This window comes from SAR86 cluster bacterium (assembly GCA_023703675.1).
Taxonomy (GTDB): domain Bacteria; phylum Pseudomonadota; class Gammaproteobacteria; order Magnimaribacterales; family AG-339-G14; genus AG-339-G14.
Window position 1 is genome coordinate 1,092,178 of sequence record CP097974.1, and the last position, 101,869, is coordinate 1,194,046.

The window sequence follows — 101,869 nt, forward strand, 5'->3', positions numbered from 1 at the left end:
TATCCTGCCTCCTTAAAATACTGAGGCATAATCTTCAAATCTGATGGCATTCCAGTTTGTTCTGCAGCTGGATTCATGAAAGGCCTCACAACACCGTGATTGAATATATGTAAACCTGTCAACATAGAAGCTCTCGTTGGACTGCATACAGGGTTAGAATAAAACCTATTCATTTCCATCCCTTTTTCAACTAGTTGGTCAATATTTGGGGTTGGTATAAAGCCTCCATGATAAGAAACATCACCCCATCCTAGATCATCCGTTAAGATTATTAAAACGTTTGGATTATCGGAGGCTTTTGTAAGAAATGAACTAAATATAGCTAAAAAAATAACGCAAGACTTAATCCACTTCATGACTTTTTTAATTTTTAGAATTTTTCCCCTTTGAAATGCTATTCTATCAAATAAGTTAAATGGATTTACTTTTATGAGCAATAAATTGAAAGACCTATCAAAACTAAAATCATTATCAGAAGCTATGCTTCATTTCGAACTATCAAAATACGAAGTGTTTTCTAAATTTGCTGAAACTTCAGATTGGAATCAGGTTTATGTGAATGATAGTAGGTATGAGCTCATCAGATTAATTATGATTTCTAATTTTGTATCAAAGGGCTATTTCACGATGAGTGATTTGGTTGGTGTAACTAATTTAAATACAAGAAGTATTGAAAGATTAATTAGCAGATCGACTAAAGCTAACTATTTTGTAAAAAAACCTAGTAAGGACAAAAGAGTGATTGAGTATCACCCAACTGAAGAGACTTTTTCTATGATAGCGATGCATCTTTCCTTAATGGAGGTGCTTATGAATTCATTAGGGGAGGGAGTAAAAGAGGTTTACGAAAAGAATCTTAATATTTCCGCAGAAGAATTAAGAAAGATAATTGAAGAATTGGAAAGTAGAAATTAAAAAAGGCGTCTAATTCCTTAGACGCCTTTTTGATGAATAAACTTAAAAGTTACTTGTTACTTCAATACCGTATCTTCTTCCATCGGCCATAGCATAACGCTGGCCTCCACCACCACTTCTTCCAAGTTCAAGCGCTACTCGCTTGTACTCAAAATCACTACAGTTAGTGCAGAAAAAGCCAATGTCAAAGTTGCCTGCTCTTTCAAGAGTTATATTTAAATTGACCATTGTAAAGTCTTGAACATCATTAACATTTGTCCAAGGATCTAGTCCTAAAACGTAATCGTCTTTATAAGCTGCCGCAAGACTGTAAACAATATCGCCTGCTGCAACTGGTTGCACGTGTTCGACACTAACGTTTAAGTTGTTTTCAGCACTTTGAGGCATTTGTTTCCCAGCAAGGTTTACTGCTGCAGAAGGATCTCTATCATCTAAGAATCTATCCCAACTGGCATCAATGTAAGAATAAGCAACGGAAAATCTAGTTTGCGGAGTTAAAGCCGTTCTGTAGGCTAAATCAAGACCATTGATAGTTGCGTCTCCAGTCTTTACACAACCTGCAGGACCAGCCGCCGTAGTGCAAACTAACAATTGTTGATGATCAGTATAATCGTAAGTGTAAGCAATGGCTTCTAATTGACTTTTACCCTCTTGAAGAGTTGCTTTGTAACCCAATTCAATCATTTCAAGTTCTTCCATGGCAGCAGGAGTATCTGCCGCTGATGCGCTGAAGTTAGCAAATCCTACGCTTCCTGCTTTGAATCCAGCAGCAAAAGTTAACCAAGCCAAACTGTCATCACCGACATATTCAAGAGTTGCTTTGGGGTTAAATTCTTCATGAAAGGAACCATTGTTTACTACAAATGGAGCGGTTACGAAAGGTACTCTAAGAGCATTTGTTGAACCAGTGTAAGTATAAGGCTTGTCATGATCAGTATATCTTCCTGCTAGTAATAAATTAAGTTGCTCTGTTAGAGGAAATTTAACATTGGCAAAAATTGCATTTGATTCGGTGTCCAAATCTACGTTTACTGAACTTGTCCACTCTCCGGTTAAAGCTTGGTTTAAATTTGCAACATCAATAGCATCAACAAACTCACCAAATGGAACAGGTCTTTGAGTAGTTGGATTCATGAAAGCTCTACAGTTTCCTGCAGTGGCACAAGCTTGATATGCCGCAATAATATTTGGCACAGCTGCTGGATTTACACCAATTGTGTAATCTCCTGCAGCAGCTTCGGTAGTGTTAGCTGCAGAGACTGCAGCTGCAGCTGCTCCTAATCCAAAGGCGGCAGCAAAACTACTTTGATTTCCAGAGGCAAAGGTATCTAATCTTGAACCCTCGTCTCTCATTGCATAAACACCTACTGACCATTCGATTTCATCAGAAGGATCTGAATCAAGTCTGAGCTCAAGTGAAGTAGTTTCGGTATCCGCAGCGTGTTCTTGAAATATTGCATTAAGATCTAATTGGTCAAAATCTCTGTCTTCAAAAGAATTAACCTTTTGGTATCCAAGGACTGAAGTCAATGACATTCCACCAAGATCAGTTGTTGAAGAAAAAGAGACATCCGTTGTTTCAACTACATTAAAACCCGAAATAGTCATCGCTTGGCTGTACTGATCCGAAAGTGCAGCTACTACTAAAGGGTTTGACATATTTGCTGTTCCTAAAGTCTGATAGGAAGACGGAGCTGCATTAGCTGAACAAACATCTCCATTGGTGTTATTTGCAGGTAACCCAGCAACTCCGAAATATTCAGCTGCTTGGCCAGGTGCTTTTGAATTACAAAGAAAAGCTACTTCAGAGATAGTAGCGTCTTGCTCAAGCAAAGTATTAGCCATTTTCAAATTCCATTCCGTGGCTCCAGCTTCTCCATAAAAAGAAAGCCTATAACCAGACAAATGGACTCCATCGTCTTGGCCAGAATTAGGGTCAAATGAAACTCCCTCATCGACTTCTTTAATTAGATTAAATCTAGCAGATACGGCATCGGTAATTCCACCTTGCAAACTTAAATTTAAATCTTGTCTACCATTGTTTCCACCTTTGATTTTTATTCGAGCGGATTGTTCTTGGGTTGGTTTTTTTGTAACAATGTTTACGATTCCACCTAAAGCATTAGTTCCATAAATTGCCCCTTGAGGTCCTTTTAAAATTTCTAATCTTTCAATGTCATCGAATCCGTTCATAAAAGTAGAAACTCTTGGCTGAGTTACTCCATCTACAACCATGGCAACAGATGGGTCAACAGCAATATCAAAACCATAGGTTCCTACACCTCTTATTCTTACTCCCATTCTGGCTTTTCCCTCTCCAGAGACTTGAACGTCAGGAGTTAAAAGAGCAATGTCGTCAATTGCGTTTACTCCGGCCTGATCAAGATCTTCTCCTGAAACAGCAACCAAAGCAGCTGACGTATCCATTAAAGTTGATTCTCTTTTTTGAGCGGTAACTACCAACTCTTCTAAGACTGCATCTTGCGAAAATGCATATAAAGACGTGATTAACGGCGCTGCCATTAAACATAGCTTAAAAATTTTCATTTATTTTCCCCCATATGTGTAAATTGCTAAGCAATTCTGTTAAATATTACTGATTATTGTTTCTGAATTAAAGACAATTAAGCCGCCTTTGAGTCGGTAAATTAATATAAAGAAAAAATCTTGTTTTTTTTGTTAAGATATTTATTCGTCGAAAGTATGGGGTAAGACTATGTCAAGTAAAGTATACGTGATTGCAAATTTTGAAATTAAAGATACCGAGAATTTTCGTAACTATGAAAAAGGTTTTTTCGGGATTTTAAAAAAACATGGTGGTGAATTTATAACCTTTGATGATGCTCCAGAAAAAATTGAAGGCGAGGGTTTAAAAGGTCGAGTTGCAATGTGGACATTTAATTCAAAAGACGAGTTTGACAAGTGGTACAACGATGAGGAGTATCAAAACCTTTCGAAAGAACACAGACATCCAAATTCAATAATGCATAATTTATCTGTAATCAAAAGCTTGGGATAAAATGCAGCTAAATTTTTTTAATAAACCTCACTTCGAAAATGGATCTTTAAAGAAAATTTCAGAGGTTTTAAAAGCTCATGGAATAAAAAAACCTCTCATTTGCACAGATCCTGGACTTTCGTCTATTGGGATGACAGATAAAATTAGAAATCTTTTGTCTAACGAACTTTCTCCTACATTTTACGAAGAAACTCCAGCAAATCCTACAGAGAAGGCAGTTAATGAAGCTCTGGATGCTTACAAAACTAACGATTGTGATGGAGTAATCGGATTTGGTGGTGGATCCAGCATGGACCTAGGTAAAGCTGTTGCATTAATGGCCAATCATGAAGGAGATGTAGTGGACTATTCTCTGAATGAAGGAGGTTTTGGGAAAATAAACAAAACTGTTCCTATGATTGCTATTCCAACAACTTCTGGAACAGGAAGTGAAGTTTCAGTTGGTTCTGTAATAATTATGAATGATGGTAGGAAACTTATTTTAGCAAGTGAACATTTAAGACCAGCCGCTGCAATATGTGATCCAGAACTTACACTAGGCTTGCCGCCAATCTTGACAGCCGGGGCAGGAATGGATGCTTTAACTCATTGCATTGAAGCTATCATGTCACCAATTAACGATCCGCCAGCCGAAGCAGTTGGCTTGGATGGTATTGAAAAAATAATAAAGAAAGAAAGTCTTGTCAGAGCTTGTGAAGATGGTCAGGATAAGGATGCGAGATGGAATATGATGATGGCCTCTACTGAGGGAGCTATGGCATTTACAAAAGGACTGGGAGCAGTTCATTCCATGAGTCATGCCATTGGTGCTGATCAAGAACTAAGGTTGCACCACGGAACTCTAAATGGAGTTATATTACCTACTGTATTGAGATTTAATAAAGATCATGTGGGTGATAAGTATCCAAGAATTGCGCAAGCTATGGGGAAAAATGAATCGGCAGACCTTGCGACAGAAATTGAGAAATTAAATGAAAAGATTGGTTTGCCCGGAGGACTAAAAGAAATGGGAGTTACCGAAGATATGATTCCTGAACTTGTAAAACATTCGATAACTGATCCAAGTAACGTGACAACGCCAAGATTACCTAATCCTGAAGAATGGGAAAGATTATTTTTAGATGCAATGTGAGGAGTTTTAATTAAATTATGGAAAAAGTTTGTTTAGTGATTGGAGCTGGTGCTGGTATTGGGGGAACAGTGGCTAAAAAATTTGCCTCCGATGGATATCATGCATACCTCGCGAGGAGAACCGATGAAGAAGGTTTAAAGAGACTTATAAAAGAAATAGAAGATGCAGGCGGCAAGGCTTCAGGTTCGCTTTTGAACGTTATAGAAGAAAATTCTATCGAAGATTTAGTAAATAAAATTGAATCAGAAATTGGTCCTATTGATACGGTGATTTATAACATTGGCGCCCAAATTGGGGATCGAGCTTTAGCCGATACAAGTTATAAAGCTTTTGAAATGGGCTGGCGCATGGCAACTTTTGGTTTGTTCAGGCTCGCCCAAGTGCTCACTCCAAAGATGAAAGAAAGACAATCTGGCAATATTATTGTTACTTCAGCGACATCGGCAGTTCGTGGCAATGGCGGTCAACATTCTCATGCTGCCGCAATGGGCGGAAGACGAATGTTGTGTCAGTCTTTAAACGCGGAATTTTCTAAAGATGGAATTCATGTCGCACATGTAATTATTGACGGCGCTGTAGATGCTCCAGATACTTTAGGAAAAATGTTAGGCCCTGAATTATTTGAGCAGTTCAAAGAAAAGAAAGGTGAAAACGGTATGATAATTCCTGAGGAAGTAGCTGAAACTTACCTTTTTATTGCGAAACAAAAAAAATCAACTTGGACTCACGAAATTGACATCAGGGCTTTTTCAGATCAAGCTTGGTGGAATCATTAATGTTTGACTAATCCTAATTATGAAAATAATTTCAATTCTTTTATTACTAATCTCCCCCTCTTTACTTGCAATGCATCATGGAAAACTTGATGTAATAGTTTTTGCTATTGATTTAGAAATTAACCAAGGAAAGGAAGAAAGTGCGGTTAGTTTTGTTTCAAACATTACAGAAAACGTCAAAAATAATGAACCGCAAACTTTGGTTTACCAATATCACTTCTCTGATGAAGAAAACAAAGTCTTTTTGTTAGAAATATATCCAAATAATGAAGCAGCTTTATTCCATATGAAAAACTTTACTGGCAGTAAGTGGGAAGCAGGATTTGTTGAAAACTTTACTATTAAAAGTGCTTCAATCTTGGGAAATGCAAGTTCAAAGCTTAAAGCGGCCTTAGGTCCTTACACAGAAGATTTTCGAAGTAATCTTTATGGTTTCGACAGAGTTGCGGGTGAACTCGGTGAAGAAATCTCTAAAATTAAGTAAAATTTTAACTTATAAAGTCGTTCAACCTTTCATAAGCATTTATAAAATCTTCTTTAAACTCTTGGACTACGTCGCTAGCTGAGATACTTTGATTCATTAATCCAACGCCTTGGCCAACCCAATAAGTTGCTAGGTCTTTTGCACCATCGTGTCCTCCTGCTGCCAGTTTATTAACTTTTTGCAATGCTGGCTCAGCAACCATTGGTTGCAAAGGCATTGGTAGAGGTTCTGGAGCTGTCTCTGACTCCCATGCTTCCGTCCAAGGTGTTACTAATTGCCTAGAATGCTTACCAGTTCTACTTCTAGATCTTACCGTTTGACTTGAATTTGCAGCCACCATTTTCTCTTTTACAATTGGATCAACTTCTGACTCGATTGTGGTCAACCAAACCGACCCACACCAGGCCCCTGACGCTCCCATTGCCATAGCAGCAGCCATCTGTTTACCAGTCACAATTCCACCAGCAGCCAAAATAGGTACATCTCCGTATGGTTGAATAGCTTCATGCACTTCAGGTATCAAAACCATCGTGGAAACACTCCCACAGTGTCCTCCGGCTTCAGTTCCGGAAACGACAAGAATGTCAACTCCAGCTTTCACCTGATTGATAGCGTGTTTTGCTGTTCCCAATAAAGCTGCGACCTTGCAATTATTTTCTTTGCCCATCTCAATCATCCAATCTGGTGGAACTCCAAGAGCATTGGCAATAATTTTTATAGGGTGATTAAAGGCAACGTCTAGCAAAGCTTTAGCTCCATCGGATTGAGTATTTTCGGCAAATCCTGATCCTGCGGTATCTATTTCTCTTAATTCAGGAGAATCAATACCATGTTTTTCTAAAACATCGGCCCTAAAATCAGCATATTCTTGAGGTATCATTTTTGCCAATTTTTCAGGATCAAACTTTTCATCCTTGCCAACCATTTTGTTTGGAATGAGGACGTCAACTCCATAAGGCTTTCCATCAATGTGGTCATCGATCCATTTCAATTCTTTTTCTAGTTGTTCCGGCGACATTCCGACAGCTCCAAGAACACCGCAGCCTCCTGCTTTCGAAACAGCAACTACTACGTCTCGGCAATGCGAGAAAGCTACCAGAGGAAATTCAATTTCTAACATTTCACAAATTGGTGATTTCATCATATTTCTCCTTTCTTTTTTAATTTTCCTTTCAATCTATATTAAGTTTATACTGGCAAAATATGAAGCCTTTTTCTTCAATATTTTTTATGCTTCTTTCTATCTCAATTGGCTTTCTTTTCACTTTTGCTATTTCTGCAAACTCTGTTCTCTTCGCTGACATCCCAATAATGTATATCGTTACTCTGTATATATTTATCTTGCAGTGGATAATCTTTATTCCTTCTTATGTCTATCAAACCGAGCATTATTTCGATCTAACTGGCTCAATGACCTATATAACCGCTATTTTATTAGTTACCTTATTTTCCCAAGAGATAAATTTAAGAGACGTATTAATTTGTTCGCTTATTTTAATCTGGGCAAGTAGATTAGGTTTATTTCTTTCAAGAAGAGTAAAAAATGCTGGCGAAGACAAAAGGTTTAAACATATTAAGCCCAATTTCTATCAATTTTTGATGGCCTGGACTATTCAAGGGCTTTGGGTACTGATTACTGCTGGAATGGCCTTTGCTGCTTTAAGTTCTCAAAAAGAAATAGGTATCGACGCCTTTGCTGTCACTGGTGGAATAATTTGGTTATTAGGTTTTGTGATTGAAGTGTTATCAGATCAACAAAAAAGTAAATTTAAAAATAATCCTGAAAATGCAGATAAATTTATTCAAAGCGGTCTTTGGTCTTGGTCCAGACACCCTAATTATTTTGGAGAAATTGTTTTATGGATTGGAATTGCCATTATTGCCTTCCCAGTCATTGAGAGTTGGCAATATGTAGCTCTTATTTCTCCAATTTTTGTAATTTTTTTACTGACTATGGTTAGTGGTGTAAACCTTTTAGAAAAACAGGGAATGCAAAAGTGGGGTCATGAGGAAGATTATTTGAATTACTTAAAAAGAACAAGCTCTTTAATTCCTCTTCCTCCAAAGAGCTAAAACTTATTTTTTTATCGGTGAAAAGCTTATTATTAAATACTTTTAAGCCATTTCCCTAAAATTTTATTCAGTTCCTCAGGCTTTTCTTGAGCCATCCAATGACCGCAATCAATTCTCTCTTCTGTTAGATTTTTGCATAATTCTCTCATTGGCTGGGCAAATTTTGGAGAAGAGGTGGTATCACAAACATAATCGTACGTAGCATGGACAAATAACGAAGGCATGTTCAAAGAATGATCATCTTTTAATTCATTAAATTTTTGATTTTCATCTCCATTTACGTACCAAGAATTAGGGCCAAAAAATGAATTTTTTTGTAAATGGCTTGCAAATATTTTTGCTTCTTCCTCGGATATTACGTCTTCATCAATAGGAAAATCAGGGATTCCTCCTAATTCTGAAAACCAACCTTTGTTTTTTCTTGTTGATGAGGTTGCCGCAGGAAGTCCTTGACCCATAGGATCTCCTTTTCTAAATAAAATTTTTATTAATTTGAAAGGATCCTCGTCCATTTCTCTTTGAGCAGCGTCAAAATTTTCGTAATAATATAACTGATAATCCCACTGACCCACAGGGTATTCTTCTTCAGGATATATTTCTCTATTTACACTTTCTGCTAAATTGTCTGGATGACCGCCAAAACCATAAGGAACACATAAGCTGCATACAGCTTTGACTTTTTCAGGATGATGCAGCGCCATGTTCCATGCAACCGGAGAGCCCCAATCATGACCAATCCAAATTGCTTTTTCTCTACCTAACGAATCAAACAATTCCAGCATGTCTTTGTTTACAAGTTCTTGTGTATAAGCCGCATGATCTTTATAAATTGAAGAACGACCATAGCCTCTCATATCTGGAGCGATTGCAAAGTATCCTAGATTTCCCAAAAATTTCAATTGATGTCGCCAGCTTAAAGACAGTTCGGGCCAACCGTGAGTCATTATGATCAGCTCACCATCTTCAGGTCCACAAGATAAATAAAAGGATTTGTGTCTTTCACTTTCAAAAAAATTTTCTTTAATTTCCATAATTTAGTTACTCTTCGAATTTATAAGATTTAGATTTTTTAAATGCTTCTCTTTCAAAAAGGGAATCCGTCCATCGCTTTATATTTGGCTTAAAAGCTTGATGTATTCCTAGAGAATCTGCTAAAAGTATTGCGTAACTAACGCATATGTCTGCAATAGTAAATCTATCGGAGCATAAATATTCTTTACCCTCTAGAGAGGTTTCTAAAAGTTTCAATCTTGAAACAAACCATCTGCTGTAGCCATCAACTGCAGCATCTGCAACTCCAGGCTCTTGAAGTTTGTATCTCAAAACAACTGTTTGCGGGAAAGTTAACGTTGCATCTGCATGATAAAGCCAATTCAAATAAGTGGGATAATCCTTTTCATCTGGCATCACTCTTAAGTCAGAAGGACCATATTTTTCTACTAGATATTGAGACATTGCAACCGATTCTGTCATTTTCACATCTCCGTCAATCATGTAAGGAATTGTTCCGAGCATGTTTACCTCGAGATACTCCTTCATGAACACTCTTGGAGGAAAAGGCATCATAGTCAATTCATAATTTAAACCCATTTCTTCGGCTGTCCAGATTGGTCTCATGGCCCTTGAACTTTCTGTTGCCCAAATTTTTATCATAATTATTATCCCCAGATTTGTATCAAACTATTTAGAAAAGTAGAATAATTATAACTTAATGAGAGGAATATTATGATTGGAGCAATTGCAAAATTAAAAATAAAAGAAAACGAATTAGATAATTTCAAAGAGGTGATGAGAAAACTTGTACAAGCTGTTTCTGAAAATGAACCCGGTTGCGAATATTATCAAATGCATGAAACGTCTGATCCTCAGATCATTATGATGATAGAAATTTACAAAGACGAGGAAGCTCATGCCAATCATACTCAAACCGAGCATTTCAAAACTATTGCGATGGAGTTAGCGCCCTTTTTAGATGGTGCGCCTGAGATAACCACTCATAAGCTAATAAGCTGAGAAAGTATTACTTACAAGCCGTTGAGAACGGCCAAATAGAATTTGATGAAAACCAAATCAAATTAATTGAAAAGTTAGAACCTAAATTAGTTTATTCAGAAAGACATACCTTTCCATTAAGTATTTTTAAAAAATCTAGACTTCCTAGGAGTATTTATATCTATGGAGAAGTTGGAAGAGGTAAAACTTTTTTAATGGACTTATTTTTTAAGGAATTGAAGTCTAAAAAAAAAATAAGGTTACATTTCCACAGATTTATGAAGCTTCTTCATGAAGATTTAAATAAATTTAAAGGTCAGAAAGATCCTATCAACAAAATAGTTAAAAATTTAACCAAAAAATATTCCTTTTTTTGTTTTGATGAATTCTTTGTTGAAGACATTGGAGATGCCATGCTTTTGGGGAAATTTATGCAAGAATTTTTTAAATCTAAAGCTTGTTTTGTCACAACGTCTAATTTGAAGCCCTCTAGGCTTTATGAAGGCGGACTACAAAGAAAATTATTTCTTCCGGCAATTGAAGCAATTGAAGAAAATTGTGAAGTTTTTAACTTAAACTCAATAAACGATTATCGCCTTAGAACTTTAGAACAAAATGAATTGTTTTTTTTCCCAACCTCAAAAATAGTTAAAGAAAAGTTAGAAACCATATTCAACTCACTCAAAGGAATTAATGAGATTCAAATAAAACAAATTGAAATCCTTGGAAGGAAGATTGAAATAATAAAATCCTCTAAAGGTGTTATTTGGTTTGATTTCAGTAACATTTGTTCTGCTCCGAGAAGCTCAATGGATTACATAGAAATATCTAAAGAATTTCAAACTTTAATCATTTCTGATATGAAAAAGATTGAGTCAGATGATGTCGCCAGACGTTTTATTAGTCTTATCGACGAATGTTACGACAGAAGAGTCAAAATAATAATAAGTGCTGAAGAAGATTTCAGAGATATTTACAAAGGAACAAACCTTAGAGAAAAATTTAAAAGAACAATTAGCAGATTGATAGAAATGCAATCTAAAGATTACTTAAAAGAAGCTCATAAGGCTTGAATTAATTTAAGATGTCACTAGATATAATAGTGTAGAATAAATTAATTAAATGAAAGAAGTAGTCGAAACCAATTTTTCAATAGGACAAGTTGTTAAGCACAAATTTCTCGATTTTAGAGGAGTCATTTTCGATGTTGATCCTGAGTTCAACAACACAGAAGAATGGTACCAAAGCATCCCATCACAAATAAGGCCAAGTAAAGATCAACCTTTCTATCATGTCTTTGCCGAAAATGACGACGTTTTCTACACAGCGTATGTTTCTCAACAAAACTTATTAGTAGATGAGTCTAATGAGCCCGTAGCGCATCCTGATGTAAACGCTAATTTTGGTCCTTTTAACGGAAAAGTTTACGAAATCCTTCAAGGCGCAAGAAACTAACCTGCTAACATTACCGAAGTTATAAAAACTTCCATTGCTTTTTTTAACTCTAAATTGCTTATTTTCGTGGGAGAAATTCTCAAGTTTTGATTCTTGGGATCTTTTCCATAAGGGAATGTTGCGCCTACTGGAGTAAGTTTTAAACCAGCGTTTTCACATAGCTTGTAGATTTTTTTAGCTTTACCTGGTTTTGAATTAAAAGAAACAAAGTAACCGCCTGTTGGCTTTGTCCAGTCGGCCATATCGGATGGTAGTTTTGAGAGATAGTTTTCTACAATTTCAAATTTTTTTGACAACACCAAAGAGTGTTTATCCATATGTTTTTTTAAAGATTTTTTATCTTTCAAAAACTTTGAATGTTTGGCTTGATTTATTTTATCCGAGCCAACTCTTGTGTTTTGATAAAAGGATAAAAAATTAGATAAAGTTTTTTCCGAGGCAGCTAAGAAAGAAATCCCTGCGCCTGCGAAGGTAATTTTGCTTGTACTTGCAAACATAACAATATTATCTGAAGTATTTGATTTTTTACAAAAATTAAAAATATTTCCTAGTTTCTTTGATCTTTTAAAATCATGAACGCTATAGGCGTTGTCGTAAAAAATCATAAAATCTTTAGAGGCTTTTTTGGGAAGTTTTGCCAGCCGCTCCAAAACTTTAAGAGAGTAAGTTTCACCAGTAGGGTTAGAATGTTTTGGCACGCAAATTATTCCTTTTATCGATTTATCTTTTTTCACTAATTTTTCAGCATAATCCATATCCGGACCATCGCCCTTGAGAGGAACATTTATCATATTAATGCCCATCATTTCTAGGAGAGAAAAATGTCTATCATATCCAGGCACCGGACATAAAAAAGAAATTTTTTTATAATCTTTCCAAGCTGCGCCGTTGATGCCCTTAAAGAAAAGCGCTTGAATAACCATTGAAGTCAAATTAAGACTACTAGTTCCGTTTGCTATTACGTTCTTATAATTTATTCCTAGTAATATTGCGCCTAATTTTCTTGTTGAATCTAAGCCTTTTATTAAACCGTAATTCCTTAAATCCTCTCCATCAAAATTAAATTTATTTTTCAAAATTTGGTCCATGGGTTCGGAAAGCTTTAATTGTTCTTTGGATGGTTGGCCCCTTGTCAGGTCGAGGTTTAACTTCTGGTCCAATAATTTCTTATAATTTTTTTCTATTTCTTTTTTTGTCATAAGATTTTCATCTATTTAAAATTAGTAAATTTCTTTCCAAAGCATATTGTTCTAATTTTTTGTCTGGAGAAACTATGATACTACTTGGACAAGCTTTTATTAAAGGCAAATCATTTATCGAATCAGTATAAAAGACAGATTCTTTAAGGAGATAATTGTTATCTTTACACCACTCTTTAACTTTCTCTAATTTTCCAATTCCAAAAGCAGCTTTGTTTAACACTCCTGTAATTTTATCGTCTATGACTTCGTATGATGAACCGATAAATTCATTTATTCCAAAATAATTAGAAAATCCTTCAACAATAAAATCTAATGATCCAGATGCTATTATCCTAAAATCATTTTCATGTTTTTTGAGTAACTCAAACGTAAAAGAATCAATCAATTTTCCCTCATGGGACTCAATAAATTCTTTAACTAATTTGTTTAAGTCATTGACATTCATGTCAATCAACGGACTTAGAAGAAATGAACAATATTCATCAAAATTTAAATTGCCTGATCTATAGTCAATTTCGAAAGCCTTAATTTTTTTTAGATAAACCTCTTCTTCAATGTATCCTTTTTCAACAGTAAATTTAGCCCAATGGAACTCACTATCGCCGCAAAGTAATGTATCGTCCAAATCATAAATTGCTAATTTTTTCATAACAATTCTCTTAACTCCTTCAATGCCGATCGATAAGCTTCTTTTTTAAAATGTATTATTTTTGTCAAAGGAAACCAAAAAGAAACCCAATCAAATTTATCGAACTCTGGCGAGACGTCTTTGCTCAAGTCAATTGAGCAGTCTTCTCCTTTCAACTTTAGTAAAAACCAGGTTTGTAATTGGCCTTTGTATTTTCCACCTAGAACTCTTGATCTTATAGTAATAGGAATATCATATTTTATTTCCTCTTTTGTTTTACCCAAAATTTCTACCTCTGATGATTTGAGCCCTACTTCTTCATAAAGCTCTCTGTACATTGCATCTTCACAGAGTTCATTTTCATCTATTCCGCCCTGAGGAAATTGCCAATTTTCTGTTCCTTTTCTTCTGCAAAGAAGAACTTGGTTATTTTTATTCAATACAACCATTGCAACGTTTTTTCTATATCCTTGCATTTATTTAAGAGTTAACTTTAAATTCAAATGTATTTGAATCAGATAAATTACTTGAACTGTCATATATTACCTCTGTGACTTTGACTGTGTCTTTTCGATCAATTGTAATGACAGTTGTCGATCTAGTCCCATAAATGTCAGAAGTAATAAATCTTGAATCAAACTCGCTTCCATGGTTTTGGTTAATTTGTGCGAGGTTGAATTCATAATTTTTTTTTGGTTTTTGCATAAGTTCAATTAAATCTTGATGAGTAAAAGTTTGATTTAAGATACTTTTAAAATCCTCTTTTGCACTTTTCAATTTATTTGTTTCTGTATTCAAAGCTCGATTACCAATGACTACTAATTCTTGGCTGAAATTTTCGATTCCTTGACTGGAAATTATTGAAAAATATTTCAAATCAGAAACAATCAAGTTAAAGCCCATGTATTTATTTAATTCGACTTTTTGAACATATTCTTCGGGCGTCAAGGATGAATTTAAAAAATTTTTTACTAAGTCTCCTCGCGACAAAAAATTTTCTTTTGTATCTGTTTGGTAAAATTCTCTTACGTTAGTCACAGCCGCAAATCTGCCAGATTTTGTTATTCCAAGCCAAGTACCACCTTGTTCTAAATCTTGTCCAGCAAGTAATCCATCAACATCATTCCACCAAAACATATTTTTAGTTTTTCGTTCGTAAAATTCATCTCTATTCGAAGTAAGAACGAATTTATAATCGCCTAAACTTGGCATTGATAACAAAATTAAACACATGCTTGAGAAAACTTAAGTTTATCAGAGGTCTTAGATAAGCGATAATGCGATGAAATGATAGAAATCATTATCCCTTTAATCTTACTTGGAATTTTTGCAGGATTATTATCAGGTTTTTTTGGTATTGGAAGCGGGATCATTCTTGTTCCAGCTTATATTTTCCTCTTTAATTATTTAAATTTTCCTCCTGAATTCATTCCCTTGTTGGCGACCGGAACATCAATGGGAACTATGGCCATTACAATTCCAATGGCGGCATATACTCATTATCTAAACAAAAATATTAATTTAGAAATTGTGAAATACATGTTTTTAGCAGCAATTATTTCAACTATGTTTGGTAGGTATGTTGCTGTCTATATTTCAGGAAGTATTCTACAGATTATAATTGCGGTTTCACTTATCTTAGCTGCAATTCAACTTGCTTTTAATTTTTCTCCAAAAAATAAAATTCCATCTTTTAGCGGAATAGAGTTATTCGTGATCGGAGGTTTTATTGCACTTATTACCTCATTCGTTGGAATAGGTGGAGGAATTTTAATGGTTCCATATTTTCAATTCAGAGGTTTAAAAATTCATGAAGCTGTAGGAACTTCTTCAATCATGGGCTTCTTTTTTGCATTATCAGGATTAATTGGAGGACTTTTATTTGCGCCTATTGATTTAAACAAAATTGATTTTGTTTATGGCTCGGTATTTATACCTGCAATTTTAGTAGCCGGATTATCAAGTATTTATTTTGCAAAATATGGGGCTGAGATTTCTAATAAAATGAAAGGGGAATCTTTAAGAATAGCTTTTTCAATTTTAGTTATTTTGGTTGCCGTAAGAATTTTTTATATTACTTTCCTATGATCATTGATATAAATCCTGTTGCATTCTATTTACCTATTCCTTTTGTTGGTTGGTGGCCAGTCTACTGGTACGGGATTAGTTGGGTAATAGCAATCCTATCTATTCATTGGTTTGCCAAAAGAAATATTGCAACTACTGCAAATTTTACAAAAGAACATGTTGAAGACTTTTTGTTTTACGGCGTTTTAGGAGCGATCATAGGAGGAAGACTTGGTTACATGCTGTTTTATGGAATGGATCAAATATTATCTGATCCATTTTCCATTCTCAGGATTTGGGAAGGCGGTTTATCTTTTCATGGAGGATTATTAGGAGTAATTATCGCATTCTTGATCTTTAGTAAAAAAATAAATATTTCTTTTTTCGAATTTTCCGATCACATCGCTGTAAGCTTTCCTCTTGGTTTGGGAATTGTGAGAATTGGAAACTTCCTTGGAGGAGAGTTACTTGGAAGGCCGACTGACCTTCCATGGGGGATGACCTTTTGGAGCGATCCTCTTCAGTTATCTAGGCATCCTTCTCAGCTATATCAAGCCTTCTTAGAGGGGCCAGCATTATTTTTTATAATGTATTTTCTTTTTAAAAGAAAGATGCCTCGAATGGCATTGTCGGGTTATTTTCTTGTATTTTATGGTTTGTTTAGAATCATAACTGAACAATTTAGAACACCGGATTCTCATATTGGATTTGATTTATTTGATATGATAACTCGTGGTCAGATTCTTTCTTTGCCAATGGTTTTAGCGGGAATTACCTTATTAATATTTACCTTCAATAAAAATAGAAATGCAACAATATCTTGATTTAATGAAAAAAATACTCGACGAAGGAGTTGAAAAATCTGATAGAACTGGAACAGGAACAAAAAGCATCTTTGGTCATCAAATGAATTTCGATCTAAGTGAAGGCTTTCCCCTTGTAACCACTAAAAAAATACATTTGAAATCAATAATTCACGAACTCATATGGTTTCTCAAAGGTTCTACGAATATTAAATATTTAAAAGAAAATGGAGTATCAATATGGGATGAATGGGCAGACGAAAGTGGTGAGCTCGGTCCAGTTTACGGGGCTCAGTGGAGATCATGGCCTAATCCAGGAAAAGAACCAATTGACCAAATCACAAATCTAATTGATGGTTTAAAAAATAACCCAGATTCTAGAAGACATATTGTCAGTGGCTGGAATCCAACCTTAATCGATCAGATGGCTTTGCCGCCTTGTCATACGCTCTTTCAATTCTATGTTGCTGATGGAAATCTTTCTTGTCAACTTTATCAAAGAAGTGCAGATGTTTTTTTAGGAGTACCTTTCAACATAGCCTCATATGCCCTACTAACTCACATGGTTGCTCAAGTCTGTGAATTAAACCCACACAGGTTCGTGCATACTCTCGGAGATGCTCACTTGTATTTGAATCATTTAGACCAAGCAAATCTTCAGTTAACTAGAGACCCAAAAAATTTACCTCGTTTAAAATTAAATAAAGAAGTTAAGGAAATATTTGATTTTAAATATGAAGATATAGAAATTTTAGACTATGAATTCCATCCATTAATTTCGGCCCCAATAGCTGTTTAATGAAGCTTACAATCGTAGCAGCAATAGCAAAAAATAATGTTATTGGAAGAAATAATTCTTTGCCATGGCATATCCCAGAAGATCTGAAAAGATTTAAAGAACTTACCTCTGGAAGTCCCGTAGTCATGGGGAGAAAGACTTACGAATCTATTGGACGCCCTTTACCAAACAGATTAAATATAATTCTTACAAAAAAAGGATTCCAAGCTTTAGATGAAATAAAAGTTTTTAACCAGACAAACGAGTTGTTAAATTTCCTTAATGCTCTAGATCAAGAGATTTTTATTATCGGAGGCTCTGAAATTTATAACTTATTAGAGCCGTACTGTTCCAAGATGGTGCTTACACATGTAATGGAAGAATTTAAAGGAGATGCTTTTTTTTCAATTGATTTAAACAATTGGAGAGAAGTAAAAAGTGAAAGTTTTACCGATGAAAAAAGCAAAATTGAATGTGAAATTAAAACTTATATTAAAGATTAACTTTCTTCTAAATCCTTCCTTCGTTGCTCTAAAATTTTGACTCTCTTAGCTTCTTTTTCTGTATAAGATAGCCATGTAAGAGCTTGTGCTCTAAGCTTGTCTTGTTTCTCTTCTTTTAATTTTTTGTCCTTTATTTTTAAGTCAGTTAACCTATCAAGGGCTTTTCTAAAAAAAATTGTAGCATCATCGAAATTTTGTTTTTCATAAGAAACTTGACCTAAAAGAATATTCACTGTTACCGGATCTTTTAATTTTCCTTTCTCCAAACCTAACTTTAAAGAGTCCATTGCTAAATCATATCTATCCGTAGCTAAATAAAGTTGTCCCAAAAACACAAATAACTCGCCTTCTTCTGATTTCTCAGCTGCTTCCTTGTATAGAGGTTCAGCCTTTTTTAATTCTTGAGACATATGCCAACCTTGAGCCAACATCTTTATATTCTTTTCTTTTCTTTCTACAAACTCTTCATCGACACCATATTGAAGAGCTTTAGCGGCTTTATAAGGAGCGTCTGCTCGCATTAATAGCTGATACAAAGCTATATATTCCGATTCTTTGTCCAACAATCTTTGATCGTGAGCTGCTTCCAATGCTGAAAGCTGATTAGATTCTTGCTGCAAAGTTCCGTACAAAGATGAAAGTTGAACCCAATATCTTTTTTTAGGATAAAAATCTACTAACTCTTTATAAAGAGGCAACATTTCGTCAGTTTTTTGAGCTTCATTATATAAAGCCAATAAAAGATTGTAGGTAGATTCTCTCGGTTTAGAGTTATTTGCTTTAGCAACACACATGGCTGTGTCTGCATTTCTTAAAGCCATTTTCTTTTCATTCAGTTGCCAGTGAGAAGCAGCCATTATGTCAAATCCTGTTGAGCTGGGATTGGACTCAATGGAAAGCCACTCTTTCATAGTTTGTATAGATTTTCTGTATTCTTCTCTAGAGTAAGCTATTTGAGCTAAACTGAAAATTACGTTTGCTTTTAACCTAGGATCTGCTTCTTCAATTTTTAAAAAATTATAATAATCTTTCTCTGCCTCTTTTAATTTATCTTGACTGAAATGGACATAAGCATAGTAGTACCACATTTGAGCTTTATCTACATTAGTTAGATCTTCAGAAATTTTCATTTCATCTAATATTTCAAGAGCAAGTAACAAGTCATCTTCTTCTAAAGCAGGAAATAACCTTTTTAAAAATCTTTGTGCTTTCTGACTAGGCAATTTTGCAACACGTCTTTTAGGCTTTTTAGCGATTTCGTAATCTTTCAGACATTTTTCAATAGTGTATCCAGGAAAATTAAATTTTCTTTCTTCTTTTTCCTGAGCAATTAAAAACGAACTAAGAAAAAAACAGACAAAAAATATTGAATAAAAACTTAAAACTCGCATCAAATCATCTCCAAACAATTTTGTGGAACATAGCCCGGCCCTTTTCCTTCACCTTCCAAAATAAAAGTTATTCTTTGTCTCACTCCCTCTACAGCTACGGCAACACCGTCTCTAATAAGAGGTTTATATTTATATCTTAGCGCAGCTCTTGTTGCAGCTCTATCAAAAATTCCAGGGGGATTAGCTTGTATAACTACTGGCTCGGAAACAGCTCCTAAAGGAGTAACTGTATATTCAAGAAGCACACATCCCTCTATTCCTCTTTCTGCAGCTCTTCTAGGATATTGCGGCGGAACTTGGAATATCGGAACATAAGAGCCATCCGCAAATACTCCTTGTCTTTTGGCCTTAAAATTAAAATTCAAATTCATGGCGTCATCAAAGTCGTCAACTGTCTCGATATCAACGTCTGGAGGTAGTTGATCAGGCTCAGGTTCAGCCTCATCGGGTCTTTCAAAATTATCGATAAGTTCTAAATCTTTTGGAGGCATTACAACGTCTACAATTTTTCGAGTTTTTACATCATCTAATGAGACGTCTCCAGTTGCAATTAGAACTGCCATTAACATCAAGGAAGCGATTGATATCGTTGTACCAGCAGCGGCAGAAAGCCCATATTTCTGGTAAACGTTGTCTAAATCAGTATTTAAAAATTTTTCAATCATTTAAAAATTAGGTTCTGACGCAATCGAAATATCAACCACTCCAGCTTCTCTAACTTCATCCATAACCGCAACTATTTTTTCGGCTGTTGATTTTACATCTGCTTGAATGACTACCGATCCTTGAGGGTTTTCAGCAATCAATCTAATTACATTAGCTTTGACCTGCCTCACGTCAATTCTTCTCCCGTCCATGTAAATTTCACCTGCGGCTCCTATAGCAATTAAAATGGCTGCATTTTCAGTAATCTCTGATGTCTCTGAATCTGGACGATTTATTTCTAATCCCGGTTCTTTAATAAAATTAGCTGTAACAATAAAAAAGATTAATAAAATAAAAACCACATCAAGCATTGGCGTAATATTTGGCTCTTCTGTGTCTTCTACTGCTTGGTTAATAAGTGATCTTCTCATAATCTTTTCATTCGTATGTTAAACGTTCAGATAACAAATCTGTTTTTTTTCGAACGTTACTATCAAGCCATCTTGCTGCAATGCTTGCTGGAATAGCTGCCATTAAACCTGCCATCGCAGGAATTGTTGATCTTGCAACGCCGCCTGCCATCGCTTTAGCATCTCCGCCGCCAGTCACAGCTAAAATGTGAAAAACTTCGATCATGCCAATAATTGTACCAAGCAAACCAAATAAAGGCGCTAAGGCAACGCAAACTCTTATAAATTCAATATTAGTTTTAATTTGTTGTTCGGCCTTTGAAATAAGCATGACTCTTATCACATGGCCTTCCCAAGATTTATGAGTCTTTACCTCTGACCATTCTTGAATGGTGTCTCTTTCAACTGTGGGATGAATAAATTGAAAATACCAAATTCTCTCAAAAATAAAAAACCACATAACTAGTATTAGGAAAGCGATCAATAAGACTACTCCCCCTCCCTTCTCCAAGAATTCAAAAAGTATTGATTGAAGGTTATAAAACCAAGCCATAGCTTTAACTTGTTACTTGTTGAGTTTCTTCTGCTCGAGCTGCAACCATTCCTGTACTTTGCTCCTCAAGAACTGAAAGTATACCTTTGGAGTAATTACTTAAAGCTGCTGCCATAAATGTAGTTGGAATTGCACTCATAAGCCCTAACATAGTTGTAACTAAAGCTTCAGATATTCCTCCCGCCATAGTTTTTGGATCGCCTGTGCCAAACAAAGTTATAGCTTGGAAAGTATTAATCATTCCAATAATTGTTCCAAATAAACCTAGGAGAGGAGAAATAACAGAAATTAATCTCACAACCCAGATGTACTGATCAATGGACTGTCTTTCTACGAGAATTTGTTCTGCTAATTTTAATTCGAGAGTTTCTGTGTCAGTTTTGTTTTCATTTGCAACAGTAAAGATCCTTGAAAGTGGATTATCAGATGATTCTTCACCGCTAACTTCTTTTTTAATCGCATTGTTTATTGTGAACAAGGAATAAAATCTCCAAGCGAAAACTCCTGTAGCAAGTAAGAAAAGAAGAATTATAGTATAACCAGTGATTCTTCCGTATTGGATTTGTTCAAAAAAAGACGGTAATGATATTAAATTTACTAACAATGCTCCGCCTTGAGGACCAGTTGGATCCAATGCAAATTGGACAAATCCGGAATCTTCATCAAAGATATCGTAGGAACCATCTAAAAATCTACTTGGTTGTTTTGGTAAGGTTTCATATGCTCCTCTACCTTGAAGATAAGTAAGATACTCTCCCTCAGATACAACGTTAAAATTTCCAATTCGAACAACCTCCTCTATTGAAGCGTCACCATTATTATCAATTACTGTGGCAGAGAATTTTTCTACACTACCTGACGCAACAAGCTCTCTTGAAAGTTCGTACCAAAGCCTTTCCAATTCTTCTATAGTAGCAACGCTTACTCCTTCTCCCATCTTCTTAGCAAGGCCATCTAAGAATATTTCTCTATCTTGACCAAATTGGCCTGAGGTAAGAGAGGTTTCAAAAGTTGCTTGCGTATCAGACGCAACACCTTGAAGGTGACCAAAAGTCTCATAAAGCGAACCCAATCTTGTCTTTAATTGATCTTCTAACAAAACGAGCTTAGCGTCATTAGCTTCAAAGGTAGTTTCTAAACGAGACGCTTCTGCTTCTAGACGAGCTCTTTCAGCTTTAGCGTTTGCTAAAAGCGTTGCCTGTCTATTCTTTTCTTTAATAAATCTCTCTTCTCTCTCAGCCGCTTCCTCAGCCTCTGCGAATCTTCCTTGCTTAACTAATTCTAAAAGTTGATCTAGATCTAATGCTATGTTTTCAGGTTTATCTTCGTTTTCTTGAGAAGATATAAATCCCGAAAATAAAAGAGATAAAAATAAAAATAATTTAACTAATGTTTTCATTGAATTACCTCAGCTGCTGGTACTGGCAACTCAAGCATTCCAACTGTCTTAAGTTTCTTTGCCATAGAAATTCCATCTCTAACAGGTCTTTGATACCTTCCGGGTAGACTTTCCCAACTTTTGGTCTCCTTATTCCAAATTCCTGTCTCATCCAGATCAGTAGTTTGATAAGCCAACACCATTCTGCCAACTCTTAAAATGTTAACTTCTCTTTCTTGGTCATCAATAATAACCGTGTCTTTATAAGTGTCTATTTTTCGACCATACTCAGCTTCTACATTAAATCCTTCTAAAACTTGTCTGAGTTTTTCAGCAGGAGAAACCGTAGGATTATCTAAGGCATCTTGAATAAATTTTAGCCTTTCTGTCCTTTCTCCTGTTCTGAAAGGAAGATCTAGTTCAACAAATTTACTTAGCCCCTCGTGCATTCTTCTTGATAAAGGAGGAATTTGCCTTTGAAGGACAGCTGCATATTTCATTGTTTCTTCAATTTCTTCCATCCTAGCAATCTGTCTTTTAATTTGTTTTTTCTTTTGAGCGTTGTAAACCTTCAACCCCTCAATTTGCTTTGTAACGCCTTTATATTCTGAAGAGTCTTGGTCTATTTTGACTTGAGAGGAATCGATTTTTTCTTGGGAAATTGCAGCGTTGTCAGCTCTAACTTTATTTTCTTGCAAAACAGGATCTACTTGAGAGAGAAGATTAAAGGAAACTAGGAAAAGAATTGTGAGCAGAGATCTATTTATCTTTAAAAATAACATATTTGTCCTCATTTTTTTTACAAAAAAAAGGGGACCCAATAAAATAATTACTTAAATTACCCCCTTTAAAGTCTCACTTTAAGTAAAATAAAATTATCTTGCAACAATTAATATACTAAAAAAATGAGAGAATGGATTTTAACCCTTATCCATCCGAAAATCTAAAAAAATGACTATAGTCCAAACTAATGAATTCAGAATAGGCATGAAGATAATTATTGATAATAACCTATGCGAGATTATTGATCATCAATTCCATAAACCCGGCAAAGGACAGGCGGTAATGCGAGTAAAATATAAAAATCTCTCTACCTCTCAAGTATTGGATAAAACCTTTAAGACTGGAGAGACAGTTGAAAAAGCAGATATTGAAATTTCAAAAATGCAATTTCTGTATTCGCAAGAAGATCATCTGGTATTTATGAACTCTGAGACTTTTGAACAAACTAATGTAGAAAAAAACTTAATTGAAGAAAAAGTAAATTGGATGACCGAAGGCGAAGAATATGAAATATCAATATGGAATGAAAAAATAGTGAGCGTAGAAATTAAAAATTTTGTAGAGATTGAAATATCGGCTACTGAGCCTGGATTCAAAGGAGATACCTCTACAAATACTTTAAAAGACGCGGTTTTAATAAATGGAATAGAAATTAAAGTTCCTCTTTTTATTGAGCAAGGAGATATTGTCAAAGTGGATACCCGTAATTGCGAATATCAAAATAGAGTGAATAAATGAAGTCCGAAATAAAAAGTATTTTAGAAAGTACGACAAAGAAATTATTTTCTATAGAGATTGAAGCTTTTGAAGTCTCAAGAACTAAATTAAAAACACATGGAAATTGGAGCTCAAATATCGCTTTGGTGCTTGGTAAAGAATTAGAAGAACAACCTAGAGTGATAGCTGAAAAAATTATTAAAAAACTTCCCGGAAAGAAGTGGTTAAAAAGAGTAGAAGTTGCAGGCCCAGGCTTTATAAATTTTTTTTTAGCAGAAGAAGCTCAGGCTTCCATTCTTAATAATGCTTTGAATGAAAATTTTTTCTTTTATAAAACCGATTCGCCTAAAAAATATTTAATTGAATACGTATCTAGTAACCCAACCGGGCCTATACATGTTGGCCATGGTCGAGGTGCAGCTTTTGGTTCGGCCCTGGCAAACCTTTTAAGACACTCAGGAAATGAAGTTGAAGAAGAATATTACATTAACGATAGAGGGCTACAAACAGACATTTTAGCGCTTAGTGTATTTTTGCGTTATCAAGAACTTTTTGACCATCAAATAAAATTTCCAGAAGACTGCTACCGAGGCGAATACATAATTCATTCTGCGCGGTCGGTTAAACAAACCTTTGGCGACAAATATGTTGTTAAAGGAAATTCTTCAATATTAAGTTCTGACGTGATTCCAGAATTACTCAAGCAAATAAAAGAAGAATTTCCAGATTTCGATGAGCTAACTGTTTTTATTCTCTCTCTTCAAATAGACGACATTAAAAGAGTGCTTTCAAAATTTAGAGTGTTTCATAAGAATTGGATAAGTGAAAAAAAACTTTATGATAAATCAGAAGGAAAGAGTATGTTCGATGAGGTTATAAATACCTTAGAAAAGAACAATTCTACATATGTATCTGATGATGCTCTTTGGTTTAAATCAAAGGAAAGAGGAGACGAAAAAGATAGGGTTTTGATAAGAGATAACAATGATCCGACCTACTTTGCTTCTGATGTTGCTTATCACAAATTTAAATTTGATAGAAAATTTGATCACTTAGTAAATATTTGGGGTGCAGATCATCATGGTTATATCTCCAGAATTAAAGGAGCCTTAGATGCTTTGGGTTTAAAAGGAGATTTGCTTAAAACAATTATTATACAATTCGTTTCACTCAATCGATCTGGGAAAACTGTAAGCATGTCTACGAGAAAAGGTGATTTTGTGTCTCTTAATGAATTAATAGACGAGGTTGGAATAGACGCATCAAGGTTTTTCTTTTTAGCAAGAAAAAGTGATCAAGCTTTAGAATTTGATGTCGAATTAGCATTAAAGAAAGACAAGAACAATCCGGTTTATTACATACAGTACGCGCACGCTAGAATTTGCAGCCTTTTAAAAGAAGTTGAGAAAAGAGACTTTGTTATAGATTCCGAAAACGGTCTTAAAAACTTAAATTTGATAACTGGAGAACAAGAATTAAGTTTAATTAATGAAATAGAATTATTTCAGGACACTCTTGAGCAATGTCAAATTGATTTAGAAATTCATCCTCTGTGTTTCTATTTACGTGACTTAGCTTCTAAATTTCATTCTTATTACAATGCGAACAAGTTTATCGAAGAAGAAAAAAACTTAAGAGATGCAAAATTTGCAATTGTTTTATCAATCAAAAGAATAATTACTGAGGGCTTAAATATTCTTGCAATTAATGCCCCTGAGCAAATGTAATTTAAAATGAAAGAAAAAATTAAAAAAATTTTTAACTCAATAGATGAAATTTCAAAAGAAAATAAATCTCAGACAGTCCAAGTCATTGCTGTAAGTAAAAAAAAGTCTTGTTCTGAAATTATTAAGGCAAATAAATTGGGTATAGAAAATTTCGGTGAGAACTACCTGCAAGAATCTCTAGAAAAAATTGAGAATTTAAAAAATGAAAAAATAATTTGGCACTTCATAGGAAAAATCCAGTCAAATAAGTGTAAAGACATTGCAGAAAATTTTGCGTGGGTCCACACCCTAGATCGGTTAAAAATCGCAGTAAAGCTAAATAAACATGTTCCAGAAGGGAAAAAATTAAAAATTCTGATACAAGTAAATTTAGACAATGACCTAAATAAGGGTGGAATTAAAAAAGAAGAAGTAGTTTCTTTTAAACGAGAAGTTCAGAAACTAAGCAATCTTGATTTTAATGGGATAATGATTATGCCAAGTGTCAATGCAGATGATGATAAATTAAAATTAATTTATGAGGAAGCCTGGAAATTAGCCAGAGAAATTTGTGAACCAAATGAAAAAAAATGTGAATTATCTATGGGTATGACGCACGATTTTAAAATTGCTGTAGAGGCTGGTTCGTCAATGGTTAGAATTGGAACGGGTATTTTTGGTGAAAGAGAATAATAAAATTATAGGATTTATTGGGGCGGGGAACTTAGGTCGTCACACCATGCATGGTTTAAAGGATTCTTATAAAATTTATGCTTTTGACCCGATAGAAGCCAAAGAAGTGCTTAAATTGGGCGTCACTTATATCTCTTTAGATGAATTGTGTGAGATTTCAGATGTCATTTTCCTTACAATTAAGCCGAACAAAACAGAAGAAATTTTATCTAAAATTAAAAACTTAATCGGGACTAAATTGATCATTTCATTCATTGCTGGAATATCTCTAGAAAAACTAAGTTCTCAATTTGAGAGTTCAAAAAATATTATTAGAGCCATGCCCACACTAGGTGTAAGTAAAGGTATCAGTCCAATTGCAGTTTGTTCAAATTTTAAAATTGATAAAAATAATGAGGGTTTAAACATTCTTAGTAAATTAGGTAGATGCCTTGAAATTGAAGAATCAAAATTTGATGCATTCACTTCAATTTTTGGGGCTGGTCCAGCCTATATAAGTTACTTAGCAAACCTTCTTTCTGAAATAGCTAAATCTAATGGATTTGATAATCCTGAACCGTTGATAGGAGATCTTTTAGGAGGGACTTTTGAAATGCACAAATCAGATGAAAGTCCATCATTCAAGGATATTAAATCTATGGTTGCCTCAAAGGGAGGAGTAACTGAAGCTGCTTTAAATAAAATAGAATCATCTGGAATCGAAGATGTTTTAAAATTTGCAATTGAAGAAGCTATAAAAAAATCTAAAAAACTTGGAGAAAGCTAATGGATCCATTATTCGTTTCTTCAGTCATATCAAATTTATTATCAATTTTATTTTTAATTTATTTACTTTTTAGATTTTTCGAATTGAGTTTTTTAAACCCAATTGTGAAGTACTCGTTTTCAATTTTAGAGCCGATATCTAGACCATTGAGACTAATCCTACCAGTTATTTTTAATATAGATTTTTCCAGTCTTGTGTTATCTATTTTTTTTAAAGGTCTATCTTTTTATCTTTATGTCGAGAGTCAATCTTTAGGAACGGATTCGATTGAGTCAATAACTTGGGCTTGTCTTAGTGTTCTACTTACGATATCTCTAATACTAAGATATTCCTTGTTCATCTCTATAATAGGAAGCTGGGTGGCGCCAACTAGTAACAATGCCTTGTTATTTATATGTCATGGAATTACTCAACCTCTATTGAGACCATTTCAAAGATTAACAGCCTTCGGAGGAATTGATTTTTCTCCAATTATAGTCTTTTTCATTTTAATTCAAATTGACAGAATGATTCATAACTTAAGATTTTACCTTGAACTTCCTGGTTTATTTTAAAGATGGCAGGAAACTTAGGAATTATTGAACCAAGCTTCTTTGATTACAAAGAAGACTTTCATCTTGAATCAGGAAAGCTCTTGAAAGAGTTTAAGATAATTTATGAAACCTACGGATCATTAAATGAAAACAAATCTAATGCAATTCTTATCTGCCACGCTCTGAGTGGAAATCACCATGCCGCTGGATATTCGAAGGAGGATCAAGATAAAGCCGGTTGGTGGAATGAATTAATAGGTCCTGATAAGGCATTCGATACCAATAAGTATTTTGTTGTATCTCTCAATAACCTTGGTGGATGTCATGGCTCATCTGGACCTGGATTTATCAATCCAGAAACTGGAGAAACTTACGGAAAAGACTTTCCGTTGATAACTGTAAAAGACTGGGTTAAAAGTCAAAATTTACTCCGTGAATATCTCGGATTAGATTTTTGGCATGCTGTTGCCGGAGGAAGTTTAGGAGGAATGCAAGCTCTGCAATGGGCCATCGATTATGACGAATACATAAAGAAAAGTCTCGTAATAGCTGCTGCACCCAAATTAAGTGCTCAAAATATTGCTTTCAATGAAGTGGCGAGGCAAGCCATAGTCACAGACCCAAATTTTGACAAAGGTAACTTCCATCCGAGAAGAGGATTGGGACTAGCTAGAATGCTTGGTCATATAACTTATCTCTCAGAAGAAATGATGAAAGAAAAATTTGGAAGAGATTTAAAAAAGGAAAAGTATGAGTACGGGTTTGACGTAGAGTTTGAAGTTGAAAGCTATTTGAGATATCAAGCCGATGCATTTTCAGAGAAATTTAACGCGCATACCTATTTATTGATGACGAAAGCATTAGATTATTTTGATCCATCCAGAGATTATGAAAATGACTTAACTAAAACTTTAGAAAAAACAAATACAGATTTTTTAGTCTTATCATTTTCTTCTGATTGGAGATTTGCTCCTGAAAGATCAAAAGAAATTGTTAATGCACTAATTGCTTCAAAAAAGTCAGTTAGCTATGCAGAAATTAAAAGTTCTCAAGGGCATGACGGCTTTCTGTTTCCCGATGAAAGATATGTTAAAAGTATCCAAACTTTCCTTAAAAATGAATAGTATTTTAAATTCGTGGATTAAAAAAAATGCTGAAGTCTTGGATTTGGGCTGTGGTGATGGAACTCTATTGGCAGGTCTAAAAGAAACCCTAAACGTCTCTGGTTATGGAATAGATATCTCAGAAAAAAATATTGAGCTATCCTTAAGCAAAGGACTAAATGTCATTGAGCAAGACATTGATAAAGGCTTAAGTAATTTTGCAAATGGTTCTTTTGATGTTGTGATAATGAGCCAATCAATTCAAGCCTTAAAAAAACCTGAGAATGCATTAAAAGAAATTGTAAGAATTGGGAAAGAATGTGTTGTAAGTATTCCGAATTTTGCAAATTTACGTTGCAGAATGCAACTAGCCCTTACAGGTAAAATGCCAGTTTCTAGCGCCTTACCTCATGAATGGTATGCAACTCCCAATCTTCATCTTTGTTCATTGAAGGATTTTGAAAATCTTTGTCAAAAGTTAGACGTTGAAATTATTGAGAGAAAATTAACGAATAGTTTCGGGAAATCGACAATGTTAATGAATTTAGCCCCAAACTTATTTACCGAAGTTGCTTTGTATAAGTTGAAACAAAAAGTTTGAAAATAGTTTTAGCATCAAACAATCAAGGAAAAATTAGAGAGTTTAATTTTTTATTTAAGGAGACTAAATTTAAAATTATTCCTTTAAAGGAACTCTCAAAAATAGATATTCCGGAAACTGGAACAAGTTATGAAGAAAATGCGTTTTTAAAAGCTAAAAGAGCTAACGAAATCTCTGGACTTCCAGCTTTAGCAGACGATTCAGGATTGGAAGTAAAATTTTTAAAAAACGAGCCAGGAATATATTCAGCTCGTTATTCCGGTAAAAACGCAAGCGACGAAAGAAATAATAAAAAACTTTTAAAAAAAATGATCAACGCGACAAAAAGGGAGTCAAAATATATATCCGTTCTTTTCTTTTATGATCCAAAAAATGATATCGAACTTTATACCTACGGAGAATTAAATGGGACAATTGGTAAAAGTGAAATTGGAAATAAAGGGTTTGGTTACGATCCATTGTTCAAAATAAAAAATAGTAATCAAACGATGGCGCAAATCAGTTTTAAAGAAAGAATGGAATTAAGCCACAGATCGGTATCAGTAAAAAAAATGTTAAACGAACTCAATAAGCTTCAAAATAAATAATATTCCTTTTTTCTTCAATTGCCGTTTTTTCGTATTTTGTAAAAAGATCTGTTTTTTTGTTGATATGCTTTTTAGTGTTAGAAAAAATTTGATTTAGGTCATTTTCTATCTGTTGAGCATAGTCGTCCCAATCGGTTTTTATTTTTAAGACACTTTTGTCTTTTAATATCATCTTAAGAGAATCTAAAAAATTGTTAGACAAGAGTCTTCTTTTTTTATGTCTTCTTTTAGGCCAAGGGTCGGGGAAAAAAATTATTACCTCATCAAAAAATTTAATAGTAGTATTTTTTTCTAGGATCGCTTTTGCGTCTCCCTGAATTAAAAAAATATTTTCCAAATTATTTTTTTTTATTAGTTCTAATACTTTAGCGACACCAGCTTCGTAAACTTCTATGCCTACATAGAATGAATCTAAGTTGTTTAAAGCATTAGAAATAAGATTTTCTCCATCTCCAAAACCTATTTCTAAAATATTTTTTTTATAAAGCGAACGTTCATTGAAATTTTCAAAATTTTCTGACAAACAAAATTCTTTTGATGATGCTTGAGAAATTAGATTTTTTTTAGTTTTAGATAATCTTGTTCTTGGTCTAACAAAACTTCTTACACTATTTTTCAAGAATTTATTCTACCCTCAGTTGGAGAGCTTGGAGAACCTTTATCTATTTTAGGGATCCTTCCAGCAAGAAAGGCTTTCCTTCCTGAAATGGCAGCATCTTTCATGGCTTCAGCCATTAAAACAGGATTTTTTGCTCTTGCAATCGCAGTATTTAATAACACTCCATCACAACCAAGCTCCATCGCATGAGAAACCTCAGAAGCGGTACCAATTCCAGCGTCTACCAAGACTGGACAAGAAAGTTTTTGAACTATTTTTGAAATTGCATTTGGGTTGACTATACCTAAACCTGAGCCAATAGGGGCTGCTAAGGGCATAACCGCTACACATCCGAGATCTTCCAACTTCATGGCGTAGTCTAGATTATCAGTGCAATAAACCATTACCTCAAATCCATCTTTTACCAGTTCTTTAGCGGCTACTAACGTTTCATCCATTACTGGCAACAATGATTTAGGATCTGATAGAACTTCTAATTTAACTAAATTTGAATTTGACAAGATTTCTCTTCCTAGTTTGGCAACCCTGATAGCATCTTTTGCATTAAAACATCCAGCTGTGTTGGGAAGAATTGTAAATTTTTTTGGGGAAATGTAATTTAAGATGCAATCAGGTCTTTTTTTTGAATCTAATTCAATTCTTCTAACTGCGACCGTTACGATTTCAGCGCCAGAGGCTTTAATGGCTTCAACTGCAATTTCTTCATCTTTGTATTTTCCTGTGCCGACTAAAAGTCTTGACGAATAATCTTTTCCAGCAATTTTAAAAGATTGTTTAGACAACTACCCTCCCCCAATTGCTCTTACCAGTTCAACCTTGTCATTTTCATTGATGAGATGAGAATCCCACGAGCTTCTGAAGATTATTTCGTCATTGATTTCGACTGCCATAAATTTGCTTGAAAGATCTAAAACTTTAAATAACTCAGTTACAGAGACTTGCTTGTTTAATTTAAAAGATTCTCCATTCAAGACTATGCTTAATTCATTCATTCAAAATAAAATTTAGGAAATGTAACTTTTTACTTTTTCCATGGCAGCTTTTTCTATCTGCCTAATTCTTTCTGCACTGACTCCATACTTATCTGCCAATTCATGGAGTGTAAGTTTCTGATCTTGCAACCATCTATCAATAAGTATTTCTTTGCTTCTAGGGTCCAAAGCAGAAAGAGCCTTGTGAAGAAGTTCATGGCTGTATTCTTCAGAATTTTCTTTTTCAATGAGATCAGCAGGATCTTTAGTTTCATCAGCTAAGAAACCCGAAGGCGTAAAAGAAGCCTCATCGTCACTTGCTTCAGTAGGCGGATCAAAAGACATGTCTGAAGAAGACAACCTTGATTCCATTTCTTTGACAGATTTTTCATCCACCCCTAATTCATTTGATATCGTCTTAATCTCTTCATCGGTAAGCCAATTTAATTCTTTCTTTTGACTTCTTAAATTAAAAAATAACTTTCTTTGTGCTTTTGTTGTAGCGACTTTAACTATTTTCCAATTTTTAATGATGTATTCATGCATTTCTGATTTTATCCAATGCACAGCGAATGAAATCAATCTGACTCCAACTTCTGGATTGAATTTTCTGACAGCTTTCATTAATCCTACATTCCCCTCTTGGATAAGATCTGCTTGAGGAAGGCCGTACCCTGAATAACCTCTTGCAATATGAACAACAAATCTTAGATGTGCCATTACAAGCTGTCTCGCAGCTTCAAGATCATTCTTATAATAGAGATCTTCTGCAAGACGCTTTTCTTCTTCTGGAGTCAGAATCGCAATGTTTTGAACAGACGATAAATAAGCCTCCAGATTTTGGCCTGGGGTTGAAACGTCCATAGGTTGCAATTCTTTACCCATAATTTCGAATTTTATAGTAAAAATTAAATTATATACAAAGTCTTAAGTTGAAAAAAAAGGTACAAATTCAAAAAAACGACAGTTTTTTTATAATTTCTTCGTCTTTTTTAGACGAGACTGCAATAAATCCATTAATTTTTCTCGAAGGATCAAACTTATAAACACTATCTTCGGAATTTTTAAAAATTATTGAACCTTCCAAAGACTCAAGAATAGCTTGTCCTGCTGCCAAATCCCATTGATAAACTGGTCCAAACCTGGGGTAAATATTACTAATGCCGCTGCCTAAATCACAAAATTTCAGTGAACTTCCTTTTTTTTGAATATCAACTTTTTTAAACTCTTTTTTTAAGTTAATAAAAAATTTTTCCTCTTCTTTATCTGAATGACTAGCGCTGGTACTAACGATGCATTTTTCATCAATTGATTTAGGGTGTAAATTATAAGAAATATCTTCTCTAAATAACTTAGCGGAATTATGAACTGAGCCGATGATTATTTCCTCCTCACAAGGCTTTGCAATTGCACCAAAAATAGGTTTCTCTTCAAAAACTAAGGCAAGGTTAATCGAAAAGTTCTTAGACCCCTTTATGAATTCTTTAGTGCCGTCTAAAGGGTCAATCAGCCAGAAATATTTTTCATTAAAGTTATTAGGTTGAGATTCATTTTCCTCCGACAAAATTTTTATTCCAGGGGTTAGTTTTGATACTTTCGAAACAAGAAAATCATTTATTTTAAGGTCAGCTTCAGAAACAGGGGAAAAATCTTTTTTGTTTTGAACGTTAAGAGATTTTCTGTTTTCAAAGTATTTTTTAGCAATTGACGAAGCCTTTTTTAAAATTTTATATATGGGTTGTTCTAGCTTGGAGATTTCCATGTATTTAAATGCTAACTTTAAAAATAATCTAATTAATTTACAATTGTGTTTAAATTATAAGTGAACTATGGAAAACGAAAGAGAATTAGTTAAAAAAGCTGAAGAAATTTCTAAAGGTCTCAAAAGACTTAGTAAAAAAAGTAGAAAGGTTGTCCTTCCCTATCATAGTTCTTATGATTTAATAGATGAATTAGAAGACATAGCTGACAGCTTAGTTAACGATTTAAAGACGAAAGACTAGGAGAATTAAATGACTTACGAAAGTTTTGATTTCAAAAAAGAAAATGGAATTGGTCACCTAAAATTGAATAGGGGTGAAGAATTTAACAAGATGACTCTTAATTTTTGGTACGAGCTGCCAAGAGTTCTTGATGAAATTAGGAAAGATACATCCTTAAGAGTTTTAGTTCTTTCATCTACCGGAAAACATTTTTGTGCAGGTATGGATCTTGCCAATTTTGGAACACTCGGGACAGGAGAAGCAAAAAAAGATAACAGGCCAGACAAAGCAAGAATTGGTGAAGGTCTGTATAGAGTTGCCATGGAACTTCAAGAAAATTTAACAAAATTAGAGAAATTAAGAATTCCTGTTCTCTGCGGTATCCAAGGTGGCTGCATCGGAGGAGGGCTGGATATGGCAACTGCAGCAGATATAAGATTTGCAAGCAAAGATGCATTTTTCTGTATCCAAGAAGTAAATATTGGTATGGCTGCTGATATTGGTACTCTCCAGCGTTTGCCTAGAGTTGTTCCAGAAGGAAAAGTCAGAGAGCTGGCCTACACAGGAAGAAGAATGTATGCCGAAGAATCTTTAGAATGCGGTTTAGTTAACAAAGTATTCGAGACTCATGAATCCATGTTGGAAGGGATTCAGGAAATGGCAAATGAGATTGCTTCTAAAAGTCCTTTAGCAGTCTATGGAACCAAAGCTGTTTTAAACTTTTCACGTGATCATTCAATATCAGATGGCCTTGAATATAATGCTCTTTGGAGCGGAGCCATGCTTCCTCAAGAAGATATGGCTGAAGCCATGATGTCTAGGGCAGAGAAAAGAGAACCTGAGTTCGAAGATATTTTAGAGATTAAAGAATACGGAAAAAAATAAAAAATCCTAAGAAATTTAAAGCTTCCTCAAAAAAACTGGGGAATTGTCTTTAGAAAATTTAGAAGAGAACTTGTAACCTTCATAATCAAACTGTTTTATATCTACTGGATCTTTAATATTGTTGGTCATGATAAATCTAGTCATGAGTCCTCTTGCCTTTTTGGCATGAAAGCTGATGATTTTGTAGTCACCATTTTTAAAATCTTTAAAAACAGGAGAAATAATTTCAGCCTCAACATTATTAGGATCTAGTACAGAAAAGTATTCGTTTGAAGCTAAATTGATTAAAAAATTAGTTTTTTGAATCCTTAAATCTTTGTTAATGGCATTAGTCAAATATGGCTTCCAAAACTCATAAAGATTTGAAGAATCTCCAATCTTTAATTTAGTGCCCATTTCCAATCGATAAGGAGCTATCAAATCTAAAGGTTTTAAAAGTCCATAAAGACCAGACAAGATTCTTAGATATTTTTGAGAGTAATTAACAACATCCTCGTCCAAAGAAGAAATATCTAGGCCTTTATAAACATCTCCTTGAAAAGCAAAAACAGATTGTTTTGAATCAATTCCAGGAGCCGAATCTTGTTTCCAGGTTTGAAATCTTTCAAAATTTAAAAAACCTAAATTTTCACTAATTTTCATTAGTGATGAAAGCATCTCGGGGTCATAATTTCGCATTTCTTTGACTAGAGATTCTGTTTTATCTATGAATATAGGTTCAGAAAAACCAATAGATCCATTCAAAGGAGAATAATCTAAAGTCTTAGCTGGTGATATGACTACTAACATTTTTATATTAAGATTTTGATAATGATAAAAAATATTAACCAAATTTGCCAATCTATACTAATATTTTTTCCCTCTATTCTTGGCAAGGTAAGTACCTGGTTTATGGTTCTTATGATCTTTTTGACAGCTTACGTTGTTGTTTCTAGATATGTTTTTGGAATAGGAATATTGAGCCTGCAGGAGCTTATAATTTATTGCCACGGGATCACTTTCCTAGTTTGTTCTGCATATGCTTTAAAGAAAGATCAACATGTAAGGGTTGATATCTTTTATAGAAAATTTTCCAAAAGAAGAAAAAAAATTATTAATCTTTTTGGAAATATTTTTTTCTTACAGCCAATGTTGTGGGTCATTTTAATTTTATCAATCGATTACGTTTCATTTTCTTGGTTGATAAAAGAAACTTCTGCTGAACCTGGAGGTTTGCCATTTGTGTATCTTTATAAATCAATTATTCTAGTTTCTGCCGTTCTGCTAATTATGCAAAGTTTCGCAAACATTCTTTCTTACTTTAATGATGATTGAATTTCTCCCGCTGTTATTATTTTTTGTAATTTGTTTGACTCTTCTCTTAGGATTCCCAGTTGCCTTTACCTTGGGAGGTGTTTCCATCCTTTTCGCTTTCGTAGCAAGTATTTTTGGAGCCTTTGAAATAAACTTGCTTGAAACAATGCCAAATAGACTTTTTGGGATTATGACAAATGCAACGCTCGTTGCCGTGCCATTATTTGTATTTATGGGTGTTATTTTAGAAAAATCTAAAGTTGCTGAGCTGCTGTTAACTTCCATGTCTAACTTGTTTAGTAGATATAAAAGTGGTCTAGGAATTTCTATCTTATTTGTTGGGACTTTACTCGCTGCCAGTACAGGAATTGTTGGCGCAACAGTAATAGCTATGGGCTTAATATCTTTGCCCGCAATGTTAGCAAGGGGTTATTCTGAAAAAGTATCAACCGGCCTCATTGCTGCAACAGGAACCTTAGGGCAAATAATTCCTCCATCAATTGCATTGGTAATATTGGGAGACGTATTAGCCACTGCTTATCAACAATCTCAGTTAAAGATTGGTAACTACGTAGCTAAATCTCTTTCGGTTGGTGATTTATTTATGGCAGCTATAATACCTGGTTTAATTTTAGTATTTTTATACGGCCTCTATTTTGTTTTCTCTTTAAAAAAGGAAGTCTTAACTCTGGATGAAAATCAAAAACACGAAAACTTTTTTGAACTAATCTCAACACTAATCCCTCCTTTCTTTCTTATTTTTGCAGTTCTGGGATCAATTATTACAGGCATTGCTTCTCCCACAGAAGCTGCTGGCATAGGAGCTTTGGGAGCTATATTTATTGCTTTAATTCACAAAAGATTAAATTTTAAAATTTTAAAAGAATCTACTACCCAAAGTGCTTTTATATCTTCTATGGTTTTCTTAATTTTAATAGGAGCGTCAATTTTTTCTTTAGTTTTCAGGGGACTGGGAGGTGAAGAACTAATAACTGAAATCTTCAATTCCATTCCTGGCGGATTGTTTGGTTCAATGATTTTAGTAATGTTTTTAGTTTTTGTCTTAGGATTTATTTTAGACTTCATTGAGATTACCTTTATAGTCGTACCAATCGTTGGGCCGATCTTGATGGCTATGGGCGCTGATCCTCTTTGGTTAGGAGTAATGCTCGCAATAAATCTACAAACATCTTTTCTTACTCCTCCTTTTGGATTTGCTTTGTTTTATCTGAGAAGTGTAACTCCGGAAACCATTAAAACTGAGTCAATTTACAAAGGTGTCTTCCCTTTTATTATGATTCAAATTCTAGTTTTGTGTTTAGTGGCATATTTTCCTTTACTAGCTACATTACTACCAGAAATAATTTTTTAGTTCTAACGAAACAAAAGTTTTTTTGTTATATTTAAAAATTGCTATGAAAAAAATTTCTATTTTTTTAATTATCTTATTAGTTTCTTGCGCTGAAGATCTAAGCCAGAAAGCTAAAGAATATAGTCAAAATAAAATTATCATAGATTCACACATTGACACTCCCTTTCAGATTTGGCGTCAAAAAAATAATACCGGTGTAAGCGACGACATTACAAAAACAACTTCCTATCACTTTGATTATCCTAGAGCCATAAAGGGCGGTCTTAATCTTCCTTTTTTTGCAATTTATATTCCAGCAAGAACTGAACCAGAAGGGACCTCTTTCGAATTAGCTTTAGAATTAATAGAAATGATGAACAAAATTATTTCAGACAACTCGGATAAATTCACTTTTATAAGAGATCCGTCTGATATTAGTATTTTAGAGAAGAATAAAAATTTAGTAGGAATTGCTTATGGAATTGAAAATGGAGCTCCTATTGAAGGAAAGTTAGAGAACATAAAATATTTTGCTGATCTCGGAGTCAATTACATTACCTTGGCGCATTCTAAGAGCAACCACATATCCGATAGTTCATACGATGAGAATAAAAGATGGAAAGATGGCCTTAGTCCTTTTGGGTTTGAAGTTGTCAAAGAAATGAATAAACAAGGGGTAATGATAGATATATCTCACGTATCGGATGCCGCATTCATGAAGGTTTTAGAAATAAGCGAAACTCCAGTTATAGCGACACATAGTTCTTTAAGACACTTTACGCCTGGTTGGGAGAGAAATGTTTCAGACGAGATGCTAATTGCTTTAGCTAAAAACGATGGAGTACTGCAAATTTGTTTTGGTTCAGGTTTTGTAGCTGACACAAAGTCAAATCCTGACATGATAGTGACAGTAAAAAATGTAGTGGACAATATTGACCGTGTCAAAAACCTTGTTGGAATTGATCATGTTGGTTTAGGCTCTGATTTTGATGGTGAGGTTCCTCTGCCTGAAGATATAAATGATGTCTCTAAGTTTCCAAATCTTATCGAAGAGCTCCTTGTGAGAGGTTATTCAGAGAGTGAAATAGACCAAATTCTGAATGGAAATATTCTAAGAGTGTGGAAGGCTGTAAAAGAATTCTCAAAAAGCTGATTTCGAATGAAAAACGATTGGACCAAAATCAGATCTAAAGTAAAAAGTTTTATAGAAGAAGAAATCTATCCGGTTGAAGACAAATTAGCCAACCATTCAAAAGAATCTAAAAAAATATTAAAAAGCATCACACAAATGGCTAAGGATGAGAATATATGGGCCTTAGGTCATCCAAAAGACATAGGTGGTGGAGGCATGCCATTTATGGAATATGTCTACGTAAATGAAGTTATTGGAAGATCAACATATGCAAACGTTGGTCTTGGAACCGTATCTCTTCAAGATTCAATCATGTTAAGAGAATTTGCATCAGATAATTGGAGAGAGAAATACCTTGAACCATTAGTTAAAGGTGAAATATTTCCAAGTTTTGGAATGACAGAACCGGATGTTGCTAGTTCTGATCCTACACAACTCAAAACAACTGCTATATTGGAAAATGGAGTTTGGAGAATTAATGGTAGGAAATGGTTTACCACAGGTGCTTCTAGAGCAGCTTACACGACTGTTATGTGTAGAACCGAGTTGGATGCCCCAAGTCATGGAGCCTTCAGTATGATAATTGTTCCAACTGATAATCCTGGCTATAAAATCATAAGAGAGACTCCTGTTCTTGGAATAAACGGAGGTCACTATGAGGTTGAATATGACAACGTAGAAGTTCCAGAGGAAAATTTGCTAGGTCCTAGGGGACATGGATTTTTGATAGCTCAAAAAAGATTGGGTCCAGGAAGAATTTTTCATTGCATGAGGTGGCTAGGTCAAGCTCAAAGAGCATTTGATTTACTTTGTTCAAGAATGCATGAAAGAGAAACTTTCGGAACATCGTTAACTCAAAAACAACTTCTTCAGAAATTTGTTTTTGACAGTGCGTGTGAAATTCAATCATCTAGGCAACTTACTCTTGACGCTGCAAAAAGAATTGATCAAGGAGACGATGCAAGAATTGAAATTGGACTTATAAAAGTATTAGGAGCGCAGATGCTCCACAACGTAATTGACAGAGCAATTCAAGTTCATGGCGCCAAGGGATTAACAGATGACACACCACTTAGCTTAATGTACAGACATGCCAGAGAGGCTAGAATTTATGACGGGCCAGACGAAGTCCACATTCAGTCAGTTGCTAAAAGGATTCTCAAGAATTACGCAAATAATGGGTCTGGTTGGGATTTTGGAGAGAGAGATGCTTCACTTCAAAATCAGCAAAATGGATGAACTTAAAAACTTCTTAGAAGGCCTTCTTAATTCTGAATTTGAAGATTTCTATCCTCTTTCAGGAGGAGCATCAGCAGAAATTTATAATATCGTCTTAAAAAATGGGAAAAAGCTTGTTCTAAGAAGAACGCCTGAAAAGTCAGAGTCTCGGTTGGCTATTCCAAAAAAAATAGAAGCCAAAGTTCAAAAAATTGTTAAAAAGAATGAGATACCGGTCCCTGAAATTATTGAAGAATTTGATGAATCAAGCGGAGTTGGAAGTGGCTACATAATGGAGTTTGTTTTAGGAGAAACAATCCCAAGAAAAATTTTAAGAGACGAAAGGTTCGCCCAAATTAGACCAAACCTTGCATTAAGAATTGGGGAGGTTTTAGCAAAAATTCACCAGACAGATTTAAGTGAAATAAAAGAATTGGAAAAAATGACTTTTTATAATTCTCTTAACAAACTTTATGAAGTTTATTCTTCCTTCAACGAACCTCAGCCAGTTTTTGAATATGTTTTCAATTACTTAGCTAAAGTAAATATAAAGGAAAAAAATAACGTCTTAATTCATGGAGATTACAGATTGGGAAATTTCATAGTCTCAGAAAATTCTATTGAATCTATAATTGATTGGGAGCTTACACACATTGGCGATCCTTTAGAAGATTTGAGTTGGGTTTGCGTGAAATCCTGGCGATTTGGAAATAATTCTAAAAGGGTTGCTGGTTTAGGAGACTTAGAAGACTTGATAAAAGGCTATGAATCAATTTCTTCAGAAACAGTGGATCGCTTTGAATTAGATGTATGGCAAATATATGGATCTCTGAGATGGGGTGTAATATGTATGATTCAAACTTTTGCTCACCTAAATAGTAATTTAAATTCCATTGAAAAAGCTGCAATCGGAAGAAGAGTCTCTGAAACGGAATATGATTTAATGAATATGATTAAAAATAAAGAATTTTGAAAAATTTTTTTGATAGACCAACTAAGGCAGAACTGATTGATGCACTGCACTATTTTATTTTTGAAGAAATAGATTTCAAAAAACTTGAAAAATTAGACATTTTTAAAGTCAGAATTGCTTTAAATATTTTAAAAATTTTAAAAAGACAAATTAGTGATGAGAGCAAAATATCTGAAAAATTAAGAGCTCTTAGTAAAAACTTATTTGGTGAAGAAATTTCTTCAAAACAAAATCTAATAGAAAAAATTAAAAAAGAAGATTTTAATAAAGATTCTATAGAGGAGTTTTTATTCGAACTTTCTTGTGAAAAGTTATCTATAGATAATCCTTCCTATCTAAAAGATTAACTATCTAAGCTCATAAATGGCTTCTTCAGAAATTTTATGATAATTGGTGACTCCTTTTTTGAAATCAAGGATCGATCGATACACTTCTGAAGCAAAAACATCTTCTTTAACAAATTCCTCCAATACTTCTTTAGAGATTTTTTCCAATTCGTTAAGAACTTCAAGAGGAAACTTTTTTAAGATTACATTATGATCTTTGATCAGTGAAATCAAAGCTTGATTGTTTCTAGCCGTATACTCATCCAACATGTCTTGGTTCACAGCTCTAGCAGCTGTTCTGACAATCGCTTTCAAATCGTTTGGGAGCTCATTAAAAGCATCTTGATTGAAAATAAATTCTGTCATTGCTCCAGGTTCCTGCCAACCTGGATAATAATAATATTTAGCCACTTGATGAAATCCAAAAGTTAAATCATTGTAAGGGCCTATCCACTCAGCAGCATCTATTACTCCTGTTTGTAGATTCGTAAAAATTTCACTTCCAGGCATTAAAACTGCCTCTCCTCCAGCTCTTGAAAACACCTCTCCGGCTAGTCCTGGCATTCTTATTCTTATTCCATTTAAGTCTTCTAAAGAGTTAATTTCTTTATTAAACCAACCTCCCATTTGAACTCCAGTGTTTCCTCCCGCCATCGGAATTAGATTGAATGGTTCATACGCTTTCTCCCAAAGCTCTAACCCTCCAGCATAATGAAGCCAGGCATTTCGCTCTTGAGCGTTTAAACCAAAAGGAAGAGTGGTAAAAAATTGAGCCACAGGTAATTTCCCAATCCAGTAATATGCTGCTCCATGTCCCATCTCAACCGTGCCTCTTGAAACTGCATCGAAAACTTCTAAAGCTGGAATAAGCTCACCGTTTCCATAAACTTTAATTTTTAATCTCCCATCACTCATCTCCTCAACTAACTTGGCAAAATTTTCCGGACCAAGCCCCACTCCCGGATAATTTTTTGGCCAAGTCGTAACCAATGTCCAAGAAAAATTCTTTTTTTCAAGTGATGTTTCATTCTTAGATGTATCTTCAGAACATGCGGCGATAAAGAGAAGAACAAAAAAATAAATTAAAGTTTTTCTAAATTCGCAAAGCTTAGTACCAGCCATTTAATTCCCCCATTATCAAAATTTACTTCTACTCTAGCATTAGAGCCATCCCCCTCATAATTGAGAATTACTCCTTCGCCAAAACTTTTATGCACCACTCTATCTCCAAGAGAAAACTTTCCTACGTTGTGATCTGTTCCGCCAACTATTCTTGGTTCAAATCCTTTACCTTTAATTTCTGTTTCTGTAGAAACTCTTATTTCATAAATTAACTCTTCTGGAATTTCCTTGATGAATCTGGAAACAGGACTAAAACTGTCAATCCCATAAATATTTCGCGATTCCGCGTGAGTCAAATAAAGTCTTTCCATCGCTCTAGTCATTCCAACATAACAAAGCCTTCTTTCTTCGGCTAACTGTTTGGGGTCTTCTGCTGATCTTCTATGCGGAAACAAACCTTCCTCACAGCCTGCAATAAAAACTAAAGGAAATTCTAAGCCCTTAGATGAATGCAGGGTCATCATCTGAATAGCATCTTCATTTTCATTTGCCTGATTTTCGCCGGCGTCTAAAGAGGCTTGATCTAAAAAAAGCTCCAATAGGGACCTCTTATCGTTTTTGTCTTCGCCCAAAGAGAAAAATTCAGAAGTTGCAGAAATAAGCTCCTCTAAATTTTCAACCCTTGATCTACCTTTCTCTCCTGGCTCTTTTCCATGAAATTCTTTAAGTCCACTCAGAGAAATTACATTTTCGAAAAACGTATCAAGGTTCTCATTGAAATTCATCTCTTCTAGTTTTTCTATTACATCAAAGAAATTAGAAATATTTTGAGCAGCTTTAGTTTCTTTATTTGCGATGATTTGCTCAGATGCTTGCCACAGAGATAAATTATTTTTTTTAGCAAACTCTCTAATTTGATCCATTGTCTTAACTCCAATTCCTCTTGTCGGAGTATTTATTACTCTTTCAAATTGAGAATCATTATTTTTGTTTATTGCTAACTTTGCGTAGGCCAAAGCATTCTTAATTTCCATTCTCTCGTAAAAACGAACGCCTCCATAAATTCTATAAGGCAATTCTGAATTTAAAATAGCATCTTCTAATATTCTAGATTGCGCGTTGGACCTATAAATAATCGCTGTATCTGAGAGGCTTCCTCCCTCTTCAAGCCATCTTTTAATTATCCCAACTATAAAGGAGGCCTCGTCTCTTTCGTTGAAAGCTCGGTAAACCTTTACCTGCTCACCTTCATCTTTTTGAGACCATAATTCCTTTCCTAATCTATCTGGGTTATTCCGTATCACTGAATTTGCGCATGCTAGGATATTTTTTGAGGATCTATAATTTTGCTCTAACTTAATTGTTTTGACTTCATTAAAATCTTTGGTAAATCTTTTAATGTTTGTACTTTTTGCCCCACGCCAGCTATAAATAGATTGATCGTCATCGCCAACAACTGTCATACGACCATTTTTGCCAACAAGTTTTTTTAAAAGTAAATATTGAATTTCATTCGTGTCTTGAAATTCGTCAACTAAGATGTGCTGAAATCTAGCTTGATAATGTTTCAGTAATTCTGAATTTTGGTCTAAAAGCTCAAAAGACCTTATTAAGATTTCGGCAAAATCTACTAATCCCTCTCGATCACATGTTTTTTGATATTCATCCATAATATCAACCATTTTTTCTTCTACAAAAGTTGCATTGATGTTCAATTTAGCTTTTCTTCTCCCTTCATCTTTTTGCTTGTTAATAAACCACTGAGTATCTCTTGGCTGCCAAGTATCTAAGTCCAGATTCATATTTTGAATAACGCGTTTTAAAACTCTTATTTGATCTTCACTATCGATAACTGAAAAATCTTTTACTAGATTGGCTTCTTGCCAATGTATTTTTAACATTCTATGAAAAATTCCATGGAATGTTCCGCACCACATTTGGTTTAAATTTTCTTCAAGAATATTTTCTATTCTTCCTCGCATTTCTTTTGCTGCTTTGTTAGTGAACGTTACGGTTAACAGTGACAAAGGATTTACCCCTTTGACTGATGAAAGCCAAGCAACTTTATGAGTTATAACTTTTGTCTTTCCTGAGCCAGCTCCTGCTAGGATTAATGAATGATGAGATTCATCAGTTACAGCTTCCCTTTGTATTGGGTTTAATTCGTCTAAAATATATGAAACGTCCATAATTAATAGTTTAATGAGAAATAATATATGAATTCAGAGCTAGATTTTTATAATTCCTTAGAACTTTCTTTGAAGTACTCTGAGAGTTTGCTTGAAGATGCAGTTGATAATGCAAAGTCAATTTTTCATACCCCCACGCTTTGTATTTCTGATTCGCCGAGGACTGTAGTCTTGAGAGAATATGATAAAGAAAATAGATTGCTTAGATTTCATACGGATCTTAGATCTAAAAAGATTAAATCAGCAGAAGATCAGTCCAAAGCATATGTTCATTCATATGATTCAGAAAAAAAAATTCAGCTTCGGTTAACGGGATCAGTTACTGTTTATGAAGATGACGAAATTACTAGAAAAGCTTGGGAAAATTCTCGGGAAAATTCTAAGCTATGCTATTCAGTGAAAGGGCCTCCAGGTGATTCCATATTAGATCCTTCTAAATATGACTTAAATAGAAATGACATAGATATTGAGAAAGGATATAAAAATTTTGCGGTGATATTATTTGAATACCATGAGCTAGAGTTTTTATTCCTTAAAAATATAGGACATAGAAGAAGTAAATTTTCTTGGAAAAATGGGAATAGAATAGAAGAGTGGTTAATCCCCTAATTTTCTGCACTGAATAGATTTATCAAAACAACCCCAATAATCACAAAAATCATTCCAACTGAAGTTAGTAAATTTGGCAATTGTAAGTATTTAATTGAAGCTAAAAAAGTAATCAAAAAAATTCCTACCCCTGACCACGTAGCATAAGCAACTCCAACTGGAATTTCGTCTAGAGTGAAAGATAGCCAATAGAAGCTTGCAGCATAAGAGATTGCAGTAACTATGGAAGGAACTATTTTTGTAAACCCTTCGGTTTCCCTTAGATATAGAGTCCCGATAACTTCTGCAATAATGGCTAATATCAAAAAAATATAAGCATTAGTAAGTGCAGACATGGTATAAAATAACTTTTAAATTTTAACTTATATAAATGTCAAAACATAACGCACTTGAAATGTTTGGCCGCTCAGGAAATCCTGCCTTGAATGACGCCACTTTCTCAAATTTTGAGCCTTCAGAAAACATTGGAAGTTTCATGACTCTTCAAGGAACTGTAAATAAAACTGGGATTCTTTTAGCTTTAGTGGTTTTAACTGCAAGCTATACTTGGAACCAATTTTTTATCTCTGAAGATGCCTCAAGTGTTATGCCACTCGCCATTGGTGGGGCTATAGTTGGATTTGTTTTAGCACTTGCAACAATATTCAAAAAAAATTGGTCGGGCGTAACAGCCCCTGCTTATGCTCTTGCTCAAGGATTATTTTTAGGAGCTATCTCCGCAATTTTTGAATCTCAATACCAAGGAATAGTAATACAAGCCGTCGGGTTGACTTTGGGTACTCTTGCTTCACTTCTAGTGCTGTATAAAACTGGCGTAATCAAACCTACCGAAAATTTTAGATTAATGGTCGTATCAGCAACAATGGGGATCGGACTGCTTTACATGGTAAGTATTGTGATGAATATGTTTGGCTCAAACATTGGCTTCATTCACTCAAATGGATTGTTTGGAATAGGTTTTAGCCTTTTTGTTGTGGCTATTGCCGCCTTAAACTTAGTATTAGATTTTGATTTTATTGAACAAGGCTCGGAAAAAAACGCACCAAAGTATATGGAGTGGTTTGGAGCCTTTTCTCTCATGGTAACTCTCATTTGGTTGTATTTAGAGATGTTGAGACTTCTTGCCAAGCTTAGAAGTCGATAGTGGACTTAAATTTTATTTTTTTTTCATTAATCATTGCTGCTTCGTTAGCTGTGTTTTTTTTGTTAACTCCACTCAGAGCATCTGAGAAACAAAGAAATAGACCGGATAGAATAGATTGGACGTCTGGTAAATATAGAAATTTCTTCAAATATTTTTTAATTTTAATATTTACAGTATTCATTTCAGCTTTGTTGATTAGGTTACTTATTTAATTTTGAGGGTTAAAACCGATATTCTTATAATAGGAAGTGGTGCTGCAGGATTAACTGCAGCTCTTGAATTATGTAATAAATTCAAAGTAACCATAATCTCAAAAAATCAAATTGTAGATAGTTCAACTTGGTATGCTCAAGGAGGCATCGCTGCCGTACTTGCAAAAGAAGATTCAACCAAAAGTCATATTGAAGATACTCTAAAGGCTGGAGATGGATTATGTAATAGAAAAGCCGTAGAGCGCTGTATTGAAAATGGAAAAGACGCAATTAGATGGCTAGAGGATTCGGGTGTAATTTTTACTAAAAAAAATAATAAAGAATTGCATTTAACTCAAGAAGGAGGACATTCATTTAGAAGAGTGGTCCATGCTGCTGATGCGACCGGCCGAGAAGTATCAGATTCTTTAGCGGCCAAAGTACTAAAAAGCCAGAATATTAAAATTTATGAAAATCACTTGGCGGTGGATTTAATTGTCAAAAGGAATAGATGTTTGGGAGCATTTATTTTTGATAAGCAAAAGGAAAAAGTCTTAAGTATTTCCGCAGGCTCGATAATTTTAGCAACTGGAGGAGCAAGTAAGGCTTATCTCTACACAAGCAATCCTGATGGAGCTAGTGGTGATGGATATGCGCTTGCATGGAGAGCTGGATGTCGTCTTGAAAATATGGAATTTAATCAATTTCACCCTACATGCCTTTTCCACCCAGAAGCAAAATCTTTTTTGATAAGTGAAGCATTAAGAGGTGAAGGGGCAATATTGAAAAACCTCTCTGGTGAGCCCTTTATGAAAAAATATGATTCTAGAGCAGATCTAGCGCCAAGAGACATTGTTGCAAGATCGATTGATAATGAAATGAAAATTAGTGGGAAAGACAACGTTTTATTAGATATTTCTCATAAGTCATCAAGTGAAGTGAAGAAGCTATTCCCAAGTATTTTTAAAAAATGCTTAGAATTTGGTTTTGACATTACAAAACAACCGATACCGGTTGTTCCTGCCGCACATTACACCTGCGGGGGAATTGCTACCGACTTAGATGGACAGACAGACGTTGTGAATTTATTTGCTATCGGTGAGACCTCTTCTACCGGACTTCACGGAGCTAACAGAATGGCTAGTAATTCACTCTTGGAGTGCATAGTTTTTGCTAAAGCTGCCGCAAAAAAAATAAAGAAAACATTCAGTCCTAATCTTATGGATTTGCCAGTATGGGATAATTCGAAAGTAATCAGAGCGGGAGAAAACATATTAATTAATCATAACTGGGATGCGACTCGAAGATTAATGTGGAATTATGTTGGAATCGTCAGAAGTAAGGATCGTTTAAAAAAGGCAAAGGAAAAAATGGAATTAATAAAGAAAGAAGTTCAAGAATTTTATAAAAATTATGAAATTACTTCAGATTTTCTTGAGCTCAGAAATTTGGTCTTAGTTTCGGAACTAATTATTGATAGCGCAATAAAGAGAAAAGAAAGTAGAGGATTACATTACAACATTGATTATCCTAAGAAACTAAAAAAAGCTTCTTCTACAATACTTCAGCCAAAGTAGTCTTTAAATTTTCGAATTATTAAGCGATTCTAAGGTTCTATTAAACTCAGTCACAGTTAAATTTATAATTTCTTCAACACTTTTAATTTCATCGATCAAGCCCATTGATTGTCCAGTAAGTGCTGGGGCAGCGTTCAAGTCACCTCCAAAATAAAGATCTTGCACACCCTTAAAAACACTCATATCCATGGACCCTTTTTCATAGATCTCTTTGCTGTAATCCGTTTTAATTGCTCTTAGACAGGGAGATCCAGATTTATTCAAAATATAGGTATCAGATTCTGACCCCGTTAGAATTGCATCTTTCCAATTTTGGTGGACGGGGCTTTCTTTGCTTGATACAAATCTAGTTCCCATCTGAACACCTTCTGCTCCACTAGCAAAAGCCGCAGCCATTCCTACGCCGTCGGCGATACCTCCAGCGGCAATAATTGGAAGATCTGTTTTTTTTCTAATTGCTTGAATTAGAACATGAAGGCCAATTTCTTCAGGGTTTTTAAAACCCCCTCCTTCTGTCCCTTCTACAACTAATCCATCCACTCCAGCCTCTTTAGCTTTAATAGCTCCAGACAAACTTGGAACAGCATGATAGACAATTAAGCCAGCTGATTTTAGGCGATCAATATATTTGGCGGGACTTCCAGCCGAAGTAGTAACAAATTTAACTCCGCATTCAGCCACAAAATCAACAATTGAATCATCTTGTAAAAAAAGAATGGGTAAATTTACCCCGAAAGGATTGCTAGTCATAGTAGACATTTTTTGAATTTCTTTTTTGCAAGCTTCTACTTCACCAGAAGAAGTTTCTATTACTCCTAGCCCCCCAGCATTAGAAACAGCCGAGGCTAACTGGCTTCTTGCTATCCATCCCATTGGGGCTTGAATAATAGGATATTTAGTTTCTAAATGGTTTGTAACTCTATTCATTTTATTTTCACCTTGAAATTTTTTTGTTAATTCTATTTGATATTTTTATATATCTATAGCATTAACGACAATTTATAATTCTACTATGACAAAAGTTTTTTATGCCGAAGCGAATTATTCCGACGAAGAAATTGATGCAGTGATCAAAGTCCTTCGAGAGAACCGGCTAGCATTAATGTGTGGTGAAAATGTAAGAACCTTGGAGGGGCAAGTTGCTAAGTTATTTAATAAAAAATTTGGTCTAATGACTAACAGTGGTTCTTCTGCAAATTTAATTGCAGTTCAATCACTTAATTTGAAAAAGGGAACTAAAGTCCTTACTCCTGCCCTCACCTTTTCAACAACTATTTCTCCATTAGTTCAATCAGAACTAATCCCCTTATTTATAGATGTGGAAAGAGAAACAATGCAAATTGATATTAACAAATTAAAACAAGCACCCCTGGAAAATGTGTCTGCAATTTGCGTTCCCAATCTGATTGGAAATGTGGCAAATTGGGAAGAAATTTCTGATTTCGCCAAAAGTAACAATCTCAAGACTATCGAAGACTCTGCAGATACCATTGGGTATAAATATGAAACAGGCAAGAAAAATTGGTCTGATGTATCCACAACAAGTTTCTATGCGTCGCACGTAGTCACCGGCGCCGGTTTTGGAGGAATGACATGCTTTTCTGAGAAAGAGCATTATGATTTAGCTCTATCACTTAGGGGCTGGGGAAGAAGGTCCTCGCTTTATGGAGAAACAGAAGATTATGAAAGAAGATTCAATGCAAAAATAGATGGTATGAATTATGATGATAAATATATTTTTGATGATATAGCTTATAACTTTTTACCTTCGGAAATTTCAGCTGCATTTGCTCTAGTTCAAATCAAAAACTTAGAGAAAAACCTAAAAAATAGATTAGATAATTACAATTATCTCAAAGAAAAATTAAGCGAATCAGATAATTTTAGCGTTCCAAGCTCTTATAAAAATGTCGAAACAGGTTGGTTAGCTTTTCCCTTAATTTTTACAAATAAACTCGAAAAGAAAAGAAAAGAAATACAAATTTTTCTTGAAGAATCAGGAATTCAGACTAGAACAATTTTTACTGGAAATATTATGCGTCAGCCTGTTGCCAAAAAATTTAATTGGGAATCTTTTGGAACCTTTGAAGTGAGTGATTACATTATGGAAAATGGAATTTTACTAGGTTGTCACAATAAGCAAACGAGAGAGAAAATGGATCTTACCATTAAGAAGCTCTTTGAAATTGAAAGTTGTCTGACGTAATCTATACAACAGGTATAACAGGCTTCATAGGAAGAAACCTACTTCATACTTTGCTAGAAAAATACAATTTTGTTTTAAATTTTGAGAGAAATCACAAGATTTCAATCCATCAAAAAAATGAAAAAAAAATTCTTAAGGATTTTGATTTTAAAATGTTGGAAAATTATTCTTCAGAGGTTTTGATTCATTTAGCAACTTTATATAATCCTTCTCCTAAGAATGAATTCGAAGAAAACGAAATTCTTCAATCTAATTTGAATTTTCCCGTCCAAGTATGTAAAACACTTGAGGAAATTAACCTAAAAAAAATAATTACGACTTCTTCTTACATCCAATTGATTCCAGAAGACGAACAAAATCTTTATGCCAAAAGTAAAAGTGATTTTATAAAGTGGGCCGAACAAACGTTTGAAATTACCGAAATCTTTTTATTCGATTCTTTTGGCTCAGATGATAACCGAGAAAAGGTTGTAGATCTCTTCATAAAAAAATCATTATTAAATGAAGAAATAAATATTCCTGCAAAAAAAATACAAATGAATTTAACTCATATAGACGAAATTTCAGAATGTCTTATGGCTAGTCTAGATCTTCAAAAAGGCAAATATATGATTCTTTCAAATAATCAAATTACAATTGAAGATCTTGCGAAAAAGATCGTAAAAATTTTAAGCTCTAGATCATTGATAAATAAGGATTTTAACGCAGTTGATTATTTTAAAAAAATTACTAAGTTTCCAAAGAACATTTATAGAGCTTCATCAAGTCAAGATTTTGAAAGTATGCTATTGTCGAGAAGCAATGAAATTAGAAAAGCCCATAGTCTTTAAACAAGCTTTTAATGTTTTCAACGACGATAGAGGGTATCTCAGTGCATTGGATATTGAGAATTTAATAAGCAAAATTCCTGAACAAAAATTTAATTTTCGATATCAACTTTTATCCTTTAGTGAAAAAAAAGATACTTTTAGAGGATTTCATTATCAAACTAAGCCTTTCGAACAAAATAAATTAATAGTTATTCATTCAGGAGAAGTATTAGATCTTATTGTTCCTTCTGATAATCCCTTAGAAAGAGACATTGAGGAATTTGAACTAAGGACGGGAGACGCAATTTTGATTCCTTCCAGTTTTGCACATGGATTCATAACTCTTTCTGACGAAGTCCTGATGCAATATTTCTTGGATAAAACTTATTCTGAGGAACACTACAAAGGTATAAATGGAAATAGTTTCCTAAGAAATAACTTCGAGAATAAAGAATTCTTAGTTTCTTCTAAAGACAAGGCACTTGAGCAAGAGCTAATTTAGAAGCGAGAGAAGATATTTTCCGTAAGAGCTTTTAAGGAGCGGTTGCGCTAAGCTCTCAAGAGAATCTGCATTAATCCATTTCTTTTTATAAGCAATTTCTTCTGGACAAGCCACCATAAGGCCTTGTCTTTTTTGAATAGTTTCTATAAAACTACCGGCTTCATGCAGACTCTCATGAGTTCCAGTATCTAGCCAAGCAAATCCGTGATCTAACAGTTCGACTTCAAGCGTCCTATTTTCCAAATACCAATTATTAACATCAGTAATCTCCAACTCACCTCTTGATGAAGGCTTTAAAGATTTAGCAACTTCCGAAGCTTCTGAGTCATAAAAATATAACCCTGTTACGACGTAATTACTTTTGGGAGATTTAGGTTTTTCTTCCAAACTTAAAACTTTATTCTCATTATTGAATTCAACTACACCGTATCGATCTGGATCATTTACATGATAAGCAAAAACCTTGGCTCCCTCCTGGAAATTACTTGCCGCATCTAATCTTTCAGGCATTGACGCTCCAAAAAAAATATTATCTCCTAAAACTAGAGCAGAGCTCTTATTATTTAAGAAATTTTCAGCGATTATAAGAGCTTGAGCTATACCGTCTGGAGAAGCTTGAGACTCGTAACTAAAATTTACTCCCCACTGAGAACCATCACCCAGCATATTTTTAAATAATCCTAAATCGCTGGGTGTAGAAATTATTAAAATGTCCTTTATGCCAGCCAGCATCAGAGTGGTAATAGGATAATAGATCATTGGCTTGTCATAGACTGGCAACAACTGTTTTGAGATGCAATTGGTAATGGGATACAAGCGAGTACCCGAACCTCCTGCCAATACAATTCCCTTTCTACTTTTCACCGCTTATATATTTTTCAAAGTACCATGATACCGTTTTTTCTAATCCAGAATCGAAGGTTTCCGAAGGCTGCCAATTAAGCTCTTTTTTTATTTTTGAAGTATCTAAATTGTAGCGAAAATCGTGACCTGGCCTATCTTGCACGAATTCTATTAATTGGGAATAATTTCCTTTTTTGCTGGGAGATAACTTATCTAAAATAGAACAAATTTTTTGCGTTATCTCAATATTTGAAGTTTGATTATTTCCGCCAATGTTATAGGTTTCACCAACTTTTCCTTTATCTAAAACTTCGCAAATAGCTTCGCAATGATCCTCTACAAAAAGCCAATCTCTTATATTTTTGCCATCGCCATATATTGGGAGTTTTTTCCAGTTTAAGCAGTTACTTATCAAAAGAGGAATAAGTTTCTCTGTGTGCTGATGTGGACCATAATTATTAGTACAATTAGTAATGTTAACTGGTAATTTAAAAGTTTCTGCCCAAGCTCTCACTAAATGATCACTTGCTGCTTTTGAAGCCGAGTAAGGACTATTAGGTCTATAAGCGCTAAATTCTGTTGATTTATCGTCATCTAACTTTAAGGATCCAAATACTTCATCAGTTGAAACGTGCAAGAACTTAAATTTTTCCTTTTCTTCAAAGGACGAAGATAAATAAAACTCTAAGGTGGCGGAAAGCAGATTAAAAGTTCCAGTTATATTTGAATTTATAAAGGCCTCTGGAGAGGTTATAGAATTATCAACATGAGTTTCTGCCGCAAAATTCACTATCGATCTGGGTTTGTGCTTAGATAAAACTTCCTTAAGTAATGTTTTGTCGTTAATGTCCCCTTTAACGAAAAAATAATTTTTATTGTCTTCAATACTTGATAAGTTTTTTAAATTTGATGCATAGGTTAAATTGTCAAAATTCAATACGGACTCATTATTTTTTTTGATCCAACGTAAAATAAAGTTAGAACCTATAAAACCTGCACCACCAGTCACTAAAATCATGGTTATATATTATCCTGTAAAACTTTCTTTGTTTATTTCGCTTAAAACGCCTTTAAAAAAAGAAAAATATTTTGCTCTTTTTCTTTTTGAAAAAATTATTTCAATCGAAAATAATTGAACGAATGAAAAAATGAAATTTCTTGTTAATGGAAAATTTATTTTGTGTTTTTTTTGGGCATAAACCCTTGATTTGCCCATATGAAATCCCTTCAAGCTTGCTATTTCCGGACTACGGCCACTAGAGCTTCCTCCTTCATGAACCATTATCGCAGAAGGAATATTATACAAAGGTCCTATTGTATTTCTTAATCTTATAGAAAGATCATCGTCTTCATGAAAAAGAAAGATATTCTCATCGAATCCTCCAATTGACAAAAATTTAGTTTTTTCAATTAAAAAAGCTGAACCAGCTATTACTGTTACCTCAGAATCCTCGGTTGGCGGAACTCTTGACATCCAATCTTTTCGGTTCAAAAGAACTGACCTTCTTTTGAATGTTTGTTTTCCCTTAGAATCAAGTATTTTTGGAGAAAAAGCGCTAGCATTTTTATATTTTTGAGAAGCTTGATAAAGGTTTTCAATTGTTTTTTCTTTCAGAATACAATCTGGATTTACAAAAAAAAGATAATCTCTACTCGATGCTTTCGCACCTAAATTGCAAGCTGCTCCAAATCCTAAATTACTCTTAGGACTTAATATCTTTAAATGTGGCTTATTTGAAAATTCTTTCGTAGTTTCGAAGTCTTGGGAATTATCTACAATAATGATTTCGCAATCATCTGAAACATTTTTAATAAGCTTTTCCAGAGAACTTTTGCTTCTAAAACTTATCGTTACAAGAGTAATTCTCTCTTCAAAAGACATGTCTTTAATTCTTTTTAGTCCGCAAGGAAAGAATGAGAGAAATAATTAAGAAAATTAGAATGTATGGCACTCCTTCAGCTCCTGGAGTGACTCCATTAGTATAGTCAGGATTAAGAGATGGGAAAAAATCTGTTAAAGGATAAATACCTCTCAATCCCCACTCGAAGATGTTAATTAATAACATTAGAGGAATAAATCCCCTATATTTTATCAAAACCATAATGGTAAGGCCTGTCCTAATAACTTGTTCTAAACCCCAGAGAGAGAAAAATAGATAAATTAAATTCATCGGGTCGGGAGATCCCTTTATAGGCATCACATTCGCAATATCGTGCAGTCCAAACTCCCAAAAAAGTAAATGAATTGTGCTTCTCCAAATTAACAATCCTGTATACAAAATAAGTGCGTAAAAGGCTAAGATACTACCTTTGTATTCATTTGGATTTTCTGGAAAAATTTTACTTAACAAGCTCAACTAATTTATCCCCTCGGTCAACGAATTACAGTAAGATTTTATAATATCAGCTTTTGATTACCGAAATAGATTTCAATTTCTTTTAAGTTAGTTTTTTAAAAGCTTCTCGCAATTATTTTTTTTAAGAAATAAGTTCACTTTATTTTTTTCTTTATTATCTAATTTTTCAAATTCTTCATTAATCCAATTAAGACATTTAACTTGATAAGGAAAAGTTTGTTGAGTCCACTCAGAATCATCTATTAAAGCCTTCCAAGTTTTTTCATCTTTCAAAGTTGCTTCTTTGTTAGCTAATAGAGCAGGGGCATAAACCTTACCAATTTCTTTAAAAATATTACTAAGTGACTCAGGTACTTCGTCTAATATCCAATCTTGATCTGAAACTTCAAGGCCTGATAAATCTTCCATTAAACTGACCCAAGCAACTGTTCTTGGTGAAATCTCGTGAGCTATTTTCCTGGAGGTGGGATCGAATCCAACAAGCTGACTCAACTGTCCAAACATTGCAAAATCAGCTGAAGCTGGCCTTTTACCGAGCAAGAAAGGGAAAATAGAAAAATGTTTTTCTAATAAGCTTAAAAATCTTTTAAAACTTTTTTCAATGATTTCGGCAGTGATTTCACTAGAACCAACCACTCCTAATCTACTAACTTGTCTTTCAGAAATAAATTTTTTAAATGAAGCCAACGAATCTTCATCAAGATTCACGATTTGATTTAATGGCAAAAGTGTTCCGGCATTGTCAATATCCTCATCGAAATGCCATCGATAATGAAACATGTACTTTGTTACCCATTCATCAGCAAAATCTTCAAGAAGATAATTTAAAAAGCTTAAAAATTTATCTTTAGGAATACATTTTCTGATTTCAAATTCTGTTTCGAAGCGTCTTATGAGAGGCGTTGAATCTGTATAGGCCTTCAATTCTCCAGTTTCATCGGGAAGAAGAAAAGTTGGTTGAAGATTTGGTTTTGCAGGTTCAATGTTTAAATGAGATAAAGATCCATTGGTTAGTAATTCTTCCGGGTTGCCCCAAATGACCTTGTAAGGTATTTGTCTATATCTCATCAAAGCAATCATCTTCCTAGTGTAAGGAGATGGTGGACTGCCTATAAAAGTAATTCGAGTGTTTTCACTCATGATTTTTTGTCTCGATGTTTAACTGCCCTTTTAATCCTGCAGTACGATGCACAGATATCTCTGCATATTCAGGGCTCATCATCATTTCGAGCATTTTTCTTCTACTGGGGTACTGAGCTATTGCAACTGTATCCCATAATTCTTCAACTTCTCCTAACATCAACCTGCTTACTTCTGCGCCAAATAAAACTTTCCCGCCGGTGTTCTCAACCAATTTAGCGACTGCTAAAGCATATATTTGATAGGCTTCTCTACCCGTGAGATCTGTTGTTCTGCCATCCTCATACTCAGCTTTATCCTTGAATTTTAAAAGATTGAGCATTGAAATTGGACTGTCTATATCCCCTTCTACGAAACCTTTCATCTGCTCTTCCGATGGAATAACTTTGTTCTCTACTTTCATTTTCTCTCCTGCTGCTTAATAAAATTTATCAAAAGCTCTGATAATTCTTTGGGTCTAGTCCATTGATAAAAATGACCCCCACCAATATGTTCAGCACTTTTGGCATTTGGACACATATTTAAAACATCTCGCTCTATTCCATTAGTAACAGGATCATCTCCAGCAAAAACACTTAAAAAAGGTTTGTCCCAATGCTTGAAAACGTCCCTAGCGATTCTTTGGGCTTCCAAGGACTCATCGGGAATTGTTGGAACGTGACTTGGCATGGCTCGAGGACCCATTTTGTATTTATCATTTGGGAAAGGGGCATCGTAAGCCTTAGCTAGTTGTGATTTAAAAGGAAAATAGTTACTTATCCCTAGATTAACGAAAGCCAGATATAAAAGTCTTTGAATTGTTGAAGGCTTACCCATACTTTGCTCCATCAGAAAACCTATTGGTAAATCAACTGTATCCCAACAAAATTTTTGCCAATACATAAATTTCAAAGCTGGATGAGTTTTTTTACTATCCATTTGTCTTACTTGCTTAAACATTGTAATTGGAGAGAGTTTTAAATTACTTTCTCTAAAACTGTTTACCTTGTCTACTACATCAAAAGGTACGTCTGGATTGTAAGGCAGTCCTGTATTTCCCATGGCTACTTTATTAAAGCGATCAGGTTCATTTGCGACCATCCTCAACCCAATCAACCCTCCCCAGTCTTGACCAAAAAAAGAAATATTTTTAAAGTCATTTGTTTTTAGCCAATTAGTCATCCAATCTACTTGTCTCTGAAAACTATAGTCCTCTCTTGCAGCGGGTTTGTCAGATTTTCCGTACCCTGGAAGATCTGGACAAATTACTCTAATTCCAGCATCAGAAAAAAATGGAATCATCTTTGTATACAGGTAACTCCAAACAGGTTGTCCATGCATGCATAAAATAATAGGTCCATCCTCAGGGCCAACATCAATATGATGAATCCTCAGCTCTGAATCATCATGAGTCGAAATTGTTGTATAACAAGGTTCGTAAGGATAATCCTTTAGATTAGCAAAGGATTTTTCGGGGGTTCTTAAAATTTCCATTCATCTCCTAAGAATTTTTGACAAATAACTGTCAATTGATAGAGTAATTCAAAATTTATGTTTAGGTTTATAAAATATTCTATATCAATATTTATAGTTTTAACTATTTTAGTTTTCACTTTGCTGAGAATACCTTCAATACAAGATAGCATTATAGATTTTGCCATTGCCCAACAGATAAATGCTGAATCTCCCTTAACAACAGAAGATGCCTTAAGCGCAATTGTTTGCGGCTCTAGGTCTCCTTTGCCAAATCCTGACAGAGCTGAAACTTGTATCCTCGTTAAGGCAGGAGAAAAAGTTTTTATAGTCGATACGGGTGATGGAAGTGCGAGTAATTTGAGAACTTTTGGAATACCCTTTGAATTCGAAGCAATTTTAATTACGCATCTACATTCTGATCATTTTTCAGATTTGCAAGACTTTCACTTGGGCAGCTGGGTATCTGGACGGAATGAAAAATTAAAAGTTTTTGGTCCTGAAGGAATAAAAAAAATAACAGATGGGTTTGAACAGGCTTATGCATTGGATGCTCAATATAGATTCGATCATCACGGTGATTCCGTACTTGTCAAAAGCGCAAACGGTTATGAAGCTATTACAATCTCCCCTAGTGAATCTCCTTTTTACGATGACGGAGATCTTAAAATAACTGCATTTTTGGTGGAACACGAACCTGTGAGCCCTTCACTTGGTTTTAGATTTGATTACAAGGGAAGATCCATAGTGTTTAGTGGAGACACTATCTATAGCGAAAATCTTCTCAAATATGCTAAAGACGCAGATGTATTATTTATGGAAGCCCTCTCGATGGACTTAATTAGCCGATTACAAAAAGCGCAAGAATCTATTGGCAATGAAAGGAATGCAAAAATTATGTTCGATATACAGGATTATCATATCTCTCCTAAAGACGGAGCTAGATTGGCAAAAAAGGCTAATGTGAAACACTTGGTGTTTTATCACCTAGCCCCAGCACCTGTTATTTCCCTTATGGCTGAAGTATTTACCAGAGGAGTAGATGAAATTTTTAGTGATTTTACTCTAGCTGATGATGGCACTCATGTTGTGCTTCCGAAAAGTTCAAAAGAAATAAAAATTTCTAGTATTAACTAACCTTCACTATTTTCTTCATCGTCCATTTCTTTCCAGACTTCCTCTAAAACTTTTCCAGAAGTAACTGCATTTGGCCAGCCCGCATAGTGAGCTAAATGAAAAATTATTTCTTCTATTTTTTCCTTACTTAAACCTAGATTTCTAGCTCCACGAAAATGTAAACGCAATTCGTTTTCTCTATTCAAAGCTATCAATCCTGCTAGAGTTATCATACTTCTTTCTTGAATTTCTAAGCCGGGCCTTGTCCAAACTGTTCCAAATAAATTTTCTATAGTATGAGATCTAAAATCTGTAGAAAAACTTCCTTCCGCTTTGTGTAGAAAGTTTAATTTTTTTAAAATTTCAGTTCCCTTCTTTAATCTTTTTTCATCGCTTTCAAAAGACATAATCTTCTCCTATTTTAATAAAAACCAACCAATGTCAACTAACATGATCATAGTGACTATAAGACCCACCAGATAAAATAAACTACGAAAGCTTGGATTTTTTCTCGTTGCAATTGAGTAGTAAACGGCCGTATAGATGTATCGAGCTAACACATAGACCAATACCAATCTCGCAAGTCTCAGCGGGTCCATGCTTAGCAAAATACTTATTATTGCCGCTCCTAAAAACGGAACAATATTTTCTAAAGAATTTTTAAAAGCTCTGTCACTTCGAAAAACAAATGATTCAGGTCCTAAGTCAGAGTTTAAAATTCCAGGCGTATACTTTTTTTGAGATCTTGAAGCGCCCATAGCTATAATAGCTTCTATAACTACCAAACTAAGAAGAGCCCAAATTCCAAAAAAACTTAAATAGTAGACTTCAAACATTAATCTTATTTTAAAATGGTCAGAGAGCTTTTACTTGATTTAACTCTATCAAACTTTTAGCTGAAGCTATCAAGGCTTCCTCACCTGATCTGGGCTCCCAGCCCAATAAATTTTTTGCCTTAGAATTATCTAACTGTTTCGTTCTGCCGAGCTGCTCAGCAATAAAACCAGCTGTTTTACTAAAAATTCCCAGAAACTTTATCAGTAAGTCCGGAGCCGTTCTTTTAGGCAATCTCTTTTTGTATTCTGGAATAGCCTCCCTGAGGATTCTTGTCCATTCAGGCATACTTAAAGTATTAGCACTCGCAATGAATCTATTGCCAGGCGCTTTATCGGAAGTCATCGCGAGGACGTGTAAATCAGCAACATCGCGAACATCTACCATTCCAAAGCTAATTTTAGGGACTAGAGGAAGAGCTCCATTTAATAACATTTGAATTGACTGGACGCTTGATCCGATATCTGATTCAAGAATTGGCCCAAGAACCCAAGAGGGATTAATAACAGCTAACTCCAAGTTTGAATCTACATTTTCGACAAAATCCCAAGCTGCTTTTTCTGCATAAGTTTTAGATTTACTATACGCTGAGCAATCCTGAGCTTCTGGATTTGTCCAATCATTCTCGTCATAACTTGATTTTTCTTCACCGTTTAAAATTGCAGCCACCGAAGAAGTTAAAACTACTCTTTCGACTTTAGCTTTAGAAGCAGCTTTCAGAACCCTTAAAGTGCCTTCACGGGCTGGAGTTATTAACTCATTTTCATCTTTAACGTCTAAGGAAACAGGTGAGGCCACGTGAAGAACATATTTACATCCAGAAACTGCATCATCCCAACCTTCATCTTTGGTAAGATCGGCACTTGTCCATTCGACTTCAACTCTATTTAATCTTTCATGTTGCGAGCCAGCTTTGTTTAAAATTTCATTTAAATCAGTAACTCTATCTAAATTTCTGACGGTAGATTTAATTTTATAGCCTGCGGCAGCAAGCTTTAAAATACAGTGGGTTGCGATAAATCCTGAGCCGCCAGTTACTAAAACCGTTTCATTTTCATTAGTCATTACATTTCCTCAAATCTTTTGAAATAAAAAGGTAAATCTATCACTTTCTCCGATTTCCAGATACTTCTCCTGGTCTACCTCTTTGAGCCTCATTACTGGAGGCAGGGTCCATACCCCCTTTGGATGATCTTTAGTATCTTTAATATTCGAGTTTACTTCACTTTTGGAAATCAATTTAAAGCCGTATTTTTCTATATATTCGATGGCGTAATTCTCAGTTACATACCCGGTTTTTTTCATATCTTGAACCGAAGTATTCTCTTTGGCCCTGTGTTCGACGACTCCGAAAATCCCTCCTTCCTTCAGTGATTGGTATGTATTTGTCATGATCAGATCCCAACTAGGCCCAATCCAATTGTGTAAATTTCGAAAAGTTAAAATGGCGTCTACTGAATTTTCTTCAGAATACTTAGAATTTAAAGAAACTACTTTAACTCGATCATAAATTGAATTACTGGAAAGCTTTTTTTCAAAACTATCTCTGATTCTCTTAGCAAACCCTCCCATTGAGGGATCGAAATGAGCAGCAATTAGCTGCCCATCTTCTCTTAGATAGCTAGCTAGTATTTCTGTGTACCATCCTCCTCCTGGAGAAAGTTCAACAACTTTCATGTTGGGCTCTATTCCAAAAAAAGACAGAGTTTCATAAGGATTGCGATGAACGTCTCGCGCGATACTTTTATTTGATCTTACGTCACTCTCTACAGCATCTTTCAATGGATCTGCTATAGCAAGGGGATTTAAAAATAAAATTAAGAAAAATATTAAATACTTTTTTTTCATAAATTAACTCTCCAATGATCTTTTCTCTGTTCTATAGAAGAAAAAGAAAGAAAGTGTCGCTAATGCACAGATTATATGCCACAAGGCGTGCGGTTGAATAATAGAATCAGGATAGCACCACTCGGAATCCGGATTAACTATTAAGTTTCCCTGGAGCCAGATCGTAAAGGCTAAAATATAAAAGAAACATCCTGCAAAAAACCAAGGATTATATTTTCTGAAACTGTCGGGTTTCCTTGTTGCTATCAAGCCGGGCAACCAAAAAAATAGAGTCCACCAAAAATCTTGGATATTTATCACAACCTCATAAGGAGAAGTGCCAAACAACCAAAGCACGGCGTAACCTACAAATCCCGAGAAAAATCTCATTGAAGCAGAATAAAAATTGTATAGAAATTCAGAAATTATCCACAAACCTATGGATAATCCAAATAGACTAAAATCTATTCCGAGGTCAGAACCAAAAAACCAACTCAAGAAAGAAAATAAAAACAAGATTACAAAGTAAGCTGATAAGAATTGGTTTTCACTCCACCCATTTAAAATTTTAAAATTTAGAAGCCAGGGAATAATTATGTAGGCCACCATGCTTACGTTATCAATCCATTGTCCCCACTCCGTGTGAGTTCCATGCATCATTAATGAACCGGGACCTAAAAAGATTGAGGCTGAAGCATAAAGGACTGATATTGAAGTAAATCCTATGAAAAAATTTTGACCTGTTACCTCTTCTCTTGAAAGAATCCAGACCATAAAAATTCCTGTCAGGATGAATCCTATATTGCTGAGCGCGTTGGAAGGCTCTCTAAAATACCCAGAACTTATTCTTTCACACCATCTAGAAATGTCTCCAATTTGATAGCCAGATTCAACAGATAACATTATTCCTGAGTAAGCAAATAGAAAATAAATGAGAAAAAAGGCAGCAACCGCAGAAATAGCTATCGTGACAGCGTAATTTTTTAACATCTTAAGACCAACTTATCCTTGAAAAAGCTCCCGTGGAGCAGTAAAAGATATCTCTATTATTGCCAGGAGTCAAAAACATACCATTGGCCAAAGTAGAATTCACATCGACTTGACTTAATATTTCTCCAGAAAGAATATCCAGAACAACGATTTGATCTCTGCCTTTTTCGTAATGATTAATAACTAGTTCCCGGCTTTCTGGAAAAACTACAGGTTGCATTGTTGCTCGTAGGTCTACCTTCCAAGAAACTTCCAATTCCTCTTCAGAGTATGAAATACCGGCAATGCCTCCATTAATGCTATCCCAGGCAACACACATATTAAGTTCGGGGATATTTACTGGAGGAGCAATTATTCCTCCTCCGTCTTTGGCAAAAGGTTCAATGAAATTTAATTCGCCTGTAGCTAGTGAAATTCTTATTAGTCTTTGCTTACCTTTCCAAGGTGCTGGCGAGCGCCAGCTTAGAGATTGATATTCTTTAAACCTTCCATTCGGGTGGACGCCGTAAATTGATCTGACAGAATCAATGTCTCCATTGTCCATGATCCAAATGTAGTCATCTGAAATGCATCCATCCCAAGCCAAGCCTTGATTTCCATTCAATTCTCTATACCTTGGAGCCCAATCATCTTCAACTTCCAGATCTTCTTTTGAAACTCTTATCTTCCAAATTTTTTCTATGCCAGGGACAAAAATAAATTCGCCGTCACTACTTAAATCTGATGCAATTCTTCCCATTGACCCTTCAGGTAATGATAAAGGAGCATCGAGTGTTTCTAATGTATTTGGATCAAGTCTAGTTATAGAAGAATTTCCTTGCCTCTCCAATCTGCAATCTTTTGTCACAATGGTTCCATCTGATAGAACCAATAATCCATTGTGGGCTCTATCAATAGGTAGTTTCGTTTCTTTTACAATTCCGCAATTTCTATCCAAAGAGTGCATGTAATTTCCGTTAACTTTAATAATGTTTCCATTTTCGTGCGCAGCTATTGCTCCACACCAAACATGTCCCCCGCAAGGCAATTTAGGGCTTTCGCTCAAAATTTCTAATGTAATTGGATCAAATTTCTGCACCCATCCATATGGCTCTGGCCCAAAAAAATACGGCATTGTTCCGCCTAAATAAAATTCACCTGCATCCCTTTTAATCACCATAACATTCCATTTATCTGAAGAAACGGTTTGCACTTCTGCAACTGCATTTTCAGCATTTAATCGTCCCTTCGATGATTTTTGTCTTCTATTTCCTCCACATTCGACTGGCCAAGAAGATTTGAAGTAACCGGGTTGGAATTTTTCTCTGTCTATCATTGATAATCAAAATTTTAACAATATTAAGAAAGGTTTAAGAATTAAAATTCATATAAATAAATGCAATAAATTTATTCTCTTTATTTTGTGTCTGTGAGTTTAATATCCTCACATGAAACACAATTGGAAAATTAGTTTAATTTTTGCCGCCCTGCTAACGATATTTGTTGCGTATCCAGCATACTCAGTTAAATACGACAAAAGCAACCCCACTAAAATGTATTCAAAGGCTTATAAAATGATTGATAAGGGTCAATTTTCTAAAGCTCGAAAAATTTTGAAAAATTATACAAAATCTGAACCAAACGATTCAGACGGTTGGACTCTACTAGCTTTTACTTATAGGAAGCTCGAAAATTACCAGGCATCAGAAGAATCCTATGTGAAAGCTTTGAATATAGATCCAGATAATAAATCAGCTTTGGAATACCAGGGAGAGTTATTTGTAGAAACTAATCGTTTAGATCAGGCAAATATGAATTTGGCAAAACTTCAAAAACTATGTCCCGAATCTTGTACAGAACTTGAGAAATTAGAGAGCTACATAACGAATTCAACAAGTAAATCTAATATTTAATTTATAGAATTAAAAAAAATATTAGTTATCTTTTAAGAGAAAATTAAGAGCTTCCTCAAACCTTTTTCCAAAATCCTCAGGGTTATGTCCAAAACCATCGAATACTAAACTTTTAAAGCTTAGATCGTTAGAATAGAAGAGTTCGTCTATTTTATTTTGAGGTTCTTCATAAAATTGATCAAGACTTTCGGTACCTCGATCGAAGTAAACCCTTTTATCTTTTAACACGTCAAGATTTTCTGTTATGTAAGAATAAATTGCTTCTGTCGTGTATGGGTCGCCAAAAAATTTAATCTCGCTTCTAAAGGGAAGTAAAACGTAATCCAATGGCCTTATGCCTATCCAGTGGGTTGAAACAGATGCTGCAAATCCAAACCGATGGGGTAACTCAATTAAAGCGTTTAATGAAATTAGTCCGCCCATACTTGATCCAAGTATCCCTAAATTTTTTGAATTCAAATCTCTTTCAAACTTTACTTCTAAGTAAGGAATTAATTCTTCTTCTAAGAATTTTAAGTAATTAAACCTTTCAACATCTACAAAGTTTCTATAAGCAAATCTCCTGAATCCAAAACCAAAATAGCTAATTACTTCCTTTGGAAAATATTCAGCATATCTCCTAGATTCATCAATGAACTCTCCTCCATTTGAGCCTGCAGCATTTTCTATGCCAATAATAACAACATTAGGTAGTCGATTTTTTTCATGAAGAGATTGAAGCGTTTCGTCTATACCCCATTCTTCTTTAACCCAATTTATTTCGCCGTCAAAAAGGTATTGGCCGTCTTGGGCAATTATAAAAACGGTATTCTGGTCAATTTTATTTTTGTCAGGGTAATAAATCGACAATTTTCTCTCACCCAAAAAATTAGATTGCAATACTTCTTTAGAAAGCGTTCCAAAAGATACTTCTTCGGCAAAAACAAAAATAGTTTCAAAGCTGCAGGCGCAAATCACTAGGATTTTTAAAATACTTCTAATCAATTTTCTTTAAATTAAAACGAGATTCAAGCAATCCTGATGAGTCTTCCTTTTTCAAAAATTTTCTCAAAATATGTAGGTATGGATAAATTTCTTGTTTTATAGGCCCAGTCCATTTCCAAAGTAAAAATTCGACTGCGCTAACTTCCTCCGCTGAACCAGTAAAGCTTGCATCCAATTTAAATAAATTTGAAACCTTTTCAAATTGCTCTGGAAGTCCAGCATTTTCGAAAAGAGAATGAACCTCTTCTTGTCGATGAAAAACTTTATTGGCTAAAGCTTCTAAGCAAAACTTATCTACATTTAACAAACCTGTTCCATTTATCATGATTCCCTCTAGGCTTTCTAATTTAGATTGATCGTCTTCATCAAACGCTTCAATCACTACTTTTGGTAGGCAATAGTCGTTGGCATAAAAGTTATCCCAAACGATTAATTTATGATTCAGTGCACCCTTCCAGCTCTCGATAGCTTCTTCGGTATAACTGGAAGATACAACCTTGGATCCTGTCCAAAAAATTGGGATTTCTTTATCTAAATTTTTCGATAATTCTTTTAAATAAATACTTTCTAACAAATTTGGTTTTGCCAGTTGCTCGCAGTACTCAGAAGGTACGCAAAAAAAGTTAATGTCTTTGAACTTATCATTGCATCTATTCAAAATCTCAGCATGCTTCTCTCCATTTTGCTCTTCAAAAAGGTCATCAAAAAGAATCACTACATCTAAAATCTCCAATTGCCTAGATTCAGAAATTTTCCTAAAGAGCTCATCATAAGAGTTTTTAAAATCTATTCCTGGTGAAATTCCAAACAAAAATTTTACTTCGTTTGCTCTACAACTTTTGCTGAATTGACTTAGCCCTTTTTTTATCGATTCTGGATAAGGCTCCTTCCAATTTAATCGATGGTAGGGATCTTCTTTAGGACAATAAAAATAAGTATTTAATTTTTGATTAACTATCTGCTGTAAAATTTCTTCTCGCTCATTCCATGAGAGCAGCTTCCCAAAATAACCTTCTATGTAACCATTGAGTTTCATAATCTGTCATTTGACGGTTTTTCTTGTCCAAAACTTGGTCATATTTTTAGTCGTATCGTCCTTGACAATAAAATGATGGTACAAAGCAGCTAATATATGCACCACAATCAACGCGATAATCGCATTTGTCGCAAACTCGTGGACAGCCCTGATCAAATTAAACATATTAGAATTATCTACCTCTGACGATAAATTTAATGCACCAAAGACAACTATTGGATCACTTGTGAAATTCGCAGAAGCAATTCCAGTAACAATTAATAACCCCATTAAAAAATACAAGCCGTAATGGCCAGTCTTTGCCATAACAACCTGCCAACTAGGCATCGATTCTGGTAAGCTCGGAGCGCCATATAAAAATCTAAGAAATATTCTCAAGATAAATAAGAAGGTTACTATAAGCCCGGCAGTAGCATGATCGACTCTAGATTCTAGACGATCCCAGAGCTCCATGTCCCCGCCAAATTTTTGAGCGACATTTAAATCCAACATGATGACGATTGCCATCAACCAGTGAATAACTTTTTGCGCTCTAAGATAATCTATCATTTGTTAAACCTATTCTAGCAAATTCTTTTTATATTCTTATAAGGCGATTTTTAAATATTTTAAAGTAATATCTTTGTCCCCTATGGATGTAATAGTTTTGCAAAGAGACCTGAGGCTGCTTGACAACCCAGCTTTGTATTATGGTTCTAAAAAAGAAAATTATTGCGTCGTTTACGTTTATGATAAAAATTACTGGCAATCTTATGGGAGGTCCCCGAGGCAATTAAAATTTGCTGTTGATTGTCTAAAAGAGCTTAACGAAAATCTAAAAAACCTAAATTCTAAGGTTTTTATCTTCGAAGGTTCTTTCGAAAAATTAAGTATTTTTTTAAATAAAGAACTACCCCATTCAAAAATTCATCTCAACCACTGCACTGATAACCTTTATCATCGTGAAGACTTAAAGAAATTTTTAAATAATTTCGAAAGTGAAGCTGTAGCAATATATGACAATTTTGGTCTACAACTCCATCAATTTGACAGAGACAATTGGTCAAATGATTGGAATAAAATAATGAATAAACCTTTATTAGATCTTCCAAGTAATACCAATTTTGTAAAGAAATTACCGCTTTTAAGTTTTGAAGATTTTGAGCAAAGTTTAAAAATTAATAATTCTTCTCTAAACAACATACAAAAAGGTGGGGAAAAATTAGCTTCTGTCTTACTCAACTCTTTCTTTGAATATCGAGCGGATGGATACAGTAAAAAAATGTCTTGTCCAAAAGAAGCAGAAGCTGCTTGTTCTAGACTCTCTCCTCATATAGCTTTTGGATCAATTTCGATTAGAAAAATCTATCAAGAATTAAATAACGTTTTAATCTTCTCGCCTTATAAAAAAGATCTTTTGTCTTTTAAAAAAAGACTCCATTGGCATTGTCACTTTGTGCAAAAACTTGAAACAGAACCAGAACTTGAATTTAGATCCATGCATCCCTTTTGCGACGAATTGAGGACAGAAGAGGACTCTGAACTAATAGAAAAATGGATAAAAGGCCAAACCGGGTTTCCTTTTTTAGATGCGTGTATTACTTACTTAAATACCAATGGATGGATAAATTTTAGGATGCGAGCGATGATAATGTCATTTGCTAGTTACAATCTTTGGCAGCCATGGCAGAAAACTTCACCTTTGCTTGCAGAGCTCTTCACAGACTTTGAGCCCGGAATCCATATCAGCCAAGTTCAAATGCAAAGTGGCGTTACTGGTATCAATTTACCTAGAATCTATTCAGTCTTCAAACAAAGTTTGGATCAGGACTCAACTGCTGAATGGACTAAGAAAATGATCCCACAACTTGAAAATGTTGAAATCGAACTGATTCACAACGCTGAATTAAAAGACATTTACTACGATCAAATTGTCGATCCAAAACTCTCTGCAAAAAAAGCTAGAGATACAGTTTGGGCAATGAGAAAAAATAGTGACTTTAAAAAAATTGCTCGAGAAGTCTATCTTAAGCACGGAAGCAGAAAGAAACAGCAATTTAGCCGCGTTTCAAATTGAATTTACGAAAGATCGATAGAAAACTTTTTTAAAGTTTCCAAATCAACAAGTTCCAAAATTTTTTGATTACTTTTTCGTAAAAACAATTTTGGTGCTTTGTCGTATTCAAAAGCTTCTTTCCACCTTTCAGCACAGATACACCAATGATCCCCCTCTTTCAAACCGGGGAAATTAAATTCAGGTTTTGGAGTCGATAAATCATTACCTCGTAATTTAGAAAACTCTAAAAAATCTTCAGTCATTTGTGCACATACTACGTGCAGCCCTCTATCCATTTCGTCTGTTCGGCAAAAACCGTCACGAAAAAACCCGGTTATTGGATTAGCACAACACTCTTCTATAGGCTCTCCAAAAATATTTAATTGTTCCATCTTTCTAAATAAAAATTATTAAAGAAATATTTCCAAACAAAACTAAAAGAGTTAGAGAGACACTCACAAAATGCAACCGATTGAATGACGTAGTATTTCCTTCATCTCTCGCTCTATTAGTCATTGGGACTAAATAGTAACAAGTTGTCATTAGAACGACCGTACTCAATGGAATTAAAGTTGTCATCAAGTTATTACTGAATAAAGATATAAGAAAAGAAAAAAGCCCAATTAAAGCTATCGTAAAAAATAATTTTGGAAATATACTCCTCAAAAATGGGCCTGCCTGATCTTCTGGAATTACTTTAAAAACTGTAGGAGCGACTAGGGCAGACTGAAAAATTATCATTCCTGAAATTAATCCTGATAAGAAAACTAAAATAGAGTTCATTGTTAAATTATCTGGTCAAAAATCTCTAAGTTAGGGGGCCCTAAGTACAAGTCTCGATGAATGCCAGCGTTTTTATGAGCAAGTTTAAAAGCTACAGATTTGGTCCAATCAATAAATGCGTCTTCGCTCTCCCAAATACTATGAGAAGCATAAAGCGAATAACTTTCTGTTTCCGCACCTTTAAGTAAGTTAAATTTAACGAAGCCTTTTACTCCTTCTAAATGAGTATCTCTCTCTTTCCAAACCTTCTCAAATTCTTGTTCCTTACCTTTCACGATTTTAAATCTATTCATAGCTAAAAACATTCTGCCCTCCTTAAAAAACCTTTAATTTTATTTTCCTGAGAATTTAGGTTGTTTTTTTTCTACAAAAGCTTTTACGGCGTTTTTGTGATCCGTTGTTTGTCCACAGTGCACATGATGTGTCGCTTCAAGATCAAGGCACTCATCGACGTCGCCATTCATTGCTCGATTTAGATTCTCTTTCATATACCTAAAAGCAACCGATGGCCCGGCAGCAAGCTGTTCTGCAATTTCTTTTGTTTTGGCTTCTAGACTTTCTGCGTCTACAACCCAATTAGTTAGCCCAAGATTCAAAGCTTCTTCCGCTGAAACTCGGTCCGAGAGAAAATATAATTCTCTTGCTTTAGCCGAACCGATAAGCTGAGACATAAAATATGTTCCGCCGTAATCTCCAGAAAATCCAACTTTAGCAAAAGCTGTTGTCATAAATGCAACTGATGACATAATTCTCAAATCACAGGACAAAGCGTAGGACAATCCAGCACCAGCAGCAGCTCCTGAAAGCGAGGCAATCGTCGGTTTCGGCATTTTGTAGAGCTTGCCTGAAGTGCCGCGTTGATTATCTCTTTGTCTATGAATGGCTTTATCAATTGTATCTTCTCCGCCATTTCCCTCATTCTTTGCATTCATGCCCTTCACATCTCCACCGGCACAAAATGCATTGCCAGCGCCTGTTAAAACAATGCACCTAACTTCTTCATTCAATTCAAACTCAGCAATTTTTTCTTGCAGAGCTCCATTCATTTCAGAAGACATTGCATTCCTTGCTTCAGGTCGATTCATGGTCAAGTAACCAACGTTATTTTCAATTCTTGCAAGAAGATGTTCTGTTCCCGTGTCTAGATTTTTCATTTGTTCCTCACTAGTTTTTTATTTGTTATTCTACAAAGATTATGAGATTAAGACAGTTAGTATTTGTATCCAAAGAAAGAGATGAGCTATCTAGAAAGATATGTAACATTTTCGATCTCAAAGAAACTTTTCATGATCCAGGGTTAATAAATTTTGGCCTAGAAAATGTTTTGATCCCTCTTAATGACACCTTTTTTGAAATAGTAATGCCTGTGAAGGAGAACACCACTGCAGAAAGATTTTTTGATAAAAGAGGTGGTGAGGGAGGGTATATGATTATTGTTGATGTTGAAAATTTTGAAAGTGAAAATGAAAGAGTAAAAAAAACTGATATAGAAATTGTTTGGAATGGTGAAAGAAATGAAGAAGGAATTCATGCGAGAACTATACACCTTCATCCTAGGCAGGTAGGTGGCGCTATCCTTTCTCTAGACAAGATGATACCTGATGAAGCTTGGTTGTGGGCTGGTACAAGCTGGAAAAAGGACATAAATAAATCTTTAGTTAATTGTCTGTCTGGTGTAATTCTTCAATCAACGGATCCAGAAATTCTTTGTTCGAAGTGGGAAAAAGCGCTTGGAAAAGAAAGAGCGATAGGAGATGAATTAACTATTCCTTTAAAAGAATCAAACATAAGTTTTATACAAAAAGATGATGGAAGGGGTGAAGGTATCTATGCCTTCGTATTGAAAGCTTTGGATAAAGAAAAAATTATAGAAAACGCCAAAAAAAATGATGCTTGGAAAGACGAAGAGATTTATGTTGGTGGCGTAAGAATAATATTGGAGTAAGCTTCAAAAAGAGCCGCTTCGTGTCTTTGTGTTAGGTGGTCCAAAGAAATGTAAGCAAAATTCTTTAAAATTTTTAGCAGCTCTCATATCCTTTATCATCGAAATCCAACCCATAAAAGTAATTCTTATAGGATTAAAAGTATTCACATTATTGACGAGTCCGAAAGTAACAGGAGCTTTTTCAGGTTCAAAAGTGCCAAACATTTTGTCCCAAATGATAAATAAATTGCCGTAATTCTTGTCTATGTATTCTGGATTAGATCCATGATGTACTCGATGATGAGAAGGCGTATTAAATAAATATTCTAAAGGCCCTAATTTATTCACAATTTGAGTGTGTCCTACTATGCCCCAAAGAGTGCTTATAACTCCAGCTACAGCAATAATGGTCGGATCAAATCCCATCAATGGCATGACCATAAAAAAAGGAACTTTTGATAGTGGGCCAAACCAAGCCTGCCTAAAAGAGACAGCAAAATTCATTTCTTCACTAGAGTGGTGGCTCATATGGATTGCCCAAAGGAATCTAACCCTATGAGACAATCGATGATAAACGTAAAAAATTAAATCTATTAAAACAAAAGTCAAAAGCCACATTGCCCAAAGTGGAAAAATGCTTGTTAAATCTATGACTCTAAATTGATATAAGTAAAAGTGAAATGCCAAAATTAATCCCTTTACAGAAAAACTCATCAAAATATTTCCTGTTAAAAGACCAGTGGTGCATAAAGTATCGCCTTTTTTGTACCATGCTTTGTTTCTTAAATTAGAAATAAAAACTTCAAATAAAATCATCGAAAGAATAATTGGCGCTCCGATTGCATACACTTCATTTACTGTCAGAGAAGTCATGAAAGAATTATATTTACAAAAACTTACTAAACAAATTAATCATGACTTTTTATTTATAGGTTAGAATTTATCTATGAGAGCAGAAAAGAAGCTGAACTTAGAGATTTATAAAAATCTTAAATCTTCTGATGCGCCAGATGAATTCCATCATGTAGCATTTAAAACAATGAACTTCGAATTAATGATAGATTTTTATTCCAAACTTTTTGGCTGTGAACCTCTTTACGAGAGTCCTGAACTTACCTTCTTAGCATTTGATGATGAGCATCACCGGGTTGCGATAGCTAATACTTCTAAGGTTTACGACCAATTGAGCTTCATCCCAAAACAAATAATGAGATTTAAAAACTGGCTTAATTCTTCCACACCCTCGATTGTTGGCCTTGATCATATTTCATACAAGCTAAATCCGATTGAAAAATGGTTCGATTTTTACTTTTCTGCTAAAGAAAAGGGCCTACTACCTTATTGGACGATAAACCATGGTTGGATAACAGGAATGTACTACAAAGATCCAGATGGAAATCTGGTAGAGATATTTTTTGAACACTTTCGTTCTGCTGAAGAATTTAAAAAAAATATTGCGCCAGATTTTTCTGACGAACCTGTCGGGACAAATATGGACGTAGAAACACTTTACGAAATGTTCAAAAGTGGCGCTTCCTTCGAAGAGTTAATCAGAAAAGGAAATACTGTACCAAAAGGAAAAAAACCTGTTTTCGGTATGGAAGCTGTAAGAAATATGCGTAAGAAGTTTAAGTAAGCTTATGGCTTTCTAATGTCTTCAACAAGATCATAAACTCTTTGTGGTGGAGCTTTAAAAAATGCCGAAACAAAGATCGCTGTCCCAAAATTTATAAACATTCCCAAGAATCCAAAGCCTTCAGGCGAAATTCCAAAAATCCAATTCTCCGCAGTATTCAGTTCGGGATTAATAAATTTAAAAAAAATTATATAACTTGAAGTGACTATTAAACCAGAAAGCATTCCAGCAATTGCGCCCTCTTTATTGAGCCTTTTATAAAAAATTCCTAAAAATAATACTGGAAATATTGTAGAAGCTGCTAAACCGAAAGCAAATGCAACTACTTGGGCAACAAATCCCGGAGGATATATCCCAAAGACACCTGCAACAATAATTGCAACTGCTGCTGCAGTCCGAGCAAATAGTAACTCTTGCCTGTCATTTATCTTTGGCATCAGAGTCTTTTTCATCAAATCATGAGAGATTGAAGCAGAAATAACCAACAAAAGGCCCGCCGCAGTAGAGAGTGCTGCTGCCAAAGCTCCTGCCGCCACCAAGGCTATTACCCAATTTGGTAATTTTGCAATCTCAGGATTTGCCAAGACCATAATGTCTCTATCGATGTAGACTTCGTTAGGATTGCTGAGATCGTTTTCATTTGTGACTAGACGTTGACCGTAAGAGCCTATCTTATCGTTGTAATTTGGTTTGGCACCCTTCAACGCAGTTCCGCTTGAATAGTTTATCTTTCCGTCATCGTTTTTGTCGGTCCATACAATGAGGCCAATTTGTTCCCAATTTTTAAACCAATTTGGAGCTTCGTCATAATTTACTTCCTGGACTGATTCTATGAAATTTACTCTAGCAAATGCAGACACTGCTGGAGCGGTTGTGTAAAGCAAGGCTATAAAAACCAAAGCATAGCCAGCAGATTTTCTTGCATCGCTAACTTTAGGGACAGTAAAAAATCTTACGATTACATGGGGCAATCCCGCGGTTCCAAACATTAATGCAGCTGTAATGAAAAATACATCAATTGTACTTTTTGAATTAGAAGTATACGGATCGAATCCCAGCTCAAAATGGAGTTGGTCAAGTTTATCTAATAAATAGACTGAGGAGCCATTGATTTGGTCACCAAACCCTAATTGAGGAATGGGATTGTTTGTAATGAGTATAGAAATAAAAATTGCGGGAACCATGTAGGCAAAAATAAGTACGCAATATTGTGCAACTTGAGTATAAGTAATTCCTTTCATACCGCCCAAAACAGCATAGAAAAAAACTATACCCATTCCAATAATGACTCCCAATTCAATATCTACTTCGAGAAACCTTGAAAAAACAATTCCAACGCCTCGCATTTGTCCTGCAATGTAAGTAAAAGAAATGAAAATCAAGCACAACACTGCAACCAGCCTTGCAGCGTCTGAATAATATCTGGTGCCAATAAAATCTGGTACTGTATATTGACCAAATTTTCTAAGATAAGGAGCCAAAAGCAAGGCAAGTAATACGTAGCCTCCCGTCCAACCCATTAAATAAACTGAACCGTCTTTTCCAAGAAAGGATATTAACCCGGCCATTGAAATAAATGAGGCAGCTGACATCCAGTCTGCTGCTGTTGCCATCCCATTGGCAATTGGGTTCACTCCTTTGTCGGCTATATAAAAGTCGCTAGTAGATTTAGCGCGAGACCAAATAGCAATACCAATATAGAGAGAAAAAGATATTCCAACGAATACAAAAGTTAATAACTGAGCATCCATTAATCATCCTCTTTGGATTTATATTTTTTATCTAAACGATTCATCAACGCGACATAGACAAAAATCAACAAAACAAAAATGTAAATGCTTCCTTGTTGAGCAAACCAAAAGCCCAATTTAAATCCCCAGATTTTGATTTCATCAAGGCTCTCAGACCAAATAATTCCAAAACCAAAAGAAACAATAAACCAAATAAATAATATTATTGAAAGAATTAATAAATTAGCCTTCCAGTAATTCATTTATTAATTCCAAACTTCTTCAATCATGAATTCATCTATCTGTTTTTTGATCGCGCTATGCTCTTCATCTGTAAAGCGCCAATGTTCCCCTCCATCGACAGTGATTAGCATGTTTTTTTCTGACAGCGCCTCTTCTAACATCAATGCTTGTCGATAAGGCACCAAAGAATCATCGGTTCCATGAACGGTAACAAGTTTGGGAATGTCTTGATGTAAATACTGAATAGGAGAATATTTTGTCGAAATTTCCTTTATGGTTTTGTCTGGAGGCACCCAGATATTAATATAGTTTAGCCAGGGTCTATTTTCTTTAAGAAAATTGAAATTGTCTTCGATGTCTACGATGCCAAAAAAATTAATTATGGCTTTTGGTTTTATTGAAGCCTTGCAGGGAAAAGAAAAATCTCCAGAATTTTTGAAGCCCGCCAATAATGCTAAGTGCCCTCCTGCGCTTAGACCCATAATAGTGACATCATCTTTAGAAAGACCCCTTACTTCAATTTCCTTGGCAATAGCTTGATAAGCACACAAAACATCTTCAGCAGCTTGAGGAGCTGTATTTCTTCCATACCTATATCCAATAGAGAAAATATTAACGTCTTCATTTACCTTAAAATACCTTCCTAGTCTTCGAATCCATCTCGTTTCTCTTTTGCCACTAAAAATCCAGCCTCCGCCGTGAATCCAAACTAAAACTTTATTCGTTTTGCCAGGATAAAAGTCAACTTTTTGATTTTTGTGCTCTCCATACGAAAACTCCTCAAAGACAACATCGCTTGATACAGAGGCAGCACATGAGCTCAATAAAACAAGAACAAGTATTGAAATTATTTTCATAATTGCTTAAGGAAATTTATTAAGTGTTCAGAAACTTTGGTTGGCATCGAATAGGTAATGTCGTGGTATCCATCTTCGATGACCGTGCTAAAAATATTGGAAATATCTTTTCTTAATTCTTTATGCCCATCAAAAGAACAGGTCTCATCTGCAGTACCCCATACAACAGAAGTAGGAATATTTAACTGGCCCAAAGTTTTAAAACTGTCCTTATCATTAAATAAATTAAAGTTTTTTATTGTCGACAAGAGCGACCTAGTGAATCCTTCATATTTCATTTGTTCTTTATAAACCTGAGTTATTTTTTCTTGAGAAACGTGATTAGCATCCTCTAAAGTTGACAGCTTTATAGTTGCATCTCCTCCATAAAATAGTGAGGGAACAACTATACCAATGTATTGACTTAAAATTGGCAGAGTCAGCACACGATATAGAAATTTACGATACCAAGGAAGAGACAAAGTCAGATACCCAGCAGGCGCAATCAAAGAAATAGACTTAACTTTTTCAGGATATGATTCTGCAAACCCAGCAACAATGGGTCCACCCATAGAATAACCCACTAGATGTGTTTTTTGATTAATGTCTTGAGATCCTATCAATTCGTCCAAAGTCTCTATAAATAAATTTTTAGTGTATTTAGTCTTGGGACGAGAGGAATAACCTCGTCCATAATGATCGTAGGCCAAAACTTTGTATCCTTCTTTTTGAAGAAAAGGAAGTATGCCTCCCCAAACTACACTGGGCGTTGAAAATCCGTGAACTAGAATAATAGTTTCTCCATTTTCTTCTTCTGGAGAAAACCATTGATAAAAAAGTTTTCCTTTGGAAAGATCAGCAACTTTACCTTCCGTCGGTATAGAGATTTTCCTTGGATCTAAGAGTTTTAAAAAAAAATAATAATAAGAGCTCACAAAAAATAATGTAAGCAAACTTAAAAAAATTAATAGGCCGTTCAAAGTTGTTATTCTCTACTTAATAAAAATTGATCATAATCCATATGCATTGCTGCTAAATCTGAGTTGTAAGCTATCACATTCACGCTCTTCTTGATCATTTGTGCAGGTAACGCTGCCTTTGAGGCGTAAAAATTCGCCATTCTTTCGGCGCCAACTTTTAATTGTTCTTTTTTACACACCTCATCATAAAATCCCCAATCTAAAAGCGTTGAGGCAGTTTCTTGCTCTCCCCCAATGACAAGTTTTTTGGCTTTAGCTGGGCCAACTAATCTAACTGCCAAAGGTAATCCAAACCAATTAAGATTCATTCCAAGATTAATTTCTGGATAACCCAACAAAGCGTCTTCAGCAGCGATTCTAAAATCACAAGCGGAAGCAAAACAAGCCGCTCCTCCTAAACAGTACCCATTAATAGCCGCGATGGTGATTTGATTGATTTCTAGAAAAGACATAACCGCGGGCTTTCCCATATTAGAACGCCAAGCTTCAAGACTAGAGCCAAAAGAATTTTTTTCTTTGATATCTGCTCCTGCAGAAAAGTTTTCACCATCTCCTGAATATATAACCACTTTGGTTTCTAGATCGTTTTTTAAATTATTATTGAACTCTGTCAGTTCTTCCAAGAGCTCTTTGTTTAAAGCGTTCATGGAATCAGGTCTGCTTAAATAGACCCAGCATATTCCATTTTCTTTTTTAACTTTTAAAGATTTCATTTTAAACCGCTCTTCTTCTAATCAATAGAAATAAAGCAAATAACTGAACTAATAACATCGAGGAGAAGTGGATTAGATTAATTGGAATTCCAAAAGGCTCTGGTTCTACTCCACCCTCGCCAAGGAAAACTCCACCATAGAATGAAATTGAAACTGCAGAAATACTGTACCCAAACAAAACGCATAGACTCATTAAAACAGGAGTGAATTCGTCATTTTTTATCCACAAATAATACATACCCAAAATAAAAATTAAAAAAAATGAAGAAATTGACCAAACCAAATGCGTTCGAGCATGAGCATCCCATAATTCATTAAATAAGTGTGAGCTGCCCAAGTCCATTATTACTGGAAGAAAACAACCCCCAATTAGCGCTATGCTAGTTAAAACTTTTGTTATTGTTAATTTCAATTTCTCCCCAGGTTTTATAGTTACTTTTTACTCCCATTTCGTTACAAACTTGGCTGCGTTAATTTCTGGTATTTTCTTTTGCGCACCTGTTGGTGTACCCACATATAAATAGCCTATTACCTTTTGATTCTCTGCTAATTCTAAGTATTTGTTAATTTTATCGTTGAGAGCAAATTTTCCTGTTCGCCAAACCCCGCCATAACCCAAAGAATGTAAAGCCAATAAAATATTTTCGGCGGCGGCGGCCGTAGAAAACATTTGTTCTATTTCTGGTACTTTTGGATGTTCTTTAATTTCGGAAACTAAAATGATAATCATAGGGGCTCGGAATGGGGCAGCTTCATATTTTTTAAGCACTTCCTCAGATAAATCAGAAATATTCTCCTCGGCATACTTTTTAAAAACAGACGATAACTTCTTTAATCCTTCTCCTTTCACTTCTATAAATCTAGAAGGTCTTTGCCAAGCATGATCTGGTGCTCTTAAAGCTGCTTGATAAACTTGTTCCATTTCTTCAGCCGAAGGAATAGGCTTAGATAATTCTCTTGGAGAATTTCTAGACAATATATTCTCTAAACCTTTATTCATTAATCAAACAAAAAAATAATATTAGCACGCTCTAAAATTTTATTAATTCGATTTGATACGAACTAATAAAATTATGCTTAAATATAACTGAAAGATTTTAGACTTTTAAATCTGGAAAAATACTTAAGAAGAGGAAAATAATGAGTTTTAAATTAGGAACAGTAGACGGCAAAGCCGTTCTTATCAAGGATGAAAATTACTACGACGTAGCTACTGTCTCAAATGGTGCTATCAGCACAGATAGCGTGGAAGCCTTAAAATCTCAAAACGAGCTTAGTGAAATTTACGAATCCCTATCCAGCGAATCTGCCACGGGTAAAGTTTCTGAGATCGAATTAGGAAACCCTGTCCCCAAAAGTCAAAATTGTTACGCCGTTGGTTTGAATTATCGAAAACACGCAGAAGAGAGTGGAATGGATATTCCTGAAGTACCAATGATATTTACTAAACATACTTCTTGTTTTGTTGGGCCAAAATCAAATATTGAAATGCGAAGTGACTACGTAGATTGGGAAGCAGAATTAGTTGTTGTCATCGGAAAAGATGGGAAAAATATTTCGAAAGAAAATGCTTGGGAGTACGTAGCGGGTATGTGTGTCGGACAGGACATTTCTGATCGCCCTGCTCAATTTGCAACAACTCCAGCAATGTTCAATTTGGGAAAATCTTTCGACACTTATGGTCCAATGGGCCCATGTTTGGTATCACTAGATACTCTCGAAGATTACAAAAGCTTAGACATTGAGTGCAAATTGAATGGCGAAACAGTGCAAAAAGACAACACCGATGATCTAATTTTTGATGTGCCTTCAATTATTTCTTATCTTTCTGAAATTGTAACGCTTAAAGTTGGAGACGCCATTTGGACAGGAACTCCAAGTGGAGTTGGTATCGCCTCGGGAAAATTTCTAAAAGATGGAGATCAGCTAACAACGACCATTGAGGGACTAGGCACTATGGAAAATAAATGCGTTAGGATTTCAGATCACTCCAGAGCCAAAGTAGTTCCTGAATTCATGAAGGGGTTTTTAAAAGATTAAACACTTAGCAACTGACTTGCTGAGGTTAGCAATAAAATAATAAAACCTAAAAACGTCAGCGCCATCCCGCCGATTCTCATAATTGGACTGTGCCTTAAAAATCCAAAACCTATGCCATGCATTAATCTTCCAAGAAAAAATGAGGCGCCACTTAAATGCAGAATGACTGTGTTTAATTGATTTATTTCTGCTAATAGCAGAAGCAGTAAAAATAATGGTGCGTATTCTATTAAATTACCGTGAGCTCTAATCGCACGTTCAAGGGTTTCTGGATTTACAACTCTATCGGGTTGATGAAGGAACTTTGTAACTGGACTTCCTCTCAAATCAAGAACTCGAATTGTTAAGATGAGCAAGAAGACAATCAAAGAAATTGTATAGATTAAAGTTACCTCCAAGCTCATGGATTAATTTAATTTTCTTCAGAAAACCTAAGCCCGGCGCTTGCTTCTAATCTAGAGATTAATTTACTTCCCATTGATGCCGCAGGAGTATAAATTCCGCCTGCTAGATCAGCGCAGTTTTGAATCAGGCAAATAGCGCTTTCTGCAATCATTTTCGATGTGGATCCATATCCAGGATCTAAGTCTCCTGCAACAGACGCATGCATTGAAGAGCCATTGTCTAAATCTGCGCAAAAAAGGATGTCATAATTTCCATTTTCTCGAGCTTCTTTCGAAGGACCTTCTCCAGGCTTAGGAGCGTTTTCTAAAGGATTAACTTTGGAAATTAATTCGGCTGCAGCCTGTCCTTCATCTCCGGGTCCTTGAATCCACATCTCGTTATAAGTGAATTCCTTTCCATAGGAGTGATTCAACAATGCGTTGGATCGGTGAATATTTTTACTATTTATAGGCGCCATAAAAAAGGGAGCAACCCACGTCTTTAATTTTTCATCAAATTGAGGTTTGGAATCGTTTGGTTGTTCTGGGCCTTGGAAGCCGTTTGCCAGAGAAAAAGGGTTAGCCAGTATCTCTATCAATTCTGGCTTTTCTTTAAGAGATGCCATTGTCGAGGTCATCGATAGAGCCGTTCCACCTGAGAATTCTCCGTTCATTGCTCTTACTCTTCCTCTGATAGCAGTGGCCGTGTTACCCACTTTTGATTTTACTTTTTCTTGAAGAAAATAAACTCCAAGATCAAAAGGTATGCTGTCAAAACCACAAGAAAATACAATTCTGGCTCCAGTTTGATTAGCCTTGTCGTTGTGCTCTTCTATCATGCGATGCATCCAAGCTGGCTCTCCACAAAGATCGACATAATCTGTACCATTCTCAGCACATGCCTTAACTAGATTTGAACCATATAATTGATAAGGACCAGCAGTCGTCAAAATACATTTAGCTTGTTGAACCATTGTCTCTAGGCTTTGGATGTCATTTCCATCGGCAGTGATAGCAGGGACCTCTGAGCTTAGCTCGAACTCCTCAATTAGATTATTAAGTTTGTCTTGGTTTCTGCCAGCAATAGCCCATTTAAAATCTTCACCTTTACCATATTGATTAAGCAGGTATTCGACGACTAATTTACCCGTATATCCAGTTGCTCCGTAAACAACGACGTCTAAAGTTTTTTTTTGCATTTTTTCTCCCTCAATTGAACAATAATTCTAAAATACCTTGATTAATCATCATGACAAGAACATTTTATTTCCTTGCAAATTTGGTGATTTTTATAGTGGGCAAATACTACAAAAACCGATCCTAGGATTGTAAAGAGTATCTCCCCTGTCTCTCCATACAGAGGTTCTCCCATAATTACCGCCATAACTAAAATTATCAATCCTGTTATACCGATAAAAAAATACTGTGGGGCGCCATGATTCTTATATCCCAGTGCTAAAGCAAACAAGCTTACAGGAATAGCAAAGAATAAAATCAAATTATGCACAAACTCATTGTCTAGAGTCGCAGCATAGTACCCAGAGGATAAGATCACAAAAGATGGGACAAATAGACAGTGGATTACGCATGCTAAAGAAAGCGAAATGGCTAATTTATCTGTTCTCAATTGGTTGTTCATGAAATAAATGGAAACTCAGTCTAAATAAAATAATTTATTGTGACAATCTTTATATTTTATAGACTTTGATATTAAACGCTGAGTTTTCCTATCTTGATTAATTAGATTTTTTAAAATCTATGAATTCATAATAATTAATTCCAGATTTTTCCTGCGAAGATAAATTCACAATTGCCTTAGGCAAATCTTGAATAGAAATACTTCTAAATTTTTTTATAGGTCCAATTAAAAAAGGATCTGTAATTGCAGACATAAGATCAGCAAATACGGTATCAAATCTATCTTTATTCCCCACGATATGCCCGGGTCTAAATATGTTTATGCTATCAAAACCAAGTTTTTTAATTTCATTTTCAAGTTTTCCTTTAGTCCTCAAATAATAATTTATAGAACTTGAGTTAGAACCGATTGCTGATATCAAAGATATTGATTTTGCGCCCACTTCTAAGGCCTTCTTTGCAATTGTGAGCTGGTACTTATAATCGACAAGGTGAAGATTATTTTTCAAATCTTTATTTATAAATCCTGCCAAATTATGAAGAAATAAGGGACATCCAAGCGCCAAATAAACATGATCTATTTTTGGAAAATTAACTAATTCTAAGTCATCAAAATTTATGATTTTTTCGGTAGCGTTTTTCGGTAAATTTTTTATGTTTTTTCTCGAAAAGGCTGTAACTAAACAATCTTTTTTACCAAGTTCTTGCAAAATTCTATTTCCTAAAAACCCAGTTGCGCCGACTAATAATTTATTTTTCATCGATTATCAATTAATTTAGTTATGAAAAGATGCAATAAAATTTCTTATTATTCATTAATTTTCCAAAAGCATTTGTTGATAATTCAAAATGTTAATATGAAGATCCTTGGTCCTAAAGTCTCTTCCTATTTCATTTGCGTGATGATAATCGTCACATATTAAATCTAATTTTGAAAACTGAGTTTGATATATTAAATGAATATGATTTTTCAAATTCAGATCGCTTTCTTTCATTTTAAAAAAAACATTTTTACCTTTTTCTTCTTCAGCAGAATCAGGATGATACTGACTTGGATATACAAAAAATATAGTTGCGTTGGGGAAAAGAGACTCAGTTCTGTTAACGACTTCTCTAGTCCAAATAATAGCTCTATCAAACATCTCATGTTCAAATAGGGAATCTTTAATTTCAGGGCAGCTTTCTTCAGAAAAAATAAGATCGCCAAATTTATTAGGAAGTGGGAATCTTCTAGTTTCTTTAGGAAAATTATTTAAACGCTCTTTAATAAATGTAATAAACTTTTTTTGAGGAAGTCGAAGATAACCAGGATTGCCATATAAATCCCTATTATTGTCTTTTCTTTGAAGAGCTAAATCTTTTCTGAAAGGAACAATTGAGCTATAAACAATTTCCTCTATATTAAGTCTTATATTCTCGGGTATAAATTCTTTTAAGAATTTAAAATAATTCTCTTTCGAGACTCCTTCATTTAATAAAGAAAGGTTGTACCAGTCCTTACCAGACTGTTCGGAAAGTATTTCAGCGCTTAGACTGAATAAAGAATTTGAACCTCCAAGGATTAAACCTTGAAATTCTTTTTTCTTATCTGGCTTATTAAAATTAAATATATGCTCTTGAATAATTTCTTCGTTAAATTTATTGTCTTCCCTTAACCCTAAAGTTTCAAAATAAACATAAACTGCAAAAAAGATAAAAAAACTTGGCAAGAAAATATACCAAATTAATTTATTAACGTTGTCCGTATATAGCAAAGCTATCTCCAAAGTCCGAAACAAATAGAATAAATATTAAGGCAATGCATAATAAAGCAGAAGGGCTCCTCAAAAATTTGTAGTTTTTTTTAATCATAAATTTTTTTCTTTTAAAACAAAATTCAAATGCGACTAGAGAAATGCTTAAAAAAATCGAAAGCAAGACCGCGGAAGGTTGATTAGACAGAGTTTCGAAAACTTCAAAATTTTTAAAATTAAACTTAAATTTTTCGAAAAGTCTATTTATGTCGTTATCGGCAAAAATTATTCTTCCAAAAATTATTCCAAAAAACATTAGGATACTGGAGACCAAAGCCTGTTTATGTTTTAGTAAAAAAATTGTAAAAATAAATGTAACGGTATGAAAAACTCCCCATATAAAAAAATTAAGTGAAACTCCATGCCACATGGAGGAGGCAAAAAAAACAAAAAAAAGTGAACCGGAAGCAGGAAGGTACTTTCTTGTTTCATCATAAAACAGAATTTTTAAAACTCTAGAGAGAGTAATATGCCAACCCCTCCAAAATTCTATTAGGTTGTTGCTTGAAAACGGCTGTTGAAAATTTAAAGGAATCTTATAACCCAGAATTCCTAATATGCCATAAAGAATTAAAGATAGTCCGCAGAAATTTGTATATACAAATAATTCAAAAATAACTCCAAATACAACTGAAGATACAACATCTGTTTTTTCTATTAGAAAAAAAGTTGAAGTTAAGGGAACCGATAAAATCTGAAAAAAGAAAATTCCAACCATCAAAAAAGGAAGAAAATAGTTGAGCCTAGAACTTAAACTTTTATGCCTCAAAGATTTTAGCAAAATAACTATCGGGCCAGTCGATAGTAAAATCGGATTTGAAAATTTTAATGTGTCTATTATTTTTAAATCTTTATGACTATATATCCAATACGCTAAAGATAATGTGTAAAAAGAAAGGCCGTATAAATATGAAGAAGTAAAATAAGAAGCCTTTCCTGTTAAAGTTTCTGTAAGACCAAAAAAAGAAAAAATGGAAATGGAAAAAAAAAGAAGATATGCAAACCCTTTAGGATTTTTAAAAAGTTTTGATAAAAAAAAACTATAAAAAATTACTAAGGAAAATACTAAAGTTATAGGAATGAAAACTTCAATAATTGAATCTAATTTGAAAGGAAATAATAAGAAATAAATTATTACTCCTGAAACCCAAAAATAAGTTAAGTCTAATAAATTTAGTTCTGAAGATTTCTCAAATATTAATTGTTTTTTCTTCATTTATTTTTTTCTCAATACAGCGGTAATTTTAAAATCTGCTTTTCCAAGTTCTTGAAGGATTTGATTACCTAAAAAACCCTGTGGCGCGAGCCAATAAAATATTCTTCTCACGCAGATAATATTACAAAGAAAAAAATAATCAAAAAACCTTCATTTTTTTAATTTTAAATCGCTACTCCCGCTTAGTCGACCGACTCTGAATGGATTAAACTTTCAACTTTAATTAAACTTAAAATTTAAATACTTTGCTTATGGATAAACCCAAAATAGTTAAATCGTCTATTGCAGATTTAGATCGAGTGAAAGCAGTTCTTACGGTAGGTTTTTCATCTGATGCTTTGTTAAGATGGGTCTTCCCAGATGCATCTTCTTACCTCAAGTGCTTCGATGTTTGGATGGAGGAATTTTCAAAAATAGCTTTTGAAAATAATATTGTTTACTCCGAAGAAAATCTTTTCGGCTCATCTCTCTGGCATCCTCCTGGGGTTGAGTTTGATAATTCAATTTTGGAACCAACTTTTGAATATATTCCTGCAGATCGAATAGAAGTTGTTGTTAAATTCTTTGAAGAATTTGAAAAATATCATCCGGATGATGCTTGGTATTTACCATTTATTGCTGTTGATCCCTCCCAACAAAGAAAAGGTATAGGGTCTTTTTTATTAAAAGAGGCTCTTGCAATGATCGATGCTAAAGGAGACAGAGCATATTTAGAGGCGTCTAATGAATTAAACAAAGCATTATACGAGAGACATGGTTTTGTTGAAATTGGAAGAGTGCAATTTGAAGACTCTCCACCTGCATTTCCGATGATAAGAGAATCAATTAAATAATTAATTTTCGGTTTTCTTCTACTCCACGGTGACTGACTTTGCTAAATTTCTTGGCTGGTCAATGTCTGTGCCTCTTAGCAAAGCTACTTCATAGGATAAGATTTGTAGAGGAATCGAATACAAAATCGGAGTAAGTAAAAAATCGCAGTCTGGCATATTAATGTATTTTCCGGAAGTTAAACCCAATCTTTCTTTAGCATTACCAAAAACATAAAGGGCTCCTCCTCTCGCTTTGACTTCTTCAAGGTTAGAGACTAATTTTTCAGCCAATTCATGTTCTGGGGCAATAGCTATTACTGGCATCTCTTCGTCAATTAACGCCAAAGGACCGTGTTTCAATTCTCCGGCAGGATAAGCCTCTGCGTGAATGTATGAAATTTCTTTAAGCTTTAACGCGCCCTCTTTGGCGATAGGGTAAAAGATTCCTCTGCCTAAAAATAAAGCATTATTCTTATTCGCAATTTCTGGAGCAATTTCTAAAATTTCTGATTTTAACGCGAGAGCTTCAGAAATTTTTTCTGGCAAAGATCTCAGTGCTTTGATAATTCGACCTCGCAAGCGAGGATTTTTTCCGGTAGCTTTTGCTAGAGACAAGGTCAAGAGCATTAAAGCCGTTAGCTGAGTGGTGAAAGCTTTGGTTGAAGCCACCCCTATTTCCGGACCAGCGTTTGTCAACAAAAGAAAATCAGATTCTCTAGCAAGAGAACTGGTTGGCACGTTACAGATTGCTAAAGATCCAAGATAGCCTTTGTCGTTTGCATATCTCAAGGCAGCTAGAGTATCGGCGGTCTCGCCCGATTGTGAGATTGTTACCAACAAAGTATCTTCATCGATGTAAGGATTTTTATATCGGTACTCGCTGGCGTAATCCATTTGCGTTGGCAGCCCTGCAATTGCCGAAAACCAATTTGCCGCGACTCTGCCCGCATGCAAACTTGTGCCACAAGCTACAACTTGGACTCTTTTGACCTTGGCTAATAATTCCGAAGAGCCCTCTCCGAAAATATTCTCTAAAACATCCTCTCCGCCTATTCTTCCATCCAAAGTATTTAGTACTGCTTGTGGTTGCTCAAAAATTTCTTTTTCCATGTAGTGTTTAAAATCACCCTTTGAGGCAGCTTCTGCTTTGATATCAATTGTCAATTGTTCTCTATTGACTAATTGATTTTTTGCATCAAAAACTTCTACTAAGTCAGGTGCAACTTTGGCTACATCGCCATCTTCCATGATCAAAAATTTATTAGTTAGTTCTGCTAGTGCTAAAGGATCAGAAGCTGCAAAATTCTCTTTTTTGCCGAGCCCTATTACTAATGGTGATCTGTTCCTGGCTAGAACTAAATTGTCTGGTTCATTTTGATCTAGCGCGGCAATTGCATAGGCACCGTCAAGCTTATCTTTTAAGCCTTGCACCGCTTCAACTAATGAATTGTTTATTTTTAAATTTCGATCCAACAAATGAGCAATTAATTCTGAATCAGTCTTTGAATAGAAGGTATATCCTTCTTTGGTGAGTTCTTCTTTAAGTGATAAATAGTTTTCAATAATACCGTTGTGAACGATAAAAACTCTGTCATTGGATTGGTGAGGGTGCGCATTTAATTCAGAAGGCTCCCCATGGGTTGCCCAACGGGTATGAGCAATGCCTATTTTTCCTTTAGGCTTTTCTAGCTTCATTCTCTCTTCCAAGAGTTTAACCTTACCTAAGGTTCTTAGGTGCGCTACTTGATCATCAACATGCATCGCTATTCCTGCAGAATCGTAACCTCTATATTCCATTTTATAGAGGCCCTTAATTAGAAGCTTACCGACACTTCTATCCGTTGCTGCTGCTATGATTCCACACATTATCTTATTTTTAGATTTCGTTGCCTGCTTCTGCCCAAAGCCAACTTATTTTCTGGGACGTTTTCGGTTACTACCGAGCCTGCTCCAATCATACTATTTTTACCTATTTGTAATGGGGCGATCAAAGCTGAATTTGAGCCAATAAAAGCTCCTGAGCCAACTTTTGTTTTATGTTTTTTCTTGCCATCATAATTAACAAAAATTGTTCCCGCTCCAATGTTTACTGAGCTTCCTACTTCGCCATCGCCAATATAGGCCAAATGTTTTGCTTTAGTTTTGCTTCCAAGTTTGCTTCTTTTCACCTCAACATAATTACCAATTTCTACTTCTTTATCCAGCCAAGCCTCAGGACCAATGTGCGCAAATGGACCTATTTTAGAGTCTTCTCCAATCGAAGAATTTTCAATCACCGAATACGGTTCGACCCTTACTCCGCTTCCTAAAGTTGAATTTCTTATTACTGCGCCTGCTCCAATGAAACAATTTTTACCAATTTTAGACTCTCCCTCTACAATGACGTTGATGTCTATAAATGAGTTTTTCCCTAAGGTAACTTTCCCTCGAAATTCCACTCTATGAGTGTCAGCAAAGTTCACGCCCCTTTTCATAAATTCCTCAGCAATATTTAAATGATATGCGCGCTCAAGCTTCTGAAGTTCTTGCTTATCATTTGCGCCTAAAACTTCGTTGGTTGAATCTGGATTAACCGTTTTAATGGAAATTTTATTTTCTGTGGCTAGTTGAATGATATCGGTTAAATAGTATTCTTTTGCAGAATTTTTATTTTTTATTTGTGGGGTCAATTCTTTCAATATTTTGGCCGGAGTAGAAATAATCCCAGAATTTACTTCGGTAATTTCTTTTTCTGTAATCGACGCATCTTTCTCCTCTACGATTGCGGCAACTTTGTTTCCTCTTCTTAAGATTCTTCCATAGCCTTTGGGCTTGTCTAAATTAAAAGTTAATAAGCCCAGGTTATTTTTTCCAACAGAAACTAATTTTTTTAATGTTTTTATGTTAACTAATGGAACGTCTCCATACATTATCAAAATCGTAGCTCCTGGTCGAAGTGATTTCAAAGCTTGTTTAACCGCGTGACCCGTTCCCAATTGTCTGTTTTGGGAAATCCAATTTGTTCCTTTAGGCGTCAAAACTGACTGTTTTACTTGATTTTTTCCGACTCCGACGATGATGTGTAACTTACTATTACTAAGTTGAGAGCAAGTATCAATAACGTGTTGGAGCAAAGGTTTGCTGGCAAGTTCACTTAGCACCTTAGGCGTATTGGACCCCATACGAGTTCCTTTTCCAGCAGCTAAAATAATTACATCGATTTTCATCTGGGCCCCAAAAATCTTATTAAAGAGAGATATTAAACTATTTTTTTCTTAGTTTGCGCAAAGTTTGCAATCTGGCCGCTGCTTCAGCCAACTCTGCTCTGGCTCTAGAGAAATCAACTCCTGCTTCCGAATCGTTTTTAATCTTTTCAGCTTCTTCACGAGCTTTTTCTGCTTCTGCCTCATCTATGTCTTCGGCCCTTACTGCCACATCTGATAAAAGCGTAACAACGTCTGGTTGGACTTCGATGAACCCTCCCGAAAGAAAAAAGATTTCATCCTCACCATTTTCTTTTACCACTTTCACTGGCCCAGGAATAATTCCAGTCAATAACTGAGAATGTCCAGGAGTTATTCCAATTTCTCCTAATGAACCAGTCGCAACCACCATAGAGACTTGCTCAGAAAAAATTTCTTTTTCTGCGCTAACAATAGTGCATTGCATCGTAGCCATTACAAAGTTTTTGCTTTTTCTACAACTTCCTCAATAGCTCCTACCATGAGGAAAGCTTGTTCAGGTAAATCGTCATACTCACCTTCAAGAATGCCTTTAAAGCCTCTCACAGTGTCTTTAATCGAAACAAATTTTCCTGGAGAGTTGGTAAAAATCTCTGCAACGAAGAAAGGTTGTGAAAGATATTTTTCAATTCTTCGAGCTCGATTAACCGTTTGTTTATCTTCATCGGACAATTCATCCATTCCAAGAATTGCGATGATGTCTTTTAATTCCAAATATCTTTGTAGAACTTGTTGCACTCCTTTGGCAACTTCATAATGCTCTTGGCCAACAATATTTGGGTCCAACTGTCTGCTAGTAGAGTCTAACGGATCAACCGCGGGATATATTCCAAGTGATGCAATTTGTCTTGAAAGTACAACGGTTGCATCCAAATGAGCAAACGTTGTTGCTGGAGAGGGGTCGGTAAGATCATCGGCAGGAACATAAATTGCTTGAACTGAAGTGATCGATCCAGTTTTTGTAGAGGTTATTCGTTCTTGCAACACGCCCATTTCTTCTGCAAGCGTTGGTTGATAACCGACCGCAGAAGGCATTCTTCCTAGCAGAGAAGAACACTCCACCCCTGCCAAAGTGTATCGATAAATATTATCTATAAATAACAATACGTCCCTGCCTTCATCTCTAAACTTTTCGGCAATTGTTAGGCCCGACAAAGCAACTCTCATTCGACACCCAGGAGGCTCATTCATTTGTCCATAAACCAAGGCAACTTTGTCTAGAACTTGAGATTCGGTCATTTCTAAATAGAAATCGTTTCCTTCACGAGTTCTTTCACCAACTCCCGCAAACACTGAGTAACCGCTCGTTTCATAGGCAATGTTTCTTATCAATTCCATCATGTTGACTGTTTTTCCTACTCCCGCTCCACCAAATAAACCTACTTTCCCACCTTTTGCAAAAGGACACATAAGATCTATAACTTTGATTCCTGTTTCTAAAATTTCAGAGGATTCTGCTTGTTCTTCGTAACTGGGTGGATCTCGATGAATAGGCATTCTTTCTTCTTCGCCCACATCTCCCTTTCCATCAATTGGATCCCCTAAAACATTTAAAATTCGCCCTAGCGTTTTCTCGCCAACTGGTACTGTAACTGCATCCCCAGTGTTCACCACTTTTGTTCCTCTTTTTAATCCTTCGGTTTGTCCCATTGCGATGGTTCTAACAACCCCGTCACCCAATTGCTGCTGGACTTCTAAAACCAATCCTGATTCTTCAATGGATAAAGCGTCGTAAACTTTAGGCAGATTCTCCCTAGAGAACTCCACATCGATTACTGCTCCAATTACCTGTACTACTATTCCTTCGCTCATTTGATTTCCTCGATAATTATAATGCTTCAGCCCCAGCTACGATCTCTGACAATTCTTGAGTTATCGCAGCTTGTCTTGCGTTGTTGTAAATAAGTTGTAATTCATCAATGATTGTTCCAGCGTTTTCTGTTGCATTTTTCATGGCAACCATCTTCGCTGCCTGCTCACAGGCAATATTTTCAATGACAGCCTGATAAACCAAAGACTCAATATATCTTTGCATCAGCCCATCAAGTAATTCTTTCGCGTCTGGTTCATAAATATAATCCCAACGACGCTTTAATTCTGGGGTATCTTCAGGCAACAATGGCAACAACTGCTTTATGTTTGGCTCCTGAGTCATAGTATTTTCAAATCTATTGCTAGCTAAAAAAACCTGATCTATTTCGCCTTGTTCAAATTTATCTAAAAGAACTTTAATTGCACCAATCAAATTTTCGAGCGCAGGGATGTCGCCTAACTTCTCTGCTGTCGATACTACTTCCCCACCAAAATTGTTAAAAAATACTCTTGCTTTAGTGCCTATGGGACAAAATTTTTGCTCTATATTCTGATCACTCAAGTCTTTTAAAAATGGAAGCAAAGTTCTAAATAAATTTATATTTAAACCGCCACAAAGCCCTTTATCAGAACCCACAACAATAATTCCAACAGCTTTAACCTCTCGCTCAGACATATAAAGTGGTTTGTACTCTGGATTAGAATTTGCCAAATGTCCTATCACAGAGAGCATACGATCGGCATAAGGCCTGCCCATTTCCATTCTGTCTTGAGTCTTTCTCATTTTACTTGACGCTACCATTTCCATAGCGCTAGTAATTTTCTGAGTATTTGAAATACTTGAAATCTGTTTTCTTATTTCTTTGGTATTGGCCATTAATAGGTTTGTGAAGTTTTAAATTTATCAAGAGCATCTGTAAAAGTTTTCAAGACTTCATCAGAATACTCGCCTGTCTCAGAAAGGCCCTCCATAAAATCTTTGTGTTCTGAAGACATATAGGAAAGCAATGCAGACTCGAAATCTGCGATTTTGTTTAGCTCGACATCATTTAAGTAGCCTTTTTCAACAGCAAATAACACTAGGCCCATCTCAGCAACCGACATAGGTGAGTATTGTTTTTGCTTCATCAACTCCGTTACTTTTTGGCCTAATTCAAGTTGCTCTCTTGATGCATCGTCTAAATCTGAAGCAAACTGAGCAAAAGCCTCTAATTCTCTAAATTGAGCAAGAGCTATTCTCACTCCACCTCCAAGTTTTTTAATCAAAGGAGTCTGAGCTGCTCCACCAACCCTGGAAACAGAAATTCCCGGATTCATAGCAGGTAAAAGGCCTTTATTAAAATATGAAGTCTCTAAAAAAATTTGACCGTCTGTGATTGATATCACATTCGTAGGAACAAAAGCGGAAACATCGCCTGCTTGAGTTTCAATTATAGGAAGTGCTGTCAGTGAGCCTGTTTTGTCTTTAACTTTTCCTCCAGTTTGTTCCGAAACATATTCTTCATTAACCCGACAACCCCTTTCTAGTAATCTTGAATGAAGGTAAAAAATATCTCCAGGGTAAGCCTCTCGTCCTGGCGGCCTTCTAAGAAGAAGAGAAATTTGACGATATGCTACGGCTTGCTTTGACAGATCGTCATAAATTATCAGCGCGTCTTCTCCAAGGTCTCTAAAATATTCACCCATTGAACAGCCAGCATAAGGAGCGAGAAATTGCATTGGCGCTGGGTCTGCTGCTCCAGCGGCAACAACAATTGTATGTTCCATCGCACCAAATTCTTCTAATTTTCTTACTACAGCAGCTATAGAAGATTGTTTTTGCCCAACCGCGACATAAATGCATTTTACCCCGGTGCCCTTTTGGTTAATGATCGCGTCTAAAGCAATTGCAGTTTTCCCTGTTTGCCTATCGCCAATGATCAGCTCTCTTTGTCCTCTACCAATTGGCACCATGCTATCAACTGCTTTCAAGCCTATCTGGACTGGTTGATCAACTGGCTTTCTCGTCATTACTCCCGGAGCAACTTTTTCTATTGGGGAAGTACTCGAACAGTCCATTGGACCTTTGCCATCGATTGGGTTTCCTAAAGCATCTACGACTCTACCAATAAGTTCTGGCCCAACCGGAACTTCAAGGATCTTGCCTGTACATTTAGCAGTATCCCCTTCGGCTAATTTTTTATAGTCTCCAAAAATAACTACTCCGACAGAATCTCTTTCAAGGTTTAAAGCCATTCCAGTTATTCCACCTTCGAATTCTATTAACTCGCCATACATTACCTCGCTCAACCCATGAATCCTCGCGATACCATCGGATAAAAATACGATAGTTCCCTCGTTGGACTCTTGTGTTGAAGACTCTAAATTATTAATTCTTTCTTTTATTATTTGACTTATTTCTGAAGGATTTAAATTATCCATACATCACCTTTTAGTTTCTTAATTGAGCTTTTAAAGACTCAAGTTTGTTTTTTAAAGAAAGATCAATTACTTGATCTTCATATGAAATTTTCATACCGCCTATCAAAGTTTCATCGATTGTTGATGAAATTATGATGTCTGCTTCCAATCGTTTTTGCATAGCAATTTTTATTTTCTCTAGCTGATCTGACTCTAGATCAAAAGCTGAAGAAACAATAACGTTTTTTTGATTCCTTTTTTTCGCTACCAAATCTAAAAAATTAAAAATAATATTGTCGAGAATTTTCAATCTATTAGCATCGCCAAGAGCTTTTAAAAAATTTATTGTCTTTGCAGTGACTTCGCCTTCAAAAATAGCTACAAATTTTTCAGTTTTTTCTCGCTGCGAAATATCTGGAGTTTCAATTAATGACTTTATCTGTTTTTCTTGAAAAGCTGATGAAATCATCGCCAAATCTTTGATCCAACTATCAGTTGAATTGTCTTGTTCAGAAATCTCGAATATAGCTTCAGCATAAGGTCTAGATTGAGTTAAATATTCAGACATTAAAGCTCCTTTATTAAGTCGTCTATAATCTCTTTATTGGATTCTGCGTTAACTTCTTTTTCAAGAATTTTTGTTGCGCCTGCAAGCACTAAAGAAGCAACTTCTTGTTTTAAAGTTTCTTTGGCTTTTGAAACGTTTTGTTCTATGTCTGCTTCAGCTGCAATTTTAATCTTTTGCTGTTCTTCTATTGCTTGAGTTTTTGCCTCTTCGATAATTTGATCGCCCCTTGTGCCTGCCTGATTTAATAAAGTAGAAGCTTCAGATTTAGCGTCTTCAATCATTTTTCTAGATTGGTCTTGTGCTTCCTCAAGTTTTTTTTGAGACTCACTCGCGGCTTCTAAGCCTTTAGAAATTTCATCTCTTCTCTCGTCCAAGATGGAAGAAAAACTGGGCCAAAGGTATCTATAAGTAATAAATATAAAAATACTAAAGGCAAGTAGCTCAGCAAAAAAAGTAGCGTTGACGTTCATGCTTTAGGTAAATAAGAACAAAAGCCCAACTGCTAGAGAGATTACTGGCAAAGCATCGATTAATCCCATTGCAATTAAAAGCTGTCCAAAAAGTAAACCTTGTAATTCAGGTTGTCTGGCTAAAGCTTCTATGTATTTTGAAGTTAAAGTTCCTATACCGATTCCGGCACCCAGAGCGCCAAAACCGGTAAGTATGGCTCCCGCAATCAATCTTAACTCTTCCATTTTTTTCTCCTTGTTTTATTGGCTAGTGTTTTGTACAAGCCAGGTTAATGTAAGCTATGGTCAGCATCATAAATATATATGCCTGCAAAGCAATAATAAGAATGTGAAACAACGCCCACGCCAAATTCATTATAAGCCCTGGGAAAAACCAAAGGGTTTGTCCAAACGACATCAAGAACTGTCCAAACATAATTCCAATCAAAATAAAAATCATTTCTCCAGCAAACAAATTTCCATATAGCCTTAAAGCCAAAGCAACATGTTTAGAGAAGTACCCAACCAATTCAATTGGGTTTATGAATTCTTTTAAGAATCCTAAAATACCGTGGTTAGCTATGGTGTAGTAAGTTACAAAAAACATAACTACCAACGCTAGTGCGAGCGGCGCGTTTACATCTGCAGTGGGTAACACTTTGAAATAATCGATTCCGCTTCCAGAAGCGCCTACAAAATTTGTCAATTCTACTGGCAATAAATCCATTAAGTTCCAAGATAAAATCCAAACACAAGATGTAAATGCCAAGGGGCCAACAATTTTCGAAGTGCCATGAAAATTTGTACTTACCGCGTTACTGATGAATTCAAAAACAAACTCAGCAAAGTTTTGTAATTTTCCGGGAACCCCCCTTTTTGCCGCACTTACCACCAACCCAAAGAAGCCAAAAAAGATAATTCCTAGAATTGACGACATAAAAATTGTATCTAAATGAAAAGCCCAAAAACCCATTTCAGTGACCTTGCAAGAAGATTCTGAAAATAACGATTGTTGATGATTGGCAAACCCCCAACTTTGTGTTTTTTCACACCAGCCGTAAGTTAAATTTGTTAGGTGATGGCTAATATAGTCTGAAGTCGGCGTTAAATCCGCTGAAGTTGAAGGATCTATAAGGTTTTTCTCGGCCATAATTTCTTGGGCATCGCATTATAGTTAGGTCTGACTTAACTATTCAAGAATAATATGAGATTTTTTTTATTTATTGTTCTTTTTTCAAAGACTTAATTATCGAATCAAGTTGCTCTAAGTTTCTATAAACAAAAGTTATCTTTCCCGATCCATTTTTTTTATGTGAAATCGTTACAGACGAGCCAAGGCAATCGCTTAATTCGTTCTCTAAATTCAATAAATTTGGATCTTTTTTGGAAGTAACTTTGCGATTCTTTTGAGACTGGTAATTATTCACCAGGGCTTCGGTTTGTCTCACTGATAGACCATTTTTACTAATCTTTTTTGCAAAGCTTTCTTGGATGTCCTCGGGCAAACTTAGTAATGGCCTTGCATGACCCATATTTAAAACTCCTTCTTGAAGCAAGTCTTGAACTTCTTTTGATAATTGAAGCAGCCTTATACTGTTGGCCACAGCCGCCCTCGATTTTCCAAGCGACTTACCCAAATCATCTTGGGTAAGATTGAATTCTTTTTGAAGTCTTTGTATGCCCCTCGCTTCATCAATGGGGTTTAAATCTTCTCTTTGTAAATTTTCTATTAATCCAATTTTATTGATTTCTTCGTCGCTGACTTCTTTTACTACTACTGGTGCTTGCTCTAAGCCAGCCAATCTTGCAGCTCTAAGTCTTCTCTCGCCCGCGATTAACTCATAACCCCCGCCCGCAGTCTGCCTAACTATTAAGGGTTGGATAATCCCTTGAGAAAGAATTGACTCTTTTAGTTCATCTAATTTCTCATCGTTAATTACAGTTCTTGGTTGAAATCTACTGAATTTTATTTTTTCTATTTCAACACTTAGAACGCTAACTTTTTTTCCATCTAAGCTAATTTCTGTGCCTAATAAAGCACCTAAGCCTCTCTTGGCTCTTTTATTATTTTCAGAGTTCACTTGGCCCTGTTCTTTCGTATTTATTGATTAATTCTCCTGCTAGCGCAAGATAAGCAATAGTGCCTTTGGCCTCCGGCTCATAATATAGAGCGGGCATTCCATAACTAGGAGCCTCTGAAAGCTTTACGTTTCTGGGAATAATAGTTGAGCACAATTCGTTGGCGAAATGTTTTTCAAGTTCGCTTGAGACATCTCTCGCAGACTTATTTCTAATATCAAACATAGTTCTTAGAATAACAGATATTTTAATTTCATCTCCCGTTGAAGAGTTAATCTCCTCAATTGTTTTGCTCATGGAGGCGAGACCCTCCAAAGAATAATATTCGCACTGTAGAGGTATTAATACTTGATCAGCTGCACGCAATGCACTGACCGACAACATTCCAAGAGATGGCGGGCAATCTATTAATATGTAATCGTAATTTTGCTTTACCTGATTTAACTTTTTCTTGAGGAGTTCGGTTGGGTTGCTTTTATTTATAAGTTCCATTTCAGCTGAAACTAGCTCTTGACTTGCGGGAATTAAATCAAATTTGTATTCAGTTTTTAGGATTATCGAGCTTATTGGCTCTTCGTCTATTAAAACATCTAAAAGGGTTAAATTACTTAATTTTTCAGTAATGCCTGAACCAGACGTAGAATTCTTTTGTGAATCTAGATCCACCAACAATACGCTCCTCGATGCTGCCGATAAAGAAGCGGCTAAATTTAAGGCGGTGGTTGTCTTTCCCACGCCGCCCTTTTGATTTGCAACAACTAAAGTAGTCAATTTTTAAACTATATCAGTTTTAGATAACGATATTTTTAAAAACCCTCTATTTTTTTTTAAGATCTTTGCCGCTGAAGATTCAATATAATCAACATCGTATCCGAGTATTGAGGGCTTTAGATTTTTAGAAACCATCATTAAAAAAACTAGGTCTTTCGGGGCTTTTTCTTTAATTTTTTTTATTAACTCTTCTGGGCTTGAAAAAGCTCTAGAGACTAGCCAGTCTTCTTTTGACATATCAAAGTCTTCTATCCTTTTATGAACAACTTTAATATTTTTTAATTGGAGCTCTGCTTTTATGTGGTTGAGGAAAGAAATTTTTTTTAAGTTTGAATCAAGCAAAGTTATTTCTAATTGGGGGTTTGATATAGCTGTCACTATTCCTGGAAATCCTGCGCCACTTCCAACGTCTAACAACTTTTTACAATTTAATTCTTTGTTTAGCGCCAAGCAATCGATTACATGATGATATAAATCTTGTGCAGATGTTTGCCTGGAAACCAAGTTTCTAGTCTTATTCCACTTTCTAAGTAAAGCGAGAAATTTATTTAAGTTTATTTGTTGTTCCTCGTCTAATGGTTTTAGACTTTTTTGATCAGTTAGATCAAACAACATTTATTTCTTGTGTGTTCTTTTTTTTAATATGAACCAATAACAGCGAAATTGCGGCTGGCGTTAAGCCTGGTATTCGTTGAGCGTGAGCTAATGTTTTAGGCCTTACTAAGTTGAGTTTTTGTTTGGACTCATTGGACAAGCCTTCTATGTCATCGAAATTTATTTTTTCGGGGATTTTTGCGTTTTCGTTTCTTTTTACTTTCTGTATTTCTTTTTTTTGTCTTTCAATATAGCCAGAATATTTTTCTGATGTTGTTACGTCGAGGGCTATTTCTGATTCAGCTGGTTTTATCCCTAAAGAAGAGCATACATCTTCGTATGAGACCTCAGGTCTTTTTAAAGCATCCAATGCAGAAATGTAATTGCCCTTCTTTTGTTTGTTTTTGACTTCTTTATTTTTTAAAGTTTCCTTTGAAATTTTTAGCGTTTTGAGTCTTTGTTTTTCTTTTTTTATGTTGTCTTGTTTCCTATTAAAAATTTCCCATCTTCTTTCGTCGATAAGCCCCATTTTTCTCGCTATTGGAGTTAACCTTTGATCAGCATTGTCTTCTCTCAAAAGCAATCTGTATTCTGCTCTTGATGTGAACATTCTGTAAGGCTCTTTAGTACCTAAAGTAACCAGATCATCGATCAAGACCCCTATATAACTCTCATCTCTTCTAGGAATCCAAGGATCCAGGTCATTTAATGCTTGGGATGCATTTATTCCAGCTATCAAGCCTTGAGCAGCTGCTTCTTCATATCCTGTCGTTCCATTTATTTGACCTGCAAAGAAAAGATTTTTAATTTTTTTTGTTTCCAACGTGTGCTGAAGTTCTCTAGGGTCGAAGAAATCATATTCTACGGCGTACCCATACTTCGTTATTTCAGCATCTTCAAAACCCTTAATTGAGTTAACCATTCTTTTTTGTATTTCTTTTGGCATGCTTGTTGATATTCCATTTGGGTATACTTCTCTAGCAGTTAGACCCTCTGGCTCAATAAATATTTGGTGAGAATCCTTGTCTGAAAATCTAAAAATTTTATCTTCTATAGAAGGACAATATCTAGGCCCAACTCCTTCAATCTTTCCAGAAAATATTGGTGATTTTTCAATTCCTTCCGAAATTATTTCATGGGTTTGAGAATTTGTTCTTGTGATAAAGCAACTCAATTGCCTTGGATGCATGCTCGTAGAAGAAATAAATGACATTGTTGGCCTTGGGTTGTCTCCTGGTTGTTCTTGAGTTAAATCCCAATTTACACTTTTTGCATCTATTCTTGGAGGGGTGCCAGTTTTCAGTCTCCCTGAGCTTAGATTCAATGACAACAAAAATTTCGCTAGTTTCTTTGAAGGTTTGTCTCCTATTCTTCCACCTTCTTCTTGAGTTTCTCCAGTAAATAATTTTCCATTTAAAAAAGTTCCGGCAGTTAAGATCACTTTGTTTGATAATATCTTTTCACCGCTTTCTAAAACAATTCCCTTCGCTTTTTCGTTTGCTAAGATTATCTCTGCAACTTCACCTTCTTTAATAGTAAGTAAGTGTTCACTACTGATTATTTCTTTAACTTTATTGGAGTAAAGCAACCTGTCTGATTGTGATCTTGTGGCTCTTACTGCAGGCCCTTTCGACGCATTCAAAACCCTGAAATGGATGCCCGCTGCGTCCGCAGCTAATGCCATTAGTCCTCCCATCGCATCTATCTCTCTTACCAGGTGACTTTTTCCTATTCCTCCTATAGCTGGATTACATGACATCTTTCCCAGGTCTTCGGAAGAATTAGTAACAAGACAAGTTCTTCTTTTTAGTCTAGCGCAAGCATAAGCAGCTTCCACTCCGGCGTGACCTCCACCTATTACTATTATTTCAAAGTTATCCACTATGCTTATAGAATATATAAATAATACATATATATATTATTTATATTATTGTTATTGTTATTAGGAACGCTATTTTCTGTTAATAACTTTTTATCCTCAAGTTTTTTTTGATCCTAAAAAGAAAATAAGTCAGTAAAAAAAATCTTAATGTTTTGTTATCAAATTGTTAATTTATGTTAATAACTTTTTGTATAAATGTATTTTTAAATTTTATAAAATTTTAATTAACAACTTCTCAACAACTATTTTCCAATGCAAAAAGAAGAAAAAATTTCACCCAACAATTGATCCGAGGTGTAAGGAGCTTTTATTTCCCCTATAAAATCGCTGGCTCTTTTTAAGTTTTCTGCTATCAATTCTAGTCCGGAGTCGTTTTTAAATTTTAAGCTTTCAAATATTTCCCTTCTTGCTTCGTGGAGAAGATTTATATGCCTGGATCTGGCTGAAAAACTCATATTGTTTAAATTTGAAGGTATCTTAAGGGCTTTAAAGAGCTCATTCTTTAGTTTAGTAAGATCTTTTTTATCAAAAAAAGAAAGATTAAGCCTATCTTTGTCCCTGTAATCAGAAATATCTATTTTGTTTAAGATTCTAATTACAGGCTTGTTGTAGGACTTAAAATATTTTTTTGTGCTTTCGTCAACAATTTCAATTACTAAATCGCAATGCTGAATTATTACATTGGCTAAATCTATTCCCTCAATTTCAATAGGGTCCTGTGATGTGTCTCTAATACCCGCTGTATCGAATAGAGAAAACTTAAGATTTTTTATTTTAGATTCTTTTTGGATAATATCTCTAGTAGTTCCAGGAATTTCGGAGACAATTGAGGTTTTTTTACCTGCTAAATAGTTCATTAAAGTCGATTTTCCTACATTAGGAGGACCGGTTAATACAACTTTTACTCCCTCATTAAGGTATTTAGATGAACCAACCTCTTCTATAAATTCGTCTAAAAAGGTCATAAAATCATCTAAATTTGATTTAAATTCATCAAAATCATTTATAATTTCATCATCTGAAAAATCTATGTTGCTTTCCACATAAATCCTAAGATCTTTTAATTTTTCAATTACAAAGTCTATCCTGCTATCAAAAGCTCCTCTGAGTGATCTTGAGCTAGCCAATAATTGTTCTTCAGTCTCTGCGTTTATTAGGTCATCAATAGCCTCAGCTTCTAAAAGCGTGAGTTTATTGTTCATAAAAGACCTTAAAGAAAATTCGCCTGGTTCTGCCTCTCTACAGCCTTTAGATACAAAATATGAGACTAGTAAATTCGCTATCAAAGGGTTTCCGTGACAAGAGACTTCTAAAATGTCTTCGCCTGTAAAAGAATTAGGTTTTCTAAATAAAGTAAGCACACACTTTTCTTTTAGACCTTTTTTTAGTTCAATTTCTGTAACCTTTGCCTCATTTGCTTTGAATTCATCTAAAGATAAGCATTCAGCTAAAAATGAAATATCAGGACTTGAAACTCTTACTAGAGAAATAGCGCCAACACCAGGGGGAGAAGAACAAGCAACTATAGTATCGTCTAGATCAATCAATTCGGTTTTATTTTTTGGGCCCGTGCATGTACATTTGTAAAGCAGACACAAGAGAATTCATGAACCAATAAAGAACTAGTCCGGCTGGAAAAAAAGCAAAAAGTACGCCGAAAATAAACGGCATGTATTTGAAAACATTCACCTGTATGGGGTCGGTTCCAACGGGCTGAGGTTGAAGCTGTTGCATTCCCCACATTGCTAAAGTATTGAGTATAGGTAATATGAACAAAGGGTCTCTAGCCGACAAATCACTTATCCAAAAGAGAAAAGGGGCATATCTCAACTCAACAGTCTCTATGAGCACCCAATAGAACGCTAAAAAAAACGGAAGTTGCAGAATCATTGGCAGACAGCCTAGCGCCGGATTTACTTTTTCTTTTTTGTATAAATCCATCATAGCCTTAGATAAGGCCTGTCTGTCGTCAGCATATCTTTCTTGAATATCTTTTAGTAGGGGCTGAACCTCCCTCATTTTTCCCATGTTTTTATAAGAAACGTAAGAAAGAGGCCATAACAAGACTTTTATGAGTATCGTGACTAAAATTATCGACCAACCCCAATTTCCTACTAAATTAAAGAAAAAATTCATTGCTTGATACATTGGTTGGCCAATCCACCACAAGAATCCATAATCTACCGCTAGATATAATTCCGGATGAGCTTTGGTTAACTCGCTTTGAATTTTTGGTCCAGAATAAAGCTTGTGGCTGAAAACAAAACTTTCGTCAGGTCTTAAAACTTTTGTTTCACCAACAATTCCTACAGAGAAGTCACCACTCTTTTTTTGTTTGGCTTGATAAACATAATTTTCCCCAGATTCAGGAACAATTGAAGACAAGAAATAATGTTGCAAAATTGCAGCCCAACCATTAGATGAACTTTGTTTGAACCTATTTTCTTGTATGTCATTGAAAGGGACTTTAATGTAATTTTCTTCTTCAGTTCTGAAAGCCGGCCCTAGATAGGCAAAACTAGATGGATCTGTAAATCCGGACCCTTTCGCTTCTACTACTTCAGCAGACCTATCCAATTTTGAATATGCTGCTAATTTTATTTCTTCGGACGATAAATTTTGAACTGTATCTTTAATCTTTAGCAAATAATCTTTTGACTCAAAGCTAATGAATTTCTTAAACAAAAGATCATCGGATTTCTTTTCAAATACATAGACATCATTTAGCCCGTCTTTATAGTTTTCGCTGAGCCTAAAAATGGAATCAGAATCTATAGTTTTATCTAAAAAGGCAAATCCACTCGTATGAGAGTACCTTTCCGAGCCGCACTCATTTAAGAGCAATTTATTGTCACTTGAGCCAGAAGTTTTTGGATAATCTGTAAGTTCAAAATAAGATATTTTGCCTGAAGGTAATTCAACTTTAATTTTCCACACATCATTTGAAATTAAAAATAGATTGTTTGTTGAGCATGTTTCTTCAAAGAGAAATACTTCTTCATCAATGATGTCGCTTCTAGATACAAATGCCTCTTCTTCAACTAATTGTGAATACTCACTATCATTTATATCCAATTCTGTAATGAATTCTTCTTGAGGAGGGTTGTAATTGATTAAAAGCAGATAGCTTAGGAAAATAATTGAAAATATTAAAAAATACCTTTGCATTATTGAACGTTTTTCTTATCTACTTCAGGGACATGATCTATCCCGCTTCCACCTAAAGGATGGCATTTAGAAACACGTTTTATAGCAAGGTAAAGGCCTTTTATTAAGCCATGAGTTTCAAGTGCTTCTATCGCGTATGAGCTGCAAGTAGGATGATATCGACAATTGTTACCTAAAAGAGGGCTTAAAAACAATTTATAAATTTTTATAAGAGATAATAAAAATTTTACTGCGTAAGTTTCGACTTTATTAAAAATTTTAAAAAACATTAAGCTTGGATTCTATCTTTCTTTTCAATTTATTAATATTTTTTTTTCTGATTTTAAATAATCTTTTATTTTGCATATCGATAAAAAAATTTAATCGCACCCAAAAAAATATTATTCCTTGACAGCTCTCATTTACTTCTTTGCAAGTTTCGACTTTATTAAAATTTTAGAAATCATTGAGCTTGAATTCGATCTTTTTTTCCAGTTTATGAATATTATTTCTTATTTCTTGTTTTGAATAATTTTTTATTTTATTTATCAATAAAAAAATTAAATCATACCCAAAAAAAATTTGATTCCTTGCAAGTTCCCTAGCGCTTCTTTTTATGTAGTTTCTTCTGGCAGCTAAAGAAAGATTTTTTTTAGGAACTATTAAACCTAATTTAATTTCTTCAAGATTATTTTTTTTTAAAATAATTTTTAAGTAACCATGTTTAACGATCAGATCAGGTTCTTCAAAAATTTTATCAAATTGAGACTTTCCTCTAAGCGGAGTAACTAACAATTTATGCAGCTAGTTTTTTTCTACCCTTATTCCTTCTACTTTTCAGTACAAGCTTTCCCCCAACCGAGGAATTCCTTTTTCTAAAGCCATGTTTCCTTTTTCTTTTAATTTTACTGGGCTGGTATGTTCTTTTCATAAGGACGAAGAATGTTATAGTTTTTTTAAGAAAAATCAATGAATAAGCTT

At 34.9% G+C, this 101,869-nt stretch carries 121 protein-coding genes (1 of these 121 cut by a window edge); 42 read left to right on the plus strand and 79 right to left on the minus strand.

From position 1 onward, the window contains the following. Positions 1 to 356, minus strand: partial view of an arylsulfatase gene (locus M9C82_05670; GenBank protein URQ73437.1) — the beginning only. 1,216 nt of this gene lie to the left of the window's left edge; the window shows 356 of its 1,572 coding nt (coding positions 1-356); its start codon is at positions 354 to 356; the stop codon falls past the left edge of the window. A 73-nt stretch (positions 357 to 429) separates the two neighbouring features. Here M9C82_05670 and M9C82_05675 point away from each other — a divergent pair, with 73 nt between their 5' ends. Continuing rightward, on the plus strand, positions 430 to 915 hold the full coding sequence (locus M9C82_05675) for a hypothetical protein (protein ID URQ73438.1): 486 nt from the start codon (positions 430 to 432) through the stop codon (positions 913 to 915). A gap of 42 nt (positions 916 to 957) precedes the next feature. Here the strand turns inward: M9C82_05675 and M9C82_05680 are convergent, their stop codons facing one another. Continuing rightward, on the minus strand, positions 958 to 3,462 hold the full coding sequence (locus M9C82_05680) for a TonB-dependent receptor (protein ID URQ73439.1): 2,505 nt from the start codon (positions 3,460 to 3,462) through the stop codon (positions 958 to 960). 169 nt (positions 3,463 to 3,631) lie between these two features. Between M9C82_05680 and M9C82_05685 the strand changes: the two genes are divergently transcribed. Genes M9C82_05685 through M9C82_05700 form a run of 4 tightly spaced genes read left to right on the plus strand, consistent with a single transcriptional unit; the run spans position 3,632 to position 6,326 of the window. After that, the gene (locus M9C82_05685; protein URQ73440.1) at positions 3,632 to 3,934 is read left to right on the plus strand and encodes a DUF1330 domain-containing protein; all 303 of its coding nucleotides are present in this window, start codon (positions 3,632 to 3,634) and stop codon (positions 3,932 to 3,934) included. Position 3,935: 1 nt separating this feature from the next. Continuing rightward, the gene (locus M9C82_05690) at positions 3,936 to 5,066 is read left to right on the plus strand and encodes an iron-containing alcohol dehydrogenase (GenBank protein URQ73441.1); all 1,131 of its coding nucleotides are present in this window, start codon (positions 3,936 to 3,938) and stop codon (positions 5,064 to 5,066) included. Between the two features lie 17 nt (positions 5,067 to 5,083). Further along, the gene (locus M9C82_05695) at positions 5,084 to 5,842 is read left to right on the plus strand and encodes an SDR family NAD(P)-dependent oxidoreductase (GenBank protein URQ73442.1); all 759 of its coding nucleotides are present in this window, start codon (positions 5,084 to 5,086) and stop codon (positions 5,840 to 5,842) included. Between the two features lie 19 nt (positions 5,843 to 5,861). Continuing rightward, the gene (locus tag M9C82_05700) at positions 5,862 to 6,326 is read left to right on the plus strand and encodes a hypothetical protein (protein ID URQ73443.1); all 465 of its coding nucleotides are present in this window, start codon (positions 5,862 to 5,864) and stop codon (positions 6,324 to 6,326) included. Positions 6,327 to 6,330: 4 nt separating this feature from the next. Here M9C82_05700 and M9C82_05705 read toward each other — a convergent pair whose 3' ends face one another. After that, positions 6,331 to 7,467, minus strand: a complete 1,137-nt coding sequence (locus M9C82_05705) for a nitronate monooxygenase (GenBank protein URQ74131.1) — start codon at positions 7,465 to 7,467, stop codon at positions 6,331 to 6,333. Positions 7,468 to 7,529: 62 nt separating this feature from the next. Between M9C82_05705 and M9C82_05710 the strand changes: the two genes are divergently transcribed. Further along, positions 7,530 to 8,399, plus strand: coding sequence for a DUF1295 domain-containing protein (locus tag M9C82_05710; GenBank protein ID URQ73444.1), 870 nt, complete (start codon positions 7,530 to 7,532; stop codon positions 8,397 to 8,399). A 32-nt stretch (positions 8,400 to 8,431) separates the two neighbouring features. Here M9C82_05710 and M9C82_05715 read toward each other — a convergent pair whose 3' ends face one another. Further along, positions 8,432 to 9,430 (minus strand): alpha/beta hydrolase, encoded by a 999-nt coding sequence (locus tag M9C82_05715; protein ID URQ73445.1) that lies wholly within the window; start codon positions 9,428 to 9,430, stop codon positions 8,432 to 8,434. Between the two features lie 7 nt (positions 9,431 to 9,437). Further along, a complete protein-coding gene (locus M9C82_05720) occupies positions 9,438 to 10,052 on the minus strand; it encodes a glutathione S-transferase family protein (GenBank protein URQ73446.1) in 615 nt (204 codons plus the stop codon). A gap of 72 nt (positions 10,053 to 10,124) precedes the next feature. Between M9C82_05720 and M9C82_05725 the strand changes: the two genes are divergently transcribed. The 3 genes from M9C82_05725 (at position 10,125) to hspQ (ending at position 11,846) form a co-directional block, all read left to right on the plus strand. Beyond that, positions 10,125 to 10,412 carry an antibiotic biosynthesis monooxygenase gene (locus tag M9C82_05725; protein URQ73447.1) on the plus strand — a complete coding sequence of 96 codons (288 nt, stop codon included), beginning with the start codon at positions 10,125 to 10,127 and terminating at the stop codon, positions 10,410 to 10,412. Between the two features lie 65 nt (positions 10,413 to 10,477). Next, positions 10,478 to 11,464: a cell division protein ZapE gene (gene zapE, locus M9C82_05730; protein URQ74132.1), complete on the plus strand. Its 987-nt coding sequence runs from the start codon at positions 10,478 to 10,480 to the stop codon at positions 11,462 to 11,464. Positions 11,465 to 11,513: 49 nt separating this feature from the next. Continuing rightward, on the plus strand, positions 11,514 to 11,846 hold the full coding sequence (gene hspQ, locus M9C82_05735) for a heat shock protein HspQ (protein URQ73448.1): 333 nt from the start codon (positions 11,514 to 11,516) through the stop codon (positions 11,844 to 11,846). Here the strand turns inward: hspQ and M9C82_05740 are convergent. The 4 genes from M9C82_05740 to M9C82_05755 are packed head-to-tail and all read right to left on the minus strand — an operon-like array spanning position 11,843 to position 14,909. Continuing rightward, complete coding sequence (locus tag M9C82_05740) at positions 11,843 to 13,045, minus strand: aminotransferase class I/II-fold pyridoxal phosphate-dependent enzyme (GenBank protein URQ73449.1); 1,203 nt, start codon at positions 13,043 to 13,045, stop codon at positions 11,843 to 11,845. The two genes, hspQ and M9C82_05740, sit on opposite strands and share 4 nt — an antisense overlap. 7 nt (positions 13,046 to 13,052) lie before the next feature. Continuing rightward, positions 13,053 to 13,697 carry an HAD family phosphatase gene (locus tag M9C82_05745; protein ID URQ73450.1) on the minus strand — a complete coding sequence of 215 codons (645 nt, stop codon included), beginning with the start codon at positions 13,695 to 13,697 and terminating at the stop codon, positions 13,053 to 13,055. Then, positions 13,694 to 14,152 carry an RNA pyrophosphohydrolase gene (locus M9C82_05750; protein ID URQ73451.1) on the minus strand — a complete coding sequence of 153 codons (459 nt, stop codon included), beginning with the start codon at positions 14,150 to 14,152 and terminating at the stop codon, positions 13,694 to 13,696. Before M9C82_05750 ends, M9C82_05745 begins: the two co-directional genes overlap by 4 nt. A 4-nt stretch (positions 14,153 to 14,156) precedes the next feature. After that, complete coding sequence (locus tag M9C82_05755; GenBank protein ID URQ73452.1) at positions 14,157 to 14,909, minus strand: NRDE family protein; 753 nt, start codon at positions 14,907 to 14,909, stop codon at positions 14,157 to 14,159. A 54-nt stretch (positions 14,910 to 14,963) separates the two neighbouring features. On the opposite strand from M9C82_05755, the gene M9C82_05760 reads away from it, so the two are divergent. Genes M9C82_05760 through M9C82_05775 form a run of 4 tightly spaced genes read left to right on the plus strand, consistent with a single transcriptional unit; the run spans position 14,964 to position 17,827 of the window. Continuing rightward, positions 14,964 to 15,764, plus strand: a complete 801-nt coding sequence (locus M9C82_05760; protein ID URQ73453.1) for a sulfite exporter TauE/SafE family protein — start codon at positions 14,964 to 14,966, stop codon at positions 15,762 to 15,764. Further along, complete coding sequence (gene lgt, locus M9C82_05765) at positions 15,761 to 16,567, plus strand: prolipoprotein diacylglyceryl transferase (GenBank protein ID URQ73454.1); 807 nt, start codon at positions 15,761 to 15,763, stop codon at positions 16,565 to 16,567. Before M9C82_05760 ends, lgt begins: the two co-directional genes overlap by 4 nt. Further along, on the plus strand, positions 16,551 to 17,345 hold the full coding sequence (locus M9C82_05770; GenBank protein ID URQ73455.1) for a thymidylate synthase: 795 nt from the start codon (positions 16,551 to 16,553) through the stop codon (positions 17,343 to 17,345). Before lgt ends, M9C82_05770 begins: the two co-directional genes overlap by 17 nt. Next, positions 17,345 to 17,827, plus strand: a complete 483-nt coding sequence (locus M9C82_05775) for a dihydrofolate reductase (GenBank protein ID URQ73456.1) — start codon at positions 17,345 to 17,347, stop codon at positions 17,825 to 17,827. Before M9C82_05770 ends, M9C82_05775 begins: the two co-directional genes overlap by 1 nt. Here the strand turns inward: M9C82_05775 and M9C82_05780 are convergent. The 6 genes from M9C82_05780 to M9C82_05805 are packed head-to-tail and all read right to left on the minus strand — an operon-like array spanning position 17,824 to position 22,986. Then, entirely contained in the window at positions 17,824 to 19,218 is a 1,395-nt protein-coding gene (locus tag M9C82_05780) for a hypothetical protein (protein ID URQ73457.1), read from the minus strand. The two genes, M9C82_05775 and M9C82_05780, sit on opposite strands and share 4 nt — an antisense overlap. Continuing rightward, positions 19,218 to 19,883 (minus strand): energy transducer TonB, encoded by a 666-nt coding sequence (locus M9C82_05785; protein URQ73458.1) that lies wholly within the window; start codon positions 19,881 to 19,883, stop codon positions 19,218 to 19,220. Before M9C82_05785 ends, M9C82_05780 begins: the two co-directional genes overlap by 1 nt. Further along, positions 19,884 to 20,294 carry a biopolymer transporter ExbD gene (locus M9C82_05790; GenBank protein URQ73459.1) on the minus strand — a complete coding sequence of 137 codons (411 nt, stop codon included), beginning with the start codon at positions 20,292 to 20,294 and terminating at the stop codon, positions 19,884 to 19,886. A gap of 7 nt (positions 20,295 to 20,301) precedes the next feature. Next, the gene (locus tag M9C82_05795) at positions 20,302 to 20,826 is read right to left on the minus strand and encodes a MotA/TolQ/ExbB proton channel family protein (protein URQ73460.1); all 525 of its coding nucleotides are present in this window, start codon (positions 20,824 to 20,826) and stop codon (positions 20,302 to 20,304) included. A gap of 4 nt (positions 20,827 to 20,830) precedes the next feature. Then, complete coding sequence (locus M9C82_05800; GenBank protein URQ73461.1) at positions 20,831 to 22,225, minus strand: MotA/TolQ/ExbB proton channel family protein; 1,395 nt, start codon at positions 22,223 to 22,225, stop codon at positions 20,831 to 20,833. Further along, positions 22,222 to 22,986, minus strand: a complete 765-nt coding sequence (locus M9C82_05805; GenBank protein URQ73462.1) for a DUF3450 domain-containing protein — start codon at positions 22,984 to 22,986, stop codon at positions 22,222 to 22,224. Before M9C82_05805 ends, M9C82_05800 begins: the two co-directional genes overlap by 4 nt. Before the next feature lie 169 nt (positions 22,987 to 23,155). Between M9C82_05805 and efp the strand changes: the two genes are divergently transcribed. From efp to rdgB, 8 genes are read left to right on the plus strand one after another with little or no spacing between them, the layout of a single operon-like run. Then, on the plus strand, positions 23,156 to 23,725 hold the full coding sequence (efp, locus tag M9C82_05810) for an elongation factor P (protein URQ73463.1): 570 nt from the start codon (positions 23,156 to 23,158) through the stop codon (positions 23,723 to 23,725). Then, positions 23,722 to 25,431, plus strand: a complete 1,710-nt coding sequence (gene argS / locus M9C82_05815) for an arginine--tRNA ligase (GenBank protein URQ73464.1) — start codon at positions 23,722 to 23,724, stop codon at positions 25,429 to 25,431. The genes efp and argS overlap by 4 nt, the downstream gene beginning before the upstream one ends. Before the next feature lie 6 nt (positions 25,432 to 25,437). After that, positions 25,438 to 26,103, plus strand: coding sequence for a YggS family pyridoxal phosphate-dependent enzyme (locus M9C82_05820; GenBank protein URQ73465.1), 666 nt, complete (start codon positions 25,438 to 25,440; stop codon positions 26,101 to 26,103). After that, on the plus strand, positions 26,090 to 26,869 hold the full coding sequence (locus M9C82_05825; protein URQ73466.1) for an NAD(P)-binding domain-containing protein: 780 nt from the start codon (positions 26,090 to 26,092) through the stop codon (positions 26,867 to 26,869). Before M9C82_05820 ends, M9C82_05825 begins: the two co-directional genes overlap by 14 nt. Then, the gene (locus tag M9C82_05830; GenBank protein URQ73467.1) at positions 26,869 to 27,423 is read left to right on the plus strand and encodes a YggT family protein; all 555 of its coding nucleotides are present in this window, start codon (positions 26,869 to 26,871) and stop codon (positions 27,421 to 27,423) included. The genes M9C82_05825 and M9C82_05830 overlap by 1 nt, the downstream gene beginning before the upstream one ends. Further along, a complete protein-coding gene (locus tag M9C82_05835) occupies positions 27,417 to 28,526 on the plus strand; it encodes a homoserine O-acetyltransferase (protein URQ74133.1) in 1,110 nt (369 codons plus the stop codon). The genes M9C82_05830 and M9C82_05835 overlap by 7 nt, the downstream gene beginning before the upstream one ends. Continuing rightward, entirely contained in the window at positions 28,519 to 29,106 is a 588-nt protein-coding gene (gene metW, locus M9C82_05840) for a methionine biosynthesis protein MetW (GenBank protein ID URQ73468.1), read from the plus strand. Before M9C82_05835 ends, metW begins: the two co-directional genes overlap by 8 nt. Continuing rightward, entirely contained in the window at positions 29,103 to 29,693 is a 591-nt protein-coding gene (gene rdgB / locus M9C82_05845; GenBank protein URQ73469.1) for an RdgB/HAM1 family non-canonical purine NTP pyrophosphatase, read from the plus strand. The genes metW and rdgB overlap by 4 nt, the downstream gene beginning before the upstream one ends. On the opposite strand, the gene trmB is transcribed toward rdgB, so the two are convergent. The 5 genes from trmB to M9C82_05870 all read right to left on the minus strand — a co-directional run bounded on the left by trmB (position 29,671) and on the right by M9C82_05870 (position 33,045). Beyond that, positions 29,671 to 30,312 (minus strand): tRNA (guanosine(46)-N7)-methyltransferase TrmB, encoded by a 642-nt coding sequence (trmB, locus tag M9C82_05850; GenBank protein URQ73470.1) that lies wholly within the window; start codon positions 30,310 to 30,312, stop codon positions 29,671 to 29,673. The two genes, rdgB and trmB, sit on opposite strands and share 23 nt — an antisense overlap. Further along, positions 30,309 to 31,094: a thiazole synthase gene (locus M9C82_05855; protein ID URQ73471.1), complete on the minus strand. Its 786-nt coding sequence runs from the start codon at positions 31,092 to 31,094 to the stop codon at positions 30,309 to 30,311. Before M9C82_05855 ends, trmB begins: the two co-directional genes overlap by 4 nt. Further along, positions 31,095 to 31,304: a sulfur carrier protein ThiS gene (gene thiS / locus M9C82_05860; protein URQ73472.1), complete on the minus strand. Its 210-nt coding sequence runs from the start codon at positions 31,302 to 31,304 to the stop codon at positions 31,095 to 31,097. Between the two features lie 12 nt (positions 31,305 to 31,316). Further along, positions 31,317 to 32,168 (minus strand): RNA polymerase sigma factor RpoH, encoded by an 852-nt coding sequence (gene rpoH / locus M9C82_05865; GenBank protein URQ73473.1) that lies wholly within the window; start codon positions 32,166 to 32,168, stop codon positions 31,317 to 31,319. 67 nt (positions 32,169 to 32,235) lie between these two features. Then, positions 32,236 to 33,045, minus strand: a complete 810-nt coding sequence (locus M9C82_05870) for a 3'(2'),5'-bisphosphate nucleotidase CysQ (protein URQ73474.1) — start codon at positions 33,043 to 33,045, stop codon at positions 32,236 to 32,238. A 67-nt stretch (positions 33,046 to 33,112) separates the two neighbouring features. Here M9C82_05870 and M9C82_05875 point away from each other — a divergent pair, with 67 nt between their 5' ends. Continuing rightward, complete coding sequence (locus M9C82_05875; GenBank protein URQ73475.1) at positions 33,113 to 33,286, plus strand: hypothetical protein; 174 nt, start codon at positions 33,113 to 33,115, stop codon at positions 33,284 to 33,286. Positions 33,287 to 33,295: 9 nt separating this feature from the next. Further along, positions 33,296 to 34,150 carry a crotonase/enoyl-CoA hydratase family protein gene (locus M9C82_05880; protein URQ73476.1) on the plus strand — a complete coding sequence of 285 codons (855 nt, stop codon included), beginning with the start codon at positions 33,296 to 33,298 and terminating at the stop codon, positions 34,148 to 34,150. Positions 34,151 to 34,165: 15 nt separating this feature from the next. On the opposite strand, the gene yaaA is transcribed toward M9C82_05880, so the two are convergent. Beyond that, a complete protein-coding gene (yaaA, locus tag M9C82_05885) occupies positions 34,166 to 34,939 on the minus strand; it encodes a peroxide stress protein YaaA (GenBank protein URQ73477.1) in 774 nt (257 codons plus the stop codon). A gap of 111 nt (positions 34,940 to 35,050) precedes the next feature. Here yaaA and M9C82_05890 point away from each other — a divergent pair, with 111 nt between their 5' ends. The 6 genes from M9C82_05890 to M9C82_05915 are packed head-to-tail and all read left to right on the plus strand — an operon-like array spanning position 35,051 to position 40,464. Beyond that, a complete protein-coding gene (locus tag M9C82_05890) occupies positions 35,051 to 35,464 on the plus strand; it encodes a TRAP transporter small permease subunit (protein ID URQ73478.1) in 414 nt (137 codons plus the stop codon). Further along, a complete protein-coding gene (locus tag M9C82_05895; GenBank protein ID URQ74134.1) occupies positions 35,457 to 36,815 on the plus strand; it encodes a TRAP transporter large permease subunit in 1,359 nt (452 codons plus the stop codon). The genes M9C82_05890 and M9C82_05895 overlap by 8 nt, the downstream gene beginning before the upstream one ends. A 43-nt stretch (positions 36,816 to 36,858) precedes the next feature. Next, entirely contained in the window at positions 36,859 to 37,947 is a 1,089-nt protein-coding gene (locus M9C82_05900) for a dipeptidase (protein URQ73479.1), read from the plus strand. Positions 37,948 to 37,953: 6 nt separating this feature from the next. Then, the gene (locus tag M9C82_05905; GenBank protein URQ73480.1) at positions 37,954 to 39,165 is read left to right on the plus strand and encodes an acyl-CoA dehydrogenase family protein; all 1,212 of its coding nucleotides are present in this window, start codon (positions 37,954 to 37,956) and stop codon (positions 39,163 to 39,165) included. Next, complete coding sequence (locus M9C82_05910; GenBank protein ID URQ73481.1) at positions 39,134 to 40,117, plus strand: phosphotransferase family protein; 984 nt, start codon at positions 39,134 to 39,136, stop codon at positions 40,115 to 40,117. Before M9C82_05905 ends, M9C82_05910 begins: the two co-directional genes overlap by 32 nt. Then, a complete protein-coding gene (locus tag M9C82_05915; protein ID URQ73482.1) occupies positions 40,114 to 40,464 on the plus strand; it encodes a DUF6285 domain-containing protein in 351 nt (116 codons plus the stop codon). The genes M9C82_05910 and M9C82_05915 overlap by 4 nt, the downstream gene beginning before the upstream one ends. On the opposite strand, the gene M9C82_05920 is transcribed toward M9C82_05915, so the two are convergent. After that, entirely contained in the window at positions 40,465 to 41,565 is a 1,101-nt protein-coding gene (locus tag M9C82_05920) for a TRAP transporter substrate-binding protein (GenBank protein URQ73483.1), read from the minus strand. It lies immediately after the preceding gene. Beyond that, positions 41,526 to 43,694 carry a DNA helicase II gene (gene uvrD, locus M9C82_05925; GenBank protein ID URQ73484.1) on the minus strand — a complete coding sequence of 723 codons (2,169 nt, stop codon included), beginning with the start codon at positions 43,692 to 43,694 and terminating at the stop codon, positions 41,526 to 41,528. Before uvrD ends, M9C82_05920 begins: the two co-directional genes overlap by 40 nt. A gap of 27 nt (positions 43,695 to 43,721) precedes the next feature. On the opposite strand from uvrD, the gene M9C82_05930 reads away from it, so the two are divergent. Continuing rightward, complete coding sequence (locus tag M9C82_05930) at positions 43,722 to 44,303, plus strand: pyridoxamine 5'-phosphate oxidase (GenBank protein ID URQ73485.1); 582 nt, start codon at positions 43,722 to 43,724, stop codon at positions 44,301 to 44,303. Here M9C82_05930 and M9C82_05935 read toward each other — a convergent pair. Continuing rightward, on the minus strand, positions 44,300 to 44,638 hold the full coding sequence (locus tag M9C82_05935) for an SMR family transporter (GenBank protein ID URQ73486.1): 339 nt from the start codon (positions 44,636 to 44,638) through the stop codon (positions 44,300 to 44,302). The two genes, M9C82_05930 and M9C82_05935, sit on opposite strands and share 4 nt — an antisense overlap. 35 nt (positions 44,639 to 44,673) lie before the next feature. Here M9C82_05935 and M9C82_05940 point away from each other — a divergent pair, with 35 nt between their 5' ends. Then, on the plus strand, positions 44,674 to 45,447 hold the full coding sequence (locus M9C82_05940) for a Bax inhibitor-1/YccA family protein (GenBank protein ID URQ73487.1): 774 nt from the start codon (positions 44,674 to 44,676) through the stop codon (positions 45,445 to 45,447). Here M9C82_05940 and M9C82_05945 read toward each other — a convergent pair. Further along, positions 45,434 to 45,628 carry a hypothetical protein gene (locus M9C82_05945; protein URQ73488.1) on the minus strand — a complete coding sequence of 65 codons (195 nt, stop codon included), beginning with the start codon at positions 45,626 to 45,628 and terminating at the stop codon, positions 45,434 to 45,436. The two genes, M9C82_05940 and M9C82_05945, sit on opposite strands and share 14 nt — an antisense overlap. 33 nt (positions 45,629 to 45,661) lie before the next feature. On the opposite strand from M9C82_05945, the gene nadB reads away from it, so the two are divergent. After that, the gene (gene nadB / locus M9C82_05950; GenBank protein URQ73489.1) at positions 45,662 to 47,215 is read left to right on the plus strand and encodes an L-aspartate oxidase; all 1,554 of its coding nucleotides are present in this window, start codon (positions 45,662 to 45,664) and stop codon (positions 47,213 to 47,215) included. Positions 47,216 to 47,218: 3 nt separating this feature from the next. On the opposite strand, the gene M9C82_05955 is transcribed toward nadB, so the two are convergent. Continuing rightward, positions 47,219 to 48,142 carry a nitronate monooxygenase gene (locus M9C82_05955; protein URQ73490.1) on the minus strand — a complete coding sequence of 308 codons (924 nt, stop codon included), beginning with the start codon at positions 48,140 to 48,142 and terminating at the stop codon, positions 47,219 to 47,221. Between the two features lie 85 nt (positions 48,143 to 48,227). Between M9C82_05955 and M9C82_05960 the strand changes: the two genes are divergently transcribed. The 3 genes from M9C82_05960 to M9C82_05970 are packed head-to-tail and all read left to right on the plus strand — an operon-like array spanning position 48,228 to position 50,732. Continuing rightward, positions 48,228 to 49,421 (plus strand): aminotransferase class I/II-fold pyridoxal phosphate-dependent enzyme, encoded by a 1,194-nt coding sequence (locus tag M9C82_05960; protein ID URQ73491.1) that lies wholly within the window; start codon positions 48,228 to 48,230, stop codon positions 49,419 to 49,421. Next, complete coding sequence (locus M9C82_05965; GenBank protein URQ73492.1) at positions 49,409 to 50,251, plus strand: NAD(P)-dependent oxidoreductase; 843 nt, start codon at positions 49,409 to 49,411, stop codon at positions 50,249 to 50,251. Before M9C82_05960 ends, M9C82_05965 begins: the two co-directional genes overlap by 13 nt. Beyond that, a complete protein-coding gene (locus M9C82_05970) occupies positions 50,223 to 50,732 on the plus strand; it encodes a dTDP-4-dehydrorhamnose 3,5-epimerase family protein (protein URQ73493.1) in 510 nt (169 codons plus the stop codon). The genes M9C82_05965 and M9C82_05970 overlap by 29 nt, the downstream gene beginning before the upstream one ends. On the opposite strand, the gene rfbA is transcribed toward M9C82_05970, so the two are convergent. The 7 genes from rfbA to M9C82_06005 all read right to left on the minus strand — a co-directional run bounded on the left by rfbA (position 50,724) and on the right by M9C82_06005 (position 56,545). Then, positions 50,724 to 51,596: a glucose-1-phosphate thymidylyltransferase RfbA gene (gene rfbA, locus M9C82_05975; protein URQ73494.1), complete on the minus strand. Its 873-nt coding sequence runs from the start codon at positions 51,594 to 51,596 to the stop codon at positions 50,724 to 50,726. The genes M9C82_05970 and rfbA overlap by 9 nt on opposite strands. Next, on the minus strand, positions 51,586 to 52,593 hold the full coding sequence (rfbB, locus tag M9C82_05980) for a dTDP-glucose 4,6-dehydratase (GenBank protein ID URQ73495.1): 1,008 nt from the start codon (positions 52,591 to 52,593) through the stop codon (positions 51,586 to 51,588). The genes rfbA and rfbB overlap by 11 nt, the downstream gene beginning before the upstream one ends. A gap of 9 nt (positions 52,594 to 52,602) precedes the next feature. After that, the gene (locus M9C82_05985) at positions 52,603 to 53,457 is read right to left on the minus strand and encodes a glycosyltransferase family 2 protein (protein URQ73496.1); all 855 of its coding nucleotides are present in this window, start codon (positions 53,455 to 53,457) and stop codon (positions 52,603 to 52,605) included. A gap of 4 nt (positions 53,458 to 53,461) precedes the next feature. Next, entirely contained in the window at positions 53,462 to 53,932 is a 471-nt protein-coding gene (locus M9C82_05990) for a hypothetical protein (protein ID URQ73497.1), read from the minus strand. Positions 53,933 to 54,019: 87 nt separating this feature from the next. Next, on the minus strand, positions 54,020 to 55,072 hold the full coding sequence (locus M9C82_05995; GenBank protein ID URQ73498.1) for a glutathione S-transferase: 1,053 nt from the start codon (positions 55,070 to 55,072) through the stop codon (positions 54,020 to 54,022). Next, positions 55,065 to 55,475 (minus strand): DUF1330 domain-containing protein, encoded by a 411-nt coding sequence (locus M9C82_06000; protein ID URQ73499.1) that lies wholly within the window; start codon positions 55,473 to 55,475, stop codon positions 55,065 to 55,067. The genes M9C82_05995 and M9C82_06000 overlap by 8 nt, the downstream gene beginning before the upstream one ends. Then, entirely contained in the window at positions 55,472 to 56,545 is a 1,074-nt protein-coding gene (locus M9C82_06005; GenBank protein ID URQ73500.1) for a haloalkane dehalogenase, read from the minus strand. Before M9C82_06005 ends, M9C82_06000 begins: the two co-directional genes overlap by 4 nt. Positions 56,546 to 56,602: 57 nt before the next feature. Here M9C82_06005 and M9C82_06010 point away from each other — a divergent pair, with 57 nt between their 5' ends. After that, on the plus strand, positions 56,603 to 57,661 hold the full coding sequence (locus M9C82_06010) for an MBL fold metallo-hydrolase (protein URQ73501.1): 1,059 nt from the start codon (positions 56,603 to 56,605) through the stop codon (positions 57,659 to 57,661). On the opposite strand, the gene M9C82_06015 is transcribed toward M9C82_06010, so the two are convergent. Genes M9C82_06015 through M9C82_06040 form a run of 6 tightly spaced genes read right to left on the minus strand, consistent with a single transcriptional unit; the run spans position 57,658 to position 62,606 of the window. Continuing rightward, complete coding sequence (locus M9C82_06015) at positions 57,658 to 58,047, minus strand: carboxymuconolactone decarboxylase family protein (protein ID URQ73502.1); 390 nt, start codon at positions 58,045 to 58,047, stop codon at positions 57,658 to 57,660. The two genes, M9C82_06010 and M9C82_06015, sit on opposite strands and share 4 nt — an antisense overlap. A gap of 9 nt (positions 58,048 to 58,056) precedes the next feature. Continuing rightward, complete coding sequence (locus M9C82_06020; GenBank protein URQ73503.1) at positions 58,057 to 58,476, minus strand: MAPEG family protein; 420 nt, start codon at positions 58,474 to 58,476, stop codon at positions 58,057 to 58,059. 19 nt (positions 58,477 to 58,495) lie between these two features. Beyond that, positions 58,496 to 59,539, minus strand: coding sequence for an aldehyde reductase (locus M9C82_06025; protein URQ73504.1), 1,044 nt, complete (start codon positions 59,537 to 59,539; stop codon positions 58,496 to 58,498). 9 nt (positions 59,540 to 59,548) lie between these two features. Further along, entirely contained in the window at positions 59,549 to 60,322 is a 774-nt protein-coding gene (locus tag M9C82_06030; protein URQ73505.1) for a methyltransferase, read from the minus strand. A gap of 3 nt (positions 60,323 to 60,325) precedes the next feature. Next, positions 60,326 to 61,291, minus strand: coding sequence for a ceramidase domain-containing protein (locus tag M9C82_06035; protein URQ73506.1), 966 nt, complete (start codon positions 61,289 to 61,291; stop codon positions 60,326 to 60,328). Position 61,292: 1 nt separating this feature from the next. Next, positions 61,293 to 62,606 (minus strand): hypothetical protein, encoded by a 1,314-nt coding sequence (locus M9C82_06040; GenBank protein ID URQ73507.1) that lies wholly within the window; start codon positions 62,604 to 62,606, stop codon positions 61,293 to 61,295. Between the two features lie 112 nt (positions 62,607 to 62,718). On the opposite strand from M9C82_06040, the gene M9C82_06045 reads away from it, so the two are divergent. Further along, entirely contained in the window at positions 62,719 to 63,183 is a 465-nt protein-coding gene (locus tag M9C82_06045) for a tetratricopeptide repeat protein (GenBank protein ID URQ73508.1), read from the plus strand. A 21-nt stretch (positions 63,184 to 63,204) separates the two neighbouring features. Here the strand turns inward: M9C82_06045 and M9C82_06050 are convergent, their stop codons facing one another. From M9C82_06050 to M9C82_06060, 3 genes are read right to left on the minus strand one after another with little or no spacing between them, the layout of a single operon-like run. Further along, positions 63,205 to 64,167, minus strand: a complete 963-nt coding sequence (locus M9C82_06050; GenBank protein ID URQ73509.1) for an esterase family protein — start codon at positions 64,165 to 64,167, stop codon at positions 63,205 to 63,207. Further along, positions 64,160 to 65,203: a protein O-GlcNAcase gene (locus M9C82_06055; GenBank protein ID URQ73510.1), complete on the minus strand. Its 1,044-nt coding sequence runs from the start codon at positions 65,201 to 65,203 to the stop codon at positions 64,160 to 64,162. The genes M9C82_06050 and M9C82_06055 overlap by 8 nt, the downstream gene beginning before the upstream one ends. 6 nt (positions 65,204 to 65,209) lie before the next feature. Beyond that, entirely contained in the window at positions 65,210 to 65,752 is a 543-nt protein-coding gene (locus tag M9C82_06060; protein URQ73511.1) for a cytochrome b, read from the minus strand. Positions 65,753 to 65,834: 82 nt separating this feature from the next. Here M9C82_06060 and M9C82_06065 point away from each other — a divergent pair, with 82 nt between their 5' ends. Continuing rightward, complete coding sequence (locus M9C82_06065) at positions 65,835 to 67,259, plus strand: deoxyribodipyrimidine photo-lyase/cryptochrome family protein (protein ID URQ73512.1); 1,425 nt, start codon at positions 65,835 to 65,837, stop codon at positions 67,257 to 67,259. 2 nt (positions 67,260 to 67,261) lie between these two features. Here M9C82_06065 and M9C82_06070 read toward each other — a convergent pair whose 3' ends face one another. From M9C82_06070 to M9C82_06085, 4 genes are read right to left on the minus strand one after another with little or no spacing between them, the layout of a single operon-like run. Further along, positions 67,262 to 67,630 carry a DUF2237 domain-containing protein gene (locus M9C82_06070; GenBank protein ID URQ73513.1) on the minus strand — a complete coding sequence of 123 codons (369 nt, stop codon included), beginning with the start codon at positions 67,628 to 67,630 and terminating at the stop codon, positions 67,262 to 67,264. 4 nt (positions 67,631 to 67,634) lie between these two features. Next, entirely contained in the window at positions 67,635 to 68,021 is a 387-nt protein-coding gene (locus M9C82_06075; protein ID URQ73514.1) for a DUF4149 domain-containing protein, read from the minus strand. Positions 68,022 to 68,023: 2 nt separating this feature from the next. After that, positions 68,024 to 68,326 carry an antibiotic biosynthesis monooxygenase gene (locus M9C82_06080; protein URQ73515.1) on the minus strand — a complete coding sequence of 101 codons (303 nt, stop codon included), beginning with the start codon at positions 68,324 to 68,326 and terminating at the stop codon, positions 68,024 to 68,026. A gap of 27 nt (positions 68,327 to 68,353) precedes the next feature. Continuing rightward, positions 68,354 to 69,175, minus strand: a complete 822-nt coding sequence (locus tag M9C82_06085) for an enoyl-CoA hydratase (GenBank protein URQ73516.1) — start codon at positions 69,173 to 69,175, stop codon at positions 68,354 to 68,356. 41 nt (positions 69,176 to 69,216) lie between these two features. On the opposite strand from M9C82_06085, the gene M9C82_06090 reads away from it, so the two are divergent. After that, positions 69,217 to 69,966, plus strand: a complete 750-nt coding sequence (locus tag M9C82_06090; GenBank protein ID URQ73517.1) for a hypothetical protein — start codon at positions 69,217 to 69,219, stop codon at positions 69,964 to 69,966. A gap of 3 nt (positions 69,967 to 69,969) precedes the next feature. Here the strand turns inward: M9C82_06090 and M9C82_06095 are convergent, their stop codons facing one another. After that, positions 69,970 to 70,818 carry a sterol desaturase family protein gene (locus tag M9C82_06095; GenBank protein ID URQ73518.1) on the minus strand — a complete coding sequence of 283 codons (849 nt, stop codon included), beginning with the start codon at positions 70,816 to 70,818 and terminating at the stop codon, positions 69,970 to 69,972. Between the two features lie 73 nt (positions 70,819 to 70,891). On the opposite strand from M9C82_06095, the gene M9C82_06100 reads away from it, so the two are divergent. Beyond that, a complete protein-coding gene (locus tag M9C82_06100; protein URQ73519.1) occupies positions 70,892 to 71,581 on the plus strand; it encodes a VOC family protein in 690 nt (229 codons plus the stop codon). Between the two features lie 2 nt (positions 71,582 to 71,583). Here M9C82_06100 and M9C82_06105 read toward each other — a convergent pair whose 3' ends face one another. The 7 genes from M9C82_06105 to M9C82_06135 are packed head-to-tail and all read right to left on the minus strand — an operon-like array spanning position 71,584 to position 77,059. Further along, positions 71,584 to 73,332, minus strand: coding sequence for a cation acetate symporter (locus M9C82_06105; protein ID URQ73520.1), 1,749 nt, complete (start codon positions 73,330 to 73,332; stop codon positions 71,584 to 71,586). Further along, the gene (locus M9C82_06110) at positions 73,332 to 73,574 is read right to left on the minus strand and encodes a DUF4212 domain-containing protein (GenBank protein URQ73521.1); all 243 of its coding nucleotides are present in this window, start codon (positions 73,572 to 73,574) and stop codon (positions 73,332 to 73,334) included. Before M9C82_06110 ends, M9C82_06105 begins: the two co-directional genes overlap by 1 nt. Before the next feature lie 3 nt (positions 73,575 to 73,577). After that, positions 73,578 to 74,411 carry an alpha/beta hydrolase gene (locus M9C82_06115; GenBank protein URQ73522.1) on the minus strand — a complete coding sequence of 278 codons (834 nt, stop codon included), beginning with the start codon at positions 74,409 to 74,411 and terminating at the stop codon, positions 73,578 to 73,580. Next, positions 74,408 to 75,325 (minus strand): alpha/beta hydrolase, encoded by a 918-nt coding sequence (locus M9C82_06120; GenBank protein URQ73523.1) that lies wholly within the window; start codon positions 75,323 to 75,325, stop codon positions 74,408 to 74,410. Before M9C82_06120 ends, M9C82_06115 begins: the two co-directional genes overlap by 4 nt. A 50-nt stretch (positions 75,326 to 75,375) precedes the next feature. Continuing rightward, on the minus strand, positions 75,376 to 76,083 hold the full coding sequence (locus tag M9C82_06125) for an enoyl-CoA hydratase/isomerase family protein (GenBank protein URQ73524.1): 708 nt from the start codon (positions 76,081 to 76,083) through the stop codon (positions 75,376 to 75,378). Position 76,084: 1 nt separating this feature from the next. Further along, the gene (locus M9C82_06130) at positions 76,085 to 76,495 is read right to left on the minus strand and encodes a hypothetical protein (protein ID URQ73525.1); all 411 of its coding nucleotides are present in this window, start codon (positions 76,493 to 76,495) and stop codon (positions 76,085 to 76,087) included. A gap of 27 nt (positions 76,496 to 76,522) precedes the next feature. After that, the gene (locus M9C82_06135) at positions 76,523 to 77,059 is read right to left on the minus strand and encodes a nitroreductase (GenBank protein ID URQ73526.1); all 537 of its coding nucleotides are present in this window, start codon (positions 77,057 to 77,059) and stop codon (positions 76,523 to 76,525) included. A gap of 164 nt (positions 77,060 to 77,223) precedes the next feature. Here M9C82_06135 and M9C82_06140 point away from each other — a divergent pair, with 164 nt between their 5' ends. Further along, on the plus strand, positions 77,224 to 78,123 hold the full coding sequence (locus tag M9C82_06140; GenBank protein ID URQ73527.1) for a fumarylacetoacetate hydrolase family protein: 900 nt from the start codon (positions 77,224 to 77,226) through the stop codon (positions 78,121 to 78,123). Here the strand turns inward: M9C82_06140 and M9C82_06145 are convergent. The 6 genes from M9C82_06145 to M9C82_06170 form a co-directional block, all read right to left on the minus strand. Next, positions 78,120 to 78,527: an MAPEG family protein gene (locus M9C82_06145; protein ID URQ73528.1), complete on the minus strand. Its 408-nt coding sequence runs from the start codon at positions 78,525 to 78,527 to the stop codon at positions 78,120 to 78,122. The genes M9C82_06140 and M9C82_06145 overlap by 4 nt on opposite strands. Positions 78,528 to 78,535: 8 nt before the next feature. Then, positions 78,536 to 79,705, minus strand: coding sequence for a saccharopine dehydrogenase NADP-binding domain-containing protein (locus tag M9C82_06150; protein ID URQ73529.1), 1,170 nt, complete (start codon positions 79,703 to 79,705; stop codon positions 78,536 to 78,538). A gap of 41 nt (positions 79,706 to 79,746) precedes the next feature. Then, positions 79,747 to 80,145: a MerC domain-containing protein gene (locus M9C82_06155; GenBank protein ID URQ73530.1), complete on the minus strand. Its 399-nt coding sequence runs from the start codon at positions 80,143 to 80,145 to the stop codon at positions 79,747 to 79,749. Between the two features lie 97 nt (positions 80,146 to 80,242). Then, positions 80,243 to 80,905, minus strand: a complete 663-nt coding sequence (locus M9C82_06160) for a hypothetical protein (GenBank protein URQ73531.1) — start codon at positions 80,903 to 80,905, stop codon at positions 80,243 to 80,245. 54 nt (positions 80,906 to 80,959) lie between these two features. Next, positions 80,960 to 81,898, minus strand: a complete 939-nt coding sequence (locus M9C82_06165) for a hypothetical protein (GenBank protein ID URQ73532.1) — start codon at positions 81,896 to 81,898, stop codon at positions 80,960 to 80,962. Next, entirely contained in the window at positions 81,876 to 83,153 is a 1,278-nt protein-coding gene (locus M9C82_06170; protein ID URQ73533.1) for a hypothetical protein, read from the minus strand. The genes M9C82_06165 and M9C82_06170 overlap by 23 nt, the downstream gene beginning before the upstream one ends. A 251-nt stretch (positions 83,154 to 83,404) precedes the next feature. On the opposite strand from M9C82_06170, the gene M9C82_06175 reads away from it, so the two are divergent. Next, entirely contained in the window at positions 83,405 to 83,986 is a 582-nt protein-coding gene (locus tag M9C82_06175) for a GNAT family N-acetyltransferase (protein URQ73534.1), read from the plus strand. Between the two features lie 18 nt (positions 83,987 to 84,004). On the opposite strand, the gene glmS is transcribed toward M9C82_06175, so the two are convergent. The 19 genes from glmS to rpmH form a co-directional block, all read right to left on the minus strand. Next, positions 84,005 to 85,831 carry a glutamine--fructose-6-phosphate transaminase (isomerizing) gene (glmS, locus tag M9C82_06180; protein ID URQ73535.1) on the minus strand — a complete coding sequence of 609 codons (1,827 nt, stop codon included), beginning with the start codon at positions 85,829 to 85,831 and terminating at the stop codon, positions 84,005 to 84,007. Then, positions 85,831 to 87,171 carry a bifunctional UDP-N-acetylglucosamine diphosphorylase/glucosamine-1-phosphate N-acetyltransferase GlmU gene (gene glmU / locus M9C82_06185; protein URQ73536.1) on the minus strand — a complete coding sequence of 447 codons (1,341 nt, stop codon included), beginning with the start codon at positions 87,169 to 87,171 and terminating at the stop codon, positions 85,831 to 85,833. Before glmU ends, glmS begins: the two co-directional genes overlap by 1 nt. A 37-nt stretch (positions 87,172 to 87,208) precedes the next feature. Continuing rightward, positions 87,209 to 87,622 carry a F0F1 ATP synthase subunit epsilon gene (locus M9C82_06190; GenBank protein URQ73537.1) on the minus strand — a complete coding sequence of 138 codons (414 nt, stop codon included), beginning with the start codon at positions 87,620 to 87,622 and terminating at the stop codon, positions 87,209 to 87,211. Then, the gene (gene atpD / locus M9C82_06195; GenBank protein ID URQ73538.1) at positions 87,622 to 88,998 is read right to left on the minus strand and encodes a F0F1 ATP synthase subunit beta; all 1,377 of its coding nucleotides are present in this window, start codon (positions 88,996 to 88,998) and stop codon (positions 87,622 to 87,624) included. Before atpD ends, M9C82_06190 begins: the two co-directional genes overlap by 1 nt. A gap of 16 nt (positions 88,999 to 89,014) precedes the next feature. After that, positions 89,015 to 89,875, minus strand: coding sequence for a F0F1 ATP synthase subunit gamma (gene atpG, locus M9C82_06200; protein URQ73539.1), 861 nt, complete (start codon positions 89,873 to 89,875; stop codon positions 89,015 to 89,017). Continuing rightward, on the minus strand, positions 89,875 to 91,419 hold the full coding sequence (gene atpA, locus M9C82_06205; protein ID URQ73540.1) for a F0F1 ATP synthase subunit alpha: 1,545 nt from the start codon (positions 91,417 to 91,419) through the stop codon (positions 89,875 to 89,877). The genes atpG and atpA overlap by 1 nt, the downstream gene beginning before the upstream one ends. A gap of 10 nt (positions 91,420 to 91,429) precedes the next feature. Then, on the minus strand, positions 91,430 to 91,966 hold the full coding sequence (locus M9C82_06210; GenBank protein URQ73541.1) for a F0F1 ATP synthase subunit delta: 537 nt from the start codon (positions 91,964 to 91,966) through the stop codon (positions 91,430 to 91,432). Further along, positions 91,966 to 92,436, minus strand: a complete 471-nt coding sequence (locus M9C82_06215; GenBank protein URQ73542.1) for a F0F1 ATP synthase subunit B — start codon at positions 92,434 to 92,436, stop codon at positions 91,966 to 91,968. The genes M9C82_06210 and M9C82_06215 overlap by 1 nt, the downstream gene beginning before the upstream one ends. 3 nt (positions 92,437 to 92,439) lie before the next feature. Then, positions 92,440 to 92,661: a F0F1 ATP synthase subunit C gene (atpE, locus tag M9C82_06220; protein ID URQ73543.1), complete on the minus strand. Its 222-nt coding sequence runs from the start codon at positions 92,659 to 92,661 to the stop codon at positions 92,440 to 92,442. A gap of 22 nt (positions 92,662 to 92,683) precedes the next feature. Then, a complete protein-coding gene (gene atpB / locus M9C82_06225) occupies positions 92,684 to 93,565 on the minus strand; it encodes a F0F1 ATP synthase subunit A (GenBank protein URQ73544.1) in 882 nt (293 codons plus the stop codon). Positions 93,566 to 93,635: 70 nt separating this feature from the next. Continuing rightward, positions 93,636 to 94,496 (minus strand): ParB/RepB/Spo0J family partition protein, encoded by an 861-nt coding sequence (locus M9C82_06230; GenBank protein URQ73545.1) that lies wholly within the window; start codon positions 94,494 to 94,496, stop codon positions 93,636 to 93,638. After that, a complete protein-coding gene (locus M9C82_06235; GenBank protein URQ73546.1) occupies positions 94,486 to 95,265 on the minus strand; it encodes a ParA family protein in 780 nt (259 codons plus the stop codon). The genes M9C82_06230 and M9C82_06235 overlap by 11 nt, the downstream gene beginning before the upstream one ends. 3 nt (positions 95,266 to 95,268) lie before the next feature. Further along, a complete protein-coding gene (gene rsmG / locus M9C82_06240) occupies positions 95,269 to 95,880 on the minus strand; it encodes a 16S rRNA (guanine(527)-N(7))-methyltransferase RsmG (GenBank protein ID URQ73547.1) in 612 nt (203 codons plus the stop codon). Further along, positions 95,870 to 97,750, minus strand: a complete 1,881-nt coding sequence (mnmG, locus tag M9C82_06245) for a tRNA uridine-5-carboxymethylaminomethyl(34) synthesis enzyme MnmG (protein URQ74135.1) — start codon at positions 97,748 to 97,750, stop codon at positions 95,870 to 95,872. The genes rsmG and mnmG overlap by 11 nt, the downstream gene beginning before the upstream one ends. Before the next feature lie 233 nt (positions 97,751 to 97,983). After that, positions 97,984 to 99,288, minus strand: coding sequence for a tRNA uridine-5-carboxymethylaminomethyl(34) synthesis GTPase MnmE (gene mnmE, locus M9C82_06250; protein ID URQ73548.1), 1,305 nt, complete (start codon positions 99,286 to 99,288; stop codon positions 97,984 to 97,986). A 7-nt stretch (positions 99,289 to 99,295) separates the two neighbouring features. Then, on the minus strand, positions 99,296 to 100,909 hold the full coding sequence (gene yidC / locus M9C82_06255; GenBank protein URQ73549.1) for a membrane protein insertase YidC: 1,614 nt from the start codon (positions 100,907 to 100,909) through the stop codon (positions 99,296 to 99,298). Then, positions 100,909 to 101,178 carry a membrane protein insertion efficiency factor YidD gene (gene yidD, locus M9C82_06260; protein URQ73550.1) on the minus strand — a complete coding sequence of 90 codons (270 nt, stop codon included), beginning with the start codon at positions 101,176 to 101,178 and terminating at the stop codon, positions 100,909 to 100,911. Before yidD ends, yidC begins: the two co-directional genes overlap by 1 nt. A 166-nt stretch (positions 101,179 to 101,344) precedes the next feature. Further along, positions 101,345 to 101,683 carry a ribonuclease P protein component gene (gene rnpA, locus M9C82_06265; GenBank protein ID URQ73551.1) on the minus strand — a complete coding sequence of 113 codons (339 nt, stop codon included), beginning with the start codon at positions 101,681 to 101,683 and terminating at the stop codon, positions 101,345 to 101,347. Between the two features lies 1 nt (position 101,684). Continuing rightward, positions 101,685 to 101,819: a 50S ribosomal protein L34 gene (gene rpmH, locus M9C82_06270; protein ID URQ74136.1), complete on the minus strand. Its 135-nt coding sequence runs from the start codon at positions 101,817 to 101,819 to the stop codon at positions 101,685 to 101,687. Positions 101,820 to 101,869: the final 50 nt, after the last annotated feature.

What these genes read in the sequence shown, in the direction of transcription:
- M9C82_05675 (URQ73438.1), top strand. Translation starts at nt 430, where the DNA reads ATGAGCAATAAATTGAAAGACCTATCAAAACTAAAATCATTATCAGAA.
- M9C82_05680 (URQ73439.1), bottom strand. Translation starts at nt 3,462, where the DNA reads ATGAAAATTTTTAAGCTATGTTTAATGGCAGCGCCGTTAATCACGTCT.
- M9C82_05685 (URQ73440.1), top strand. Translation starts at nt 3,632, where the DNA reads ATGTCAAGTAAAGTATACGTGATTGCAAATTTTGAAATTAAAGATACC.
- M9C82_05690 (URQ73441.1), top strand. Translation starts at nt 3,936, where the DNA reads ATGCAGCTAAATTTTTTTAATAAACCTCACTTCGAAAATGGATCTTTA.
- M9C82_05695 (URQ73442.1), top strand. Translation starts at nt 5,084, where the DNA reads ATGGAAAAAGTTTGTTTAGTGATTGGAGCTGGTGCTGGTATTGGGGGA.
- M9C82_05700 (URQ73443.1), top strand. Translation starts at nt 5,862, where the DNA reads ATGAAAATAATTTCAATTCTTTTATTACTAATCTCCCCCTCTTTACTT.
- M9C82_05705 (URQ74131.1), bottom strand. Translation starts at nt 7,467, where the DNA reads ATGAAATCACCAATTTGTGAAATGTTAGAAATTGAATTTCCTCTGGTA.
- M9C82_05710 (URQ73444.1), top strand. Translation starts at nt 7,530, where the DNA reads ATGAAGCCTTTTTCTTCAATATTTTTTATGCTTCTTTCTATCTCAATT.
- M9C82_05715 (URQ73445.1), bottom strand. Translation starts at nt 9,430, where the DNA reads ATGGAAATTAAAGAAAATTTTTTTGAAAGTGAAAGACACAAATCCTTT.
- M9C82_05720 (URQ73446.1), bottom strand. Translation starts at nt 10,052, where the DNA reads ATGATAAAAATTTGGGCAACAGAAAGTTCAAGGGCCATGAGACCAATC.
- M9C82_05725 (URQ73447.1), top strand. Translation starts at nt 10,125, where the DNA reads ATGATTGGAGCAATTGCAAAATTAAAAATAAAAGAAAACGAATTAGAT.
- hspQ (URQ73448.1), top strand. Translation starts at nt 11,514, where the DNA reads ATGAAAGAAGTAGTCGAAACCAATTTTTCAATAGGACAAGTTGTTAAG.
- M9C82_05740 (URQ73449.1), bottom strand. Translation starts at nt 13,045, where the DNA reads ATGACAAAAAAAGAAATAGAAAAAAATTATAAGAAATTATTGGACCAG.
- M9C82_05745 (URQ73450.1), bottom strand. Translation starts at nt 13,697, where the DNA reads ATGAAAAAATTAGCAATTTATGATTTGGACGATACATTACTTTGCGGC.
- M9C82_05750 (URQ73451.1), bottom strand. Translation starts at nt 14,152, where the DNA reads ATGCAAGGATATAGAAAAAACGTTGCAATGGTTGTATTGAATAAAAAT.
- M9C82_05755 (URQ73452.1), bottom strand. Translation starts at nt 14,909, where the DNA reads ATGTGTTTAATTTTGTTATCAATGCCAAGTTTAGGCGATTATAAATTC.
- M9C82_05760 (URQ73453.1), top strand. Translation starts at nt 14,964, where the DNA reads ATGATAGAAATCATTATCCCTTTAATCTTACTTGGAATTTTTGCAGGA.
- lgt (URQ73454.1), top strand. Translation starts at nt 15,761, where the DNA reads ATGATCATTGATATAAATCCTGTTGCATTCTATTTACCTATTCCTTTT.
- M9C82_05770 (URQ73455.1), top strand. Translation starts at nt 16,551, where the DNA reads ATGCAACAATATCTTGATTTAATGAAAAAAATACTCGACGAAGGAGTT.
- M9C82_05775 (URQ73456.1), top strand. Translation starts at nt 17,345, where the DNA reads ATGAAGCTTACAATCGTAGCAGCAATAGCAAAAAATAATGTTATTGGA.
- M9C82_05780 (URQ73457.1), bottom strand. Translation starts at nt 19,218, where the DNA reads ATGCGAGTTTTAAGTTTTTATTCAATATTTTTTGTCTGTTTTTTTCTT.
- M9C82_05785 (URQ73458.1), bottom strand. Translation starts at nt 19,883, where the DNA reads ATGATTGAAAAATTTTTAAATACTGATTTAGACAACGTTTACCAGAAA.
- M9C82_05790 (URQ73459.1), bottom strand. Translation starts at nt 20,294, where the DNA reads ATGAGAAGATCACTTATTAACCAAGCAGTAGAAGACACAGAAGAGCCA.
- M9C82_05795 (URQ73460.1), bottom strand. Translation starts at nt 20,826, where the DNA reads ATGGCTTGGTTTTATAACCTTCAATCAATACTTTTTGAATTCTTGGAG.
- M9C82_05800 (URQ73461.1), bottom strand. Translation starts at nt 22,225, where the DNA reads ATGAAAACATTAGTTAAATTATTTTTATTTTTATCTCTTTTATTTTCG.
- M9C82_05805 (URQ73462.1), bottom strand. Translation starts at nt 22,986, where the DNA reads ATGTTATTTTTAAAGATAAATAGATCTCTGCTCACAATTCTTTTCCTA.
- efp (URQ73463.1), top strand. Translation starts at nt 23,156, where the DNA reads ATGACTATAGTCCAAACTAATGAATTCAGAATAGGCATGAAGATAATT.
- argS (URQ73464.1), top strand. Translation starts at nt 23,722, where the DNA reads ATGAAGTCCGAAATAAAAAGTATTTTAGAAAGTACGACAAAGAAATTA.
- M9C82_05820 (URQ73465.1), top strand. Translation starts at nt 25,438, where the DNA reads ATGAAAGAAAAAATTAAAAAAATTTTTAACTCAATAGATGAAATTTCA.
- M9C82_05830 (URQ73467.1), top strand. Translation starts at nt 26,869, where the DNA reads ATGGATCCATTATTCGTTTCTTCAGTCATATCAAATTTATTATCAATT.
- metW (URQ73468.1), top strand. Translation starts at nt 28,519, where the DNA reads ATGAATAGTATTTTAAATTCGTGGATTAAAAAAAATGCTGAAGTCTTG.
- thiS (URQ73472.1), bottom strand. Translation starts at nt 31,304, where the DNA reads ATGAATGAATTAAGCATAGTCTTGAATGGAGAATCTTTTAAATTAAAC.
- rpoH (URQ73473.1), bottom strand. Translation starts at nt 32,168, where the DNA reads ATGGGTAAAGAATTGCAACCTATGGACGTTTCAACCCCAGGCCAAAAT.
- M9C82_05870 (URQ73474.1), bottom strand. Translation starts at nt 33,045, where the DNA reads ATGGAAATCTCCAAGCTAGAACAACCCATATATAAAATTTTAAAAAAG.
- M9C82_05875 (URQ73475.1), top strand. Translation starts at nt 33,113, where the DNA reads ATGGAAAACGAAAGAGAATTAGTTAAAAAAGCTGAAGAAATTTCTAAA.
- M9C82_05880 (URQ73476.1), top strand. Translation starts at nt 33,296, where the DNA reads ATGACTTACGAAAGTTTTGATTTCAAAAAAGAAAATGGAATTGGTCAC.
- yaaA (URQ73477.1), bottom strand. Translation starts at nt 34,939, where the DNA reads ATGTTAGTAGTCATATCACCAGCTAAGACTTTAGATTATTCTCCTTTG.
- M9C82_05890 (URQ73478.1), top strand. Translation starts at nt 35,051, where the DNA reads ATGATCTTTTTGACAGCTTACGTTGTTGTTTCTAGATATGTTTTTGGA.
- M9C82_05895 (URQ74134.1), top strand. Translation starts at nt 35,457, where the DNA reads ATGATTGAATTTCTCCCGCTGTTATTATTTTTTGTAATTTGTTTGACT.
- M9C82_05900 (URQ73479.1), top strand. Translation starts at nt 36,859, where the DNA reads ATGAAAAAAATTTCTATTTTTTTAATTATCTTATTAGTTTCTTGCGCT.
- M9C82_05905 (URQ73480.1), top strand. Translation starts at nt 37,954, where the DNA reads ATGAAAAACGATTGGACCAAAATCAGATCTAAAGTAAAAAGTTTTATA.
- M9C82_05910 (URQ73481.1), top strand. Translation starts at nt 39,134, where the DNA reads ATGCTTCACTTCAAAATCAGCAAAATGGATGAACTTAAAAACTTCTTA.
- M9C82_05920 (URQ73483.1), bottom strand. Translation starts at nt 41,565, where the DNA reads ATGGCTGGTACTAAGCTTTGCGAATTTAGAAAAACTTTAATTTATTTT.
- uvrD (URQ73484.1), bottom strand. Translation starts at nt 43,694, where the DNA reads ATGGACGTTTCATATATTTTAGACGAATTAAACCCAATACAAAGGGAA.
- M9C82_05930 (URQ73485.1), top strand. Translation starts at nt 43,722, where the DNA reads ATGAATTCAGAGCTAGATTTTTATAATTCCTTAGAACTTTCTTTGAAG.
- M9C82_05935 (URQ73486.1), bottom strand. Translation starts at nt 44,638, where the DNA reads ATGTCTGCACTTACTAATGCTTATATTTTTTTGATATTAGCCATTATT.
- M9C82_05940 (URQ73487.1), top strand. Translation starts at nt 44,674, where the DNA reads ATGTCAAAACATAACGCACTTGAAATGTTTGGCCGCTCAGGAAATCCT.
- M9C82_05945 (URQ73488.1), bottom strand. Translation starts at nt 45,628, where the DNA reads ATGAATACTGTAAATATTAAAATTAAAAAATATTTGAAGAAATTTCTA.
- M9C82_05955 (URQ73490.1), bottom strand. Translation starts at nt 48,142, where the DNA reads ATGAATAGAGTTACAAACCATTTAGAAACTAAATATCCTATTATTCAA.
- M9C82_05960 (URQ73491.1), top strand. Translation starts at nt 48,228, where the DNA reads ATGACAAAAGTTTTTTATGCCGAAGCGAATTATTCCGACGAAGAAATT.
- M9C82_05970 (URQ73493.1), top strand. Translation starts at nt 50,223, where the DNA reads ATGAAATTAGAAAAGCCCATAGTCTTTAAACAAGCTTTTAATGTTTTC.
- rfbB (URQ73495.1), bottom strand. Translation starts at nt 52,593, where the DNA reads ATGATTTTAGTGACTGGTGGTGCAGGTTTTATAGGTTCTAACTTTATT.
- M9C82_05985 (URQ73496.1), bottom strand. Translation starts at nt 53,457, where the DNA reads ATGTCTTTTGAAGAGAGAATTACTCTTGTAACGATAAGTTTTAGAAGC.
- M9C82_05995 (URQ73498.1), bottom strand. Translation starts at nt 55,072, where the DNA reads ATGAGTGAAAACACTCGAATTACTTTTATAGGCAGTCCACCATCTCCT.
- M9C82_06000 (URQ73499.1), bottom strand. Translation starts at nt 55,475, where the DNA reads ATGAAAGTAGAGAACAAAGTTATTCCATCGGAAGAGCAGATGAAAGGT.
- M9C82_06005 (URQ73500.1), bottom strand. Translation starts at nt 56,545, where the DNA reads ATGGAAATTTTAAGAACCCCCGAAAAATCCTTTGCTAATCTAAAGGAT.
- M9C82_06010 (URQ73501.1), top strand. Translation starts at nt 56,603, where the DNA reads ATGTTTAGGTTTATAAAATATTCTATATCAATATTTATAGTTTTAACT.
- M9C82_06015 (URQ73502.1), bottom strand. Translation starts at nt 58,047, where the DNA reads ATGTCTTTTGAAAGCGATGAAAAAAGATTAAAGAAGGGAACTGAAATT.
- M9C82_06020 (URQ73503.1), bottom strand. Translation starts at nt 58,476, where the DNA reads ATGTTTGAAGTCTACTATTTAAGTTTTTTTGGAATTTGGGCTCTTCTT.
- M9C82_06025 (URQ73504.1), bottom strand. Translation starts at nt 59,539, where the DNA reads ATGACTAATGAAAATGAAACGGTTTTAGTAACTGGCGGCTCAGGATTT.
- M9C82_06030 (URQ73505.1), bottom strand. Translation starts at nt 60,322, where the DNA reads ATGAAAAAAAAGTATTTAATATTTTTCTTAATTTTATTTTTAAATCCC.
- M9C82_06035 (URQ73506.1), bottom strand. Translation starts at nt 61,291, where the DNA reads ATGTTAAAAAATTACGCTGTCACGATAGCTATTTCTGCGGTTGCTGCC.
- M9C82_06040 (URQ73507.1), bottom strand. Translation starts at nt 62,606, where the DNA reads ATGATAGACAGAGAAAAATTCCAACCCGGTTACTTCAAATCTTCTTGG.
- M9C82_06045 (URQ73508.1), top strand. Translation starts at nt 62,719, where the DNA reads ATGAAACACAATTGGAAAATTAGTTTAATTTTTGCCGCCCTGCTAACG.
- M9C82_06055 (URQ73510.1), bottom strand. Translation starts at nt 65,203, where the DNA reads ATGAAACTCAATGGTTACATAGAAGGTTATTTTGGGAAGCTGCTCTCA.
- M9C82_06060 (URQ73511.1), bottom strand. Translation starts at nt 65,752, where the DNA reads ATGATAGATTATCTTAGAGCGCAAAAAGTTATTCACTGGTTGATGGCA.
- M9C82_06065 (URQ73512.1), top strand. Translation starts at nt 65,835, where the DNA reads ATGGATGTAATAGTTTTGCAAAGAGACCTGAGGCTGCTTGACAACCCA.
- M9C82_06070 (URQ73513.1), bottom strand. Translation starts at nt 67,630, where the DNA reads ATGGAACAATTAAATATTTTTGGAGAGCCTATAGAAGAGTGTTGTGCT.
- M9C82_06075 (URQ73514.1), bottom strand. Translation starts at nt 68,021, where the DNA reads ATGAACTCTATTTTAGTTTTCTTATCAGGATTAATTTCAGGAATGATA.
- M9C82_06080 (URQ73515.1), bottom strand. Translation starts at nt 68,326, where the DNA reads ATGTTTTTAGCTATGAATAGATTTAAAATCGTGAAAGGTAAGGAACAA.
- M9C82_06085 (URQ73516.1), bottom strand. Translation starts at nt 69,175, where the DNA reads ATGAAAAATCTAGACACGGGAACAGAACATCTTCTTGCAAGAATTGAA.
- M9C82_06090 (URQ73517.1), top strand. Translation starts at nt 69,217, where the DNA reads ATGAGATTAAGACAGTTAGTATTTGTATCCAAAGAAAGAGATGAGCTA.
- M9C82_06095 (URQ73518.1), bottom strand. Translation starts at nt 70,818, where the DNA reads ATGACTTCTCTGACAGTAAATGAAGTGTATGCAATCGGAGCGCCAATT.
- M9C82_06100 (URQ73519.1), top strand. Translation starts at nt 70,892, where the DNA reads ATGAGAGCAGAAAAGAAGCTGAACTTAGAGATTTATAAAAATCTTAAA.
- M9C82_06105 (URQ73520.1), bottom strand. Translation starts at nt 73,332, where the DNA reads ATGGATGCTCAGTTATTAACTTTTGTATTCGTTGGAATATCTTTTTCT.
- M9C82_06110 (URQ73521.1), bottom strand. Translation starts at nt 73,574, where the DNA reads ATGAATTACTGGAAGGCTAATTTATTAATTCTTTCAATAATATTATTT.
- M9C82_06115 (URQ73522.1), bottom strand. Translation starts at nt 74,411, where the DNA reads ATGAAAATAATTTCAATACTTGTTCTTGTTTTATTGAGCTCATGTGCT.
- M9C82_06125 (URQ73524.1), bottom strand. Translation starts at nt 76,083, where the DNA reads ATGAAATCTTTAAAAGTTAAAAAAGAAAATGGAATATGCTGGGTCTAT.
- M9C82_06140 (URQ73527.1), top strand. Translation starts at nt 77,224, where the DNA reads ATGAGTTTTAAATTAGGAACAGTAGACGGCAAAGCCGTTCTTATCAAG.
- M9C82_06145 (URQ73528.1), bottom strand. Translation starts at nt 78,527, where the DNA reads ATGAGCTTGGAGGTAACTTTAATCTATACAATTTCTTTGATTGTCTTC.
- M9C82_06150 (URQ73529.1), bottom strand. Translation starts at nt 79,705, where the DNA reads ATGCAAAAAAAAACTTTAGACGTCGTTGTTTACGGAGCAACTGGATAT.
- M9C82_06155 (URQ73530.1), bottom strand. Translation starts at nt 80,145, where the DNA reads ATGAACAACCAATTGAGAACAGATAAATTAGCCATTTCGCTTTCTTTA.
- M9C82_06160 (URQ73531.1), bottom strand. Translation starts at nt 80,905, where the DNA reads ATGAAAAATAAATTATTAGTCGGCGCAACTGGGTTTTTAGGAAATAGA.
- M9C82_06170 (URQ73533.1), bottom strand. Translation starts at nt 83,153, where the DNA reads ATGAAGAAAAAACAATTAATATTTGAGAAATCTTCAGAACTAAATTTA.
- M9C82_06175 (URQ73534.1), top strand. Translation starts at nt 83,405, where the DNA reads ATGGATAAACCCAAAATAGTTAAATCGTCTATTGCAGATTTAGATCGA.
- glmS (URQ73535.1), bottom strand. Translation starts at nt 85,831, where the DNA reads ATGTGTGGAATCATAGCAGCAGCAACGGATAGAAGTGTCGGTAAGCTT.
- glmU (URQ73536.1), bottom strand. Translation starts at nt 87,171, where the DNA reads ATGAAAATCGATGTAATTATTTTAGCTGCTGGAAAAGGAACTCGTATG.
- M9C82_06190 (URQ73537.1), bottom strand. Translation starts at nt 87,622, where the DNA reads ATGGCTACGATGCAATGCACTATTGTTAGCGCAGAAAAAGAAATTTTT.
- atpD (URQ73538.1), bottom strand. Translation starts at nt 88,998, where the DNA reads ATGAGCGAAGGAATAGTAGTACAGGTAATTGGAGCAGTAATCGATGTG.
- atpG (URQ73539.1), bottom strand. Translation starts at nt 89,875, where the DNA reads ATGGCCAATACCAAAGAAATAAGAAAACAGATTTCAAGTATTTCAAAT.
- atpA (URQ73540.1), bottom strand. Translation starts at nt 91,419, where the DNA reads ATGGATAATTTAAATCCTTCAGAAATAAGTCAAATAATAAAAGAAAGA.
- M9C82_06210 (URQ73541.1), bottom strand. Translation starts at nt 91,966, where the DNA reads ATGTCTGAATATTTAACTCAATCTAGACCTTATGCTGAAGCTATATTC.
- M9C82_06215 (URQ73542.1), bottom strand. Translation starts at nt 92,436, where the DNA reads ATGAACGTCAACGCTACTTTTTTTGCTGAGCTACTTGCCTTTAGTATT.
- atpE (URQ73543.1), bottom strand. Translation starts at nt 92,661, where the DNA reads ATGGAAGAGTTAAGATTGATTGCGGGAGCCATACTTACCGGTTTTGGC.
- atpB (URQ73544.1), bottom strand. Translation starts at nt 93,565, where the DNA reads ATGGCCGAGAAAAACCTTATAGATCCTTCAACTTCAGCGGATTTAACG.
- rsmG (URQ73547.1), bottom strand. Translation starts at nt 95,880, where the DNA reads ATGTTGTTTGATCTAACTGATCAAAAAAGTCTAAAACCATTAGACGAG.
- yidC (URQ73549.1), bottom strand. Translation starts at nt 100,909, where the DNA reads ATGCAAAGGTATTTTTTAATATTTTCAATTATTTTCCTAAGCTATCTG.
- yidD (URQ73550.1), bottom strand. Translation starts at nt 101,178, where the DNA reads ATGTTTTTTAAAATTTTTAATAAAGTCGAAACTTACGCAGTAAAATTT.
- rpmH (URQ74136.1), bottom strand. Translation starts at nt 101,819, where the DNA reads ATGAAAAGAACATACCAGCCCAGTAAAATTAAAAGAAAAAGGAAACAT.